At 67.3% G+C, this 82,564-nt stretch carries 72 protein-coding genes, 3 tRNA genes and 1 pseudogene (1 of these 76 running past the window's edge); 36 read left to right on the top strand and 40 right to left on the bottom strand.

The annotated features are described in order from the left end of the window. Nucleotide 1 precedes the first annotated feature (1 nt). The 7 genes from G7A98_RS11600 to G7A98_RS11570 form a co-directional block, all read right to left on the bottom strand. Nucleotides 2-77: transfer RNA gene (locus G7A98_RS11600), tRNA-Lys, on the bottom strand. A 31-nt stretch (nt 78-108) separates the two neighbouring features. Next, nucleotides 109-184 (bottom strand) — tRNA-Lys (locus tag G7A98_RS11595). Between the two features lie 42 nt (nt 185-226). After that, nucleotides 227-302: transfer RNA gene (locus tag G7A98_RS11590), tRNA-Lys, on the bottom strand. Between the two features lie 70 nt (nt 303-372). Continuing rightward, complete coding sequence (gene rluB / locus G7A98_RS11585; RefSeq protein WP_163649830.1) at nt 373-1,233, bottom strand: 23S rRNA pseudouridine(2605) synthase RluB; 861 nt, start codon at nt 1,231-1,233, stop codon at nt 373-375. After that, nucleotides 1,230-2,057, bottom strand: a complete 828-nt coding sequence (gene scpB / locus G7A98_RS11580) for an SMC-Scp complex subunit ScpB (protein ID WP_163649829.1) — start codon at nt 2,055-2,057, stop codon at nt 1,230-1,232. Before scpB ends, rluB begins: the two co-directional genes overlap by 4 nt. Next, complete coding sequence (locus G7A98_RS11575; RefSeq protein ID WP_163649828.1) at nt 2,050-3,024, bottom strand: ScpA family protein; 975 nt, start codon at nt 3,022-3,024, stop codon at nt 2,050-2,052. Before G7A98_RS11575 ends, scpB begins: the two co-directional genes overlap by 8 nt. A 258-nt stretch (nt 3,025-3,282) precedes the next feature. Continuing rightward, the gene (locus G7A98_RS11570) at nt 3,283-5,100 is read right to left on the bottom strand and encodes a DEAD/DEAH box helicase (protein WP_163649827.1); all 1,818 of its coding nucleotides are present in this window, start codon (nt 5,098-5,100) and stop codon (nt 3,283-3,285) included. Nucleotides 5,101-5,269: 169 nt separating this feature from the next. On the opposite strand from G7A98_RS11570, the gene G7A98_RS11565 reads away from it, so the two are divergent. Further along, nucleotides 5,270-5,506, top strand: coding sequence for a hypothetical protein (locus tag G7A98_RS11565; RefSeq protein WP_163649826.1), 237 nt, complete (start codon nt 5,270-5,272; stop codon nt 5,504-5,506). Between the two features lie 83 nt (nt 5,507-5,589). Here the strand turns inward: G7A98_RS11565 and purL are convergent, their stop codons facing one another. Next, entirely contained in the window at nt 5,590-9,516 is a 3,927-nt protein-coding gene (purL, locus tag G7A98_RS11560; protein ID WP_163649825.1) for a phosphoribosylformylglycinamidine synthase, read from the bottom strand. Between the two features lie 175 nt (nt 9,517-9,691). Here purL and mltF point away from each other — a divergent pair, with 175 nt between their 5' ends. After that, complete coding sequence (gene mltF, locus G7A98_RS11555) at nt 9,692-11,149, top strand: membrane-bound lytic murein transglycosylase MltF (protein ID WP_163649824.1); 1,458 nt, start codon at nt 9,692-9,694, stop codon at nt 11,147-11,149. Between the two features lie 3 nt (nt 11,150-11,152). Here mltF and tadA read toward each other — a convergent pair whose 3' ends face one another. Then, entirely contained in the window at nt 11,153-11,626 is a 474-nt protein-coding gene (gene tadA, locus G7A98_RS11550; RefSeq protein ID WP_163649840.1) for a tRNA adenosine(34) deaminase TadA, read from the bottom strand. Nucleotides 11,627-11,683: 57 nt separating this feature from the next. Here tadA and G7A98_RS11545 point away from each other — a divergent pair, with 57 nt between their 5' ends. Continuing rightward, nucleotides 11,684-12,496: an acyl-CoA thioesterase II gene (locus tag G7A98_RS11545; protein WP_163649823.1), complete on the top strand. Its 813-nt coding sequence runs from the start codon at nt 11,684-11,686 to the stop codon at nt 12,494-12,496. Between the two features lie 85 nt (nt 12,497-12,581). Here the strand turns inward: G7A98_RS11545 and G7A98_RS11540 are convergent, their stop codons facing one another. Further along, the gene (locus G7A98_RS11540; RefSeq protein WP_163649822.1) at nt 12,582-13,643 is read right to left on the bottom strand and encodes an NAD(P)-dependent alcohol dehydrogenase; all 1,062 of its coding nucleotides are present in this window, start codon (nt 13,641-13,643) and stop codon (nt 12,582-12,584) included. A gap of 228 nt (nt 13,644-13,871) precedes the next feature. On the opposite strand from G7A98_RS11540, the gene G7A98_RS11535 reads away from it, so the two are divergent. Next, nucleotides 13,872-14,819 (top strand): AraC family transcriptional regulator, encoded by a 948-nt coding sequence (locus G7A98_RS11535; protein WP_163649821.1) that lies wholly within the window; start codon nt 13,872-13,874, stop codon nt 14,817-14,819. Here the strand turns inward: G7A98_RS11535 and G7A98_RS11530 are convergent. Next, nucleotides 14,806-15,540 carry a sulfite exporter TauE/SafE family protein gene (locus G7A98_RS11530; RefSeq protein ID WP_163649820.1) on the bottom strand — a complete coding sequence of 245 codons (735 nt, stop codon included), beginning with the start codon at nt 15,538-15,540 and terminating at the stop codon, nt 14,806-14,808. The genes G7A98_RS11535 and G7A98_RS11530 overlap by 14 nt on opposite strands. A 349-nt stretch (nt 15,541-15,889) precedes the next feature. On the opposite strand from G7A98_RS11530, the gene G7A98_RS11525 reads away from it, so the two are divergent. Beyond that, nucleotides 15,890-17,479 carry a glycosyltransferase family 39 protein gene (locus G7A98_RS11525; RefSeq protein ID WP_163649819.1) on the top strand — a complete coding sequence of 530 codons (1,590 nt, stop codon included), beginning with the start codon at nt 15,890-15,892 and terminating at the stop codon, nt 17,477-17,479. A 90-nt stretch (nt 17,480-17,569) separates the two neighbouring features. Here the strand turns inward: G7A98_RS11525 and G7A98_RS11520 are convergent, their stop codons facing one another. The 3 genes from G7A98_RS11520 to G7A98_RS11510 form a co-directional block, all read right to left on the bottom strand. Further along, nucleotides 17,570-18,118, bottom strand: coding sequence for a cytochrome b/b6 domain-containing protein (locus tag G7A98_RS11520; protein ID WP_163649818.1), 549 nt, complete (start codon nt 18,116-18,118; stop codon nt 17,570-17,572). A gap of 3 nt (nt 18,119-18,121) precedes the next feature. Continuing rightward, nucleotides 18,122-18,391: a PepSY domain-containing protein gene (locus tag G7A98_RS11515; protein WP_163649817.1), complete on the bottom strand. Its 270-nt coding sequence runs from the start codon at nt 18,389-18,391 to the stop codon at nt 18,122-18,124. A gap of 152 nt (nt 18,392-18,543) precedes the next feature. Next, entirely contained in the window at nt 18,544-19,254 is a 711-nt protein-coding gene (locus G7A98_RS11510) for a ZIP family metal transporter (RefSeq protein WP_163649816.1), read from the bottom strand. A 165-nt stretch (nt 19,255-19,419) separates the two neighbouring features. Here G7A98_RS11510 and G7A98_RS11505 point away from each other — a divergent pair, with 165 nt between their 5' ends. Continuing rightward, on the top strand, nt 19,420-20,724 hold the full coding sequence (locus G7A98_RS11505; protein WP_163649815.1) for a DEAD/DEAH box helicase: 1,305 nt from the start codon (nt 19,420-19,422) through the stop codon (nt 20,722-20,724). 71 nt (nt 20,725-20,795) lie between these two features. Here G7A98_RS11505 and G7A98_RS11500 read toward each other — a convergent pair whose 3' ends face one another. Beyond that, nucleotides 20,796-21,461: an FCD domain-containing protein gene (locus G7A98_RS11500; protein ID WP_163649814.1), complete on the bottom strand. Its 666-nt coding sequence runs from the start codon at nt 21,459-21,461 to the stop codon at nt 20,796-20,798. Between the two features lie 140 nt (nt 21,462-21,601). Here G7A98_RS11500 and G7A98_RS11495 point away from each other — a divergent pair, with 140 nt between their 5' ends. The 6 genes from G7A98_RS11495 to G7A98_RS11470 all read left to right on the top strand — a co-directional run bounded on the left by G7A98_RS11495 (nt 21,602) and on the right by G7A98_RS11470 (nt 27,491). Further along, nucleotides 21,602-23,236 carry a gamma-glutamyltransferase family protein gene (locus G7A98_RS11495; protein ID WP_163649813.1) on the top strand — a complete coding sequence of 545 codons (1,635 nt, stop codon included), beginning with the start codon at nt 21,602-21,604 and terminating at the stop codon, nt 23,234-23,236. Nucleotides 23,237-23,238: 2 nt separating this feature from the next. Beyond that, complete coding sequence (locus G7A98_RS11490; RefSeq protein ID WP_163649812.1) at nt 23,239-23,799, top strand: chromate transporter; 561 nt, start codon at nt 23,239-23,241, stop codon at nt 23,797-23,799. Next, entirely contained in the window at nt 23,799-24,329 is a 531-nt protein-coding gene (locus tag G7A98_RS11485; RefSeq protein ID WP_163649811.1) for a chromate transporter, read from the top strand. The genes G7A98_RS11490 and G7A98_RS11485 overlap by 1 nt, the downstream gene beginning before the upstream one ends. A gap of 87 nt (nt 24,330-24,416) precedes the next feature. Beyond that, entirely contained in the window at nt 24,417-25,415 is a 999-nt protein-coding gene (locus G7A98_RS11480; protein ID WP_205596263.1) for a tripartite tricarboxylate transporter substrate binding protein, read from the top strand. Beyond that, the gene (locus tag G7A98_RS11475; protein WP_163649810.1) at nt 25,412-25,957 is read left to right on the top strand and encodes a tripartite tricarboxylate transporter TctB family protein; all 546 of its coding nucleotides are present in this window, start codon (nt 25,412-25,414) and stop codon (nt 25,955-25,957) included. Before G7A98_RS11480 ends, G7A98_RS11475 begins: the two co-directional genes overlap by 4 nt. A 34-nt stretch (nt 25,958-25,991) precedes the next feature. Then, nucleotides 25,992-27,491, top strand: a complete 1,500-nt coding sequence (locus tag G7A98_RS11470) for a tripartite tricarboxylate transporter permease (RefSeq protein WP_224416583.1) — start codon at nt 25,992-25,994, stop codon at nt 27,489-27,491. Nucleotides 27,492-27,584: 93 nt separating this feature from the next. Here the strand turns inward: G7A98_RS11470 and G7A98_RS11465 are convergent, their stop codons facing one another. Together G7A98_RS11465 and G7A98_RS11460 are read right to left on the bottom strand one after the other, a co-directional pair. Further along, nucleotides 27,585-28,451 (bottom strand): NAD(P)-dependent oxidoreductase, encoded by an 867-nt coding sequence (locus tag G7A98_RS11465; RefSeq protein ID WP_163649809.1) that lies wholly within the window; start codon nt 28,449-28,451, stop codon nt 27,585-27,587. Between the two features lie 31 nt (nt 28,452-28,482). Next, nucleotides 28,483-29,499, bottom strand: coding sequence for an NAD(P)-dependent alcohol dehydrogenase (locus G7A98_RS11460; protein ID WP_163649808.1), 1,017 nt, complete (start codon nt 29,497-29,499; stop codon nt 28,483-28,485). A gap of 255 nt (nt 29,500-29,754) precedes the next feature. Between G7A98_RS11460 and G7A98_RS11455 the strand changes: the two genes are divergently transcribed. Beyond that, complete coding sequence (locus G7A98_RS11455; protein WP_163649807.1) at nt 29,755-30,867, top strand: AI-2E family transporter; 1,113 nt, start codon at nt 29,755-29,757, stop codon at nt 30,865-30,867. A 104-nt stretch (nt 30,868-30,971) separates the two neighbouring features. After that, nucleotides 30,972-32,252, top strand: a complete 1,281-nt coding sequence (locus tag G7A98_RS11450) for an MgtC/SapB family protein (RefSeq protein WP_163649806.1) — start codon at nt 30,972-30,974, stop codon at nt 32,250-32,252. 69 nt (nt 32,253-32,321) lie between these two features. On the opposite strand, the gene G7A98_RS11445 is transcribed toward G7A98_RS11450, so the two are convergent. Together G7A98_RS11445 and G7A98_RS11440 are read right to left on the bottom strand one after the other, a co-directional pair. Then, nucleotides 32,322-32,777, bottom strand: a complete 456-nt coding sequence (locus G7A98_RS11445; protein ID WP_163649805.1) for a YbaK/EbsC family protein — start codon at nt 32,775-32,777, stop codon at nt 32,322-32,324. Between the two features lie 123 nt (nt 32,778-32,900). After that, the gene (locus G7A98_RS11440; protein WP_163649804.1) at nt 32,901-33,275 is read right to left on the bottom strand and encodes an SPW repeat protein; all 375 of its coding nucleotides are present in this window, start codon (nt 33,273-33,275) and stop codon (nt 32,901-32,903) included. Between the two features lie 183 nt (nt 33,276-33,458). On the opposite strand from G7A98_RS11440, the gene G7A98_RS11435 reads away from it, so the two are divergent. The 4 genes from G7A98_RS11435 to G7A98_RS11420 all read left to right on the top strand — a co-directional run bounded on the left by G7A98_RS11435 (nt 33,459) and on the right by G7A98_RS11420 (nt 36,406). Beyond that, on the top strand, nt 33,459-34,184 hold the full coding sequence (locus G7A98_RS11435; protein WP_163649803.1) for a YebC/PmpR family DNA-binding transcriptional regulator: 726 nt from the start codon (nt 33,459-33,461) through the stop codon (nt 34,182-34,184). A 116-nt stretch (nt 34,185-34,300) separates the two neighbouring features. Then, complete coding sequence (locus G7A98_RS11430) at nt 34,301-34,492, top strand: DUF3008 family protein (protein WP_163649802.1); 192 nt, start codon at nt 34,301-34,303, stop codon at nt 34,490-34,492. Between the two features lie 138 nt (nt 34,493-34,630). After that, a complete protein-coding gene (locus G7A98_RS11425; protein ID WP_163649801.1) occupies nt 34,631-35,677 on the top strand; it encodes an aldo/keto reductase in 1,047 nt (348 codons plus the stop codon). Nucleotides 35,678-35,857: 180 nt separating this feature from the next. After that, nucleotides 35,858-36,406: an rRNA adenine N-6-methyltransferase family protein gene (locus G7A98_RS11420; RefSeq protein ID WP_163649800.1), complete on the top strand. Its 549-nt coding sequence runs from the start codon at nt 35,858-35,860 to the stop codon at nt 36,404-36,406. Between the two features lie 264 nt (nt 36,407-36,670). Here G7A98_RS11420 and G7A98_RS11415 read toward each other — a convergent pair whose 3' ends face one another. After that, nucleotides 36,671-38,131 carry a catalase gene (locus G7A98_RS11415; RefSeq protein ID WP_163649799.1) on the bottom strand — a complete coding sequence of 487 codons (1,461 nt, stop codon included), beginning with the start codon at nt 38,129-38,131 and terminating at the stop codon, nt 36,671-36,673. A 536-nt stretch (nt 38,132-38,667) separates the two neighbouring features. Between G7A98_RS11415 and G7A98_RS11410 the strand changes: the two genes are divergently transcribed. The 3 genes from G7A98_RS11410 (at nt 38,668) to G7A98_RS11400 (ending at nt 41,113) form a co-directional block, all read left to right on the top strand. After that, nucleotides 38,668-38,964, top strand: coding sequence for a hypothetical protein (locus G7A98_RS11410; RefSeq protein WP_163649798.1), 297 nt, complete (start codon nt 38,668-38,670; stop codon nt 38,962-38,964). 93 nt (nt 38,965-39,057) lie between these two features. After that, a complete protein-coding gene (locus G7A98_RS11405; protein WP_163649797.1) occupies nt 39,058-40,062 on the top strand; it encodes a nucleoid-associated protein in 1,005 nt (334 codons plus the stop codon). Nucleotides 40,063-40,108: 46 nt separating this feature from the next. Continuing rightward, the gene (locus G7A98_RS11400) at nt 40,109-41,113 is read left to right on the top strand and encodes an NADP-dependent oxidoreductase (RefSeq protein ID WP_163649796.1); all 1,005 of its coding nucleotides are present in this window, start codon (nt 40,109-40,111) and stop codon (nt 41,111-41,113) included. A gap of 59 nt (nt 41,114-41,172) precedes the next feature. Here G7A98_RS11400 and G7A98_RS11395 read toward each other — a convergent pair whose 3' ends face one another. Then, nucleotides 41,173-42,429 carry a dicarboxylate/amino acid:cation symporter gene (locus G7A98_RS11395; RefSeq protein WP_163649795.1) on the bottom strand — a complete coding sequence of 419 codons (1,257 nt, stop codon included), beginning with the start codon at nt 42,427-42,429 and terminating at the stop codon, nt 41,173-41,175. A gap of 117 nt (nt 42,430-42,546) precedes the next feature. Here G7A98_RS11395 and G7A98_RS11390 point away from each other — a divergent pair, with 117 nt between their 5' ends. Next, nucleotides 42,547-43,317, top strand: coding sequence for an HAD-IIA family hydrolase (locus G7A98_RS11390; protein ID WP_163649794.1), 771 nt, complete (start codon nt 42,547-42,549; stop codon nt 43,315-43,317). Nucleotides 43,318-43,389: 72 nt separating this feature from the next. Here G7A98_RS11390 and yghU read toward each other — a convergent pair whose 3' ends face one another. Then, nucleotides 43,390-44,259 (bottom strand): glutathione-dependent disulfide-bond oxidoreductase, encoded by an 870-nt coding sequence (gene yghU, locus G7A98_RS11385; RefSeq protein ID WP_163649793.1) that lies wholly within the window; start codon nt 44,257-44,259, stop codon nt 43,390-43,392. Between the two features lie 162 nt (nt 44,260-44,421). Between yghU and G7A98_RS11380 the strand changes: the two genes are divergently transcribed. Beyond that, nucleotides 44,422-44,601: a hypothetical protein gene (locus G7A98_RS11380; RefSeq protein ID WP_163649792.1), complete on the top strand. Its 180-nt coding sequence runs from the start codon at nt 44,422-44,424 to the stop codon at nt 44,599-44,601. Between the two features lie 30 nt (nt 44,602-44,631). Here the strand turns inward: G7A98_RS11380 and G7A98_RS11375 are convergent, their stop codons facing one another. Together G7A98_RS11375 and tmpT are read right to left on the bottom strand one after the other, a co-directional pair. After that, nucleotides 44,632-45,180: a VOC family protein gene (locus tag G7A98_RS11375; protein ID WP_163649791.1), complete on the bottom strand. Its 549-nt coding sequence runs from the start codon at nt 45,178-45,180 to the stop codon at nt 44,632-44,634. A gap of 113 nt (nt 45,181-45,293) precedes the next feature. Beyond that, entirely contained in the window at nt 45,294-45,959 is a 666-nt protein-coding gene (gene tmpT, locus G7A98_RS11370; protein WP_163649790.1) for a thiopurine S-methyltransferase, read from the bottom strand. 217 nt (nt 45,960-46,176) lie between these two features. Here tmpT and G7A98_RS16735 point away from each other — a divergent pair. Both G7A98_RS16735 and G7A98_RS16730 read left to right on the top strand, forming a co-directional pair. Next, nucleotides 46,177-46,740, top strand: a pseudogene (locus G7A98_RS16735) (MFS transporter); the annotation flags it as partial. 22 nt (nt 46,741-46,762) lie between these two features. Beyond that, nucleotides 46,763-47,416, top strand: a complete 654-nt coding sequence (locus G7A98_RS16730; RefSeq protein ID WP_346427274.1) for an MFS transporter — start codon at nt 46,763-46,765, stop codon at nt 47,414-47,416. Nucleotides 47,417-47,419: 3 nt separating this feature from the next. Here the strand turns inward: G7A98_RS16730 and G7A98_RS11360 are convergent, their stop codons facing one another. Both G7A98_RS11360 and G7A98_RS11355 read right to left on the bottom strand, forming a co-directional pair. Next, entirely contained in the window at nt 47,420-49,111 is a 1,692-nt protein-coding gene (locus tag G7A98_RS11360; RefSeq protein WP_163649789.1) for a mechanosensitive ion channel domain-containing protein, read from the bottom strand. Nucleotides 49,112-49,394: 283 nt separating this feature from the next. Further along, entirely contained in the window at nt 49,395-49,967 is a 573-nt protein-coding gene (locus tag G7A98_RS11355) for a cytochrome b/b6 domain-containing protein (RefSeq protein ID WP_163649788.1), read from the bottom strand. A gap of 423 nt (nt 49,968-50,390) precedes the next feature. Here G7A98_RS11355 and G7A98_RS11350 point away from each other — a divergent pair, with 423 nt between their 5' ends. Then, a complete protein-coding gene (locus G7A98_RS11350; RefSeq protein WP_205596262.1) occupies nt 50,391-50,930 on the top strand; it encodes a hypothetical protein in 540 nt (179 codons plus the stop codon). Nucleotides 50,931-51,730: 800 nt separating this feature from the next. Continuing rightward, nucleotides 51,731-52,972 carry an FAD-dependent oxidoreductase gene (locus tag G7A98_RS11345; protein ID WP_163649787.1) on the top strand — a complete coding sequence of 414 codons (1,242 nt, stop codon included), beginning with the start codon at nt 51,731-51,733 and terminating at the stop codon, nt 52,970-52,972. A 159-nt stretch (nt 52,973-53,131) separates the two neighbouring features. On the opposite strand, the gene G7A98_RS11340 is transcribed toward G7A98_RS11345, so the two are convergent. The 4 genes from G7A98_RS11340 to guaB form a co-directional block, all read right to left on the bottom strand. After that, a complete protein-coding gene (locus G7A98_RS11340) occupies nt 53,132-55,819 on the bottom strand; it encodes a DEAD/DEAH box helicase family protein (RefSeq protein ID WP_163649786.1) in 2,688 nt (895 codons plus the stop codon). Nucleotides 55,820-55,830: 11 nt separating this feature from the next. Further along, nucleotides 55,831-57,438 (bottom strand): site-specific DNA-methyltransferase, encoded by a 1,608-nt coding sequence (locus tag G7A98_RS11335; protein ID WP_163649785.1) that lies wholly within the window; start codon nt 57,436-57,438, stop codon nt 55,831-55,833. A gap of 160 nt (nt 57,439-57,598) precedes the next feature. Then, complete coding sequence (gene guaA, locus G7A98_RS11330) at nt 57,599-59,173, bottom strand: glutamine-hydrolyzing GMP synthase (protein WP_163649784.1); 1,575 nt, start codon at nt 59,171-59,173, stop codon at nt 57,599-57,601. A 117-nt stretch (nt 59,174-59,290) separates the two neighbouring features. Next, a complete protein-coding gene (gene guaB, locus G7A98_RS11325) occupies nt 59,291-60,760 on the bottom strand; it encodes an IMP dehydrogenase (protein ID WP_163649783.1) in 1,470 nt (489 codons plus the stop codon). Between the two features lie 256 nt (nt 60,761-61,016). Between guaB and xseA the strand changes: the two genes are divergently transcribed. Then, complete coding sequence (gene xseA / locus G7A98_RS11320) at nt 61,017-62,342, top strand: exodeoxyribonuclease VII large subunit (protein WP_163649836.1); 1,326 nt, start codon at nt 61,017-61,019, stop codon at nt 62,340-62,342. A gap of 10 nt (nt 62,343-62,352) precedes the next feature. On the opposite strand, the gene glrR is transcribed toward xseA, so the two are convergent. The 6 genes from glrR to G7A98_RS11290 all read right to left on the bottom strand — a co-directional run bounded on the left by glrR (nt 62,353) and on the right by G7A98_RS11290 (nt 70,189). Next, nucleotides 62,353-63,717 (bottom strand): two-component system response regulator GlrR, encoded by a 1,365-nt coding sequence (gene glrR, locus G7A98_RS11315; protein ID WP_276207495.1) that lies wholly within the window; start codon nt 63,715-63,717, stop codon nt 62,353-62,355. Nucleotides 63,718-63,787: 70 nt separating this feature from the next. Continuing rightward, nucleotides 63,788-64,312 (bottom strand): hypothetical protein, encoded by a 525-nt coding sequence (locus tag G7A98_RS11310; protein ID WP_163649781.1) that lies wholly within the window; start codon nt 64,310-64,312, stop codon nt 63,788-63,790. Nucleotides 64,313-64,316: 4 nt separating this feature from the next. Then, nucleotides 64,317-65,816: a HAMP domain-containing sensor histidine kinase gene (locus G7A98_RS11305; RefSeq protein ID WP_163649780.1), complete on the bottom strand. Its 1,500-nt coding sequence runs from the start codon at nt 65,814-65,816 to the stop codon at nt 64,317-64,319. A gap of 828 nt (nt 65,817-66,644) precedes the next feature. Continuing rightward, nucleotides 66,645-67,958, bottom strand: coding sequence for an amino-acid N-acetyltransferase (gene argA / locus G7A98_RS11300; protein WP_163649779.1), 1,314 nt, complete (start codon nt 67,956-67,958; stop codon nt 66,645-66,647). 226 nt (nt 67,959-68,184) lie between these two features. Next, the gene (locus G7A98_RS11295) at nt 68,185-69,456 is read right to left on the bottom strand and encodes an inorganic phosphate transporter (RefSeq protein WP_163649778.1); all 1,272 of its coding nucleotides are present in this window, start codon (nt 69,454-69,456) and stop codon (nt 68,185-68,187) included. Nucleotides 69,457-69,508: 52 nt separating this feature from the next. After that, entirely contained in the window at nt 69,509-70,189 is a 681-nt protein-coding gene (locus tag G7A98_RS11290) for a TIGR00153 family protein (RefSeq protein WP_163649777.1), read from the bottom strand. Between the two features lie 102 nt (nt 70,190-70,291). Here G7A98_RS11290 and G7A98_RS11285 point away from each other — a divergent pair, with 102 nt between their 5' ends. Both G7A98_RS11285 and G7A98_RS11280 read left to right on the top strand, forming a co-directional pair. Further along, nucleotides 70,292-71,164 carry a CYTH domain-containing protein gene (locus G7A98_RS11285; protein WP_163649776.1) on the top strand — a complete coding sequence of 291 codons (873 nt, stop codon included), beginning with the start codon at nt 70,292-70,294 and terminating at the stop codon, nt 71,162-71,164. A 15-nt stretch (nt 71,165-71,179) separates the two neighbouring features. Next, the gene (locus G7A98_RS11280; RefSeq protein ID WP_163649775.1) at nt 71,180-72,052 is read left to right on the top strand and encodes an ion transporter; all 873 of its coding nucleotides are present in this window, start codon (nt 71,180-71,182) and stop codon (nt 72,050-72,052) included. Between the two features lie 57 nt (nt 72,053-72,109). Here G7A98_RS11280 and G7A98_RS11275 read toward each other — a convergent pair whose 3' ends face one another. Both G7A98_RS11275 and G7A98_RS11270 read right to left on the bottom strand, forming a co-directional pair. Continuing rightward, nucleotides 72,110-72,733 (bottom strand): L-threonylcarbamoyladenylate synthase, encoded by a 624-nt coding sequence (locus G7A98_RS11275; RefSeq protein WP_163649774.1) that lies wholly within the window; start codon nt 72,731-72,733, stop codon nt 72,110-72,112. Nucleotides 72,734-72,802: 69 nt separating this feature from the next. After that, nucleotides 72,803-73,696: a PHP domain-containing protein gene (locus tag G7A98_RS11270; protein ID WP_163649773.1), complete on the bottom strand. Its 894-nt coding sequence runs from the start codon at nt 73,694-73,696 to the stop codon at nt 72,803-72,805. Between the two features lie 94 nt (nt 73,697-73,790). Here G7A98_RS11270 and G7A98_RS11265 point away from each other — a divergent pair, with 94 nt between their 5' ends. From G7A98_RS11265 to mnmC, 6 genes are all read left to right on the top strand, one after another. Further along, nucleotides 73,791-74,342, top strand: a complete 552-nt coding sequence (locus tag G7A98_RS11265) for a septation protein A (protein WP_163649772.1) — start codon at nt 73,791-73,793, stop codon at nt 74,340-74,342. A 33-nt stretch (nt 74,343-74,375) separates the two neighbouring features. Next, a complete protein-coding gene (locus G7A98_RS11260) occupies nt 74,376-74,675 on the top strand; it encodes a YciI family protein (protein ID WP_163649771.1) in 300 nt (99 codons plus the stop codon). Nucleotides 74,676-74,844: 169 nt separating this feature from the next. Next, on the top strand, nt 74,845-76,683 hold the full coding sequence (locus G7A98_RS11255) for an alpha/beta fold hydrolase (RefSeq protein ID WP_163649770.1): 1,839 nt from the start codon (nt 74,845-74,847) through the stop codon (nt 76,681-76,683). A gap of 12 nt (nt 76,684-76,695) precedes the next feature. Continuing rightward, a complete protein-coding gene (locus G7A98_RS11250; RefSeq protein ID WP_205596261.1) occupies nt 76,696-77,835 on the top strand; it encodes an alpha/beta fold hydrolase in 1,140 nt (379 codons plus the stop codon). Next, the gene (locus G7A98_RS11245) at nt 77,832-78,866 is read left to right on the top strand and encodes a patatin-like phospholipase family protein (protein ID WP_163649769.1); all 1,035 of its coding nucleotides are present in this window, start codon (nt 77,832-77,834) and stop codon (nt 78,864-78,866) included. Before G7A98_RS11250 ends, G7A98_RS11245 begins: the two co-directional genes overlap by 4 nt. 174 nt (nt 78,867-79,040) lie before the next feature. Then, nucleotides 79,041-81,071 carry a bifunctional tRNA (5-methylaminomethyl-2-thiouridine)(34)-methyltransferase MnmD/FAD-dependent 5-carboxymethylaminomethyl-2-thiouridine(34) oxidoreductase MnmC gene (gene mnmC / locus G7A98_RS11240; RefSeq protein ID WP_163649768.1) on the top strand — a complete coding sequence of 677 codons (2,031 nt, stop codon included), beginning with the start codon at nt 79,041-79,043 and terminating at the stop codon, nt 81,069-81,071. A gap of 27 nt (nt 81,072-81,098) precedes the next feature. Here mnmC and G7A98_RS11235 read toward each other — a convergent pair whose 3' ends face one another. After that, nucleotides 81,099-81,902, bottom strand: a complete 804-nt coding sequence (locus G7A98_RS11235; RefSeq protein WP_163649767.1) for a 3-hydroxybutyrate dehydrogenase — start codon at nt 81,900-81,902, stop codon at nt 81,099-81,101. A gap of 46 nt (nt 81,903-81,948) precedes the next feature. Then, nucleotides 81,949-82,564, bottom strand: partial view of a patatin-like phospholipase family protein gene (locus G7A98_RS11230; RefSeq protein ID WP_163649766.1) — the 3' portion only. 539 nt of this gene lie beyond the right edge of the window; only the last 616 of its 1,155 coding nucleotides appear in the window; the start codon falls outside the window, past its right edge — the gene reads right to left on this strand; its stop codon occupies nt 81,949-81,951.

The following is an 82,564-nucleotide window of genomic DNA, read 5'->3' as shown; positions in this document are numbered from 1 at the left end:
CTGGTGGGTCGTGTAGGATTCGAACCTACGACCAATTGGTTAAAAGCCAACTGCTCTACCAACTGAGCTAACGACCCGGAGCGCCATGGACGCCAGAATCGGCGGGAGTGGTGGGTCGTGTAGGATTCGAACCTACGACCAATTGGTTAAAAGCCAACTGCTCTACCAACTGAGCTAACGACCCGCCGCCGGATCGTCGGAACCGCCACCCCGCGTCGGGAGCGGATGGTGGGTCGTGTAGGATTCGAACCTACGACCAATTGGTTAAAAGCCAACTGCTCTACCAACTGAGCTAACGACCCGTCCGACAGGGCGCACATAGTACTTTCCGTGCGCCGAACTGGCAAGCTTTTTCTTTATCCGTTTCAGCGCTTAACGCGAATGCGGCGCGCCGCGCGGCTTGCGCATCGCCCGCACCGGGCGGCGCTTGTTCTTGTCGCGGCTCCAGCGGTTCTGCTCCTCAGGCGTCAGGCTCGGCACCTTGCGCGGCTCGAGCCCCGCCATGGCCGACAGATCATCGATTTCCTCCTGGGTCAGCTCGACCCACTCGCCGGCCTTGGCCCGCTTGTCGAGGAAGATGTTGCCGTAGCGCACGCGCTTGAGACGGCTGACGGTCAGTCCCTGGGACTCCCACAGCCGACGCACCTCGCGGTTGCGGCCTTCCATGATCACCACGTGGAACCAGGTGTTGATGCCCTCGCCGCCGAACTCCTGCACGTCGGTGAAGCGGGCCGGACCGTCCTCGAGCATCACGCCCTCGACCATCGCCACCACGTGCTCGCGCTGCACGTGCCCCATGACCCGCACCGCATACTCGCGCTCGATCTGCGTCGAGGGGTGCATCAGGCGATTGGCCAGCTCACCGTCGGTGGTGAACAGCAGCAGACCGCTGGTGTTGATGTCCAGACGGCCGATGGCGATCCAGCGCTCGCCCTTGAGCCGCGGCAGCCGCTCGAAGACGGTACGCCGCCCTTCCGGGTCCTTGCGCGTACACAGTTCGCCCTCGGGCTTGTTGTACATGATCACCCGGCGCGGCACTTCGGCATCGGCGCGCAGGTTGACCGGGTTGTCGTCGAGGCTCACGCGGTCGCGGACCTCGATCCGGTCGCCGAGCTTGGCGACCTGGCCGTTGACCTTGACGCGGCCGTCGCTGATCGCCGTTTCCATCTCGCGGCGCGAGCCCAGCCCGGCGCGCGCCAGGACCTTCTGGAGTTTCTCGGTGTTGCTGTTCATGAATCGGATGACATCTCGTCTGATGGGTGATCCGCGCCGCCCGCGGCGCCATCATCGACGTCGCTGTCTGCTGGGCGGGCGCGTGCGGCCAGGCGTGCCTCGAGATCGGCGAAGCTCAGGCCCGTCCGCGCGGACGCCGTCCCGGCGTGTCGGGTATCGTCGGCCGTCCCGGCCGTCGGGTCGTGCATTGTGCCGGTTTCCCCGGCCTCTGTCGCCGGGGCGCCGCTCGGCGGCGTGTCCCCGGCCTCGCTTGATTCAGCCCCGTTCGATCCAGCATAGCCGGATTCCTCGCCGAGCTCGACGTCCTGCAGCGCATGCATCGGCGGCAGCGCATCCAGGGTCTTGAGGCCGAAGTCGTCGAGAAACTGCCGGGTGGTGGCATAGACCGCCGGTCGCCCCGGCACGTCGCGATGGCCGACCACGCGGATCCAGCCGCGCTCGCTCAGGGTACGCATGATCGAACCGCTCACCGAGACCCCGCGCACTTCCTCGATGTCGCCCCGGGTCACCGGCTGACGGTAGGCGATCAGCGCCAGGGTCTCGAGCAGCGCCCGCGAGTAGCGCTGGGGCCGCTCGTCCCACAGCCGCGCCACCCAGGGCGACAGGCGCCGCCGGATGCGCAGCTGGTAGCCCGAGGCTGACTCGAGCAGTTCCAGCGCGCCCTCGGTCAGGCGTGTCTCGAGGCGCGCCAGGGCCTCGCGCAGTTCGCGACGCGGCGGGCGTTCGTGATCGTCGAACACCTCGGCGAGCCGCTCCAGCGACAGCGGCTCGCCGGCCGCCAGCAGTGTCGCCTCGAGAATCTCGTCCAGCCGGGTTTCACTCATCGGGGCTCTCCTCGAAGGCGCTCTCTTCAAAGGCCCTCTCGCCGTGCTCGTCGTCCCATTCGTCGTTCGCCGTGTCACCGGTCTCCCCGCCCTGCCGGGCGCGCACGTGGATCGGCGACAGGGGCGCATTCTGGACGATCTCGATCAGCGCCTCCTTGGCCAGCTCGAGAATCGCCATGAAGGTCACCACCACCCCGGCGCGCCCCTCCTCGAGCGTGAACAGCGACTCGAAGGCCACGAAACGCTCATGGTCCAGGGCCGCCATGATGCGCAGCATGCGCTCGCGGGTCGACAGCACCTCGCGGCTGACGGTGTGCGCCTGGGTCAGCTCGGCCCGCCGGAGGATGCCGGCCAGCGCCCCGAGCAGCTCGTCGAGCCCCACTTCGGGATGCACCACCCGGGTCTCGAGCGGCGGCAGCGCCGCCCGGGCGGGGAACCAGTCGCGCCCCTGACGCGGCAGCTCGTCGAGCGATTCGGCGGCATTCTTGAGGCGCTCGTATTCCTGCAGGCGGCGGATCAGCTCGGCGCGCGGGTCCGCCTCGTCATCCTCGGCATCGCCCCTGGGCGGGCGCGGCAGCAGCGTGCGCGACTTGATCTCGGCGAGCATCGCCGCCATCAGCAGGTACTCGCCGGCCAGGTCGATCTCCAGCGCCTTCATCAGCTCCACGTACTCGATGTACTGGCGCGTGATCGCTGCCACGTCGATGGCGAGGATATCCAGGTTCTGGCGACGGATCAGGTAGAGCAGCAGGTCGAGCGGCCCCTCGAAGGTCTCGAGAAACACCCGCAGCGCCTCCGGCGGGATGTAGAGATCCTCCGGCAGCTCGCGCAGCGGCTCGCCGGCGACCCGCGCCAGCACCGTCTCGACGCCCTCGGCCCCGGTGCCGCCCGCGGCTTGGGGCGCGACGTCCTGAAGGGAGTCGGAAGGAGCCTGGGAGGCGTCCTGGAGAGAATCACTGGCCGTCATGGGGGTCCTCGTTCGCCGAACCGGGCAGTCTACCAAGGCCGAGCCACGGAAACATCCTTGCCGGCTTCGCGCCCAGGGCTATCGCAGTTGGCGTTGTCGGCTCGGGACTGATCCGTCGACAGGCCTGCGAGGGGGCGCTGTGACCCCCTCCCTGGGCGCTACCGACGCCATCCCTGGCGTCGGACCCCCTCTGCGACCTGTCCCCGGCGCCCCTCGTCATGCCTAACTGCGATCGCCCTAGCTTCGCTCCCCGGCCCGTCACACCTCGGTGCCGGCGGGGGCCGCCGTGCGGTAGCGCCCGGTATAGTCGAACAGCTTCTCGCGCACCTGCCAGTAGCGGCCGACGCGCCGCCCCACCACGAAGTCCGGCGCCTTGAGCCGGCGCTCGCCGTCGATCACCGCCTCGGGCGTCTCCGGCCGCCAGTCGCTGCCCGGGGCACGCAGGTGCTCGCGCAGGAAGGCGGCGGCGAAGGCCCGCCGCTGGGCCGGCGTCTCGAGCGCAAACCACTCGTCCAGCGTCGCGCCGTCCTCGTCGTGATAGGTCACCTTCAGGCGCGGCAGCCCACGGCCGTTGGTGACCGCGGCCAGCTGCATGCCCGAGACCCGCAGCACCCGGGCATCCTTGAGCTTGAGCGCGTCGCGCAGCTTGTCGTCGGGGTCGACCAGCCGCGCCCCGCAGCCGTGGCAGGTCCGCGCGGCGATGTCGTTCTCGGCGCCGCACTGCTCGCAGGTCTTGAAGCGAAAACGGAACGCGCACTGCTCCATCGCCGGCCTTGCCGGTTGTGACGTTGTGTCGTTCGCGCGGGGATGGGCGCTATCAACAAGCCCCTGGCAGCGCCGGCCGTAGTGCTCGATCACCAGGTCGCCGTCGCGCTTGCCCCAGAACAGGTTGGCGTGGCCGCACTCGGGACACTCGACCTGGACCGGCTCGGCGTCGGAATCGGGCCGCGGCGCACCGACCTCCGGCGCGTAGAGATCCCAGGGGTTGCCGGCGTAGTCGAGGATCAGGCAATCCGTCTTGCCCGGCGCCAGGCGCAGGCCGCGGCCGACGATCTGCTGGTACAGGCTCACCGACTCGGTGGGCCGCAGGATCGCGATCAGGTCGACGTGGGGCGCGTCGAAGCCGGTGGTCAGCACCGCGACGTTGACCAGGTACTTGAGCCGCCCGGCCTTGAAGGTCTCGATGGTCTGCGTGCGCTCGCGCGAGGGCGTGGCGCCGGTGATCAGTGCCGCCTCGTCGGTGGGCAGATAGCCCAGGATCTCCTCGGCATGGGCCACCGTGGCGGCGAAGATCATCACCCCGCGCCGCTCGCGGGCGCGCTCGATGATCTCGGCGATGATCGTGGGTGTCGCCCGGTGGCCGCTGACCACGCGATTGAGTTCCGCCTCGGCGAAGACCCCGCGCGACGTGGGCATCAGTCGCGAGAAGTCGTAGCGCTCGACGGCGGCATCGATGCGCCTTGGCTCGGCCAGATAGCCCTGCTTGACCATCAGCCGCAGCGGCTGCTCGAACACGCAGTCGCGGAAGAAGCAGTCCGCCTCGCCGCGCACCATGCCGTGATGGTGACGGTGATAGATGAAGCCCTGGCCCAGGCGATACGGCGTGGCGGTCAGCCCCAGTACCTTGAGACGCGGATTGGCGGCCCGGAAATGCGTGATCACTCGCCGGTAGCCGGCGTCCTTGTCCGGCGAGACCCGGTGGCACTCGTCGATCACCAGCAGCGTGAAATCGCCCGCCGCGAAGGCCTCGAGGTTGCGCACCACCGACTGCACCGAACCGAACACCACCTGGCGTGCGGCCTCCTTGCGGCCCAGCCCGGCGCTGAAGATGTCGGCCTCGAGCCCGTAGGCCCGGTACTTGGCGTGATTCTGCTCGACCAGCTCGCGCACATGCGCCAGCACCAGCACCCGGCCGCGGGCCAGGCGCGCCAGCTCGGCGATCACCAGCGACTTGCCGCTGCCGGTGGGCAGCACCACCACCGCCGGGTCGTCGCCGGCGCGAAAGTGCTCGACCACGCGCGCCACCGCCTGGCGCTGGTAGGGGCGCAGGGTGGGCACGTCATGGCGCTCACTCATGCCAAGGCCCCGCCACCGACCATGCAAACCCGGCCTTCCGGACAGGCCTCCCTGGACACGAGAGTTGAAGAAACGGACAACGACCCGACATACTCATATACACCTTGGCGGCAGACAGGGACGTCGCCGGCCCTGTCTTTGCCCACATCGCAAGAGGAGATGGCCCACCATGAAAGCACCCACCGGTCCCGAATGCCCCGTCTGCGGCAGTCGCGAGAAGCGCTTCCCGCCGGGTCGCGAGGGGCAGTACCACGTGTTCTGCGACAACTGCGACCATGACTTCGGTCGCTACGACCAGTTGATCGGCCAGTTCCGCCACATCCTCGACGATCTCGAACACCAGCTGGGCATCGACGACGCCTCGCCCCGTTCGACCCCCGAGGCGTCCGACACGCCGCCGCGCTGACGACCACGGCGCTGCCGGGAATCACAACGTCAAGGCCGCAGCCCGGAGGCTGCGGCCTTTTCGCGGGTATCGCGGTCCGCCGATCAGCCGACCCACACCCGGGCGTTGCGGAACAGCCGCATCCAGGCGCCGTCGCGGGTCCATTCGCTCGGTCGCCAGGAATTGGTGACCGCCCGCGCGACGCGCTCGGGGTGCGGCATCATGATGGTCACCCGGCCGTCGGGCGTGGTCAGGCCGGTGATGCCGGACGGCGAGCCATTGGGGTTGGCCGGGTAGTGGGTGGTCACCTGGCCGTAGTTGTCGACGTAGCGCAGGGCGATCTGGCCGCCGCCCTGCATGGCCCGCAGGTGGCCGCTGTCGCGGAACTCGGCACGCCCTTCGCCGTGGGCCACGGCGATCGGCAGCCTTGAGCCTTCCATCCCGGCAAGCAGGATCGACGGACTTTCCTCGACCCGCACCATCGAGACGCGGGCCTCGAACTGCTCGGACTCGTTGCGCACGAAGCGCGGCCAGCTCTCGGCGCCGGGGATCAGCTCCTTGAGCTGGGAGAGCATCTGGCAGCCGTTGCACACCCCCAGCGCGAAGCTGTCGTCGCGGGCGAAGAAGTCCGCGAACTGCGCCCGCGCCCGCGCGTTGAACAGCACCGACTTGGCCCAGCCGCCGCCGGCGCCCAGCACGTCGCCGTAGGAGAAGCCGCCGCAGGCGACCAGCCCCTTCATGGTGGCCAGGTCGACGCGCCCGGCCAGGATGTCGCTCATGTGCACGTCGAGCGTCTCGAAGCCGGCCTGATCGAAGGCCGCGGCCATCTCGACATGGCCGTTGACGCCCTGCTCGCGCAGGATCGCCATGCGCGGGCGGGCGGTGTTGACGAACGGCGCGGCCACGTCCTCGTCGACGGCGAAGGTCGGCTCCGCGCACAGGCCCGGATCGCGCAGGTCGAGCAGGTTGTCGAACTCGGCCTTGGCACAGTCGGGATTGTCGCGCAGCGCCTGCAGGCGGTAGCTGGTCTCGGCCCAGGTCCGCTGCGCCAGCGCGCGGGTGGTCTCGAGCAGCGGCTCCTCGAACAGCGTGACGCGCACTTGGTCGTCGTAGCGCGGCCGGGCGATCACCCCGCAGGTCTCGATGCCGGCGGCAGCGAACTGGGCCAGCACCGTCTCGGTCTCCTGGCGGTTGACCTGAATGACCGCGCCGAGCTCCTCGGCAAACAGCGCCCCCGGTGCCGCATAGGCGTCGTCGATCAGCCAGTCGAGCTTGATCTCCAGCCCGCCGCGCCCGGCGAAGGCCATCTCCAGCAGGGTCACCAGCAGGCCGCCGTCGCTGCGGTCGTGATAGGCCAGCAGCTTGCCGTCGGCATTGAGCCCCTGGATGACCGCGAAGAACGCCTTGAGGTCCTCGGCGTCGTCGAGGTCCGGGCAGGCATCGCCCACCTGGCCGTAGACCTGGGCCAGCGCCGAGCCGCCCAGGCGATTACGCCCGCCGCCCAGATCGACGAGGATCAGGTCGCTCTCGTCCTGGTCGAGGCGCAGCTGCGGCGTCAGCGTCTTCAGCGCATCGGTGACGGGGGCGAAGCCGGTGATGTTCAGCGTCAGCGGCGCGGTGACCTTCTTGTCCTCGGTGGCGTCACCCTCGCCGGCCTGCCAGGCGGTGCGCATGGACATCGAGTCCTTGCCCACCGGCACGGCGACGCCCAGCGCCGGGCAGAGTTCCATGCCCACCGCGTGCACGGCGTCATACAGCGCCTGGTTCTCGCCCGGGTGGTCGGCGGCGCTCATCCAGTTGGCGGAGAGCCGGACGTTGCCCAGCGCCGCGATCGGCGCCGCCGCCAGGTTGGTGATCGCCTCGGCCACCGCCAGCCGCGCGCTGGCCGCCGGGTCGATCAGCGCCACCGGCGGGCGCTCGCCCATCGCCATCGCCTCGCCGGCGTGGGTGTCGAACGCGGCCGTGGTCACCGCGCAGTCGGCCACCGGCACCTGCCAGGGGCCGACCATCTGGTCACGGGCCACCATGCCGGTGATCGAACGGTCGCCGATGGTGATCAAAAAGCTCTTGGAGGCCACCGCCGGCAGGCGCAGCACGCGATCGAGCGCCTCGCGCAGGTCGAGGTTGTCGAAGTCGGCGCCGGGCATCGGCCGCGCCTCGCGCGTGAAGTCGCGCTGCATCTTGGGCGGCTTGCCGAACAGCACGCTCATCGGCAGGTCCACCGGCAGGCTGTCGAAATGGCCATCGTGAACCTGCAGGTGGTGGGCCTCGGTGGCCTCGCCGACCACCGCATAGGGGCAGCGCTCGCGCTGGCACAGCGCGTCGAAGGTCTCGAGGTCCTCGGCCGCCACCGCCAGCACATAGCGTTCCTGGGCCTCGTTGCACCAGATCTCCAGCGGGCTCATGCCCGGCTCGGCGTTGGGCACGTCGCGCAGCTCGAAGCGCCCGCCGCGGCCGCCGTCCTTGACCAGCTCGGGCAGGGCGTTGGACAGCCCGCCGGCGCCGACGTCGTGGATGAAGGCGATCGGATTGCCCTCGCCCAGTGCCCAGCAACGGTCGATGACCTCCTGGGCACGGCGCTCGATCTCGGGGTTGTCGCGCTGCACCGAGGCGAAGTCGAGATCCTCGCTGGAGCTGCCGGAGGCCATGCTCGATGCCGCGCCGCCACCCAGGCCGATCAGCATCGCCGGCCCGCCCATCACGATCAGCCGGGCGCCGACGGGGATCTCGCCCTTCTCGACGTGCTGCGCGCGGATGTTGCCGTAGCCGCCGGCGAGCATGATCGGCTTGTGGTAGCCGCGCCGCTCGATGCCGTCGGGGCCCACCGCGTCCTGCTCGTAGGTGCGGAAGTAGCCGTTGAGGTTGGGGCGGCCGAACTCGTTGTTGAACGCCGCGCCGCCGATCGGCGCCTCGAGCATGATGTCGAGCGCCGACTGGATGCGCTCGGGCTTGCCGTAGTCGAAGGCTTCCCAGGGCTGAACGAACTCGGGGATGCGCAGGTTGGAGACCGCGAAGCCGGTCAGCCCCGCCTTGGGCTTGCCGCCGCGGCCGGTGGCGCCCTCGTCGCGGATCTCGCCGCCCGAGCCGGTGGCCGCGCCGGGATGCGGGGCGATCGCCGTGGGGTGGTTGTGGGTTTCCACCTTCATCAGGATGTGGATCGGCTCGCGCGTCGCCGCGTAGCGTGCCTCGTCGTCGCCCAGCCGCGGCGCGGCGAAGAAGCGGCCTGCTTCGGAACCTTCGATCACCGCCGCGTTGTCGCTGTAGGCGGAGAGAATGCCCTCCGGCGCGTGCTTGTGCGTATTGCGGATCATCTGGAACAGCGAGTGCGGCTGCACCTCGCCGTCGATGGTCCACTCGGCGTTGAAGATCTTGTGCCGGCAGTGCTCGGAGTTGGCCTGGGCGAACATCATCAGCTCGACATCGCTGGGGTTGCGCTCCAGGCCGCGGAACGCCTCCAGCAGGTAGTCGATCTCGTCGTCGGCCAGCGCCAGGCCCAGCGCACCGTTGGCCTCGACCAGTGCCGCACGGCCGCCGCCGAGCACATCCACCTGCCCCAGCGGCGCGGGCTCGTGATGCGCGAACAGCTTGACCGCGTCCGAGGCGTTGGCCAGGACCGTTTCGGTCATGCGGTCGTGGAGCGTGGCGACGATCGCCGAGAAGGCCGTCTCGCTGAGCACGCCCTCCAGCCGGACGCGATAGGCAATGCCGCGCTCGATGCGGCGGACCTTGTCCAGGCCGCAGTTGCGGGCGATGTCGGTCGCCTTGGACGACCACGGCGAGATGGTGCCCAGGCGGGGCACGACCAGGAACAGGTGGCCGGCACGCGGCGTTTCGGCCTCGTCCCGGACACCATAGGTCAGCAGGCTGTCGAGCACCTCGCGTTCGCGGTCGTCCAGCTCTCCGTCGAGGTCCACGAAGTGGACGTACTCGGCGTGCAGCGAGTCGACCTCGGTGACCCGCTCGCGCAGGGTGCTGAGCAGCTTGGCATGACGGAAAGCGGAAAGGGCGGGCGCTCCTCGCAGTTCGAGCATGTCGAAAGAAGCCTCTGAAGAAAGCCGAAAGATGGTCGCCGCGGCGGCGGCAATGAACACCCATGATACTGGAAAGGCGGGATATCGAGAAATCCGCGGCGGCGTGGAAACGCCCGAGATGACAGTTTCCCGGCCGCCGGGTATGGTAAGCCGTCCACTGTAACCAATTGAAAACATGCTCAAGGCTTTCGCTCGCCACCCGCGCCGTACCGCGCTGGCCGGGCTGGGTGCCATGCTGCTGGGCTGGCCCATCCGGCAGGCGCCGCCCGATGATACCCTGCTCGCGTCGATTCGAGACCGCGACTTCCTGCAGGTGGCCACCCGCAACACCCCGACCACTTACTACCAGGGGCGCCAGGGGCCGACCGGCTTCGAGTTCGAGCTGGCACGGCGCTTCGCGGATCGGCTCGGCGTCAGCCTGGCACTGGACAGCGACGGCAACATCGGCGATGTGATCGCGGCGGTGCGCGACGGCGACGCCGACCTGGGCGCGGCCGCCCTGCCCCTGGATCCGAGCCTGCCCGGCGTGAACTTCAGCCGCGCGATCATGACGCTGCAGCCACTGGTGGTTTATCGGCGTGGCCTGCCGCCGATCGACGCGCCCGAGGATCTGATCGGGCACTCCATCGGCGTGATCAAGGGCTCGGGCGCCAGCCTGGTGCTGCGCGAGCTGCAATCCCGGCTGACAAAGCTGAGCTGGAAGGAATCCGCGGACCTGGAGGTGGCCGACCTGCTGAGCATGGTGGAAAACGGCGAACTGGACGCCGCGGTGATCTACGCGCACCAGTTCAAGCTCAATCGCCTGTTCTTCCCCGGGGTGGAAAACGGCTTTTTGATCGGCGACCCGCTGAGCCTGGCCTGGGCCCTGCCCGCCAGCGGCGGCCTGGCCCTGCTGCGCCGGGTCAATGCCTTCCTCGACGCCATGCAGGGCAGCGGCACGCTGGACACCCTGATCAATCGCTACTTCGGCCACGATGACTACCTGGAATACGTCGGCGCCCGTACCTTCATCCAGCAGGCCAACCAGCGCCTCGACGACTACAAGGACGACTTCGTCGCCGCCGCCAAGGACACCGGCTTCGACTGGAAGCTGCTCGCCGCCCTGGGCTACCAGGAGTCCCACTGGAAGCCCCGGGCCACCTCGCCGACCGGCGTGCGCGGCCTGATGATGCTCACCGAACGTACCGCCCAGGAGGTGGGCATCGACAACCGCCTCGACCCCGCCCAGAGCATCGAGGGCGGCGCCCGCTACCTGCGCGAGATGGAACAGCGCCTGCAGCCCGAGATCCAGGGCCAGGACCGCCTGTGGATGGCGCTGGCCGCCTACAACGTCGGCCTGGGGCATCTCTACGATGCCCAGAAGATCGCCGACATGCGCGGCGACGACCCCTACGCCTGGCCCGACGTGCGCAAGGCCCTGCCCCTGCTGCAGAAGCGCGAGTGGTACAGCCAGGTCCGCCACGGCTACGCGCGGGGCGGCGAGCCGGTGATCTACGTGCGCAACATCCGCCGCTACTACGAGATTCTCAACTACATGGAGCGCAGCGAGCAGCAGTTCTTCCAGCTCAACCAGCGCGCGCCCGGCGACGCGGACACCCAGCAGCTGTTCGACGTGGTGCCGCCGGTCCTGTAGCACTCATCCCGCGCCGCCTTCCGGCTCACGCCGCACGGCGAAGAAGTCCTGCATCAGCCGCCGCGCCCGGGTCGCCAGCACGCCGCCCTCCACCACCACCCGGTGATTGAACCACGGCTGGGCGAACAGGTTGGCGCGGGACTCCACCATGCCGGTCCGGGGCTCCGCGGCACCGTACACCACGCGCGCCAGCCGCGCGTTGATGATCGCCCCGGTGCACATCAGGCAGGGCTCGAGCGTCACGTACAGGGTGCAGCCCTCCAGGCGATAGTTGGCGGCTCGCTCGGCGGCGGCGCGCAGCGCGCGAATCTCGGCATGGGCACTGGGATCGTGAGCGCCGACCGGGGCGTTGTAGCCGGCGCCGATCAGCTCGCCGACGGCATCCACCACCACCGCCCCCACCGGCACCTCGTCGCGTGACAGCGCCTCGCGGGCCTGGTCCAGGGCACGGTGCATGTAGTAGGTGTCGCTGCGCATGAACGGGGTCTCGGGTATCCTGTCGATGGACATAGCTTACACGCCGGGAGAACACCCATGACACACGCACTCGACGGCCTGGTCTCGCTGCTGGGCCTGGAGATGCTCGAGGAGAACCTGTTCCGGGGGCGCAGCCAGGATCTCGGCTTTCCCCAGCTGTTCGGCGGCCAGGTCCTCGGTCAGGCGCTCTCCGCCGCCAGCCAGACCGTCGACCCGGCACGCCGCGTGCATTCCCTGCACGGCTACTTCCTGCTCGCCGGCGACGCCCACCATCCGGTGATCTATCAGGTGGACCGGGTGCGCGACGGCGGCAGCTTCTCCACGCGCCGGATCAGCGCCACCCAGCACGGCCGCACGATCTTCTTCTGCAGCGCCTCGTTCCATGTCGACGAGCCCGGCTTCGCCCACCAGGCGCGCCGGCCCGACGTCGCCGATCCCGACACCCTGATCGCCGAGGGCGCCGAACCGCAGCGCTTCGACGGCCATCCCGTGGAGTTCCTGCACCTGCCGGACGGCGAACGCGACGGCATGCCCACCCAGCGGCTGTGGTTCCGCCTGGCCGGCGAGCTGCCCGACGACGCCATCCTGCACCGCTACCTGCTGGCCTACAGCTCGGACTTCAACCTGCTGACCACCAGCCTGATCGGCCACGGCACCCGCTTCGGCGACCCGCGGCTGCGCATCGCCAGTCTCGACCACGCCCTGTGGTTCCACCGCGACGCGCCGATCAACGACTGGCTGCTCTACGACATGGCAAGCCCCCGGGCCGGCGGCGCGCTCGGTTTCGCCCGCGGCAGCCTCTTCGACCGGGCCGGCCGGCTGGTCGCCTCGTCGGCGCAGGAGGGGCTGGTACGGCTCAAGGACGCCTGATGTCCCCGCGACCTCCGCCGAAACGCCAGCGGCCGGCCCCGAAGGGCCGGCCGCTGCGTGTCATCGCCGGTGAGACGGTCGCGGTTCAGGCCGCGTCCTTCTTCAGCGAGGCCATGTCGATGACGAAGCGATAGCGCACGTCACCCGCCTTCATGCGCTCCCAGGCCTCGTTGATGTCCTGGATGTCGATCATCTCGACGTCGCAGGTGATGCCCTTCTCGGCACAGAAGTCGAGCACTTCCTGAGTCTCGGGGATGCCGCCGATCAGCGAGCCGGCCAGCACGCGGCGCCGGAAGATCAGGTTGGCACCCGCCACACCGGGCTCCAGCGGCTGCATCTGGCCGACCAGGATGTGCGTGCCATCGTAGGTCAGCGCCTGCAGGTAGGGGTTCAGGTCGTGCTCGTTGGGCACGGTATCGAGCATGAAGTCGAAGGTCTCGGCGACCGCCGCCATCTGCTCCTCGTCGGTGGAGACCACCACATGATCGGCGCCGTTGGATTTCGCCTCGGCCACCTTGCTCTCGGAGCGGGTGAAGATCGTCACCTCGGCCCCCAGCGCCTTGGCCAGCTTGACCCCCATGTGGCCCAGGCCGCCCATGCCGATCACCCCGACCTTGTCGCCCGGCTTGACGCCGTAGTGCTTGAGCGGCGAGTAGGTGGTGATGCCGGCGCACAGCAGCGGCGCGGCGGACTTCAGGTCGATGCCTTCCGGCATGCGCAGCACGAAACGCTCGCTGACCACGACCTTGTCGGAATAGCCGCCCTGGGTCAGCGTGCCGTCGTGACGGTCCTCGCTGCCGTAGGTCATGGTGAAGCCTTCGGCGCAGTACTGCTCCAGGCCGTCGTCGCAGGCCTGGCAATGGCGGCAGGAGTCGACCATGCAGCCCACGCCGACCAGGTCGCCCTCCTTGTAGTGCTTGACGTCGCTGCCCACGGCGGTCACGCGGCCGACGATCTCGTGGCCCGGCACCACCGGGTAGGCCGCCATGCCCCAGTCGTCGCGGGCGAAGTGCAGGTCGCTGTGGCAGACGCCGCAGTAGAGAATATCGATCGAGACGTCATCGGGACGCGGCTCGCGACGGTCGAAGGCATACGGCTCGAGCGCCGATTCGGCGGAATGGGCGGCATAACCCTTGGCATTGGCCATGAAGTCACTCCCTGTTGGATCATGGAGCCCGCCGGCCACGGCAGCCGGCAAACGGGACGAACAACGCCGCACAGTGTGGTTCATGACTCCGCCTCCGGCCATGCCGAATTCTGTACGATTCATGCCCGATACTCCGCAGCCTCCCGGTCATATGCCGGAAAACGGCAGATTTTCTGCTCACGAGTACGCTATCCTGAGGCCCTTGATCGCCAACCCACAGGCTCGTCGATGACCACGCTCACCGCCTCCCCCGACGCGTCGCCGGCCACCGCGACCCCGGCCCGGCTCCAGCACATGGCCGCACTGATCGCCCCGCTCGTCGACGGCGACGGCTTTTTGCCCACCGCCCTGCCGGGCGTGCAGCTGATCGCCTCGCACTGCGGCCACGCGCGCACGCCGCTGATCTACGAGCCCAGCCTGATCATCATCGTTCAGGGCGGCAAGATCGGCTACCTGAACGAGCGCGTGATTCACTACGGCGCCGGCCACTACCTGGTCCAGGCCCTGCCGCTGCCCTTCGAGTGCGAGACCCAGGCCAGCGACCGGGAGCCGCTGCTGGGCGTGTCGATCCGCCTGGATCGGCTGATGCTCGGCGAGCTGGCCCGCCCCTGGCTCAGGGCCGGGCAGGAACGCCCCGCCGGTCCGCCGACGCCGATGGCGGCCGTGCCCCTGGAGGGGCGCATGGCGGAAAACGTCACCCGCCTGCTCGACTGCCTGTACGACCCGCTGCTCGCCGAGACGCTCGGCGAGGCCCGCCTGCGCGAAGTGGTCTTCGAGGCCCTGCGCGGCCCTCAGGGCGAGTCGCTGCTGCAGCTGCTGGCCACCTCCGGCCAGTACGCGCGCATCGGCGAGGCGCTGGATTTCCTGCACCGCCACTACGCCCGGCCGCTGACGGTGGATCACCTCGCCGAGCAGGTCAGCATGAGCGCCTCGCACTTTCACCATCATTTCAAGCGCACCACGCACCTGGCGCCGATGCAGTACCTCAAGCGCCTGCGCCTGCTCAAGGCGCGCTCGCTGCTCGACCAGCAGGGCTGGCAGGTCGGGCGTACCGCGACCGCGGTGGGCTACCAGAGCCCCTCGCAGTTCAGCCGCGACTACAAGCGCTACTTCGGCGTCAGCCCCGGCACGGAGCGCCGCCGCCCGCTCGACGCCGCCGGCATCACAGGGCCATGAGCCCCTGGATCAGGTAGACCGCCCCCACCACGGTGACGATCCAGCGCGTCCAGTAGCGAAAGTGGGCATTGCTGAGCCGCCGCAGGACGCCGTTGCCCGCGCGCGTACCGAGGAAGGCCACCGGCACGGCCAGCGCGATGGCCCCCCACTGGTCGGCGCTCAGCGCCAGGGCCGAGCCGGCGTAGAAGATGATCTTGATGGCATGGGCGATCACCTGGACAGCTGCCTTGGTGGCGACGATCTGGCGACGATCCATGCCGGTGCGAATGAAGAACAAATCGATGGTCGGCCCGGACACCCCGGCGGCGATGGTCAGGCCCCCGGCGATCACCCCGCAGGCCAGGGCGTGCCCGGGTCGCGAGGCATCGAAGTGGAACCAGCGCCGGGGGATCCACACCAGCACCGGCATCACGCCGATCAGCAGCGACACGATGGTGACATCCGGGTGATAGCCCAGCCAGGCCAGCACCACGGCCGAGACGGCGCCTCCGGAGGCGATCAGGGCGACGATGCGCGGCGCGATGTAGCGGCGCGACAGCCAGGCCCGTGAGCCGTTGGAGGCCAGCTGGATGACGCCATGCACGACGATTGCCACGCTGGCCGGCAGCGCCAGCAGCAGGCACCCCAGCAGGATCAGGCCGCCGGCCATGCCGAAGATGCCCGACAGCGTCGAGGTCAGGAAGACGACAGCGAAGAAGGCGGCGGTCAGGGGAAGCGTCACGACGTCGGGGCTCCTCGGCGGGCCGATGGCAACGGCGACGCACCATCGGCATGGGCTAGACTGGCCATGCTACCACCGGGCATCGGGCACCGGGCCCCGCAGCGCCTCGCTCGCGACCGAGCGGACGCTGGCGCGCGTCTCGTCGCCCCGGGGTACAATCCGCCGCACGCCGGCAGGGCGCGGAAGAATCGCACGAAAACACGCCGTTTGCGGGGGCTGAGCTCGCCTTCTCGCGCGCGCCGCGGCACGATAATGGCCCCTGCAGGTCGGCCGCGGACAATCGCTAAGCTGTCGTTAAGAATTCGTGCCCACCCTGTCGCCACCTCATCTTGCCATCGCGGGAACTTCGATGCTTCGATCCCTATCCACTCGCCTGTCGTCCTGGCCCCAGATCCGTACCTGGCAATCGGGCCTGCTGCTGACCCTGGTCACCGCCATCGCGGTCGCCGTGATCCGGGTCACCCACCTGCCGTTGATGCCCATCGACGAGACGCGCTATCTCTCGGTGGCCTGGGAGATGTGGCAGCACCACAGCTTCCTGGTCCCGCTGCTCAACGGCGAGACCTACGCCCACAAGCCGCCGCTGCTGTTCTGGGTGATTCAGGCCGGCTGGGCGCTGTTCGGCACCAGCGATGTCGTGGCCCGCCTGGCGGTGCCGGCCGTCGGCCTGCTGGCCTTCCCGCTGCTGGTGGCCATCCAGCGCGAGTGGCCCGAGTCACAGGCGCCGGGCATGCGCTGGGCGCCGCCGGTGCTGCTGGCCATGACCATGTGGTTCGTCTACATGGCCCTGAGCATGTTCGACATCCTGCTGACCACCTGCTTCCTGGTCGCGGTGCTGGGCTGGGTGCGCTACGTGCACCGCGACGATCGTCGCTGGGTCTGGCTGGCCGGCTTCGGCCTGGGACTGGCCCTGCTCGCCAAGGGGCCGGTGATCCTCATCTACTGGCTGCCGCTGACCCTGAGCATGCGCTTCTGGCGCGCCGAGGGTGTGACCATCGGCGCCCGCCACTACTGGGCGATCCTGCCGGCCACCCTGCTCGGTGCCGCCGTGGTGCTCGCCTGGGCCATTCCCGCCGCGATCGATGGCGGCCCCGCCTATGCCGAGGCGATCTTCTGGGGCCAGTCTGCGGGGCGCGTGGCCAACGCCTTCGACCATGCCCGCCCCTGGTACTGGTACCTGCCGCTGCTGCCGCTGCTGACCCTGCCCTGGCCGACCGTCTGGCTGTGGCGGCGTCCGCTAGCCGGTGGTTCGCTCGAGCGTTTCGCCCTGTGGGGCTGCCTGCCGCCGCTGGCGATCCTGAGCCTGGTCAGCGGCAAGCAGATCCACTACCTGATGCCGGCCCTGCCCTTCCTGGCGATCTGGGTGGCCGGTCAGATCGAGCGCCATCCGCCCCGTCGCACCTGGCTCTACCGTATCCTGCTGCTGGTGCTCGCCGGCCTGATGCTCGCCCTGCCCGAGATCGCCCAGCGCTTCTATCCGCTAGCCCCCCTGTCCAATGCCACGCGTCTTCTGGCGCTGGTGCCGCTGGCGTTCATCGCCTGGCTGAGCCTGCACCCCCGGCGCGTGGTCATGACGCTGGCCTGGCCGCTGAGCCTGCTGGCCCTGCTGGTGGGGTTGTCGCCGGCGCTGACCCGCTACTACGACGTCACGCCGATCGCCCGCGAGATCGGCCATCAGCAACAGCAGGGCGTGCCGGTCGCCTATATCGGCGACTATGCCGACCAGTTCCGCTTCCTCGGCCGCCTCACCCACGACATGGCCGTGATCGACTCCGACGAGGTCGCCGCCTGGAGTGCCGACCACCCGCAGGGCGCGCTGATCGAGGTGCTCGACGAGGTCTCGCCCGCCCAGCGTGACGCGGCGCTGTTCACCCAGCCCTACCGCGGCAGCGTCCTGGTGCTGATGCCCACCGCCCGCTACGGCCTGCTCGACCGCTGAGCCACCCCCTCCGCCCCCGAACACGAAAGGGCCCGGCATCCGCCGGGCCCTGTCGTCAGGCACAACTCGCGATTCGTTCACCGGGCAGCGTCAGGCGATATCATCCGGCCCCGGCGCCCGCTTGTGGCCGGTCACCATCGAGCGCGCCAGGTTCTCGCGATGCTGCCAGCTCGAGGCGATCACCCCGGCCACGTGCAGGCCGACCAGTGCCAGCAGGGCGTTGCCCAGGAACTGGTGAGTCTCCTGCACCCAGGCCACGCCCCAGAAGGCGTCGGTGGTCTGCAGCCAGCCGGTGAGCGCCTGCGCGGCCAGCCCCGCCAGCAGCACGGCGATCATCAGCCCCCCGGCCGGATTGTGACCGAGGTAGCGCGGTTCCCGGCGGCGTGCCATCGCCTTCAGATGACCCAGCGCCGCACCCGGCGAGGCGATGAAGTGGCGGAACCGCACGTGGTGCGGCCCCACCAGACCCCACAGCAACCGCCAGGCGATCAGGGCGGCGACGCTGTAGCCCGCCCACTCGTGGACCGTCTGCCAGACGCCCGACGTCAGCCAGGCGGTGGCGAAGGCGGTCACCAGACTCCAGTGAAAGAGGCGCGTCCACAGGTCCCAGACCTTGATGGTGGCAGTCTCGTGGGTCATGGATCAGTCGTCCTCGCCCCCGACCGGGGCCAGCGTCCTGGGATTGAAGTAGACTTCACGGCGATGGCCGTCGGCATCCAGCGCGTAGACCTCGTAGCAGCCCTCTTCCTGCTTGACTCGCTTGATGTCCCAGCCCTTCGCCGAGAGCTGCTGTTCCAGAGCGCTCTGGGGCTGCCACTGGTCCTTGGGCACCTGGCAGCGATCGCCGGCCAGGGCGCTGCCGGCCAGGGTCAGGGCGGCGAGGGCGGTTGCCGTCAGCACGGTCGTCTTCATGGAAATCTCCTCTCAGGGTGTTATTGGTGTCACGCGCGGTGACCGTGCCCACGCTAGAGCCCCAAGCTGAACGATGGCTTAAGAGGAGAATGACGAAGCGATGACGGCGCGCGGTGCGGCCTGGCCGGGCCTGGCCTGGCCGAACCCGGGCATCACACCACCAGCACGTTGCCCAGCATACCGATCATGAAGCCCATCACCGCGCCCAGCGGCGGGGTCCAGTGATTGCGCATCCGCGACTGCGGTGCGATGTCCTGAAAGACCAGATAGAGGATCCCGCCCCCGGCGAAGGCCATGATCGCGGCGGTCAGCGCCGGCCGATCCTCTAGGAACAGATAGCCCAGCACCGCCGCCAGCGGCCCCAGCACGCTCACCGCCAGCAGCACCAGCAGGATCCGGCGGGAGGACATCCCCAGGTGGCGCATGTCGCGAAAGGCGTTGAAGCCTTCCGGCAGGTTCTGCAGACCGATGAAGGCCGCCAGCAGCGTTCCCAGGCGCCGATCGTGCCCGAACACCGCGCCCAGCGAGATCGCCTCGGGCACGAAGTCCATCAGCAGCGCCATGAACTGCGCCCAGTTGCCGCCGCGTCGCTCGAGGTAGGCATCGATCACGCAGAACAGCCCGCCCCCGACCAGAAAGGCCACCGCCAGGCCGGCCGGCGGCAGCACCTCCATGCCCTCGGGAATCAGCGCGAAGGCCACCGCCGCCACCAGGATGCCGCCCCCGAAGGCCACGATGCCGTGCATCAGCTCCTGCTGGGTCGCCGTCCGGGCCCGGCCGCTGAATCGTGCGCCCAGCCCGCCGGCGAAGGCGCACAGCCCGGACAGCCAGGCGATGGTGACGATGGTGGCAAGGATATCCATGACGCGTGCCGCTCCCTCCGGTTCGAGACGAGGCCCGAGTATGCCACGACCCCGCCGCACACGACGCCCTCGCTGGCCGCGGCGCGACTTATCCGTTAAGCTGCAGGCCCGCTGCCCCGCCGGCACCTTCGCGCCGGCCCCATCCTGCAGCCACCGAGAGATTCCATGAGCTTTGCTTCCCTGGGGCTGTCCGCCCCGCTGCTGAAGGCCGTGGCCGAACAGGGCTACGACACCCCCTCGCCGATTCAGGCCAAGGCGATTCCCGCCGTACTGGAAGGCCGCGACGTGATGGCCGCCGCCCAGACCGGCACCGGCAAGACCGCCGGCTTTACCCTGCCGCTGCTCGAGCGGCTCAAGGAGGGCCAGCGCGCCCGTCCACGCCAGGTCCGTGCCCTGGTGCTCACACCGACCCGCGAGCTGGCCGCCCAGGTCGGCGAGAGCGTGGCCACCTACGGCAAGCACCTGCCGCTGACCAGCACCGTGGTCTTCGGCGGGGTCAAGATCAATCCGCAGATCGCCGCGCTCAAGCGCGGTGTCGACGTGCTGGTCGCCACACCCGGCCGCCTGCTCGACCTGCACGGCCAGCAGGCCGTGAACTTCGACGCCCTCGAGGTACTGATCCTCGATGAAGCCGACCGCATGCTCGACATGGGCTTCATCCACGACATCCGCCGGATCCTCAAGGTGCTGCCGGCCCGGCGCCAGACGCTGATGTTCTCGGCCACCTTCTCCGACGAGATCCGCCGCCTCGCCAAGGGCCTGGTCGACGAGCCGGTGGAGGTCGACGTCGCGCCGCGCAACACCACCGCGGCCACGGTGAACCAGTGGGTCTGCCCGGTGGACAAGCCGCGCAAGCCGGCGCTGCTCAGCCACCTGATCCACAGCGAGGGCTGGGAGCAGGTGCTGGTGTTCACCCGCACCAAGCACGGCGCCAACAAGCTGACTCGCCAGCTCGAGGCCGACGGCATCGAGGCCGCGGCGATTCACGGCAACAAGAGCCAGAGTGCCCGCACCAAGGCGCTCGGCGGCTTCAAGTCCGGCGAGATCCGCGTGCTGGTGGCCACCGACATCGCCGCCCGCGGGCTGGATATCGACCAGCTGCCGCAGGTGGTCAACTTCGAGCTGCCCAACGTCGCCGAGGACTACGTCCACCGCATCGGCCGCACCGGGCGGGCCGGCGCCAGCGGGCAGGCGGTATCGCTGGTATGCAAGGAAGAATGCAAGGAACTCGCCGGCATCGAGCGGCTGATCAAGCGCAACCTGCCGCGCCACCCGGTCAGCGGCTTCGAGCCGGGCCAGGCCGTCGACACCCCCGACGCCGACCGCAAGCCCGCCACACGCCGGAGCCCGCCCCGGCCCGGCCCCGGCACTGCCTCACGCCCCGAGGAGGACAACCGCCAGCGGCCGCGCCGGCGGCGCCGCGGCGGTCGCAACCGGCGGCGCGGCAATGGGGCCACGGCCGGCGAATAGGCCGTAACCCCAGCTGACGCCGAAGGCACGACGGCGGGCCATGGGCCCGCCGTCGTGCCGATGGGCCTCGTTCAAGGCGACGGCGAGCAACACCCCCGCGCGACCTCGTGGGACAGCCGGATATGCGTGTCCAGCAGGGCACGGGCGGCCTGGATATCGCGGGCCATCGCCAGCTCCACCAGCGCGCCGTGCTGCCCGTCCAGCGTGGCGCGAATCCCCGGATTGGGCGGCGCCATGCGCCGATAGCGATCGAACTGGTCATGCAGCTGGCCGATGAAGCGCAGCAGCCAGGGTGACCCGCAGGCCCCCAGCAGCGCCCGGTGAAAGCGCAGGTGCGCCTGCTCCCACTCCTCGATCCGATCCGGCTGCTCATCCGAGCGCCGCAGCCGATGCGACGCCGCCAGCAGCTGTGACTCCCACTCGGAATCCCCGTTCTGGAACGCCTGGGTCAACGCCATGCATTCCAGCTGCGTGCGCAGTCCGGCGATATCGTCGAGTTCCTCGAGACGCATCGCCGGCACCCGGAAGCCCCGCTGGTTCTCCTGCTCGAGCAGGCCATAGGCCGCCAGCCGGTTGAGCGCCTCGCGCAGGGGGCTCAACCCCACCCCGTAGTGCGTCTTCAGCGCGCTGATGGCGAGCTTCTCGCCGGCCGCGAAGCGCCCGCGTATCAGGTCCTGCTTGAGCGCCTCGAAGACCTGGCTGGACGCCGTGGTGCCGGCGGAGGGCGATGTGGTCATGGGGCCCCTCTCGTTGATCGATCGCGGTGACGAAGAAACAGGCTGTTGACGTTATCCCAGTCACGGGCCATAGTCATTTCCCTAAAAATCGATTTTTTCATCAATAACGATTTATACCACAACAATCGATCGGAGACGGCATGCTGACGCCCTTTTCCCCCGCCACCCCGTATCCTTCGCAACGCAGTGCCACCTACGCCCGTCATGGCATGGTCGCCGCCTCCCAGCCCCAGGCCAGCCAGATCGGCCGCGACATGCTCGCCCGCGGCGGCAATGCCGTGGATGCCGCCATCGCCACCGCCGCGGCGTTGACGGTGGTCGAGCCGACCGGCTGCGGCATCGGCGGCGATGCCTTCGCGCTGGTCTGGATCGCCGATGACGATCAGGGAAAGGGCCGGCTCCACGGCCTCAATGCCAGCGGCCAGGCCCCGCAGGCGCTGACCCGCGAGGCGGTGATGGCGGCAGGCCATGCCGAAATGCCGCTCCACGGCTGGACCCCGGTCACGGTGCCGGGCACCCCCGCCGCCTGGGCCGAACTGTCACGCCGTTTCGGCAAGCTGGATTTCGCCACCCTGCTGGAACCGGCGATCCGCCTGGCCCGCGACGGCTTTCCCGTGTCGCCGGTCATCGCCAGCCTGTGGCAGCGTGCCGAGTCCACCTTCCGCTCGCACCTGACCGACCCCGCCACGGCCGCCTGGTTCGACACCTTCACGCCGGCGGGACGCGCACCGCGGGCCGGCGAGTGGCACCGCTGCGAGGACCAGGCCCGCACCCTGGAGGCGATCGCCGCCACCCGCGCCGAGAGCTTCTATCGCGGCGAGCTCGCCGAGCGCATCGACGCCTTCTCCCGCGACACCGGCGGCTACCTGCGGGACGAGGATCTCGCGGCCTACGCGCCCGAATGGGTCACGCCGATTGCCGCGCGTTACCGGGGCGTAGATGTCTGGGAAATTCCCCCCAATGGCCAGGGGCTGGTGGCCCTGATGGCCCTGCGCATCCTCGAAGGCTTCGATCCGGTCGGGCGCGACGACCCGGCGACGCTGCACCGCCAGCTCGAGGCGATGAAGCTGGCCTTCGTCGACGGCCAGACCCATATCACCGAACCCGCCCACATGACGCACGACGTCGCCGAGCTGCTGAGCGACGCCTACACCCGGGAGCGGCGCGCCCTGATCGGCGAACACGCCCTCGACCCGCGACCCGGACGGCCGCAGGCCGGCGGTACCGTCTACCTGGCCACCGCCGACGATGCCGGCAACATGGTGTCGTTCATCCAGAGCAACTATCACGGCTTCGGCTCCGGCGTCGTGATTCCGGGCACCGGGATCGCCATGCAGAACCGCGGCCACAACTTCAGCCTCGACCCCGGGCACGACAACGTGCTGGCCCCGGGCAAGAAGACCTTCCACACCATCATCCCCGGCTTTCTGACCCGTGACGACGGCATGCCGCTCGGCCCGTTCGGGGTGATGGGCGGCTTCATGCAGCCCCAGGGCCACGTCCAGGTGGTGACCAACCTGGTCGATTTCGGCCTGAATCCGCAGGCCGCGCTCGACGCGCCCCGCTGGCAATGGATGGGCGGCAGGCGCATCGGCGTCGAGCATCATTTCCCCGCGCACCTGGTACGCGCCATGGCCGAGCGCGGCCATGACATGCGTGTCGAGCATGACAGTCGCGGCTTCGGACGGGGACAGATGATCATTCGCGACCCCGACACCGGGATCTACTGCGGCGGGACCGAACCGCGCACCGACGCCAGCATCGCGGTGCAGTGACCATGGCGTCGCAACGACAGCTGTTTCTCGCCTTCCTGCGTGTCGGCCTGTTCGGCTTCGGCGGCGGTCCGTCGATGATCCCGCTGGTGCATCAGGAGGTGGTCAAGCGCCACGCCTGGATGGACGACGAGGCCTTCGCCGACGTGCTGGCGATCGGCAACACCCTGCCCGGTCCCATCGCCACCAAGATGGCCGGCTACATCGGCTACCGGGTCGGCGGCGCCCTGGGCGCCGTCAATGCCGTGATCGCCGTGGTCGCCCCGGTCGTGGTCGCCATGATCGCGCTGCTCGGGCTCTATGCCCGGCACGGCGACCAGCGCTGGGTCCAGGGCATGGGCCAGGGCGTGGTACCCGTGGTGATGGTGATGATGGCCAAGCTGACGCTGGACTTCTTCAACAAGTCCCGGGCCGGCCTCGGCTGGGCGCTCACCCTGGCCCTGGGCGGCGCGGCGGGCGTGCTGATCTATGGACTCGGCATCCACCCGGGACTGGTGATCGGGGCCCTGCTCGTCGCCGCCCTGCTGCGCCCCGAGCGCCGCGAATCCACCAAGGAGGCCAGCTGATGCTCTACTGGCAGCTCTTCATCGCCTTCTTCATTCCCAACATCGTCGGCTATGGCGGCGGCCCGGCGATCATCCCGCTGATCGAGAACGAGGTGGTGGGCCGCTACGGCTGGATGACCGCCCAGACCTTCGCCGAGACCCTGGCGCTGGGCAACGCCCTGCCCAGCCCCATCGCCACCAAGATGGCCGGCTACATCGGCTACGACGTCGGCGGCATTCCCGGCGCCCTCGTCGCCCTGTTCGCCACCGTGGCGCCCTCGCTGCTGCTGATGCTGCTGGCGCTGGGCACGCTGTATCGCTACCGCGACTCGATCAAGGTCAAGTCGATGAGCCAGTGGGTGCGCCCGGTGGTGATGGTGCTGATGGCCTTTCTGACCTGGCGCTTTCTCGACGAGGGGCTGGCCGGTGCCGGCCTCCTGCACACGGCGATCATCGGCGGCGTGGCGGCGCTGCTGCTGGGCGCGACACGGATTCATCCCGCCGTCGCGGTGTGCTTCGGACTCGGTTATGGCGCGCTGCTGCTGGGCTAGCGCGCCGACGAGCATCCGGGCGGCGTCCGGCGCCGTCCGGACCGGCCCGCTGGGGCCAACATTCCACAGCCAACAAGGACAAACAGCATGGCTACCCTGTCTCGAACCCTGCGCCACATGACCCAACAACCGTGGAAAGCGGCCGTCGGCGGGCTGCTCGCCGGCAGCCTCGCATTGGCCGCCGGCAGCGCGCTGGCCGCCGAAGGCGATTATCCCGCCAAGCCGGTCGAGCTGATCGTTCCCTGGTCACCGGGTGGTGGCAGCGACACCCTGATGCGCGTGGTCTCGAACCATGCCGAACCCTACCTCGGCCAGCCGATGCCGGTCATCAACATGCCCGGGGTCAGCGGTACCATCGGCCTCAAGGAGCTGTCCCAGCGCGATGCCGACGGCTACAGCGTGGGCCAGCTGCACGAGGGCCTGCTGGTGGCCAACCATACCGGCCTGACACCGCTGAACTGGGACGACTTCGCCCCGGTCGCGGCGCTGACCGCCTCGCCCCAGTACCTCACCGTCAATGCCGACAGCCCCTGGCAGACCTTCGGCGAATTCGTCGACTACGCCAAGCAGCATCCCGGGGAAATCCGGGTCGGCGTCACGCTCGGCGGCATTCCCCACCTGCATGCGGCAATGATCGAGGATACCGAGGATCTTTCGTTCCGCTACGTCGGCTTCGAGGGCACCGGTGCCCGCATCCGGGCACTGGTCGGCGGCCACATCGACGCGGCGATCGGCGACATCGCCTCCAGCGGCGAGTTCGTCAAGAACGGGGACCTGCGTTTCCTCGCGGTCGGCAGCCAGGAGCGCCAGGACGAGACGCCGGACGTCCCGACCTTCGCCGAGCTGGGCTATGACCAGCTGTCGCTGAACATCATCCGCGGCATCATCGCGCCCAAGGGCACGCCGCAGGCCCGCATCGATACCCTGGCCGAGGACCTCAAGGCCCTGTCCGAGGATCCCGACTTCGTCTCCGGTGTCGCCAACGCCGGCGCCAAGGTGCATTACATGGGCCCTGAGGCCTACGCGGACTACCTCGAGACCACCGATGCCACCGTCGAGCGGCTGGCCGGGAAGCTCGCCAAATGAGTCGGGCCAGCACGACCCACTCCCCCCGGCCGGCAGGCCGGGAGGGAGCCGGCAAGAGCGGCCGGGCCAACGCGCGCGCGCATATCGTGCTCAATGCCGCCCTGGCGATGCTGTTCGTCGGGCTGTTCGCCCAGTCGGCCTCCCTGCCGTCCTCGATGTGGGAGCCCCTGGGGGCCGGCAGCTTCCCGCGGCTGGTCCTGGGTGCGCTGATCGTCATCAACCTGGCCATCATCGTGCAGGAGGCGAAACGCTATCCGCGGCTCGCCGCTCCACCGCACGGCCTGGTCCGCGACTGGCTGTGGCGTCACCGGCTGGCAATGGGCGTCCTGGGCCTGTTCGCGCTGTTCAGCCTGGCGGTCCCGGTGCTCGGCTTCCCGCTGTCCGCGCTCGCCTTCCTGCTGCTGGTGCAGATCCTGCTGGGCGCACGGCGGCCACGCAGCCTGATTATCGCGCTGGTCATCGCCGGGGTCTTTTCGTTCGGCCTCGACTGGCTCTTCCGCGACGTATTCGTGATCAGCCTGCCGCGCGGCCCGCTGGGCTGAGCGCAGGCCTGCGATCCTTGAAAGGAGACTCGCCATGATGGAAACGCTGCTTTCCGGCGTGGAACAGCTTTTCACCCTGGGGACGATGGTCAGCATGCTGCTCGGCGTGATCGCCGGCGTCATCGCCGCGGCCATTCCCGGTTTCACCATTACCATGGCCATCGTGCTGACCCTGCCGCTGACCTTCACCATGGCGCCGCTGCAGGGCGTGGCGACCATGCTGGCGGTGTACGTGGGCGGCTACTCGGGTGGCCTGATCAGCGCGGCGCTGCTGGGCATCCCCGGCACGCCTTCCGCGGTCGCCACCACCTTCGACGCCTTTCCCATGGCACGCAGCGGCCAGCCCGGGCGCGCCCTGGCACTGGGCATCTGGTCGTCCTTCTTCGGCGCCCTGGTGAGTGCGGTCATCCTGATCATCGCCGCGCCACCGCTGGCCATGGTGGCGGTCAAGCTCGGCGCCTGGGAATACTTCTCGCTGATCATCTTCGCCATGACCGTGGTCGCCAGCCTGGTCGGCAAGTCGATGCTCAAGGGGCTGATGACCGGGCTGCTGGGGCTGTTCATCGCCACCGTCGGCGCCGACCCGATGATGGGCGTGGCCCGCTTCACCTTCGGCAGCGACCTGCTGGCCGACGGCTTTCCGTTCCTGGTGGTACTGATCGGCATGTTCGCAGTCAGCCAGCTGCTCCAGGAAGTGGAGGACGCCGAACAGATCAAGCAGGGCAAGCGCCTGATCAACGCCGACGTGTCCTTCAATCCGCTGACGGCGATGCGCGAGACGCTGGCCTACCCGGTCAACCTGTTGCGTTCCTCGCTGGTCGGGGTGTTCATCGGCGCGGTGCCCGGGGCCGGCGGCAGCATCGCCAACCTGCTCGCCTACGACCAGGCCAGGCGGGCCTCGCCCACACCGGAGCGCTTCGGCACCGGTACCCCGGAGGGCGTGATCGCCTCGGAATCCGGCAACTCGGCCACCTCGGGCGGCGGGCTGATTCCCATGATCGCGCTGGGCATTCCCGGCAGCGCCGTCGACGCGGTGCTCATGGCCTCGCTGATGGTGCACGGAATCGGCGTCGGGCCGCGTCTTATCCTCGACCACGGCGACCTGGTCTATGGCATGTTCACCGCCATGCTGGTGGCGGCGGCGATGGTGCTGGTGGTGTGCCTGTTCAGCATGCGCTTCTTCCTGCGCGTGACCGACATTCCACGCTCGATCATCGTGCCGGTGGTACTGGTGTGCTGCGTGATCGGCGCCTTCGCCCTGAACAACCGCGTGACGGACATCTACCTGCTGCTGGGTGTCGGCGTCATCGGCTACGTGCTGAGCAAGCTCGAGTACCCGCTGGCGCCGCTGGTGCTCGGGGTCATCCTCGGCCCCATAGCCGAGACCAACCTGCGCCGGGCGCTGATGACCGACGAGGACTGGACGCTGTTCTTCACGCGACCGATCTCGCTGATCCTGCTGGTACTGGCCGTGGTGTCCGTCGCCCTGGCCATCCGCCACCGCCTGCGTCAGCGGCATGCACCGGCAACCTGAGCCTTCATGCGCCTGCCCGTGCCGCCACCCGCTTCCCGTCCATGAACGAAAACCGCCGGGCCAGGGCCCGGCGGTAACAAGGGAAACAGCCCCTCACCCGTTGTCAAGGTGCTCGAAGATCGCCGCGAAGTCCTCGCGGCCGCGTCCGGCCTGCCTGGCGCCGGCATAAAGTTCCTTGGCGAGGTTGGCCAGGGTCATCGGCTGCTCGTGCTCGTAGGCGGTCAGTGCCAGCAGGTGCAGGTCCTTGTGCATCCATTCCAGCGGGAACTGGGGCTCATAGTCGCCACGCCGGATCAGTTCCGCCTTGCCGGTCAGAAATGGTGCCGATACCGGCAGCCCCGGCAGGGTGTCCATGAGGAACTCCCGCGAGAAGCCGAGCTTCTCGCCCAGCAAAGCGGTTTCCGAGAACACCGCCATCGACTGGGCGAGCTGGGCGTTGACCAGCATCTTGAAGCTGGTGCCCTGCCCGGTGTCGCCGACGTGCAGGATCTTCCCGCCCATGTGCGACAGCAGCGGCTCGATGGCCTCGAAGTCGGTCCGCTCACCGCCGACCAGGAAGGTCAGCGTCCCGTCCTCGGCCGGCTGACGGGTACCCGCCACCGGCGCATCGACGAAGCGTACCCCGTGCTCCCGGGCACGTTCGGCCATGGCGCGGCTGAACGACGGATTGACGGTGGAACAGTCCACCCACAGGGCATCGTCACGCATCGCCGGCACGAAGCCGTCCTCGCCGAAGGCGACACTCTCGACCACCTCCGGCGAGGCCAGCATGGTGAAGACCACCTCGGCCTCCGCCACCGCCTCGCGCCAATTATCGGCCGTGGCGGCGCCAGCCTCCTTCAGGGCCGCGAGCGGCTCCGGCGAGCGGTTGGCCACGGTCAGCTCCAGCCCCTCGTGCGCCAGCAGGTTGCGGGCCATGCGCCGGCCCATGATCCCCAGTCCGATGAAACTTGCCTTCATGTGACACTCCCGGTTCGATGGATGGTCAGGCTCAGTATTCCAGACAGATCTTGCCGAAGTGCTTCTGGGATTCCTGATGGCGGAAGGCGTCGGCGATCTCGTCGAGCGCGAAGGAGCGATCGATCACCGGGCGCAGGCCGCAGGCTTCGATGGCCCGGATCATCTCGACCTGGTCCCGGTGGCTGCCGACGATCAGCCCCTTGAGCGTGGCCTGCTTGGCCATCAGCTTGGCCGTGGGCACTTCGCCGCCGCGGCCGGTGAGCACGCCGATCAGCGCGATATGCCCGCCGATCCGCACCGCCTCGATCGACTGCGGCAGGGTACCCGGCCCACCGACCTCGATGACGTGATCCACGCCACGCCCGCCGGTGAGTTCCTTGACGCGCTTGCCCCACTCGGGCTCGGTCTTGTAGTTGATGGTGTGGTCGGCGCCCAATTCCTGCAGGCGTGCAATCTTCTCGTCCGATGACGAGGTGGCGATCACGGTGGCACCGAGCTGCTTGGCGAACTGCAGGGCGAAGATCGACACCCCGCCGGTGCCCAGCACCAGCACGCTGTCACCCGGCTTGATGTGGCCGTCCACCACCAGCGCCCGCCAGGCGGTGAGACCGGCGGTAGTCAGCGTTGCCGCTTCGGCATGGCTGTAGCCGGCCGGCGCGTGGGTGAACCAGCCGGCTGGACGCACGACCTGCTCGCGCGCATAGCCGTCGACGCCGTCGCCGGGCACCGTGGTGAAGTCCCCGACCGGCGCCGGTCCGGTCTGCCAGGTGGGGAAGAACCCCGACACCACGCGATCCCCCACGGCGAACGCCTCGACGCCCTCGACGCCCTCGCCGACCGCCTCGACCACGCCGGCCCCGTCGGACATCGGGATCCGGCCGTCTTCGGTCGGCATCGCCCCCGACACCACACCGTAGTCGTGGTAGTTGAGGGAACTGGCGTGAATCCGCACGCGAATCTCGCCCGGCCCGGGCTCTCCCGGTGCCGGCTGCTCGTGCACTTCCAGATGATCCAGCCCGCCCGGGGCCTTCAGTGTCACGACCTTCATACCGTCTCCTTCCCAGCGTTGAATAGCCTTCAAACCATTGATGGCATCGTCCGCCGTGAACTTCAAGGGAGCGTGTCGTGCCGGGTTGGCTAAACTGACGAGAAGGCTCTAGGCTGGAGCCGCCCCGGGCCCGAAGGCCCACGTCGGCCCGTCCGGCACGGCACCATGCATCGCACCGGGCAGGCGCGCGGGCCAGACAGGCCATCAACGGCGTCCCCGGCAATTCCAGGGAAGGCAGTCAGGGAAGGAGCGCCCATGACCCCGTACAGACAGCGCGACGGCTGGCCGCAGGCGGTGCCACGGTGGGCCGCCATCGGCATCTTTCTGTACCTATCCGTGTTCGCGCTGGGCTTCGCCCAGCTGTTTCTCGTGCCCATCGTGCTGGCGTTTCTGCTGTCGATGGTCTTCAGCCCGGTGCGTCGCACCCTGCACCGGCGCGGCCTCTCGCAGGGCCTGGCGGCGATCCTCATCATGATCGCCCTGCTGGTGGGGCTGGCCACGCTCGCCACCGCCCTGGCCGTGCCGGTCAGCGGCTGGCTGAACAATGCCACGACCATCGAGCGCAAGATCGAGACGCGCCTCAACGAAGTCTCGGGGCCGTTCAGCGGCTTCTTCAGGGCCAAGGAGAAGCTCGAGTCGATGACCGAGTCCGACGACAGCGATGTCCAGAAGGTCGAGACGCAGGACAACACCCTCACCCGGAGGCTCGCCAGCCTGGTCCCCACCTTCATCACCCAGTGCCTGTTCACGCTGGTGCTGCTGCTGTTTCTGCTCGCCTCGGGCGACATGTTCTACGAAAAGATCGTGCACGTGTTGCCGACCCTGCGCGACAAGAAACGCGCGGTGCGCATCACCCAGGACATCGAGCGCAAGCTCTCCCGCTACCTGTTCACCATCACGCTGATCAACGCCGGCCTGGGCACCGCGGTCGGCGTGGCCATGTGGCTGCTGGGCATGCCCAGCCCGCTGAGCTTCGGCATCATCGCCTTCCTGTTCAACTTCGTTCCCTATCTCGGCGCCCTGGCCGGCATCATCATCGCCTCGGTCGTGGCGCTGGTGTCGTTCGACTGGCTGGGCTGGCCGCTGATCGTCGCGGGGACCTATTTCTTCCTCACCACCCTGGAAGGCCAGATCATCACGCCCTACTTCGTCGGCCGCAGCCTGCGGCTGAACACCGTGGTGGTGTTCCTGACCATCTCCTTCTGGGCCTGGCTATGGTCGGTGGTGGGCATGATCGTCGCCGTGCCGCTGCTGGTCGCGGTCAAGGCGCTCAGCGAGCATATCGACCGGCTGGAACCACTCGGCCACTTCCTGGCCGAACGCCATGCCGAGCCGCCGCGCCACGACATCGATCCGACCGGCGACTAGTCTTTCCACGACATCGCGCACCTCCTGCGCCCGGGCACTTCCACGATGGACGCACCTATGCTGATGGCGAAGGCGTCGTCCATCGCGCGCGAGGAGTCCGATCCGTGGATGAAGTCACCCACCAGTTCATCGCCGGCCACCAGGTACTGCTGCGCCTGACGGTCGCCCTGCTGCTGGGCACCCTGATCGGCCTGGAGCGCGGCTGGGAAGCCCGCCACCAGCAGGCCGGCCAGCGCATCGCCGGCATCCGGACCTTTGCCCTGGTCGGGCTGCTGGGCGGCGTCGCCGCGCTGCTCGCCGAGCGCCTGACCGTCTGGGCCTTCCCCACCCTGTTCCTGGGCGTCATCGCCACCGGCCTGACCGCCTACCGGGCGCGGCTCGCCCAGGTATCGAACTACAGCATCACCAGTCTGGTGGGGCTGATGCTGACCTTCAGCTACGGGGCGATCGCCGTGGCCGTGGAGCCGGCCATCGCCACGGCGGCCGCGGTGATCACCGCGATCATCCTCGACAACAAGGCGGCGATCCACGGCCTGCTCAACCGCCTTCAGGCCCACGAGCTCGACGCCGGTCTCAAGCTGCTGCTGATCTCGGTGGTGGTGCTGCCGCTGTTGCCCAACCGCAACCTGGGGCCCGGCGGGGCGATCAATCCCTACGCGATCTGGTGGATGGTGGTACTGATCGCCTCGATCTCCTTCATCGGCTACTTTGCGGTGCGGGTCGGCGGAACGCGCAAGGGCCTGCTGTTCACCAGCCTGTTCGCCGGATTGAGCTCGTCGACCGCCCTGACGCTGCATTTCTCGCGCCTGTCGCGCCGCTCGCCGGCGCTCGATCCGCTGCTGGCCGCCGGCATCCTGCTCGCCTGCGGTACCATGTTTCCGCGCATGCTGCTGCTGGGCACGATGCTGAATCCGGCGCTGGCCGTGCGCCTGCTGCTGCCGATCGGGATCATGGCACTGCTGCTCTACGTCCCCGCCCTGCTCATCTGGCGGTCCAGCCGCCGCCAGTCGGCCGTGGCGGGGCCGGCGCTCGACCAGAACCCGCTCGACCTCAAGTCCGCCGTCTACTTCGGCGGCCTGCTGACCGGCATCATGCTGCTCGGGGAGTGGTGTCGCGAGTGGCTGGGCGATGCCGGCATCTACCTGCTGGCGGCCGCCTCCGGGATCGCCGACGTGGATGCCATCACCCTGTCGCTGGCCCGCATGTCGCGTGTCGCCCTCGACCCCTCGGCCGCCGTGATCGGTATCGTCGTAGCGGCGTCCGTCAACAACCTGGTCAAGGCACTGATGGCGGCGCTGATCGGCTCCGGAAAGCTGGCACTCCGCGTCGCCGGCCCCATGCTGCTGTCGCTGGCGGCGGGGCTGGCGATCGCCTGGTGGCCGTGAGGACAAGCAACGCCCGGGCGCCACCGGCACGCCGCCCGCGACTCGCCAAGGCCCCGGATTCGGCCATGCTCACAGGGCGATTTCGACCGGATTCACCAACCGCGCGAAGGCCTCGTAGGGCAGCTGCATGACCTCGGTGTGGCTGCAGGCATTGAAGGCGATCAGGTCGGCCTGGGTCAGGTGCGGCGAGACGAAGACCTCCATCCCGAAGAGGTTGCCGAACGGCGGCATCGCGCCGACCTCGCAATCCGGCAGGCTGTCCCGAAAGTCCGCCTCGCCGGCCAGCTCGACGGACCCGGCACCCACCGATCGCGCCATGCGCTGCAGGTCGACCTGGTCGCTGGCCGGCAGCACCGCCAGCGCCAGGCGGCCATCGATCGTCACCACCACGCATTTCGCGAAGTGGCGGCCGGAAACATGTACCGCCTCGGCAATCTCCTGGGCGGTATAGGCCGGGGAGTGGTGCATGATGACGTACTTGACGCCCTGCTCGTCCAGATATCGTGTCACGCGCTCCATGGACATGACGATCACCCTCGCGTTGATGGGGCAAGGCGCACCTTCAGCCCGCCGGCATGGCCAGCCGCGATACGCCGGGGAAAAGCCATCCTCGGGGAAAAGGCGGCGTCACGCCTGCCGCCTTCACCATCAGGCGGGCCTGCCGCCGTGGCCCCGGCCGCTGCCCTTCATCTCGATCAGCGACCAGATGGCATCGCCGCCGACCAGCACGCCCATGATGAAGCTGTTGATGGCCGCGTTGGTCAGTCCCAGGAAACCCAGGGCAAAGGGCGCCACCAGCAGCCAGACGCCCAGCGCCAGCAGTAGCCATTCTTCCCAGGCCTTCTGTTTCCAGATCGCCAGCGCGGACATGGCGATCAGCACCAGGCCGACCACCAGGGTACTCCACATCGCCAGCGAGGCCGTCGTGGCAAAGCCGAGCACATAGGGGGACACCGCCAGCCAGGCACCGAACAGCAGCATGATCCGATCGCGCCAGCGGGAATGCAGTTGTGCCGTATTCATGATGCACCTCCCGTCTGCAGGTTGATGGGCGTTCACGGTGACGGCCGTGTCGCCTCTTCTGGGTATAGGCGTTCGGAGCGGGGTTTCCATGCGCTGGGTCAACAGACGACACGCCCCTGTTCCGTCCGGCACTTGTTGAGTAAGATGCCTGTCTTCGCTGATGACTGTGACGAGACGAACGACATGGGCAGGGCCTTCCAGAACCGCAAGGAATCCATGGCCAAGACGGCCGCCGCCAAGACCAAGGTGTACAGCAAGTACGGTCGCGAAATTTACGTCTGTGCCAAGGCCGGCGGGACCGATCCCAACGGCAACCTGGCGCTGCGCGGGTTGATCGAGCGCGCCAAGAAGGATCAGGTGCCCTCGCACGTGATCGACAAGGCCCTCGACAAGGCCTCGGGCGGCGGTGGCGAGGACTACTCGGCGGCGCGCTACGAGGGCTTCGGCCCCGGCAGCTGCATGGTGATCGTCGACTGCCTGACCGACAATCCCAACCGCACCTTCGGCGACGTGCGCGCCTGCTTCAACAAGGCCAAGAGCAAGCTCGGCACCCCGGGCAGCGTCAGCCACATGTTCGACCACTGCGCCATCCTCGCCTATGCCGGCGACGACGAGGAAGCCGCGCTGGAAGCGCTGATGGAAGCCGACGTCGATGTCACCGACATCGAGAACGAGGACGGCCGCATCACCGTCTTCGCCCCGCATACCGAGTATGCCAAGGCCAAGCAGGCGCTGACCGACGCCTTCGGCGAGCTCGACTTCGAGGTCGACGAGATCCAGTTCATCCCGCAGACCATTACCCCGGTCGAGGGCGACGACGTGGCGATGTTCGAGAAGCTGCTCGACACCCTCAATGACCTGGACGACGTGCAGCGTGTCTATCACAACGCCGACGTCGCCGACGCCTGACCCCTCCCCACCGCCGGAGCGCCGACCCGTTCCGCCCGGCGGCACGCCCGATGCATCTTGGCTACGCTGAAGGCCGGGGCACGAAGCCCCGGCCATTCGACGACAGGAGGTGCGTCATGCCCGCCCATTCCGAAGCCCAGCAGAAGGCCGCCGGAGCCGCGCTCGCCGCCAGGCGTGGCGAGCACAAGGTCAGCGACCTCGACGGGGCCGCCCGTTCGATGTACGACTCGATGGACGAATCCGAGCTCGAGGCGATGGCCGCCACCTCGCGCAAGGACAAGCCGAAGCACGATAACCACTCGTCCTGAGCGTTCACCTGCGGTCGTCACGCCGATCGGCCGCAGGATCGAGCAAGAATCCGACAGGATCGCATTACCACCCCACGCCGAACGCTGACCATACTGCCGGGTGCAAGTTGTGTCTTTCGCCACGACAGGAGTCATTGCATGCGTTATCGCCAGTTGGGCAATACCGGTCTGTTCGTTTCCGAGCTGTGCCTGGGCACCATGACCTTCGGCGGCCAGGGGGAACTGTGGAGCCAGATCGGTGATGTACAGCAGAGCGACGCCGACCGGCTGGTCGGCCGCGCGCTGGAGGCCGGCATCAACTTCATCGACACCGCCGACGTCTACTCCGAAGGCCGTTCGGAGGTCATCACCGGCCAGGCCCTCAAGAACCTGGGCGTGCCGCGGGACGAAGTGGTGCTGGCCACCAAGGTGTTCGGCGAAACCGGTCCCGGCGTCAACGCCCGGGGGCTGACCCGCTACCACATCATGGAAGGCGTCAAGGCCAGCCTGAAGCGCCTGCAGGTCGATCACATCGATCTCTATCAGGTGCACGGTTTCGACCCGGCCACCCCCATCGAGGAGACCCTGCGCGCCCTGGACAACCTGGTCAGCCACGGCCATGTGCGCTACATCGGCGTCTCCAACTGGGCCGCCTGGCAGATCATGAAGGCCCTGGGCATCGCCGAGCGCCGCGGCCTGGCTCGCTTCGAGTCGCTGCAGGCCTACTACACACTGGCCGGTCGCGACCTGGAACGCGAGCTGATCCCGCTGCTCGACAGCGAGAAACTCGGCCTGATGGTCTGGAGCCCGCTGGCCGGCGGCCTGCTCAGCGGCAAGTACGGCCGCGACAAGGACGGCGAGGCCGGCAGCCGACGCACCCACTTTGACTTCCCGCCGGTCAATGTCGAACGGGCCTATGACTGCATCGATGCCATGCGCACCATTGCGGACGCGCATGGCGTCTCGGTGGCGCGTATCGCGCTGGCCTGGCTGCTGCATCGCCCGGCGGTGACCAGCGTGATCGTCGGCGCCAAGCGGCTCGAACAGCTCGATGACAACATCGCCGCCACCGAGATTCGCCTGAGCGACGACGAGCTGGAAACCCTCGACCGCGTCAGCGCCCTGCCACCCGAGTACCCGGGCTGGATGCTGGAACGCCAGGGCGAGGTCCGGCGCCAGCAGCTGGACGACTCGGCCAGGGAGTAAAAGGACGACACGGCGGCCTACCGGGTCGCCGTGCCCCGAGCGCGCCTTTCAGTAAGCGATGCGGTGGTCTACCGTGAGATGAACAGCGTTGCCAAACGCTTTCGTTAACCAACGAGCCACCGCCCATGAAGCCTGCCGAGCCAGAACAACGTCCGCCCCCCCTCCGCCCGCCAACACCAGATGGCACTATTCGCCCGCAACTTCTTCAAGCACCCGAAGATGCTGGGCTCGATTATCCCGAGCTCTCGCTTCCTCGTGCGGCGCATGCTGAATCACGTCGACTGGCAGCGCACCCGGGTGCTGGTCGAGTACGGACCGGGAGTCGGCACCTTTACCCGCGAGATCCTGAGGCAGATGCCTGCCGATGCGGTACTGATCGTGATCGAGACCAACGCGGACTTCGTCGACTACATCCAGCGCGTCTATCCCGACCCTCGCATGCAGGTCGTCCATGGCTCGGCGGCCGACATAGAGCAGATCCTCGCTGAACGCGGCCTGGGCCAGGTCGATTACGTCATCGCCGGGATTCCCTTCAGCACGTTGCCCAGTTACGTCGGCGAAAGCATCCTCAATGCGACGCGCAAGGTCATCTCTCCCGCCGGGACCTTCCTGCTCTATCAATTCTCGCCCAGACTCCTGCCCACGCTACACAGGACCTTCTCCAAGGTGAGTCGCGAGTTCGAGCCGATCAACTTCCTGCCGGCGCACTTCTATCGCTGCAAGCCCTGACCCCGGAGGCGACCGCACAACACGGATCAGGGCGCCTTCGCTTCGACCGGCCGGATCACGTTGCCGACGTCGTCGGCCACCAGCAGCCTGCCGCGCCGGTGTGGGCAACCTGGAAGGCGTCCTTCTTCCTCGCGCTTTCTTACCGCAGCAGGGGCCAGCAGCACGCCCCTGTCAAAACCGCCCGCTGAATGACACCGGCCCGCCAACCGTGAGGTTGGCGGGCCGGGATTCAGGGCCCAGGCTCCGCGGGAGCCGGCGTGCCGATCAGCCTGTCTTCGACTTCACGCCTTCCTCGATGCGCCGGCCGATCTCGGCGTCGATGCTCTTCCAGTACTCGAAGACCCGCGAGAGCACCGGCTCCTTGACCCCGCCCGCGACATGCCCGACCACGTTGTTGACCAGCCGCTCGCGGGCCGCGTCGTCCATCACCTGGTTGATCAGGGCGTTGGCCTGGCCGTAGTCGTCATCGTCGCGGCGCAGGGCGTAGGGCGCGCGCACCATCTGGCCATGGGCCTCCCAGGTGGAATCGGTGGGATAGCGCTCGCCGTCCGCCGCCGGGCCGCCCTTGGAATTGGGCGCGTAGACCGGATCGGACGCCTTGTTGATGCGCATCGCCCCGTCCTTGCTGTAGCTGTGGACCGGCGCCACCGGCGCATTGACCGGAATGTGCTTGTAGTTGACGCCGAGCCGGGCGCGGTGCGCGTCGGCATAGGAGAACACCCGGGCGACGAGCATCTTGTCCGGGCTGATGCCGATGCCGGGGACCAGGTTGTTGGGCTCGAAGGCCGCCTGCTCGATCTCGGCGTGATTGTCGGTCGGGTTGCGGTCGAGCGTCAGCTTGCCCACCTTGATCGGCGGATAGTCCTCGTGCGGCCAGACCTTGGTCAGGTCGAAGGGGTTGAAGCGATAGGTGTCCGCCTCGGCGAACGGCATGACCTGCACGTACAGCGTCCAGCTCGGGTGCTCGCCGCGCTCGATCGCCTCGAACAGATCGCGGGTATGGTAGTCGCTGTCCTCGCCGGCCAGCCGATCGGCTTCTTCCTGGGTCAGGCACTCGATGCCCTGGTCGGTCTTGAAGTGGTACTTGACCCAGAACTTCTCCCCTTGGGCATTCACCCACATGTAGGTGTGGCTGGAATAACCGTTCATGTGGCGCCAGGTCTTCGGGATGCCGCGGTCGCCCATCAGCCAGGTGACCTGATGCGCGGACTCCGGCGACAGGGTCCAGAAGTCCCACTGCATGTCGTGGTCGCGAAGGTTGTTGTCGGCGCGGCGCTTCTGCGAACGAATGAAGTGCTGGAACTTCAGCGGATCGCGCACGAAGAACACCGGCGTGTTGTTGCCGACCATGTCGTAGTTGCCTTCGCTGGTATAGAACTTCAGCGCGAAGCCGCGCGGGTCGCGCCAGGTGTCCGGGCTGCCGCGCTCGCCGGCCACCGTGGAGAAGCGGCTCAGTACTTCGGTCCGGGTGCCGGGCTGGAAGACCGCCGCCCGGGTGTACTGGCTGACATCCTCGGTGACCTCGAAATGCCCGAAGGCACCGCTGCCCTTGGCGTGGGGCTGACGCTCGGGAATGCGCTCGCGATTGAATTGGGCCATCTGCTCGATCAGGTAATGATCGTGCAGCACCAGCGGGCCATCCGGGCCGACGGACAGTGAGTGTTCGTCGCTGGCAACCGGGATGCCGGCATCGGTGGTCGTGGGCTTGCGATTGTCGGTCGTCACGATGATTACTCCCCTTTCTATAACCGTGGCCTGGGCAGCCACGCAGTGGTGTCTCGGCCGGCGGCCGTGCCTGCAGATCCCTGCAACCGCCCGGCGTCTCGCGGCCGGTGACGAACCGGCTGCACGCCCCGAGAGACGAAAAACGGTGATAGCCCGTCGGCCTCGACCGAACGGAACGCACGAAGGGAGTTATAGTTAGTCACGCGAGTGCCTGTCCAACGCCGCCGGCGGCGCCGGACCGGCAGAATCGGTCCGGTAGCCCACAAGTCCTGTTCCGATCCATTGCCCGCCCTCGTCGCCAGCCCGCACCACACGGCGGCTGGAGCACCACCGACCACGCGGGTAACGGCGCGCTTCATAGCAGCGTTCGATGCCGGCCATGGTTATTATTCATCGCCTTGTGCCATCGGAAGGGGCCGATTCATACCACCGCCCTGTGCATGGGAGCAAAAATCGGTAGGATGAAAGACGCAACAACGTCAGCAGGAGTCACGACACACGATCGATCATTGCGTCAGCCGATATGGGAGGTTCTCATGGCAGTCTACAAACCTGAGTGGCGGTGCCTGTTCAGTGTCAGCGACGGAGCCGAGGAATCATCCACCTGGAAGGAACGCCTTGCCTGGCGATTGCGAGCCTTCGCGGACCGCCTCGACAGCAGCGGCCGAACCCTGAAGATCGATTACAACATTTCTCCCCACGTCAGCCGCGAGGACATCGACACCTGCCTCGGCAAGGGCTTTGAAGTCACCCAGGGTCTGCTCACGCAACTCGCCCACCAGGCCGCCTGCGAACACGTCATGCGCGACGCCAAGGCGGAACTCTACGACTGAGACCCAGTTCCCGGAGCCGCCCGGCTCCGGGCCCCTACGGCGATTCCCGGCAACGCGTTACCATACCGGCCCATTCCCCTTCGAGCGCGCGCCATGCCGATTCTCCACTGCATCGTTCACCGCATCGACAAGGCCGACGGCGAGCAGCCCGCCGCGCTGACCACCGCCGACACCCCGCAGGCCCCTTCGTCGCCGCTGGACGACCTGCTCGCCGAGCTGACCACTCGCTTCAACGCCAAGCGCAAGGGCTGGGGCTACTTCCGCGAGGACGCCACCGCCCGCTCGCTGGCCGCCCTGCTGCCCGCCTACCTCGAAACCGCCGAGCCCGAGGCGTTCGCCACCCTGTCCCGCCAGACGGCGGAAAGCCTGCGCGAGCTGGTCGAGCAGCAGCTGCCGACCGGTGGCTACCTGATCATGGCCCACGTCCGCCAGGGCGAGAGCGAGCACCTGACCCTGGCCCTGCTGCACGCCCGCGCCGGCTTCGGCGTGGATTCACGGCTCGCGGTGGTGCCGGTTGCCCCGCTCAACGTCAGTCAGCCCGCGCTGGCCGCGCGCATCGACCTGACCCAGATGCGTGCCGGCCAGTCGCGCCAGTATGTCGCCTTCACCCGCGACCGCGGTGGCCAGGCCCTGGTCGAGGCGTTCCGCGACTGGCTGGGCTGCGAGGAGGGTGCGGACGCCCCCGGGGAGACCCGCACCCTGCTCAAGGCCTTCAGTGACTACGTGGAAAGCGAGGCCCTGCCCGACGCGGCCGCCCGCGAGAAGACCGACGCCCTGCTCGACTACGCCAGCGACCAGGCCGGCCGCGGCGAACCGCTGACCCTCGACGCCCTCTCCGAACTCGTCGACGACCAGCAGCCCCGGGCCTTCTATGATTACATTCGCAACCAGGATTACGGGCTGGCGCCGGAGATCCCGCCGGACAAGCGCACCCTGCAGCAGTTCAAGCGCTTCACCGGCCGCGCCGGCGGCGTCTCGATCAGCTTCGACTCGCACCTGCTGGGCAACAGCATCGAGTACGACGCCGAGCGCGACCGGTTGATCATCAAGCAGGTGCCCGACGCCCTGAAGACCCAGCTCCGGGAGCGCCGCTCCTGACGCCCCGTTTCTGCAACGCGCATCGCCAAATCGCCAAGGAGGCTCCATGCAGTCACGCTACTTCACGCTCATCGACTACCCTGACGGCACCCCGGCCCGCGAGCTGTTCGACCTGCGCACCCGCGAGCTGCCCGAGCTCGGCGACGGCGAGGTCCGGGTGCGCAACACCTGGCTGTCGGTCGACCCCTACATGCGCGGGCGCATGAGCGGCCGGAAGACCTACATCGACCCCTTCATCGCCGGCGAGCCGCTGGAAGGCGCCGCCGTGGGTGAGGTGATCGAGTCCCGCAACGCCCGCCTGCCGGTGGGCACCCGGGTCAGCCACATGGCTGGCTGGCGCGACGTGGCCCAGCTGCCCGGCGACGCCGTTCACCCCCTGCCCGAGCTCGACGTGCCCGACTCCGCCTTCCTCGGCGTGCTGGGCATGCCCGGCATGACCGCCTGGACCGGGCTCAATCGCATCGCAGACATGCGCGAGGGCGACAACGTGCTGGTCAGCGCCGCCGCCGGGGCGGTGGGGTCACTCGCCGTGCAACTGGCCAGGGCCAGGGGCGGCAAGGGCAGGGTGGTCGGCATCGCCGGCGCCCCGGAAAAGCTCGAGTGGCTGGCCTCGCTCGGCGTCGAGCCGGTGAGCTACCGTGGCAAGGACGCCGGCGAGCTCGCCGCCGACCTGCACAAGGCCTGCCCCGAGGGCTTCGATGTGGTCTACGAGAATGTCGGCGGCGCCTGCCTGGAAGCCGCCCTCGACAACCTGCGCATCGGCGCGCGCATCGCCATCTGCGGGCTGATCGACAGCTACAACGCCACGGCCCCCGCGCCCGGCCCGAGCAACCTCGCGAAGCTGCTGTTCAACCGGGCGCGCATGGAAGGCTTCATCGTCACGGACCACTGGGACCACTACCCGCACTTCCTCACCACGGTCGGCCCGCTGGTGGCCGGCGGCGAGATCACCTACCGCGAAACCGTCGAGGAAGGGCTGGAAGCCACGCCCGACGCCTTCCTCAAGCTCTTCGACGGCAGCAATACCGGCAAGATGCTGGTGAAGCTGTGATCTGAGGCCGGGACCGGGGCAACGCTTCGGCCGCTCCGGTCCCCGTGGCGCCGCCCGGGTCAGGCCGCCGAATCGACAGCCGCCTCCCCGGCACGACCGGCAGACCGCCCCTCGCTGCGCGAAATGATCGCCGTACCGACCAGGTCGCCGGTGACGTTGAGCGCCGTGCAGCCCATGCCCACCAGCGCGTCGATGGAGGTCAGCAGCGCGACCGTCTCGATCGGCAGCCCCACCTGGGTGAAGACGGTGGCGATCATCACGATCCCGGCGCCCGGCACCCCGGCGGTGCCGATCGAGGTCAGCGTGCCGATCACCACGATCTCGAGCATGCTGGTCAGATCGAGCGGCGCACCGATCACGTTAGCGGCGAATACCGCCGAGATGGCGATGCGGATCGCCGCGCCGTCCATGTTGATGGTCGCTCCCAGCGGCAGGCTGACGCCGTAGACGCTGCGCGGCAGTTGCAGGCGCCGGGCGGCGTCGAGGGTCAGCGGCAGCGTGCCCGAGCTGCTCTGGGTGGCAAAGGCGGTGGCCATCGGCGTACGCGCCTCGCGGAAGAAGTCGCCCAGGCGCACGCCGAACAGCCCCATCAGCACGGCATAGATGACCAGCTGCACCGCCAGGGCGATATACAGCACCGCCACCATGTCGCCCAGCGAGAGGATCGTGTTCAGGCCCTGCCGGCCCACCGTCTCGGCGACGATGGCGAACACGCCGATGGGCACGTACTGCAGCACGCCGCCCATCACCCGCAGCGTCACCTCGTTCAGAGCCTCGATCACCCGATACAGACGCTCGCCCAGCTCGCCCTGGCTCTCCGAGGTGCGCAGCATCAGCAGCGCGATGCCAAAGACGATGGCGGTGAAGATGATGCCCAGCAGATTCACCTCGGCGAAGGCCGAGACGATGTTGTCGGGCACGATGCTCAGCAGCACGTGCACGACACCCGGGTTCTCGGGCACATCGATCTGCGCACCTTCGTCCAGCGTCATGCCGCTGCCCGGCGCGAACAGCGTGGCCACGGCCAGGCCGACAGTGATCGCCAGGGCCGAGGTGGCCACATAATAGGCCAGCAGCTTGCGGCCCGTGCGGCCCAGGCTGCCGCGCTCGCCCTGGTTGATGCCGACCATCAGCGTGAACAGCACGATCGGCACGATCAGGAACTTCAGCAGCCGCAGCAGCAGATCGCCGAACGGCGCCAGCCAGTCGGCGGCCGTCGGCCCGCCGACCAGGCCGACGATCACGCCCAGTACCAGCGCGATGCTTACCCGCAGGATCAGCGACGCGTTCCGATAGGTCCGCCACAATGCTTTCACGATGATGTCTCCTCTGTCGCGACCGATACCCGTCGCGTGTCGTCAATTGATCGAAGGCTGCGTCCCGGCGCGATTCTTCGTATGCTGGCAGCACCACGAGCACGAGGACCTTCGGCGATGACCCAACGCACCCTGGACTGCTGGCTGACCGACATGGACGGCGTGCTGATCCACGAGGATCGCGCCCTGCCCGGCGCGGCCGAGCTGATCGACCACTGGCGCAGCCAGGGCACGCCCTTCCTGGTGCTCACCAACAACTCCATCTACACCCCGCGGGATCTGAGCGCCCGGCTGGCGCGCATCGGTCTCGAGGTGCCGGAAGAACGCATCTGGACCTCGGCGCTGGCCACCGCCGCCTTCCTGCGCGACCAGTGCCCCGGGGGCTCGGCGTTCGTGATCGGCGAAGCCGGCCTGACCACGGCCATCCACGAGGCCGGCTTCGTGATGACCGACGTGGCCCCGGATTTCGTGGTACTGGGCGAGACGCGCACCTACTCCTTCGAGGCGATCACCCGGGCGATCCGCCTGATCGAGGACGGCGCGCGCTTCATCGCCACCAACCCGGACGTCACCGGCCCCAGCCCCGAGGGGCCGATGCCGGCCACCGGCGCGGTGGCGGCCCTCATCACCGCCGCCACCCGGCGCCAGCCCTACTACGTGGGCAAGCCCAACCCGATGATGTTCCGCTCGGCGCTCAATCGCCTCGGCGCCCATTCCGAGCGCACCGGGATGATCGGCGACCGCATGGACACCGACGTGGTGGCGGGCATCGAGGCGGGGCTGCACACCGTGCTGGTGCTCAGCGGCATCGCCACCCGCGACGACGTGGAGCGCTACCCCTACCGGCCGCGGGAGATCCTCGACTCGGTGGCCGACCTGCTGCCCTGAGCGCCAAGCACGAAAAGCACGGACGCCCGACCCCTTGCAGGGCCGGGCGTCGCGTACGGGCACGCGGCCCGTTCAGGATGACTGCAGCTTGTCCTGCGTGCGCGTCTCGAAGTCGCTGGCGTCGTGGCGCTCGTGGAGCTGGGTTTCCGGCTCGCCGAAGGTACGGTTGACCATGCGCCCGCGCTGCACTGCCGGGCGGGCAGCAATTTCCTTCGCCCAGCGCACCACGTTGGTGTACTCCTGCACCTGCAGGAATTCCGCCGCGTCGTAGATCCGGCCCAGCACCAGCTGGCCATACCAGGCCCAGTTGGCGATGTCGGCGATGGTGTAGTCGTCGCCGGCCAGGTAGCGGCTCTCGGCCAGGCGCCGGTCGAGCACGTCGAGCTGGCGCTTGACCTCCATCGCATAGCGGTCGATGGGGTACTCGAGCTTCTCCGGGGCGTAGGCGTAGAAATGCCCGAAACCGCCGCCCAGGAAGGGCGCGCTGCCCATCTGCCAGAACAGCCAGTTGAGCGTCTCGGTGCGCGCGGCGTGTTCCGTGGGCAGCAGGGCGCCGAACTTCTCGGCCAGATACAGCAGGATCGACCCTGACTCGAACACCCGGGTCGGCGGCTGGGTGGAATGATCCATCAGCGCCGGGATCTTCGAGTTGGGATTGACCGCCACGAAGCCGCTGCCGAACTGCTCGCCCTCGCCGATATCGATCAGCCAGGCGTCGTATTCGGCGTCATGACCGAGGGCCAGCAGCTCCTCGAACATCACCCCGGCCTTGACCCCGTTGGGCGTGGCCAGCGAATAGAGCTGGAACGGATGCTTGCCGACCGGCAGCGCCTTGTCGTGGGTCGGCCCCGCGACGGGGCGGTTGATGCTGGCGAACTTGCCACCGCTGGCCTTTTCCCACTTCCAGACCTTCGGCGGCGTGTACTCGGTATCCTGGCTCATGGTGCTCTCCTGGATGAATCGTTGGTGCGGGCCGGGACGATCACAGCACCCCGGCCAGTGCGGTCACGGCAAAAGATAGCGTGTTAAAGATCCTGTAGCGAGCCATCGCCCAGATTGAATGAGACTATCGCCATCAGGATGTGGGCTAATGGAGGGACCGGCATGAGCGATGACAGGAACCGTCCTGACAAGAGCACCTGGGCGATCGGCGGAGGCGTGCTTCTCGGCCTCGGTGCCGGTCTGTTCTTCCTGCGGGAATCGGCACTGGCCTTTGTCGGCTGCCTGCTCGGCGGGCTGGGCCTGGGCCTGATCATCACGGCGATCATCGCCCGGCGAGGGTGACCAGGCGAGCGACGCGTTCCTGCATCGCCGTCATCGTTGCCGCCCCGGCAGCGGCCGCATGGCCGCCCGCGCCGGGGAGCGGCGTCGGGTTGGATGATCGGCGACCGCGTCGCGCAGCGCGCGTTTCCAGCGCAGGTAGGCCCGTGGCGAGGGAATCCGCGGGATATGCGCCAGCTCCCAGTGGATGCCGTTGACCGGATCGTCGAAGAACACCGCGTAGTAGCCCGGCGCATAGACCGTGTACTCGGCGGGCGGGTCGCTGACCGGCACGTCGTTGGGCACCAGGAACTGCCGGTGGAACGCATCCACCTCGCGTCGGCTTCTGGCCCAGAGTGCGACGTGGTGGATCCCGGTGGCGCGCGCCGCGTGCTCGAGCCTCGCCCCACTGCGTGCCGGCTGGATGCCGATATAGCTGTGCGGGACGGGAAAGCGCGCCATGTAGTAGGTGGAGCGATACCCGATATCCAGCGTCCAGAAGCTGGTGTAACCCAGCCAGCCGAACATCCGGTCGAAGAAGGCCACGGACGCTTCGTAGTCGAGCACCGAGAACTCGACGTGATTGATGCCTCGCCAGCGCATGACGATCCCCGCTCTCCAGGAGTCCTCCGACAAGATTGGCAGAGTCCCCGGATGACTGCCCGCCAACCCACATGCCCTCGCTATCTCTCGCGATGCCGGAGATCGGCCCACCATCAGACAGCGGCTTCGACACGCTCCAGCCGCCAGGCGACTTCCATGAAGCGCGTCACGCCCGCCTCGCGAAAGCGCGCCTGATGGGCGATGACATCCTTGCGCGACAGCTCGGTCAGTGTGTAAGCGCCATCGTAGAGGCGGTGAAGCTCGTCCGGCAGCACCGGGAACGGCGGCCCGTCCATCTCCCGCGGGTCATACTCGAAGGTGATCAGCAGCTGCGGTGCCTCGCCCGACAGCGCCAGCACCTTGGCCACGTAGGTCTTGCGCATCGGCTCCGGCAGCGCCACCAGCGCCGCGCGATCATAGACCAGGTCCACCCGGCCCAGCGCCCCGGCCGGCAGCGCAAAGATGTCGCCCTGGAAGACGGTCAGCCCGCCGTGATGCCAGCGTCGTCCACCTTTCCAGTCATCGATCGTCGGTTCGACATCGAGCTCTTCGAACAGCTGGCCGACCGCCAGCTCGCTCAGTTCCGCCCCCACCACCTCGTGCCCCTGAGCCAGCAGCCAGCCGATATCGCGCGTCTTGCCGCACAGCGGCACGAAGATCCGCGCCCCGGCCGGCAGGTCGAAGCCGGGCAGGTGGCGCTCGAGAATCGGGTGCACGAAGGGCAGGTGAAAGCCCAGCTGGGCGTTCTGCCAGCGGGACCGCCAGAAGTCGGGTTCCATCGAGCTACTCCGGTTGAGGATCAGAGAGCCCCGAGTATGCCGCACACGCCCGAGGGATGGCACCCGCCGGCCCGACGCGCAATCTGGTAGCCTACCGGCACACCATGCGACCCCTCGCCGCCTTTCCTGCCCGCTACCGGAACACCGCCATGCCCTGCCCCGTCGCCTCTCGCCGCTCTCCCCTCGCCCGCACCGACCGCCCGAGACGAATCCACGCATGAGCGACACCCGCCTGTTCCGCTCGCTGCGCGTCTACAACTACCGGCTGTGGGCCGTCAGCGCGCTGGTTTCCAACATCGGCACCTGGATGCAGCGGGTCGCCCAGGACTGGCTGGTGCTCAGCGTGCTGACCGCCAACAACGCCAGTGCGGTGGGCATCACCATGGCGCTGCAGTTCGGCCCGCAGCTTCTGCTGCTGCCGCTGACCGGCTACGCCGCCGACCGTTTCGACCGCCGCCGGCTGATCCGTCTCACCCAGACCCTGCAGGGCCTGCTGGCGCTGGGTCTGGGGCTGCTTACCGTGACCGGTGTGGTGACGCTGTGGCAGGTCTACGCCTTCGCGCTCGGACTGGGCTGCGTCAGCGCCTTCGACGCACCGGCTCGGCAGACCTTCGTCAACGACCTGGTGGGCGAGCGCTACCTGGCCAACGCCGTGGCACTCAACTCCACCTCCTTCAACAGCGCGCGGATGATCGGCCCTGCCGTGGCCGGCCTGCTGATCGCCGCCGTGGGCACCGGCTGGGTGTTCCTGATCAACGCCGCCTCCTTCGCGGTGATGCTGGTCGCACTGAGCCGCCTGCGCCGTGCCGAGCTGCACCGGGTCGAACGCCCGGCGCGCCGCCGGCGGGGTGACCGAGGGCTTCCGCTACGTGGGCCGCCGCCGCGACCTGCTGTGGATGCTGGTAATGCTGGCGCTGATCGGCACCTTCGGCTTCAACTTCCCGATCTACATCTCCACCATGTCGGTCCGCGTGTTCGGCGGCGACTCCGGCCAGTACGGCCTGCTCAGCTCCTGCCTGGCCCTCGGCTCGGTGAGCGGCGCCCTGCTTGCCGCCCGCCGCGAGCGCCCGCGCATACGCCTGCTCGGCCTTGCCACCCTGGCCTTCGGCCTCGGCTGCGCCCTCGCCGCCCTGGCCCCCGGCCCCTGGCCGTTCGCCGAGGCACTGGTGCTGATCGGCTTCTCGGCGCTGACCTTCAACACCACCGCCACCGCGCTGCTGCAACTGGCCACCGAGCCGACCATGCGCGGGCGCATCATGGCCCTGCGCATCGCCGTGACCATGGGCGGCACGCCGGTGGGCGCCCCTATCGTCGGCTGGATCGCCGATCATGCCGGACCGCGCTGGGCGCTGGGCGTGGGCGCCGTTTCCGGGGTGATCGCCGCCGCCATCGGCGGCCTGCTGGTGCTGCGTGCCCGGCGCGCAGCCCGGCGGCAAGCGCATCAGGACACTGCCTGAGCGTCAACGCTCCCGGCCGGAGCCTTCCTCCCCGAGGCCCTCGCGGCTGACGACCATCCCCTCGCGGGGCCACCACTCGGGATGCTGCTCACGGATGAAGCTCATCAACCGCTCGCGGATGTTCATCTCCGCCACCCAGCCGGCGAAGGGATCCGAGGTCATCAGGTAACAGCTGAACGTCTGTGCCATGCCGGTCTGCCCCGTCACGTAACAGCACAGCTTGTGATGCTCGATGACGCTCTCTTCTTCCTGGGCATATTCCATGAATCTCTCCCGCAGGCACGGGATATCCGCACTCAGGTGCACGGTCAGCACCAGGCTGCGGTACTCCTTGGCGTTCTTGACCGAGAGATTCTCGAACGGCTTGGAGACGAAGTACGTGACCGGCACGATCACCCGCCGCTCGTTCCACGAACGCAGGCGGATGAAGGTGTAGAAGATGCCTTCCACATGACACCACTGGCCCTCGAACATCACCAGATCGCCGATGCGGATGGATTTGGCCAGCGACAGCTGAAACGACGACAGGATGTTGCCCAGCACGGCCTGGCCGGCGATACCCACCAGCACCGTCAGCACACTGGCCGAGGCCAGCAGCGACATGCCCAGCGTCTCGAAGAGCCGGATCTGGCTCAGCACGTAGACCGTCACGGCGGTGACCGTGACCAGGATGATCAACCGCCGCAGCGCATAGAGCGTGGTCAGCAGCTTGCGATCGTCCTTGTGCTTGGTGTCGTCGATAGTCCCCATCAAGCGCCGCGTCATGCGCAGCATGAGGGTATCGACGAGACGAATCGCGATGGTCCCCGCGCCCCAGGCCATGATGGCGATCAACAGCACCCGGAAGGTGGTGGTGACCACCGCCGAGAAGGACACCACATAGTCCAGCAGCGCCTGGGTCACCAGCGACATGACGATGAGCGCCATCGGCATGCGGATCTGGCTGGCGAAGATGCTGACCGCGCCTGAGGGCAGAAAACGCTTGATCAGGCCGACGAGCCGGTAGATCCACCAGCCCGTCAGACCGACCGCCACCAGCACCAGGGGAATGGCGATCCACTCCCAGAGCTTGAGCGGCCCGAACGCCGTCTTCAGGGGCTTGGGAAGGTACGACTCCAGGAAGGAGGGGCCGTACTTCTCGTAGAGCAGCGGCACCGACGCGACGCTGTCCGGCATGACCAGCCACACCGGCTCCTGCTCGCCCACCCGATAGCGGCCCAGCCGGATGTCATAGACCTCCCCTTCGGCGGTGAGCGAGGCCAGCTTGATGTTGCGACGCGGCTTGCCCGCATGGGGGCGCTTGTCTGCCGCATGCTCGGTCGCGGCATCCTGACGACCGGGCAGGCTGGACACCTCGAGCCATTCGCCTCGCCTGAGCACCTCGGCCAGCTGCATGGCGAGCGTGCCGCCGCGCTTGCGCTGCTCCGCCGGTTCCAGCTCGGAAAGGTTAAGAATATGCGCCGCCGCGCCGAAATTCTCCTGTTTCGTCAACTCCAGAAAACTCCGGATCGCTTCCCGCGGGGTCGACCGCTTGACCACCTTGGGCGCCTCGCCCAGGCCCGCATTCAGCGAATCGACGGAGAACCAGAGCTCCGACTTGTCCTCCTCGTCCTGAGGTTGCGCCATGCACAGGCTGGAAAATACCAGCGCCACTGCAGCGACCAGCCACAGCCGCCACGAATCGTTTTTCGTCATGCGTCCCTTACCGATATTCAGTGGGTCATCCGTGTCATCCACCGCCCGCCGAGCCAATCCCGGTCCGGCGGGCCGCGCCTGCCGACCGGCCTTCCGGGCCGGTCACCGTTCAAGTACAGCCCACCGGCTGGCGGGGCGTCCACAACATGAGTCAGCAAATACTGACGATTGAGGTCAGGCTGAGTGACACCAGGTTCGTCATGCGGGCAGGCACAAAAAAGCCCTCCGGCCAGAGGCGGAGGGCAGCGAGGATAGTCGGACGGGACGCCGGCAGCAGCGCCTGTTACGGGCTGGGGAAACGTGAACGGAAGAAGATATGCAGGATGCCCATGGCACCGTGGCCAATGATGTAGGCCTCGATCAGTCCGGTCAGCAGGGCATGGACCGATCCCGCCTGAGGCGCCCAGGGCAGGTGATAGCTCCAGGAAATGAACCAGGTGAAGCCCGAGAACACCACAAGCAGCAGCGCCCCCAGCCCCAGGCCGTGCATGATGGCCGCCAGCCCGCCGGGGCCCGGCTCCGGCATGCGCAGCCGCAGCAGCGTGCGCAGATCAGCCATCAACGGCGCGACATTGCCCACCAGCCAGGGAAAGTAGTAACGCAGGCCGCGATGCCGGATCACCGCGAACAGGAAGATCAGCGAGATCGGCACCAGCAGCAGCCCCATGCCGATATGCAGCCAGGTGCCATAGCGCTCGGGGAGCTGGCTAGCCACCTCGCCCGTCCGGGTGAATCCCATGAAATTGCTGAGGATGATCTGGCCGATCACCATCGACAGCACGGTCAGGTGAAACGCCAGCACGAGCGGTGTCTGGCGCTCCCGGAAATACCCCATGGTGGTGCCCACTACGTTCATTCGCCCTTCCCCCACGTTACGTATCGAGCCGACGACCCTGTTTCCGGGCCTGCCGGCGTGGCGCGCTCCGGCGATCCACGACTCGCCGAATGTAGTGATACCACCGCTATCTTAGCTTTAGCTTAAGGGAATGGGGGAGACAGATCGGCTTGACCGTCGTTCCTCCATCCGCCCTCGCCCCCATCCCGAACGACTCACGCTGACCCGCGAAGAGCTAAAATTGTTATTTGCAAAATACCGACGCCTTCTACACTGGGGAGTGACCGCAAGGCTCTCCGGCAACATTCAACAAAAAGGAATCGATCGCAGAAACATCGTGGCCGTTGTCGGCAGCATGGTGTGGACGCCAAGGAGTTCGGATACGCGATCCCACCAGAGGACAACAGACTGGATCAAATACGGACATTACCAAGGGGTGTTATCATGAATACTTTTGCAAATGCTTCTCTGCCCATGCTGGTTGGGGCATCTCTTCTGTTTGCCTCCTCTGCCATGGCCCAAGGGGTAGGCCCGGCAACGGGTGACAGGGAGTTCTCCATCTCCGGGACCGGTACCAGCAACAAGGACTTCGACAACGGCAGCTTTGGCGTTTCCGGCGACTACGGCTGGTACCTGTCCGATCGCACGCTGGTGGGGCTTCGTCAGAGCGTCAACTTTGCTGACGTGCAAGGCGAGAGTGACAACACCTGGAATGGCAGCACCCGGGGCTTTGCCGATTACCACTTCGGCAGCAGCGCGGCCCGGCCCTTCGTGGGTGCCTCGCTCGGCGGCATCTATGGCGACGGCGTCAAGGACACCGGCATCGCCGGTCTGGAAACCGGCCTCAAGTACTACATGCTGCCGAGTACCTTCATCCAGGGCAGGGCCGAGTACCAGTTCCTGTTCGACAGCAGCAACAGCGCCCAGGACAACATCGACGATGGCGCCTGGGCCTACACCATCGGCATGGGTATCAACTTCTGACCGGAAACGAACCATGATCGTGAAGTGACCCGATTGGGAGCGAACACCCCTAGCGACTGGGGTGTTCGCGCCCAATTTGCGCCCAAGAAAACTCGCCACGGTTTTCCGATGTATTCAAGGCGAATGCGACGAGCCTGTTGATCGCGACGCCGAGGTTGACCCCGCGATGACATTCGAGCGATTCGTGTTGCTACCAGGGGCTCGGGAAATGCGAAAGACCGCAGATATGCAGGATGCCCATCGCGCCGTGACCGAGGGTATAGGCCTCGATCGACCTGACGTGAACCCTCCTGACGAACGACCCGGAATTTCCGGATAGTTGGTTCTCGCACCAGCTCACCTTCGTCGTAGACGTTCAGAACGTGCTCATTGATCGCCCGAATACCCTTGTCAAAAGGTGCGGACATCTGCCGCTGGATCAGCCATACCGTCTCGCGGCCTTCGTCCAGACGCACCTCGACCGCCTTCTCGGCATCCTCGTAGATCAGGATCGAGCCGTACTGGCTGCCACGGCCGGTGTGCACGTTTACCCCTTGGGGCAACTTCCGGTGCAACAAGGCCATCTGGAGGGCGTCACAGACCCGGTAATGCCGCCGCGTGCAGGCCCAGGAACCCGTTACGGAAACAACGCCTTTCCATCGCCATTATCCTGGAAAAATACTCGGCACTATCCCCATAAAACAGGATTAACATCTTAATTATCAGCACCTAGCCGATTTTCTGGGAAGTATTGATAAACTCCCTCGCATGACGGCTCTGCTCCAGCGGAGCACTTCGTATCCACTGGCAAGGAGACTTTCATGGCCCGCAATATCATCGTTCTGGGTGCCGGCATGGTCGGCGTATCCGTGGCCTGGCACCTGGTGCGTCGCAGCCATGACGTCACGCTGGTGGACCGCCGCGAGCCGGGGCTCGAGACCTCCTTCGGCAATGCCGGCATCATCCAGCGCGAGGCGGTGCGCCCCTACGCCTTCCCGCACGATATCGGTACCTTGCTGCGGGTGCTGCCCAACCGCCAGGTGGACATCCGCTACCGTCCTACCGGCATGATGAGTGCGGCGGGCCCGCTGTTGGAGTACTGGCTGAACTCGAGCGGTGAGCGCTACGCGCGCATCGTGCGCGAATGGGCATCGCTGATCATGCGCTGCCAGGAGGCCCACGCGCCGATGATCGAGGCCGCCGGTGCCGAGGCACTGGTGCGCAAGGGCGGCTGGCTGGAGCTTTACCGCACCCGCAAGGAATTCGAGGAACGCCAGCAAGTCGCCCAGGAAAACCACGAGCGCTTCGGGGTCGAGTATGACGTGCTGGACGCCGAGACGCTCTACGCCAAGGAGCCGCACTTGGGCAAGGGGCTGATCGGGGCGATCCATTGGACGCAGCCCTGGATGGTCTCGGACCCCGGCGGCCTGGTGCAGGCCTACGCCCGCAGTTTTGCCGAACAGGGCGGCCAGGTGAAGCAGGCCAGCGTCGAGGACGTGCTCCAGGTTGAGGGTGGCTGGCAGGTCAAGACCAGCGAGGGGGATCTGGAAGCCGAGCAGGTGGTGGTGGCCATGGGCCCCTGGACCGGTGAACTGCTGGCGAGGCTGGGCATGAAAGTGCCGCTGTTCGTGAAACGCGGCTACCACATGCACTACTCCGCCGAAAACGAGGCCAAGCTCAACCACTGGGTGATGGATGCCGAGAAGGGATTCCTGCTCGAGCCGATGCGCGCCGGGATTCGCCTGACCACCGGCGCCGAGCTGGCCGACCTGAACTCGCCGCCCCAGTACAAGCAGCTGGCCGCCGCCGAGAAGGTGGCACGCAAGCTGTTCCCGCTGGGCAAGCGTCGCGACAGCCAGCCCTGGAAGGGCGCGCGGCCCTGCATGCCCGACATGAAACCGGTGATCGGCCCGGCCCCCGACAAGGATGGGCTGTGGCTCGCCTTCGGTCACGGCCATCAGGGCTTTACCCTGGGCCCGGCCACCGGCGAACTGCTCGCCCAGATGATGGATGACGAAGCGCCTGCGGTGGATATGGCCCCGTTCCGCGTTGACCGCTTCTGAAGGTGAGGCTATGACGAAATCGGGCGCCCTTGAGGCGCCCGCTTCGAAAGATAGCAACGATGCCTGTACGAGCGGTCAAGCCGAGAACACCCAGCATTAGCCGCTTAGGGTGCAGAAACTAGGGGGCATTACATAGCTCACTCCCCCAACCATACCCACTTACATAAGAGAAACAATAGAATCCCAATCACGATTGGTGACCATAACAAATCTTGCTCGGCCTTGACTTTCCTTAGCCCACAGCTCACCGATCATGCGATCTTCCTTAGCTTTGTCCGTCGAGTAACGATCACCGCCCTTGTATTCGACAACTAAAATCGTTCCATCGGGTAATTTACAGACAAAATCCGGCCAGAACTTGCTATCGGATTTTTGTAGAAAGAAGGCACAAGCCGGTTTGCGGTCCAAGTTACGCACCCAGAATTCGATATTTCCTTTGCTAGCTTGGTCGTCCAGCCAGACGGCACATTCGAATTCCTCTTTGCTGTCAAAATCACCAACCTGACCATAGTAATGGTGCCGAAAAATTATATGACCAAATCGGTTATCATATACCCGATTAGGTGCATAACCATAGGGGGGAAACTCAAATTCCATCCCCACCTCACCGACTACGACATCTACCTTGTCATTGCTATTGAACAGAGAGTCTTGATACGCTTGCTTCACCGCAAGTTGACGCAACTCATCAACGCGTTGCTCAAGCATCTCACGCAGCAAGAACTTATGTGAATTAAGATACGCAAGATTCAGGGTATCAAGTTTCAAAAGCCCTTGGACCCATCGAGTGACAAAGGCACGCTTGCTTTCATGCGTTAGCGTCTGATCGGGCAAGTTGCGACATAACCAGGCCACCAAATCGACATCATTGAAGTGTTCCGGCTGATAGCTCAGCGCCAGATCGTGCGTTACCCCTTGCATGAAATCGACATTGAGGCGCCCAGCGTTGTCGTCGGTGTCAATCTTACCGACCTCCGCCACACCGTTGCCTTCGAGACGTTGCCGCTGTGCCGTCGTCGGGTCGGCATCATACAGTGAAATATCCCACGGATAGTTCAACACTTCCGGGTCATCGAAGAGCTGCAATTCTCCCTGAACGCGCAACCCCATTTGCGGTACGGCTAACGGCTTACCCAATTCCGAAGGTGTCTGAAAATGCTCGAAACTAGCTTGTGTTCGACTCTCTTTGACTGCCTGCACTACCACTTCACGATCTTCATCCGAGCTTACCGCCTGTGTCACCGCCTCAGAATCAGCATCGTCCAACGGTTTTTGAATGGTCAGCGTCTTGGTCTTGGGCTCCCATGTCACTTTATCGCCCAACTTGTTGAGATCACGCTTGGCGGGCTTAGTCTTCAGTGTCACAGGGATCGGTTTGAACGTGGCACGTGCCTCAAAACGCTCGAAATCGAATGGTGTCTGTTGCGGTTGCGTGGCTTCGACAAACTCCCGCGCTTCCCGGCGTTCGAATCCGGCCCCTTTGACCAAACTATCACGCAGGCTATCAGCCGTATCTCGGAAGCTGCGTGATACAACGTAGGCGTAGGATTGGTTCAGTACACTATCCGGCCTGGCCTTAGCTTCTGGCTGGCGCAGCACACGCCCTAGAAGCTGCTCCACCGCCGTTGAGGAATGCAGTTCCGCCATACTCACCAAGATATACGCCCATGGGCAATCCCACCCTTCGGCCAAGGCCCGTTGCGTAATAACGAATGTCACTGGGCAATCAGGGTCCAGGATGCCTTTTGCATAGGTCTGTTCCAGCGCTTCCAGTTCTTTGTATTCACTGGTTGCCCGTGCGATGCACTCAACCGGAATTTGATGGTTATCCTGTAACTCTTGCCACAGTGTTTCGACATCCAGGGTTTCGTGCCCCGCACGACGCGGCTCAGCTTGGATCAACACAATCGGGCGAAGAGGGTTCGCGCCTTGGCGGCATTCAGCATCGGCTCGCCCTTGCAACTCACCACGCCAGGCAATGGCTTGACTGAGGCACTTTTGCCACTCCGGCTGGGTTTCCAGGCGGATTGGCAGCTTGATCATTTCCTCGGCTTTCAGCTCGGCGGCCCACACACTATGCAGCACATTACTGGGCGTATGCGTGGTATCCGGCGTCGCGGTGAGTTCCAAAATACCGGAAGGGTTCAGGCGGCGAAGCGTTTCGAACCCCAACGCGGTGCGATTGTTGTGTGCTTCATCAACGATCACGAATGGACGGTGTAGGCGCAGCACATTGGCTAGAGAATATGGCACCGTGGCGCCATCCTCGCTACGGAGCAACTTTTCCTTCTGCTCAGCCGCCAGATTGTCGAAATGCCCCATCAACGCGCCGCTCGACTCATAGACCTTGCGGCTTTCAGTTTCTTCAACTTGGAAGGCTTGCCGCGTACAGACAATGATGACTGTATTGCTGGAAAGGGTGCCGGGTGTCACGCTCTTCGCTTCGTCGATATCCATGACCGTGACCGGTCCGGCATCACTCAGGGCAGCATGATAAGGATGCCGAGGGTCTTTGAGCGCCTTGAGCGTCTGCTCGCGAATGGCATTGGAAGGCACTAACCACAGCACCACGCTGTGGGAAACATGAAGCAAATGCGCATTCACCATGCCAATCGATCGTGCCGCTAGCCACGTCTTGCCGCCACCGGTCGGAATACGTAGGCAAAAGTACGGCATCGCGGGGTTAAAACCCGCTAGAGGACGATAGGGAACTCCTTGTCCCCAAAGCGCTCTCGTTGTCTGATAAAACGCGGTATCTGCATCCCCCAGTTCCCGACAAGCCTTCAAGTAGGCCAGCAGTGAATCGAGTGCCTGCTGCTGATAGGATTTTGCAACGAATCCGGCCATGGTCCACCTGTTTATTGATCGAGGGCGTAGGGCGTTTGCTTGAAGACGATCTGTTCACGGCGCAGGCGCGAGGCTCCCAGACGACAGGCCGCCGCATAGAGAGTCTTGGGGCCATCATGGGCTGGCAGGCTATCCAGCACCGGGCCCGTCAGCACATTACCTCCTTTCACGCTTTTGTCGCCCAGAATACCGTTGAACAGTAGATAAATGGCCTGCCCTTCATGAATACCGAGCAAGGGCGAGGTGAAACGTTTCTCCCCCGTTTTCTGGGGTGGCAATCCGGTGCCAGTTTCCTTGAACCAGACGAATTCCGCCAGCTGCTCGAACGTGACGTCATCACGTACCTGGCCGAAGGCATCGAACATCGGCTCATCACTCAGACGGTAATACCGAAAACCACCGCCCAACCCCTCAATAGCGTTTCCGTTATTATCTTTGTAGCCTTCGGCCACACGTTTAACCCGCTCCGCCGTAACATTTTCGGCAATAGATTTATCCATCTCGACAAGAATATACTTCCGATCGCCTCCATCTTCAGCATTCTGCTCCATGACTGCATGAGCAGTTGTTCCTGTTCCTGAAAATGAGTCCAACACTATGCCGTCCTTAGGGCAGCAATAGCTTATTATCCTTCTAACAACTCCTAAAGGCTTCGGAAAAGCAAAAACCCTTTCATCGAGTATTTCATCTAACTCTCTTGCGCCAGAATGAGTATTAAAATCGGACCAAAAAGAAGAAGCAGGCATCCGATCCTGAACTTCCGTCAAAAACCTCTTCTTTCTAGGCCAACCTCTTTTAGAATTAGGCGGCCACCATATCTTATCTTCCTTAAGAAGTTTCTCATAACCTTCTTTGTTTGTAATCCACCCTTTTGCAGGGTCCGGATCCCAAACATTATCAGTCCCTGGCTGCTTCATACTATAATCATGAAGGTTAGGCCTTTCTTTTTTCGTGGCCTTACCCTTGAGAGGGTCCGTAACGTAAGGGCCACGTCCATCTCCGTCATCTTTTTTAAAGCTAGACCGGTCTATCTCTCGACCCTCGATAGCTCCAGATTTTGTTTTTCCATAAACAAGTATGTACTCATGATCTGGAGATAGCTTTGTCTTAACCCTATTATCTGTATTCCTAGTCCTCCATGCTATAGTTGCGATTCGATGATTAATCCCAAAAATTTCATCCATCAATAACCTGAAATTACCGACTTCCACATCATCGATAGAGGCCAAAATGACGCCATCATCTCTCAGAAGTTCTCTCAGCAGCTTCAAGCGAGGATACATCATACATAGCCACTTATCATGACGTGAAAGATCCTCCCCTTCTTTTCCGACTACCTCATGCAACCACTGGCGAATTTCTGGGCTATTAACATTATCATTGTACACCCAGCCTTCATTCCCAGTATTGTAGGGAGGGTCAATATAAATACACTTGACCTTGCCCGCGTAGCGCGGCAACAGTGCCTTAAGCGCATGAAGGTTATCACCCTGCACAATCAGGTTACCGCTATCCTTGCCACCACCATCCAGTTCAGGAACAGGTTCCAGAAGGCGATACGGCACCTTTTTATGATGAGTGACAACGGCATCTTTACCGATCCAGTTGAGCGTGGGCATGGATGTTCTTTCTTCTCGAGTCAGATTACTTTATCGGTGGAAGCTGTACAAAGCGTTACCAGCATACCAAGTGGCAACATAGGCTTACACTGCTTGATGAAAAACGCCCGCTTGTTGGCGGGCGCTTTTATTAACGTTTCACAGCTTTCCTTTACCCCTATCACTCCCACTCGATCGTCGCGGGCGGCTTGCTGCTCACATCGTAGGTCACCCGCGATACGCCGCTGATCTCGTTGATGATGCGGTTCGAGACCTTCTCGAGCAGCTCGTACGGCAGGTGCGCCCAGCGGGCGGTCATGAAGTCGATGGTCTCGACGGCGCGCAGGGCGATGACCCATTCGTAGCGGCGGCCGTCGCCGACCACGCCGACGGATTTCACCGGCAGGAACACGGCGAACGCCTGGCTGGTCTTGTGGTACCAGTCGGCGTTGTGCAGTTCCTCGATGAAGATGGCGTCGGCTTCGCGCAGGATGTCGGCGTATTCCTTCTTCACCTCGCCGAGGATGCGCACGCCCAGGCCCGGCCCCGGGAAGGGGTGGCGGTAGACCATGTCGTAGGGCAGGCCGAGTTCGAGGCCGAGCTTGCGCACCTCGTCCTTGAACAGCTCGCGCAGCGGCTCGACCAGCTTGAGCTTCATGGTCTCGGGCAGGCCGCCGACGTTGTGGTGCGACTTGATGACGTGGGCCTTGCCGGTCTTGCTGGCGGCGGACTCGATCACGTCCGGGTAGATGGTGCCCTGGGCGAGGAAGTCCACGCCGTCGATCTTGGCCGCCTCGCGGTCGAACACGTCGATGAAAGTGTTGCCGATGATCTTGCGCTTGGCCTCGGGGTCGTGGACGTCCTTGAGCTTGCCGAGGAATTCGTCCTCGGCGTCGACGCGGATCACCCGCACGCCCATGTGGCGGGCGAAGGTTTCCATCACGTGGTCGCCCTCGTCCTTGCGCAGCAGGCCGTTGTCGACGAACACGCAGGTCAGCTGGTCGCCGATCGCCTTGTGCAACAGCGCCGCGACCACCGAGGAATCCACTCCGCCGGAAAGCCCCAGCAGCACGTGGCGGTCGCCGACCTGCTCGCGCACGCGCTCGGAGAGGTCCTCGATGATCTGCGCCGGGGTCCACAGCCGCTCGGCCTGGCAGATCTCCAGCACGAAGCGCTCGAGGATGCGCTGGCCCTGCAGGGTGTGGGTCACCTCGGGGTGGAACTGCACGCCGTAGAAGCGCTTCTCGGGCCAGGTCATGGCGGCGATCGGGCAGCTCGGCGTGGAGGCGGTGACGTTGAACGCCTCGGGCGCCCGGGCGACCTTGTCGCCGTGGCTCATCCACACGTCGAGCAGCGCGCTGCCGTCGTGGTCGACGTGGTCCATGATGCCGCCGAGCAGGTCGTCATCGCCCGCTACCTTGATCTGCGCGTAACCGAACTCGCGCTTGTTGGAGCCCTCGGTGGCGCCGCCCAACTGTTCGGCCATGGTCTGCATGCCGTAGCAGATGCCCAGCACCGGCAGGCCCAGCTCGAACACGCACTCGGGGGCGCGCGGCGAGCCCAGCTCGGAGACCGACTCCGGCCCCCCGGAGAGGATGATGCCGTTGGGGTTGTACTCGCGGATCTCGGCTTCGGTGATGTCGAAGGCGCGAACCTCGGAGTAGACGCCGATCTCGCGCACGCGACGGGCGATCAGCTGAGTGTACTGGGAGCCGAAGTCGAGGATCAGGATCTTGTGGGCGTGAATGTCGGTCATCGGGTGCTCTCTAAATAAGCAACGGCGCCTGGTCAGCGCCGCTGGACAACGGTGTCTTGCGAACGGACCGATTCGCTCGATCCGTTCGAAAATCCTGCGAGCGAGCGCGGATGGGACTTATCCGGCCCGATAGTTCGGCGCTTCCTTGGTAATCTGCACGTCGTGGACATGCGACTCGGCGAAACCGGCGCCGGTGATCTGCACGAACTGCGGCTTGGTGCGCATCTCCTCGACGTCGTGGCAGCCGGTATAGCCCATCGAGGCACGCAGCCCGCCCATCAGCTGGTGGACGATGGCGCTCATCATGCCCTTGTAGGGCACGCGGCCTTCGATGCCTTCCGGTACCAGCTTCTCGGCGCCTTCGGACTTGTCCTGGAAGTAGCGGTCGGCACTGCCCTGGCTCTGGGACATCGCGCCCATCGAGCCCATGCCGCGGTAGGCCTTGTAGGTACGGCCCTGGTAGAGCTCGACCTCGCCCGGGGCTTCCTCGGTACCGGCCAGCAGGCCGCCGATCATCACCGTGCTGGCACCGGCGGCGATCGCCTTGGCCAGGTCGCCGGAGAAGCGGATGCCGCCATCGGCGATCAGCGGGATGTTGAAGGGCTTGAGCGCCTCGGCGACGTTGGAGACGGCGGTGATCTGCGGCACACCGACGCCGGCGACGATGCGCGTGGTGCAGATCGAGCCGGGGCCGATGCCGACCTTGACGGCGTCCGCGCCGGCCTCGGCGAGATCCCGGGCGGCTTCGGCAGTGGCGATGTTGCCGCCGATGACCTGCACCTCGGGGTAATGCTCCTTCACCCAGCGCACCCGCTCGATCACGCCGCGGGAGTGGCCGTGGGCGGTATCCACCACGATGGCGTCGACGCCGGCCTCGACCAGCGCCGTGACGCGCTCGGGAGTCTCCGGGCCGGTCCCCACGGCGGCGCCGACCAGCAGGCGGCCGTCGGCGTCCTTGGCGGCGTTGGGATAGGTGCGCGCCTTCTCGATGTCGCGCACGGTGACCAGGCCGCGCAGGCGGAAGGCGTCATCGACGATCAGGATCTTCTCGATGCGGTTTTCCTGCAGCTTGACCTTGATGGCATCGAGCGGGGTGCCCTCGGGCACGGTGACCAGCTTGTCGCGCGACGTCATGATCGCCGCCACGTCATCGCTGTGGTCGGGTTGGAAACGCATGTCGCGGCCGGTGACGATGCCCACCAGGGTCTCCCCTTCCACCACCGGGAAGCCGGAGTAGCCGTACTCGTCGGCCATCGCCAGCAGGTCCTTGAGCTTGGCTTCGGGGCTGACGGTGACCGGGTCCTTGACGATGACGCTCTCGTGCTTCTTGACCTTGCGCACCTCGGCGGCCTGCGCGGTGATGGTCATGTTCTTGTGGATGATGCCGATGCCGCCTTCCTGGGCCATGGCGATGGCCAGGCGGCCTTCGGTGACGGTGTCCATGGCGGAAGAGACGAGCGGGATGTTGAGCGTGAGGTTGCGGGTCAGGCGGGATTTGAGGCTGACGTCCTTGGGCAGGACATCCGAGTAGCCGGGTACGAGTAATACGTCGTCGAACGTAAGAGCTTCTTGCGCCATACGTAGCATATCGGAATCACCCAATGAGCAGATTGTGGGGAGGGGAGAGAAGTTAATCGACCATTATAACGCTGCCCCATTCTCCTCTCAATGTAGCCTTGACTTGGCACAGTGCTGTCGCCAGGGGCCGATCCGGGGACAAGTCTGCAAGGGGGCGCTGTGATGCGGCGAAGGTGACATGACGGACACTGCATTCTCCCGCGGCACGCTGCCCTCCCCCGGAATGCTAGACTGCCCTTCCCGTTTCATCGTCAGCGAGGCCGCCATGCCGGAGACCGCCCCCGAGACCCTGTCGGTCAGCGAACTCAACCGCCGCGCGCGGATGCTGCTGGAGCGCGGCTTCGGCGAATGCTGGGTGGAGGGCGAGGTCTCGAGCCTGGCGCGGCCGGCCTCGGGGCATGTCTACTTCACTCTGAAGGATGACCGCGCCCAGGTGAAGTGCGCGCTGTTCCGCAACCGCGCCCGCTTCACCCCAGCGCTGAACAACGGCGACCGCGTGCGCCTGCGCGGCAAGGTGTCGCTGTTCGAGCCACGCGGCGACTACCAGCTCATCGTCGAGGCGGTGCAGCCCGCCGGCCAGGGGGATCTGCTCGCCGCCTTCGAGCGCCTCAAGCACCGGCTCGCCGCCGAGGGCGTGTTCGCCAACCGGCGCCCGCTGCCCTGCCCGCCGCGGCATCTGGTGGTCATCACCTCGCCCACCGGCGCGGCGATCCGCGACGTGCTGGCGGTGATGGCCGCACGCTGGCCACTGGCCCGGGTCAGCGTGCTGCCGGTGCCGGTGCAGGGCAAGGCGGCGGCGCCGGCGATCATCCGCGCCCTGGCCCTGGCCAATGCCGACCCGCGCTTCGACGCCATCCTGATAACCCGCGGCGGCGGCAGCCTGGAGGACCTGTGGGCGTTCAACGACGAGCACCTGGCGCGGGCGATCTTTCATTCGCGGCTGCCGGTGATGGCCGCGGTGGGCCACGAGGTCGATGTCACCCTCGCGGACTTCGCCGCCGACATGCGCGCCCCCACCCCGTCGGCGGCGGCCGAGCAGCTGGTGCCCGACCAGCACGACCTGCGCCGGCGGCTGGCCGCCCTGGCCCGGCGCCTGGCTCACGCCCAGCAGCGCCGTCTCGAGGCCGAATATCAGCGCCTCGATCACCTGCGGGCACGGCTGCGTCACCCCGGCGAACGGCTGGCCGGCCAGCGCCAGCGGCTCGAGGCCCTCGACGCCCGCCTGCAACGCGGCCTGGCCCGGCGCCTCGCCGAGGAGCGCCGACGACTGGTAATGCTGCACCGCCGGCTGGGCGCGGCCGACCCATCACGCGACGTGGCCCAGGCACGGCAGCGGCTCGCCACGCTGGAGGCGCGTCTGCATGCCGTGATGCCGCGGCAACTGGAACGCCGCCGCGAGCAGCTGGCCGCGCGGGTGCGCGAGCTCCAGGCGGTCAGCCCGCTGGCGGTGCTGGGGCGCGGCTATGCGATTCTCGAGAACGCCGAGGGCGAGGTGATCCGGCGCTCACAGGACACCCGCCCCGGTGAGCGGCTCAAGGCACGGCTCGGCGAGGGGCGGCTGAGTGTGGAGGTCAAGCGGCGCTATCGCTGACGCGCCGGCTTCAGGCGCGACTGGCGGGCTCGGCGCCGGGCTTGAAGGCGCTGGGCTCCAGCGAGTGGCGGCCGAGCAGCTTGTAGAAGTCGGTGCGGTTGCGCCCGGCGATGCGCGCGGCCTGGGTGACGTTGCCCTCGGTGATCTTGAGCACCTTGACCAGATAGCTGCGCTCGAAGCCGGCGCGCGCCTCGTTGAACGAGGGCAGCGCGTTCTCCTCGGCGGCCAGCGCCTGGGCGACCAGCGCTTCGGGGATGATCGGCGCGCTGGTCAGCGCCACGCACTGTTCGACCACGTTGACCAGCTGGCGGACGTTGCCCGGCCAGGCACAGGAGGCGAGCAGGTTGAGCGCCTCGGAGGAGAAGCCCTTGACGAACGGCTTGTGGCGCTCGGCGGCCTGGGTGACCAGGTGCTTGGCGAGCAGCGGCACGTCCTCGGCGCGCTCCTTGAGCGGCGGCAGGCGCAGGTTGACGACGTTGAGGCGATAGTAGAGATCCTCGCGGAAGTCGCCGTCGGCCATCGCCCGGTCCAGATCGCGGTGGGTCGCCGAGATGATGCGCACGTCGATGGGCACCGAGGTGGTGGAGCCCAGCGGGCGGATCTGGCGCTCCTGCAGCGCGCGCAGCAGCTTGACCTGCAGCGGCAGCGGCATGTCGCCGATCTCGTCGAGAAACAGCGTGCCGCCGTCGGCCGACTGGAACAGCCCCTGGTGCTGGCTGACCGCGCCGGTGAAGGCGCCCTTGGCATGGCCGAACAGCTCGCTTTCCAGCAGCTGCTCGGGCAGCGCGCCACAGTTGATGGCGACGAAGGGCTTGTCGGCCCGGCTACTGGCCTTGTGAATGGCGTTGGCCAGCAGCTCCTTGCCCGAGCCGCTGGGCCCGGTGACCAGCACGCTGACGTCGGAGCCGGCAACCATCCGCGCCTGCTCGAGCACCGTTTCCATCTGCGGGCTGCGGGTGATGATCGCCGAGCGCCAGGCATTGTCGCCCTCGGCCGCCGGGCCGGGGGTCTGGCTCAGGGCGTCGTCGATCGCCTTGAACAGCTCGTCGCGGTCCACCGGCTTGGTCAGGAAGCTGAACACGCCCTGGCGGGTGGCGCTCACCGCGTCGGGAATCGAGCCGTGGGCGGTGAGGATGATCACCGGCAGCCCCGGCATGCGCTTCTGCAGCTGCTGGAAGAGCGCCATGCCGTCCATCTCGTCCATGCGCAGGTCCGAGAGCACCAGGTCGGGGCGGGCATGCTCCAGGCACTCCAGCGCCTGGCGGCCGCTTTCCGCGGTGGTGACCCGGTACCCCCGGCTTTCCAGGCGCATTCCCAGCAGCCTCAACAGGCTGGCGTCATCGTCGACCAGCAGAACATGAGCCGCATGCTTCACGTCGTCACTCCTCGGCATTCGCGGCGCCAGCCCGCCCCGCTATCGTCGCTTTTCGTGGTCGGGACGCGGTTCACTGCTGGCGCGAATTGATACTTTCCTCGATCTCGGTCAGGGCATCGAGCTTCTTGGCCAGCGAGTCCCGTTCCCTGGCCAGGGCCTGACGCTGATGCTCGCTGTCGTCGATCTCCTCGACCAGCGAGCGACGCGCCTCGAGCCCGTTGAGCCACTGGCGCAGCAGTGGCTGCAGGCGACTCGGCGCCATGGCCAGGTCGGCCTTGTAGAGCTCGGAGGCCGCCTTCCAGTCGCCCCGGCCGCTCCAGGAGAACACCACGGCACGCGCCAGTCGGTCCCGGGTCGTGTCGCCGTCGACCTTCTCGAGGGTCTGGCGGCGCCACTCGGGCCCGCCGCGCTGGGCGGCCAGGCCGAAGGCGACCCAGGCGTCCAGCAGGCAGGCCTGCTCCTCGAGCGTGGGGATGTCGGACAGGCACTGCGCGTCATCGCTGGCGAAGGCCGTGGTGCGCTGCGGCAGCCACTGACAGCCCGACGCAACGAGCGTGAAGGCCAGCAGGCCGGCCACGAGAACGGGATGCTTCATGTAGTCAGTTCCTTGCAGATTCGGCCGCAGCCGGCAGGGGCGGCGGCAACTCTTCTTTATCGTTATCGGCGAGCGCCTCGGCGCTCCAGGGCAGGGTCAGGCGAAAACACACGGCCAGCGGGTCAGTGTCGGCAAGTATCAGCTGGCCGTTCTGCGCCCGGGCGCAGTCCTGAGCCACCGACAGACCGATGCCGGACCCCTTGAGCGCGCCCTTGCGCCGCGCCCGCCCCTGATAGAAGGCATCGAACAGCCGCGCCCGATCGTCGTCGGCGATCGGCTCGCCACTGTTGGCCACCTCGAGAATCAGCGATCGCCCCTGGCGAAAGGCGCGCAGTTCCAGCTCGCCGCCATTCTCGCCATAGGCGATGGCGTTGGAGACCAGATTATCAAGAATGCGCAGGGTCCGCTCGCGATCGGCGGACCAGTCCAGCGGCTCCTGGAAGGCGCTGACCCGCATGCCCTTCTTCTCCAGCGCCAGCTGGTGCTTGGCGAGCACCTCCTTGATCACCGTGGCGACGTCGAAGCGCTCGTTGCTCGCCCCCTGGTTATGCTGCAGGAGGTTGTAGTCGAGCAGCTGCTCGATCAGGGTCTGCAGCTCCTCGCCGCTGGCGTCGATCAGCTCGACGATTTCCCGCTGGCGCGGCGTCAGCTCGCCGGCGACATCGTCGCAGAGCAGCCCGGTCCCCTCGCGGACGCTGGCCAGCGGCGTCTTGAGCTCGTGGGACATGTGGCGCAGGAACTGCTGCTTCTGGGCTTCCAGTTCGTTGAGCCGCTGGGACAGCCAGTCGAGGCGGTCGCCCAGGCGCACCAGCTCGGCCGGCCCCTGGATCAGCTGGGCCGAGGGCGGCTCGAGGCCGCTGCCGAGGCTGAGGATGCGCCGCTCCAGCTGGCGGATGGGGCGAATGATCAGCCAGGTGAACAGCAGCATCAGCGCCAGGCTCGCCGAGACCAGCGCCGCCGTCTGCAGCCACAGGCGCCGCTGGACCTCGCCGGCCTGGTCGCTGATGGCGTCGATGCGCGCGTCGATCTGCAGGTTGGTGGCCTGGCGCACCGCGTCGGTGCGGTCGGCGAAGCTGGCGAACTCGTCGAGGCTGTCGCGGACTTCCTTCGGCGACTTGCCGGGGAGCTCGGCCAGCGTCTGAATCTGGTCCTGCAGGGCGGTGATGTCGGGATTGTCGGGCAGCAGCCGACGCTGGGCCTCGAGCAGCCGGGCGTACTCGTCGGCCTTGTCGGCGAAGATCTCCATCAGGCCGGGCTGTTCGACCACGGCGTACTGGCGGGCGCTGCGCTCCATCTCCACGGCCAGGTTGGAAAGGGTGCGGGCCCGACGCGTCTGGTCGACCGCTTCGCGGGCACTGACATTGGCCAGCTGCGACAGCTCCGACATGCCCTCGCCCGCCTGGAACATCAGCACGGCGATCGGCAGCATCACGACCATGAAGGCCAGCAGTACCAGCTGCAGCAGGGATCTGGGGCGCCAGCGGCGAGAGACCTGAGAGGTCATGGAAACCGTTCTATGCAGAAAGAGGGCTAAAGTCATTCATTCTCTCCGCACAGCATAACAGACTTAACCTTCGATAAGTCGGCGTGGGCCTTCGACCTGCAAAAAAAGAGGGCCGGCAGAGCCGGCCCAAGGTACGCAGGGAACTGAAGGGTCAAGTGAGTCCTCACCAAGGGCCGCCTGGCCGGGCCTTCGCGAACACTCCGATCGGACTCCCGAAGAGTCCCGAAACCGTGGAACCGCTTCTTGCGTCTGCCAGGGACAGAGGCTCCACTGGGGCGGCAGACCGCCCGGTTTCGTCCGTTGGCACGTCGCCGTGGCGGCGCGCCGTAATTGGGTCCCCCTGTCCGGGGGAGTGGCTTCCTTGCCTAGGGCGTCCTTGCCCTCTAGGTACCCTTCCTTGCCGTATCGGCGGTACCGTCTCATCGCAACCTAAGTCACACATCGCGTGGAGCAGACGCTGCTGAGCTGACGAAGACCGTGTCTCGCTTGGCTCAGCCGGGAAGTGGATCGAGCCGTTTGAACCGCTTCCCGTTGCTCACCCTATAGATAGCGAAGGGCGTGCCACTTTTTTAACAATACAAACAAAATCAAAAACTTATACCGTCAAAAAAACTGGCACGGCTTGCCTCGACCGAAAAGTCGGCCGATGGCGGGGTCATCGACGCCAAAAAATGTTGCCATTCGGCGACGCGATTTCGGCACTCTCGAAAAAACAAAGGGTAATCAATGACTTGAGATGTCGCTATCTGGAAACATCACACGCGGGCCAGTCACTCTCGGGCGACACCGGGGCCATCGCCCCGGCCATGAGTCCCGCGGCGGGAGCCGTCAGTCCAGCGGCTTGAGCAGGATCTTGGACTTGCGCGCATGGTTGTAGGCCTCGCGGCGCAGCGGCGGCAGCGCGTCGATGTCGGCCAGGCGGAAGCCATGCTCGAAGAACCAGTGGGCGGTATGGGTGGTCAGGGCGAACAGCGCCCGGATGCCCCGCCGACGGGCACGCCGCTCGATCTCGGCGAGCAGCAGCGCGCCCCGTGCGCCGCCCCGGTAATCGCCGTGCACGGCGACGCAGGCCAGCTCGGCCATGGCCGCGTCGACGAACGGGTGCAGCGCCGCGCAGCCGATGATCATGCCGTCACGCTCGATCACCAGGTAGTCGTCGATCTCATGCTCCAGGCGTTCGCGGGAGCGCGCCACCAGCATGCCGCGTTCCTCCAGCGGGCGCAGCAGCTCGAGCAGCCCGGCGACGTCGCCGAGCTCGGCGGGGCGCAGCTGTTCATAGCGGTGCTGGGTGATCATCGTGCCCACCCCGTCGCGGGTGAACAGCTCGCCGATCAGGGCATCATGGTCGTGCCAGGAAACCAGGTGCGTGCGCGCCACCCCGTGGCGGGCGGCCTCGCAGGCCGCGGCGAGATGGCGGGCCATCTCGCTGCCCGGCGCCGCGGCACGCCGCAGCGAGGTGGCCTCGTCGGGCGTCAGCTGCCGCAGCAGGGCCCCGCTCTCGTCGTGCAGACCCTCGGCCTCGCCGAGCAGGATCAGCTTGTCGGCCTTCAGCGCCACGGCCGCCTGCTGGGCCACCTCCGCGGCGTCGAGATCGAAGACCTCGCCGGTGCTGGAAAACCCCAGCGGCGGCAGGATGACCAGCGAGCCGCGCTCGAGCAGCGCCTCGACGGCGGCGGAACGTACCCGACGCACCTCGCCGCTGTGGTCGAAGTCGATGCCCTCGCGCACGCCCAGCGGCTTGGCCATCACCAGATTGCCGGACACCGCGGTCAGCTCGACGCCGTGCATCGGCGTGTTGGGCAGCCCCAGCGACAGCCGCGCCTCGAGCCACAACCGCTGCTCGGCGGCCACGCGCTCGACACAGCGCATGATCGGGGCGTCGGCGACCCAGCGCCCGTCATGGCGTACCGGCTCGACCCCCGCCTCGGCCAGCGCCGCGCCGACCTGGGGGCGGATGCCGTAGACCACCACCAGCCGCACTCCCAGAGTGTGCAGCAGCGCCAGGTCCTGGATCAGTTGCTCGCCGCGCCCGTTGGCCACCGCCTCGCCCTCGATGAGGATGACGAAGGTTCGGCCGCGATGCGCGTTGATGTAGGGCGAGGAATTGCGGAACCAGTCGACGAAGGGAAAGCGCGTCTGCACGGCCAGGGGAGCTCCGACGGAAGATGAGTGGCAGGAGGTGCGGGCCGCGGGTTGCGGTACGGGCCCGGCCCACGACTATATCAGACGCACGCAGACGGCGGGACTGGTGCGAGGCGTGAGGCGTGAGGCGTGAGGCGTGAGGCGTGAGGCGGAGAGTCGGCGCCAGACGTCGGGGAGGCGACAACGCCTTTCCCCTCCCCCCTGACGCCTCCCCGGGCGAAGCCCGTCAGACGCCGAACATGCCCTTGAGCATGAAGAAGAACAGGATCGACAGCAGCGCGCCGGCCGGCAGCGTGATCAGCCACGACAGCACGATGGTGCTCAGCACGCGCAGGTTGAGCGCCGCCATGCCGCGGGCCAGGCCCACGCCCAGCACCGCACCGACCAGGGTGTGGGTCGTGGAGATCGGCAGGCCGGTCCCCGAGGCCAGCACCACCGTGGTGGCGGCGGCCAGGGTGGCGGCGAAGCCGCGGCTGGGGGTCAGCTCGGTGATGCCGGTGCCCACGGTGGCGATGACCTTGTGGCCGTAGGTCACCAGGCCGACGACGATGCCGCCGCCGCCCAGCACCAGCACCCACCAGGGCAGGGCCGCGGCCCCGCCGATATCGCCATTGGAGCCGACCACGCTGATCACCGCGGCCAGCGGGCCGACGGCGTTGGCGACGTCGTTGGAACCGTGGGCGAAGGCCATGGCACAGGCGGTGAACATCATCAGCACGCCGAACACCCGCTCGACGCTGGAGTAGCCGAAGCTGTCGCCGGCACGCTTCTTCTCGCGGTTGACGCGATTCTCCAGCAGGATGCCCAGCACCATGATCACCACCCCGATGGCCGCGGCGATCAGCAGACTCTGGCCGAAGCTCAGGTCGAGCCCCACGTGGGAGAGCCCCTTGACCAGGGTGACCATGGAAATCACGAAGCCCACCAGGAAGATGTAGGCCGGCACGTAACGCTTGGCGGCGGCGAAAGGATCGCGATTCTCGAAGATCAGTACCTGCACCGAGCGGAACAGCACATAGGCGATGGACCCGGCCAGCAGCGGCGACACCACCCAGCTGGCGGCGATCTGCCCCACCTTGCCCCAGCCGACCGAGTCGACGCCGAGGCCGGCGACGGCGAAACCGACGATCGCCCCGACGATGGAATGGGTGGTGGACACCGGCCAGCCCCGGGCCGAGGCGATCAGCAGCCACAACCCGGCAGCCAGCAGCGAGGCCAGCATGCCGTAGACCAGCAACTCGGGGCTTCCGGTCAGCAGGGAGGGGTCGATGATCCCCTTGCGGATGGTTTCGGTGACCTGGCCGCCGGCCAGCCAGGCGCCCAGGAACTCGAAGACCACCGCGATGATGATCGCCTGTCGGATGGTGATGGCCTTGGAACCGACCGAGGTCCCCATGGCGTTGGCCACGTCGTTGGCACCGACGCCCCAGGCCATGAAGAAACCGAAGACACAGGCGAGAATGATGAATACGTCGCCGTATTGCGCAATGATGGACATAGGCAGGACTGTTCTTGAGTGACGTGTCAAAGCCCGGGGCGAACGCCCGGGCTCAGCGTGCGGTGAGAATCTGCAGACGACTGCCGACGCGTTCGGCGCGATCGGCCAGATCGCCGATCCAGTCGATGATCTTGTAGAGGAACATCACATCCACCGGCGGCAGCTGACTTTCGAGATCGAACAGCTGGCGGCGAATGGTGATTTCCTGATCGTCGGCCTGATGCTCGAGCTCGTGCAGCTCGCGGATCAGGTTCTGCATCAGATCCGACACATTGCGACCGAAACCGGACTCGAGCAGATCCTCGAGTTCCTCCAGCGCCTTGCGCGCCTGATTCACGGTGGCCACCGCCGTGACCAGATACTCGCGCATCGGCACGGCCAGCGACTCGGGTACCTGCATGCGGCGCCCCAGCATGATGCCGGTGATGTCGCGGGCCTTGTTGGCGATCTTGTCCTGCACGCTGATCAGCTCCAGCAGATCGGAGCGCGAGACGGGCAGGAAGAGGGTGTTGGGCAGGTTGAGGCGCAGCTGGGTCTTGAGCACATCGGCCTCGTGCTCGAGGTCGGTGACCGCCTCGCGACACCGGGCTGCCGATTCCCAGTCACCGGCCTGGGCGGCGTCGAAGAACGGCAGCAGCTGAGCGGCACACTCGCTGGTCTTGACGATGTGCGCCAGCAGCGGTTGAAAAGGCGATCGCCCGAACAACGCGGAAAACGGGTTGGATGTCACCATGAAGGCATCATTCGTCGATTGGGTAATGGCGCGCCCAGTATAGTGACTCGCCATCCCAGCGTCATGAAAAATTCATCTTTGCCGAATCATGGAGATAGCACGATGCCGCAGGAAATCGAACTCAAGCTGGCCCTCGGCCCCGGTGCCGCCGAGGCGCTGCCCGCGCACCCGCGGCTGGCCGGGCTCGCCCCCGTGCGCGAGCACCTCGCCAACACCTACTACGATACGCCCGCGGGGGATCTGGAACGCGCCCGGGTGGCCCTGCGCACCCGGCGCACGCCCGACCGCTGGCGGCAGACCCTGAAGACCGCCGGCCAGGGCTCCGGCGGGCTGTCCACCCGTGGCGAGTGGGAGTGGGAGATCCCCGGCCCGGCCCTGGACCGCGAGGGGCTGGCGACGCTGGAACCGATGCAGGCGCTGGGCGAGGAGATACGCCAGGCGCTGGAACCCGGCTTCACCACCGACTTCGAGCGCACGAGCTGGTGGCTGGAGGGCCCCGAGGCCACCATCGAGGTCGCGCTGGACCGCGGCGAGGTCCGCGCCGGCGAGCGCCGCGCGCCCATCGAGGAGCTTGAACTGGAACTCAAGGCGGGGGAGCCAACAGCCCTGTGGCGCCTCGCCGAGGACATCGCCGACACCCTGGCGCTGCGCCCGGCCAATACCAGCAAGGCCGCCCGTGGCGCCGCCCTGCGCGACGGCCGCTGGCCGCTCGAGGATGGCCCGCTGCCCGGTGAGGCGGCGGCGCGCTTCGACCGGGCCATCACCGCCCTCGACGCCCTGGCCGACAGCGGCGAGAAGCGCTTCCTCGGCGTGGCCCGCACGGCACTGCAGAGCCTGGCCGACGATAACTCGCTGCCCGCTGGCCAGCGCGACGCGGCCCGGGAGCTCGCCACGGCACTCGACGCCACGCCCTGGCTGACCCCGGCCTTCGGCCGCCGCAGCCTGGCCCTGCTCGCCGCCCTGCACCGCCGCTGACTCGAGGAGACCCGCGTGCCTTCACTTCGTCCGGCCGGCGTCGGCCTGCGTACCCGGCTGTTCCAGATCATCTTCGAGTCCGACACGCGGCTCGCCAAGGGCTTCGACCTGCTGCTGATCGGCCTGATCCTGGTCAGCGTGGCGGTGGTGATGCTCGACAGCGTGGCCGCCCTGCGCGCGCGTTACGGCGAGCTGTTCCGCCTGCTCGAGTGGGGGTTCACCCTGGCCTTCACCGCAGAGCTGGGGCTGCGCCTGTACTGTCTCGAGCGCCCGCTGCGCTATCTCAGGAGCTTCTACGGGGTCATCGACCTGCTGTCGATCCTGCCCACCTGGCTGAGCCTGCTGATCCCCGGCGCGCAGTCGCTGCTGGTGGTGCGCATCCTGCGCGTCCTGCGCCTGCTGCGGGTGCTGCGGCTGATGGAGTTCCTCGGCGAGGGCACGCTGCTGGTCCAGGCGCTTAGGCGCAGCAGCCGCAAGATCCTGCTGTTCTTCTCCACGGTGCTGATGCTGGTGACCATCTTCGGCTCGCTGATCTACCTGATCGAGCCCGCCGAGGCCGGCTTCACCAGCATTCCCAAGGCGTTGTACTGGGCGATCGTCACCCTGACCACGGTGGGCTACGGCGACATCACGCCGATCACGCCGATCGGCCAGTTCATCTCGGCGATGGTGATGGTGATGGGCTACGCGATCCTCGCCGTGCCCACCGGGGTGTTCTCGGCGGAGATGATCCGCTCGATCCGCGAGCAGCATTACTCCGACGAGGCCTGCCCGGGCTGCGGCCACGAGGGGCACGAGCGCGATGCACGCTACTGCCGGCGCTGCGGCACCTGGCTCGACGAGGAAACCGAGGACCCGCGCCACCACGAACGGGGCCGAGACCACTGAACGTCATTCAGGCCCCGGCATCTTCACCGCCGGGGCCGCCGTTGCGGCGGGCGAGGACTATTCGGTGAAGGGCGTGGTATCGCCGCGGCCTTCGCGGACGATGGTCGGCGGCAACTCGCGCAGGTCGACCACCGTGGTCGGCTCCAGCGAGCAGGCCCCGCCGTCGATGACCAGGTCGAGGTGGGCGCCGAAGCGCTCGCGAATCGCCTCCGGGTCGGTCATCGGCAGTTCCTCGCCGACCGGGATCAGGGTCACGCTCATCAGCGGCTCGCCCAGTGCCTGGAGCAGGGCGTGGGTGATGCGATGGTCGGGCACGCGCACGCCGATCGAGCGCCGCTTGGGATGCAGCAGCAGGCGCGGCACCTCGCTGGTGGCGTTGAGGATGAAGGTGTAGGGTCCGGGCGTGTGACTCTTCAGCAGGCGGAAGACGGCGTTGTCGACCTTGGCGTAGGTGCCGATCTCGGAAAGGTCCGAGCACACCAGGGTGAAGTTGTGCTTGTCGTCCAGCGAACGCAGCCACTTGATCGTCTCGATCGCCTTCTTGTCCCCCAGATGACAGCCCAGGGCATAGCCGGAATCCGTCGGATAGGCGATGACGCCACCGTCGCGGATGATCTTCAGCGCCTGATCGATCAGGCGCTTCTGCGGGTTTTCCGGATGAATCTGGAAGAATTGAGTCATGGCCCCTCCTTGCGGTGGTAATCGGCGCCCCTCGGCACGGGGACGCAGCGGCCGACGACGTCTCGGGCGTCAGCTTGGCACTGCCCGCCCGGCGAAGGCCGCCAGTGACGGATGATGCCACAGCGGCGTGACCGGCGTACGCGGGACGTCGCTCACCGTGCCCGGCGCGAGATGGCCGCCGGGAAAGTGGAAGTCGCTGCCCCGGGACGCCAGCAGGCCGCGCTCGGCGAGCTGGCGGGCCAGGTCGCGGGTCTCGTCGGGGTTCTGGAAGCCACTGAGCAGCTCCGCCCCTTCGCCGCCGGCCGTGGCGAAGTCGTCGAGCAGCAGGCCGCGCTTGCGTCGGGTCAGCTTGTAGCGTAGCGGATGCGCCAGCACCGCGACGCCGCGCGAGGCGCGGATCCAGCCCAGTGCCTCGCCGAGATAGGGCCAGTGCATCTTGACGTCGCCGCGCTTGCCGGCGCCCAGGTAGCGCTTGAAGGCGGCGGCGATATCCGGCACCACACCGGCCTCGACCAGCGCCCGGGCGAAGTCCGGCCGCCCCAGCGGACGCTGCTCGGTCACCCCGGCCCGGGCCCGCGCCAGGGCGTCGTCGAGCCCCACCGCCTCGAGCCGCCGGGCGATCTCGAGATTGCGCGCCTCGCGGGCCTCGGCCTGGGCGGCCAGCCCCTCGCACATGGGCGCCAGTGCGCCCTCGGGCAGATAGCCCAGCACGTGCACGGTGAGGCCCCGCCACTGCACGGACAGCTCGGCGCCGGGCAGCAGGGTCAGGCCCAGCCGCTCGGCGGCCGCCGCGGCTTCGGCCACGCCGGCCACGCTGTCGTGGTCGGTGAGGGCCACGTGGGTCAGCCCGCGCGACCGGCACAGGCTCATCAGCGCCTCGGGCGACAGCGCGCCGTCGGAGGCGGTGGAGTGCATGTGCAGATCGACGCCGGGGGCGGCGAGAGTATCGGGAAGCGGGATCATCGGCATGACGCCGTCGGGCGTCTTTGTCAGAATGGAGTCTCATGTTGCGGCCCCGCACCCCGCGGGTCAACGCCGCGCCCGTCAGGACCCTGCCATGAAACTGCTCTTCGAATTTTTGCCCATCGCGCTGTTCTTCGTGGTCTACCAGCTCAGCGGCGACATCGTGCTGGCCACGCTGGTGCTGATTCCGGCGAGTCTCGCCCAGGTGGGCTTCCAGTGGTGGCGCACCCGCCGGCTCGAGACCATGCAGCTGGTCACCCTGGGGCTGATCGTGGTGCTCGGCGGCGCCACGGTGGTGTTCAAGAACGCCGCCTTCATCCAGTGGAAGCCGACCGTGGTCAACGCCCTGTTCGCGGTGGCCTTCCTGGTGTCACCGTATTTCGGCGGCCAGCCGCTGGTCCAGCGCATGATGGGGCGCGCCATCGCCCTGCCCGCGGCGATCTGGCAGCGCCTCAACCTGGCCTGGGTGGTATTCTTCATCGCCATGGCGGTACTCAACGTCGTGGTCTTCAAGACCTTCGACGAGGCCACCTGGGTCGACTTCAAGCTGTTCGGCATGCTCGGCCTGACCCTGGCGTTCATTCTCGCCCAGGGGGTGTACCTGAGCCGCCATGCCGAGGCCGCGCCCGGCGGTCAGGACCGCTGAGGCGCCCGTCATTCCCAAGGAGACAAGCCAATCATGCTCTACGCCATCCTCAGTGAAGACGTCAAGGACAGCCTGGAAAAGCGCAAGGCCGCCCGCCCCGACCACCTCGCGCGCCTCGAGAAGCTGCGCGACGAAGGCCGCCTGGTGCTGGCCGGCCCGCACCCGGCGGTCGACGCCGAGGACCCGGCCGACGCCGGCTTCACCGGCAGCCTGGTGGTCGCCGAGTTCGACAGCCTCGCCGACGCCCAGGCCTGGGCCGATGCCGATCCATACATGATCGCCGGCGTCTACACCCGGGTCACCGTCAAGCCGTTCAAGAAGGTCCTGCCCTGACCGAGCGACCCCGGCCGGCCGCCCCGGCCGGCCGCCCCGGCCGGCCGTGCCTGACCGGCCGTGCCTGACCGAGATCAGGCTTTGGCGATATCGCCCTTCCCGCCACTGGGCGCCCACCCGCTCCCGCCACTATGCTGACAGTCCCGCCCGCCACCCGCCGGAGACCGTCATGGCCGAAGCCCGTCCCGATGACACGCCCCCCGAAACGCTCGACCTCGGCGACAGCCACGCCGAGCCGCCCCGCCACCCGGTCGCCCCCTTCTCGCCTCTGGCCCTGCCGCCGCTGCCCGGGTACTACACGGCGCGGGCGCTGGACCGGGCCTTCAAGGCCAATCTGGCGCGGGTGACGCTGGGCATCAGCCCCGCGGGGCTGGCCAGCAGTTACGTCGAGTGGCTCAGCCATCTCGTGCTGTCGCCGGGCAAGCAGCTCGAGCTGCAGGAAAAGGCGATGCGCAAGTGGCTGCGCCTGGCGGTCCACACCGGCCAGCTGGCCTCGAAGGGCCCCACCGCGCCCTGCATCGAGCCGCTGTCCCAGGACCACCGCTTCGATGACCCGGCCTGGGGGCAGTGGCCCTACACGCTGATCTATCAGGGCTTCCTGCTCAACCAGCAGTTCTGGCACAACGCCACCACCGACATCGACGGCCTCTCGCCCCACACCGAGCGGGTGGTGTCGTTCATCGCCCGGCAGATGCTCGACCGCTGGTCGCCCTCCAACCTGCCGTGGATCAACCCCGAAATCACCCGTACCACCCTCGAGCAGGGCGGCATGAACCTGGTGCGTGGCTGGCAGAATGCCGTCGAGGATGCCGAGCGCCGCTTCAGCACCCGGCCCCCGGTGGGCGCCGAGGACTTCCGCGTCGGCGAGAACCTGGCGATCACCCCCGGCAAGGTGGTCTATCGCAACCACCTGATCGAGCTGATCCAGTACACCCCGACCACGAAAACCGTGAAGGCCGAACCCGTGCTGTTCGTGCCCGCCTGGATCATGAAGTACTACATCCTCGACCTGTCGTCGGACAACTCGCTGGTGCGCTACCTGGTCGACCAGGGACACACGGTGTTCATGATCTCCTGGCGCAATCCGACCTCGGCGGATCGCGACCTGAGCATGGAGGACTACCGGCGCCTGGGGCCGATGGCCGCGCTGGACGTGATCGGCGCCATCGTGCCCGAGCGGCGTGTGCATGCGGTGGGCTACTGCCTGGGCGGCACCCTGATGTCGATCGCCGCGGCGGCGATGGCCCGCGACGGCGACGAGCGGCTGGCCTCGCTGACCACCCTGGCCACCCAGGTCGACTTCACCGAGGCCGGCGAGCTGATGCTGTTCATCAGCGACAGCGAGGTCGCCTACCTCGAGAACATGATGTGGGACCAGGGCTACCTGGCCGGCGACCAGATGGCCGGCGCCTTCCAGCTGCTGCGCTCCAACGACCTGATCTGGTCGCGGGTGGTGCACGACTACCTGCTCGGCGAGCGCCAGCCGATGAGCGACCTGATGGCCTGGAACGCCGACCTCACCCGCATGCCCTACCGCATGCATTCGGAGTACCTGCGCCGGCTGTTCCTGGGCAACGAACTGGCCGCCGGGCGCTACACGGTGGGCGGCCGGCCGGTGGCGATCAGCGACATCCGTGTGCCGATCTTCGCCGTGGGCACCCGCAAGGACCACGTCGCCCCCTGGCACTCGGTGTACAAGATCCATCTGCTGGGCGATGCCAGCGAGGTCACCTTCCTGCTCACCAGCGGCGGGCACAACGCCGGCATCATCAGCGAACCCGGGCACCCGCACCGGCGCTACCAGATGCACACCTATCGCGACGACGAGCCCTACGTCGACCCGGACACCTGGCGGCAGACCGTCGCCACTCGGGAAGGCTCGTGGTGGCCGGCCTGGCAGGCCTGGCTGGCGGCACGCTCCACCGGTGACGTCGCTCCGCCGACCCTCGGCGCCGAGGGTTATCCACCGCTGGCCGATGCCCCGGGCTGCTACGTCCGTCAGGCCTGATTACCGGGAAACATGATGACTCGATCCACCAAGACCAGCCACCACGCGCTCGCCGAGAACAGCGTTCCCCTCTTCTGGCCGTTCACTGCCGCGGCGACGCTGGCCGAGGAGGAGTGGCGACTGTTCAATGACAACCTCAAGTTCCTCGCCGAGACCGCGGCGATCGATCACGGCCCGCCGCCGGAGTTCGTCACGCCGAATCGCCCGCGCCTGGTGTTGCACACCCTGACGCTGCGCGACTTCTCGCCCGACGAGGCCGACGCGGACGAGACGCCCACCCTGGTCATCGCTCCCTACGCCGGCCACCACGCCACCATCGCCGACTACCAACCTGGCCAGAGCCTGGTCGAGACGCTGCTGGACAGCGGCCTGTCGCGAGTGCTGGTGACCGACTGGCACAGCGCCACGCCGGCAATGAAGGACTACGACATCGACATCTACCTGGCCGAACTCAACGTCTGCATCGACGAGCTGGGCGGCCGGGTCAATCTGGTCGGGCTGTGCCAGGGTGGCTGGATGGCGGCGATGTACGCCGCCCGCTACCCGTCCCGCGTCGCTACCCTGGTGCTGGCCGGTTCGCCGATCGACACCGCCGCCGGCGACGGCCCCATCAAGCGCATGGTCGAACAGCTGCCGCTCGCCTTCTACGAGCATCTGGTGGCGCTCGGCGACGGGCTGATGCGCGGCGAGTTCATGCTCCAGGGCTGGAAGAACATGCACCCGGACAGGCAGTACATCGACAAGTACCTGGAGCTCTACGAGCACATCGAGGACCCCGTCTACCTGGCCAAGCAGGAGGCCTTCTCGCGCTGGTATGAAAATCCGCTCGATCTGCCCGGGCGCTGGTACCTGCAGGCGATCACCGAGCTGTTCAAGGAAAACCGCCTGGCCCGCGGCCGCTTCGTCGGGCTGGGCCGACGCCTGGCGCTCGCCGACGTCACCTGCCCCGCCTACCTGCTGGCCGGCGAGGAAGACGACATCACCACCCGCGAGCAGGTGTTCGCCGCCGAGACCCTGCTCGGCAGCGCCCCCGGCGCGGTGACCCGGGCACTCGCCCCGGGCGGCCACATCGGCCTGTTCATGGGTCACCGCACGCTCAGCGAGTACTGGCCGCCGATCGCCCGCTGGATCGCCGCCGGCGGCACCTCATGAGCCGTCGCCTGACGGCGCTCGCCCTGCAGGGCGGCGGCGCGCTGGGTGCCTATGAGTTCGGCGTCCTCAAGGCGCTCCACGAACGTCAGGACTTCCGGCTGGACGCCGTCTCGGGCGTGTCGATCGGCGCCATTACCGCAGCGGTGCTGGTGGGCGCCCGTGGCGAGCCGATCACCACGCTGCAGGCAATGTGGGACCAGCTGTCGTTGACCCCGGCGCCGCTGGTGCCCGACACGCTCCAGGCCAACCAGGGCCTGTTCGGCAACCCGGCCATGTATCGGCTCGATCCTGCCTGGCTGACCGCGCCCTGGCTCGCCACCCACGTCTATGACACCACACCACTACGCGAGTCGTTGGCACGCTGGATCGACCTGGAGCGCCTGAACGCCAGTCGTATCCGGGTGACCGTCACCGCGGTGGACGTGGAAAGCGGCGAGCTCGTCGAGTTCGACAACCGCCACGGCCTGATGCTGGAACATATCCTGGCCAGCGCCAGCCTGCCGCCCGGCTTCCCGGCGACACGGCTCCACGGCCATGGCTACTGGGACGGTGGCCTGGTTTCCAATACCCCGCTGCGCTCGGCGATCGATGCCCTCGAATCACTGGCGCCCGGCGATGCCGAGGTACAGCGCGAGCTGATCGTCATCGATGCCTTCCGCCAACGAGCCCCGGCGCCCGAACAGTTCCTCGACGTCGTGGAGCGCGCGTTCGAGATCAACTTCGCCAGCAAGCTCAAGCTGGACCTGAAGCTGCTGCGCCGGATCAACGACCTGATCGAGCTCGTCGAGGAGATGGAAGCCGCCCTGCCCGCGGACAGCCCGCTACGCCGGCGCTCCGCCTATCGCCGCCTGCTCGCCTACCGTCATATCGACCGGCTGTGGGTGATCGGCAATCATGATGCCAATGACGGCGGCGGGCCGGCCGACTTCTCTCCCGGAGCGATCCAGCGGCGCATCGCCAATGGCTATCGCGACGGCCGCCAGGCCCGAAGGCCCACGGCGTCGTCCCGCCGGCCCCGCCGAGCTGAATAGCCGCGACGGTCAGTCGGTTCTCGCTGCTCGTCCACAGCCGGCGTTCATGCACAGGAGCTGTGGAAAACTCTGTGAAAACCCCGCGGACGGGTGTCGACAGCCCATGACGTTCGCCGCCTGGCTTCGATCGGGTAAAATTTGACCAATCGATTGCCACGTCACCGGAGTTTCCGCTTGTCTTCATCCCCGGATGCCACGTCCCTGCCGCCGCTGGCGGCACTGGACGCCCCCGCCCTGGAGTGGCGCCACGACGCCGGCGAGGCGGCCGCGCCGCACTCGCTGGCCTTCGACGACGTCTACTTCTCGCGTCAGGACGGCCGCGCCGAGACCGAGCACGTCTTCATCCGCGCCAACCGGCTGCCCGAGCGCCTGGCCGCCTGGCAGGAACGCCGCCCCTTCGTGATCGGCGAGACCGGCTTCGGCACCGGCCTCAACATGCTCTGCGCCTGGGCCTGCTTCCGCGAGCACGCCGCCCCCGGCGCCCGGCTGCATCTCGTCTCCACCGAGTGTTTCCCGCTCGCCCGCGACGACCTGGCCCGCGCCTTGGCTGCCTGGCCCGATCTCGCGCCGCTGGCCGCCCGGCTGATCGCCCAGTGGCCCGAGCCGGTGCCCGGCGTGCACCGGCTGTGGCTGGACGCGCGCGTCGTGCTCGACCTGCACTTCGGCGACAGTGCCGCGGCGCTTGCCCAGCTCGACGGGCGGGTGGACGCCTGGTTTCTGGATGGCTTCGCGCCCAGCAAGAACCCCGAAATGTGGCACCCGGCGCTGTTCACCGCCATGGCCGCGGCCAGCCGCCCGGGGGCGAGCGTGGCCACCTTCACCTGCGCGGGGGTGGTCAAGCGCGGCCTCGAGGCCGCGGGCTTCGCCTGGCGCAAGGCGCCCGGGTTCGGCCGCAAGCGCGAGATGCTCGTCGCCGAGCTGGCCGACCCGCCGGTGGATGACGCCCGTCGGGCCACACCCTGGTTCCAGCCTCCCGGCCCCCGGAAGGCCGAGCACGTGGCGGTGATCGGCGCGGGGTTGGCGGGCGCCGGTGTCGCCCACGCCCTGGCCCGGCGCGGCGTGGCGGTGACATTGATCGACCGCGAGGGGCCGGCCGCCGGCGCCTCCGGCAATCGCCAGGGCGCGCTCTACGTCAAGCTCGCCGCCGAGACCAATCGGCAGAGCCGCTTCTATCTCGCCGGGCTGCTGCACACCCGGCGCTGGCTCGCCGCCCTCGATCCCGACCGAACCCTGTGGCAGGACTGCGGCGTGCTGCAGCGCGCCACCGGCGAGCGCGAGACACGGCGTCAGCGGCGCTTTCTCGACAACCATCCGCTGCCCGGGGCGGTGGTCACGGGGCTCGATGCCGAAGCCGCCAGCCGGGCCATCGGCTGGCCGCTGGAGACGGGCGGGCTGGACTATCCACAGGCGGGCTGGGTGGACCCGGCGGCGCTGTGCCGGCGGCTGGCCGACACGCCGGGCATCGCCTTCCGTCACGGCGAGGTGGCGACGCTGAACGCCGCGGATGACGGCTGGTCGCTGGGGTTCGCCGACGGCACCACTCTCGCGGCCGATCAGGTGGTGATCGCCACCGCCGCCGAGGGCACACGCCTGGCCCAGACCGCCGACCTGCCGTTGCAGGCGATTCGCGGCCAGGTCACCCACCTGACGCTGCCCGCGTCGGCACCGCGACCGCGCCAGGTGGTGTGTGCCGGCGGCTACCTGCCGCCGCCCGTGGGCGACGCCCTGACCTTCGGTGCCACCTTTCACCCCAACGTGACCGACACGGCCGTGCGCGAGGCCGACCACGCCGCCAACCTGGCCGAACTGGAGCGCACCCTGCCGGGCTATGTCGCGGCGCTGCGCGTGGCCGGGATCGATCTCGACCCGGCGCGGCTGGAAGGCCGCGCGGCGGTGCGCGCCGCCAGCCCCGACAAGACGCCCTATGCCGGGCCGGTGCCCGATGCCGCGGCCTGGCGCCGCGACTATGCCGCATTGAGCAAGGATGCCCGGCGCCGGGTGCCGGAGACGCCCGGGCGGCATCATCCGGGGCTGTGGATCAGCGCCGCCCACGGCTCGCGGGGGCTGGCCAGCACGCCGCTGTGCGCCGAGCTGATCGCCTCGCGGATCTGCGACGAGCCGCTGCCGCTGCCCCGGGTACTGGCCGATCACCTGCATCCCGGGCGGCGGCTGATCGCCGAGCTGATTCGTGGCGCGGCCCGCTGAGACGGGCCGCCGGGACGGGCGTGACGTCTACTGCATGAACCAGCCGTGGCTGACCACGATCGACTGGCCGGTCAAGGCATTGGAGGGGAAGGTCGCCAGGTAGAGCGCCGTCTCGGCGACGTCCTCGACGGTGGTGAACTCCTTGTCGACGGTGTCCTTGAGGAACACCTTCTCGACCACCTCGTCCTCGCTCATGCCGTGCTCGCGGGCCTGGTCGGGGATCTGCTTCTCCACCAGCGGGGTCTTCACATAGCCGGGGCAGATGGTGTTGGCGCGGATGCCGTACTCGGCGCCTTCCTTGGCCATGGTGCGGCACAGGCCCAGCAGGCCGTGCTTGGCGGTGACATAGGGCGACTTCATCGCCGAGGCCTCGTGGGAGTGCACCGAGCCCATGTAGATCAGGCAGCCGCCGCTGTCCTGGGTCATCATCTGGCGGAAGGCCGCCCGGGTCGACAGGAAGCTGCCGTCGAGCTGGATATTGGTGACCTTCTTCCAGTTGTCGTAGGACAGCTTGTGGATCGGCTCGACATGCTGCGAGCCGGCGTTGGCCACCATCACGTCGAGCCGCCCGTAGGCGTCGATCGCCTCCTTGAAGGCGGCCTCGACCTGCGCCTCGTCGGTGACGTCGGCGCCCACTCCCAGCGCCACGCCGCCCCGCTCGGACAGCTCGCGCGCGGTCGCCCGGGCCGCCTCGCGATCGAGATCGAGGATCACCACCCGGGCGCCCTGCTCGGCGAACAGCGTGGCGATCTGCTTGCCGATGCCGCTGGCGGCGCCGGTGATCAGGGCGACCTGATTCTGGAGTCGGTTCTGCGCGGGATGCGATGACATGCTGGTTTTCCTCCTCGGTTGATCCATCGGGACGCGGTCGGCCGCGTCACTCGAACGGCACATCGGTCAGGTCCTCGAGGTGGCCGTCCAGATTGCTGCGATAGCTGCAGACGTTGGCACCGATCTCGTCGCTGACCGGATCGCGCTGACAGGGGCAGATCGCAAGCGCTCCCTTCATGTCATGATACCCCGCACGCCAGCGCTCCATGATAGTCGAATAGGAGAAGTCGATATCCTTCTGCGCGGTCTCCGCCTCGCGGGCCGGTGCCAGCAGCCGCACGATGTTGACCGGCGACTGTCGGGCGAGTCCCAGCAGCGCGGCGACCTCGTCGTCATCGCGGGCGGCGTCGGGCAGATGCTTGCCCAGCTTGCGCAGCGCCTCGCGCAGCCGGTTGATCTCCTTGAGAAAGTGCAGATTGTGGCCGGCTCGGGTGGCGTACTGGATATCCTTCTCGCGATGCATGGCATCGCTGATGGTCTCGGGTACCGGGCCACGCGGGCTCCACAGGTCGATCACGTAGCAGTTGACCGCCATGTCGGTGCCCGGCCGTTCGCTCTCGAGCACGTAGTCGATCGGCGTGTTGGAACACAGGCCGCCGTCCCAGTAGGCCTCGCCGTCGACCCAGACCGGCGGGAAGGCCGGCGGCAGCGCGCCGCTGGCC

The organism is Modicisalibacter sp. 'Wilcox' (assembly GCF_010993675.1).
GTDB classification, from domain to species: domain Bacteria; phylum Pseudomonadota; class Gammaproteobacteria; order Pseudomonadales; family Halomonadaceae; genus Modicisalibacter; species Modicisalibacter tunisiensis.
The sequence above is the reverse complement of the archived record's forward strand: the minus strand, read 5'-3'. Positions and strand labels throughout refer to the sequence as shown.

What these genes read in the sequence shown, in the direction of transcription:
- rluB (WP_163649830.1), bottom strand. Translation starts at nt 1,233, where the DNA reads ATGAACAGCAACACCGAGAAACTCCAGAAGGTCCTGGCGCGCGCCGGG.
- scpB (WP_163649829.1), bottom strand. Translation starts at nt 2,057, where the DNA reads ATGAGTGAAACCCGGCTGGACGAGATTCTCGAGGCGACACTGCTGGCG.
- G7A98_RS11575 (WP_163649828.1), bottom strand. Translation starts at nt 3,024, where the DNA reads ATGACGGCCAGTGATTCTCTCCAGGACGCCTCCCAGGCTCCTTCCGAC.
- G7A98_RS11570 (WP_163649827.1), bottom strand. Translation starts at nt 5,100, where the DNA reads ATGAGTGAGCGCCATGACGTGCCCACCCTGCGCCCCTACCAGCGCCAG.
- G7A98_RS11565 (WP_163649826.1), top strand. Translation starts at nt 5,270, where the DNA reads ATGAAAGCACCCACCGGTCCCGAATGCCCCGTCTGCGGCAGTCGCGAG.
- purL (WP_163649825.1), bottom strand. Translation starts at nt 9,516, where the DNA reads ATGCTCGAACTGCGAGGAGCGCCCGCCCTTTCCGCTTTCCGTCATGCC.
- mltF (WP_163649824.1), top strand. Translation starts at nt 9,692, where the DNA reads ATGCTCAAGGCTTTCGCTCGCCACCCGCGCCGTACCGCGCTGGCCGGG.
- tadA (WP_163649840.1), bottom strand. Translation starts at nt 11,626, where the DNA reads ATGCGCAGCGACACCTACTACATGCACCGTGCCCTGGACCAGGCCCGC.
- G7A98_RS11545 (WP_163649823.1), top strand. Translation starts at nt 11,684, where the DNA reads ATGACACACGCACTCGACGGCCTGGTCTCGCTGCTGGGCCTGGAGATG.
- G7A98_RS11540 (WP_163649822.1), bottom strand. Translation starts at nt 13,643, where the DNA reads ATGGCCAATGCCAAGGGTTATGCCGCCCATTCCGCCGAATCGGCGCTC.
- G7A98_RS11535 (WP_163649821.1), top strand. Translation starts at nt 13,872, where the DNA reads ATGACCACGCTCACCGCCTCCCCCGACGCGTCGCCGGCCACCGCGACC.
- G7A98_RS11525 (WP_163649819.1), top strand. Translation starts at nt 15,890, where the DNA reads ATGCTTCGATCCCTATCCACTCGCCTGTCGTCCTGGCCCCAGATCCGT.
- G7A98_RS11520 (WP_163649818.1), bottom strand. Translation starts at nt 18,118, where the DNA reads ATGACCCACGAGACTGCCACCATCAAGGTCTGGGACCTGTGGACGCGC.
- G7A98_RS11515 (WP_163649817.1), bottom strand. Translation starts at nt 18,391, where the DNA reads ATGAAGACGACCGTGCTGACGGCAACCGCCCTCGCCGCCCTGACCCTG.
- G7A98_RS11510 (WP_163649816.1), bottom strand. Translation starts at nt 19,254, where the DNA reads ATGGATATCCTTGCCACCATCGTCACCATCGCCTGGCTGTCCGGGCTG.
- G7A98_RS11505 (WP_163649815.1), top strand. Translation starts at nt 19,420, where the DNA reads ATGAGCTTTGCTTCCCTGGGGCTGTCCGCCCCGCTGCTGAAGGCCGTG.
- G7A98_RS11500 (WP_163649814.1), bottom strand. Translation starts at nt 21,461, where the DNA reads ATGACCACATCGCCCTCCGCCGGCACCACGGCGTCCAGCCAGGTCTTC.
- G7A98_RS11495 (WP_163649813.1), top strand. Translation starts at nt 21,602, where the DNA reads ATGCTGACGCCCTTTTCCCCCGCCACCCCGTATCCTTCGCAACGCAGT.
- G7A98_RS11490 (WP_163649812.1), top strand. Translation starts at nt 23,239, where the DNA reads ATGGCGTCGCAACGACAGCTGTTTCTCGCCTTCCTGCGTGTCGGCCTG.
- G7A98_RS11485 (WP_163649811.1), top strand. Translation starts at nt 23,799, where the DNA reads ATGCTCTACTGGCAGCTCTTCATCGCCTTCTTCATTCCCAACATCGTC.
- G7A98_RS11480 (WP_205596263.1), top strand. Translation starts at nt 24,417, where the DNA reads ATGGCTACCCTGTCTCGAACCCTGCGCCACATGACCCAACAACCGTGG.
- G7A98_RS11475 (WP_163649810.1), top strand. Translation starts at nt 25,412, where the DNA reads ATGAGTCGGGCCAGCACGACCCACTCCCCCCGGCCGGCAGGCCGGGAG.
- G7A98_RS11470 (WP_224416583.1), top strand. Translation starts at nt 25,992, where the DNA reads ATGATGGAAACGCTGCTTTCCGGCGTGGAACAGCTTTTCACCCTGGGG.
- G7A98_RS11465 (WP_163649809.1), bottom strand. Translation starts at nt 28,451, where the DNA reads ATGAAGGCAAGTTTCATCGGACTGGGGATCATGGGCCGGCGCATGGCC.
- G7A98_RS11460 (WP_163649808.1), bottom strand. Translation starts at nt 29,499, where the DNA reads ATGAAGGTCGTGACACTGAAGGCCCCGGGCGGGCTGGATCATCTGGAA.
- G7A98_RS11455 (WP_163649807.1), top strand. Translation starts at nt 29,755, where the DNA reads ATGACCCCGTACAGACAGCGCGACGGCTGGCCGCAGGCGGTGCCACGG.
- G7A98_RS11445 (WP_163649805.1), bottom strand. Translation starts at nt 32,777, where the DNA reads ATGTCCATGGAGCGCGTGACACGATATCTGGACGAGCAGGGCGTCAAG.
- G7A98_RS11440 (WP_163649804.1), bottom strand. Translation starts at nt 33,275, where the DNA reads ATGAATACGGCACAACTGCATTCCCGCTGGCGCGATCGGATCATGCTG.
- G7A98_RS11435 (WP_163649803.1), top strand. Translation starts at nt 33,459, where the DNA reads ATGGGCAGGGCCTTCCAGAACCGCAAGGAATCCATGGCCAAGACGGCC.
- G7A98_RS11430 (WP_163649802.1), top strand. Translation starts at nt 34,301, where the DNA reads ATGCCCGCCCATTCCGAAGCCCAGCAGAAGGCCGCCGGAGCCGCGCTC.
- G7A98_RS11425 (WP_163649801.1), top strand. Translation starts at nt 34,631, where the DNA reads ATGCGTTATCGCCAGTTGGGCAATACCGGTCTGTTCGTTTCCGAGCTG.
- G7A98_RS11420 (WP_163649800.1), top strand. Translation starts at nt 35,858, where the DNA reads ATGGCACTATTCGCCCGCAACTTCTTCAAGCACCCGAAGATGCTGGGC.
- G7A98_RS11410 (WP_163649798.1), top strand. Translation starts at nt 38,668, where the DNA reads ATGGCAGTCTACAAACCTGAGTGGCGGTGCCTGTTCAGTGTCAGCGAC.
- G7A98_RS11405 (WP_163649797.1), top strand. Translation starts at nt 39,058, where the DNA reads ATGCCGATTCTCCACTGCATCGTTCACCGCATCGACAAGGCCGACGGC.
- G7A98_RS11400 (WP_163649796.1), top strand. Translation starts at nt 40,109, where the DNA reads ATGCAGTCACGCTACTTCACGCTCATCGACTACCCTGACGGCACCCCG.
- G7A98_RS11390 (WP_163649794.1), top strand. Translation starts at nt 42,547, where the DNA reads ATGACCCAACGCACCCTGGACTGCTGGCTGACCGACATGGACGGCGTG.
- yghU (WP_163649793.1), bottom strand. Translation starts at nt 44,259, where the DNA reads ATGAGCCAGGATACCGAGTACACGCCGCCGAAGGTCTGGAAGTGGGAA.
- G7A98_RS11380 (WP_163649792.1), top strand. Translation starts at nt 44,422, where the DNA reads ATGAGCGATGACAGGAACCGTCCTGACAAGAGCACCTGGGCGATCGGC.
- G7A98_RS11375 (WP_163649791.1), bottom strand. Translation starts at nt 45,180, where the DNA reads ATGCGCTGGCGAGGCATCAATCACGTCGAGTTCTCGGTGCTCGACTAC.
- tmpT (WP_163649790.1), bottom strand. Translation starts at nt 45,959, where the DNA reads ATGGAACCCGACTTCTGGCGGTCCCGCTGGCAGAACGCCCAGCTGGGC.
- G7A98_RS11360 (WP_163649789.1), bottom strand. Translation starts at nt 49,111, where the DNA reads ATGACGAAAAACGATTCGTGGCGGCTGTGGCTGGTCGCTGCAGTGGCG.
- G7A98_RS11355 (WP_163649788.1), bottom strand. Translation starts at nt 49,967, where the DNA reads ATGAACGTAGTGGGCACCACCATGGGGTATTTCCGGGAGCGCCAGACA.
- G7A98_RS11350 (WP_205596262.1), top strand. Translation starts at nt 50,391, where the DNA reads ATGAATACTTTTGCAAATGCTTCTCTGCCCATGCTGGTTGGGGCATCT.
- G7A98_RS11345 (WP_163649787.1), top strand. Translation starts at nt 51,731, where the DNA reads ATGGCCCGCAATATCATCGTTCTGGGTGCCGGCATGGTCGGCGTATCC.
- G7A98_RS11340 (WP_163649786.1), bottom strand. Translation starts at nt 55,819, where the DNA reads ATGGCCGGATTCGTTGCAAAATCCTATCAGCAGCAGGCACTCGATTCA.
- G7A98_RS11335 (WP_163649785.1), bottom strand. Translation starts at nt 57,438, where the DNA reads ATGCCCACGCTCAACTGGATCGGTAAAGATGCCGTTGTCACTCATCAT.
- guaA (WP_163649784.1), bottom strand. Translation starts at nt 59,173, where the DNA reads ATGACCGACATTCACGCCCACAAGATCCTGATCCTCGACTTCGGCTCC.
- guaB (WP_163649783.1), bottom strand. Translation starts at nt 60,760, where the DNA reads ATGCTACGTATGGCGCAAGAAGCTCTTACGTTCGACGACGTATTACTC.
- xseA (WP_163649836.1), top strand. Translation starts at nt 61,017, where the DNA reads ATGCCGGAGACCGCCCCCGAGACCCTGTCGGTCAGCGAACTCAACCGC.
- G7A98_RS11310 (WP_163649781.1), bottom strand. Translation starts at nt 64,312, where the DNA reads ATGAAGCATCCCGTTCTCGTGGCCGGCCTGCTGGCCTTCACGCTCGTT.
- G7A98_RS11305 (WP_163649780.1), bottom strand. Translation starts at nt 65,816, where the DNA reads ATGACCTCTCAGGTCTCTCGCCGCTGGCGCCCCAGATCCCTGCTGCAG.
- G7A98_RS11295 (WP_163649778.1), bottom strand. Translation starts at nt 69,456, where the DNA reads ATGTCCATCATTGCGCAATACGGCGACGTATTCATCATTCTCGCCTGT.
- G7A98_RS11290 (WP_163649777.1), bottom strand. Translation starts at nt 70,189, where the DNA reads ATGGTGACATCCAACCCGTTTTCCGCGTTGTTCGGGCGATCGCCTTTT.
- G7A98_RS11285 (WP_163649776.1), top strand. Translation starts at nt 70,292, where the DNA reads ATGCCGCAGGAAATCGAACTCAAGCTGGCCCTCGGCCCCGGTGCCGCC.
- G7A98_RS11275 (WP_163649774.1), bottom strand. Translation starts at nt 72,733, where the DNA reads ATGACTCAATTCTTCCAGATTCATCCGGAAAACCCGCAGAAGCGCCTG.
- G7A98_RS11270 (WP_163649773.1), bottom strand. Translation starts at nt 73,696, where the DNA reads ATGATCCCGCTTCCCGATACTCTCGCCGCCCCCGGCGTCGATCTGCAC.
- G7A98_RS11265 (WP_163649772.1), top strand. Translation starts at nt 73,791, where the DNA reads ATGAAACTGCTCTTCGAATTTTTGCCCATCGCGCTGTTCTTCGTGGTC.
- G7A98_RS11260 (WP_163649771.1), top strand. Translation starts at nt 74,376, where the DNA reads ATGCTCTACGCCATCCTCAGTGAAGACGTCAAGGACAGCCTGGAAAAG.
- G7A98_RS11255 (WP_163649770.1), top strand. Translation starts at nt 74,845, where the DNA reads ATGGCCGAAGCCCGTCCCGATGACACGCCCCCCGAAACGCTCGACCTC.
- G7A98_RS11250 (WP_205596261.1), top strand. Translation starts at nt 76,696, where the DNA reads ATGATGACTCGATCCACCAAGACCAGCCACCACGCGCTCGCCGAGAAC.
- G7A98_RS11245 (WP_163649769.1), top strand. Translation starts at nt 77,832, where the DNA reads ATGAGCCGTCGCCTGACGGCGCTCGCCCTGCAGGGCGGCGGCGCGCTG.
- G7A98_RS11235 (WP_163649767.1), bottom strand. Translation starts at nt 81,902, where the DNA reads ATGTCATCGCATCCCGCGCAGAACCGACTCCAGAATCAGGTCGCCCTG.